The following is an 86681-nucleotide window of genomic DNA, read 5'->3' as shown; positions in this document are numbered from 1 at the left end:
ATTCAACAGTTCAAAAGATTCTTTCCGGTTTTTTTACACATATAGAGCGAGGGCATCGCTCAATCATCTAATTTGATGATTTTGCGACACCCCCTGAATCCTTATAGAATATGAGATAAATTTGCGACCGGTGTACAGCCGCTTTGGAGAGAGACTCCGTCGCTGTACCCCTCTTCGCGGCCATCGAGTTCTTGAATCAGAAGAGCGCGAAGATAGGCGATCCGAGCCTGGTATGCTTCGTCGGCGATCGCATTGTGTTCTTCCCGCGGATCTTTTCTCAGATCAAAGTACTGTTCAGTATTTTTCTCGCTGTACCAGATATATTTATCAGTCTCCGTCACGATAAAATGACTGGACAGACCGGAGTGGAAGCTGTGTTCTCCGTGCAGATACTCGCGGTTGTTTTGCTCTTCTTTCGGCTTTCCGACAATCTCTGGCATCAGAGAGAAGCCGTCCACACCCTCTGGAACCGGGATACCTGCAAAATCGAGGAGTGTTGGAAGGATATCGCGCAGTTCTGTGATCGTATTGCTGCGAATCGGTTTGGAAGGGCATACATTTTTGCCGACGTGGAACAGAAGTGGGATATGTGTGCTTCCCTCGTAGGCAAATACTTTTCGGTACAGGTGATGATCAAAGAGTAGTTCCCCGTGATCGGACAAGAAGAGAATCACAGTGTTGTCATATTCTCCGCTTTCCATCAGTGCAGAGAGAAGCCGTCCGATCTGGTGGTCGACATGTGTGATGCAGGCATAGTATCCCGCCATTGCATTGTGTCGCTGTTCGGCATCGTTGCAGCCGTAGATAGAGTCTTTCCTATATCCGAACTGTTCGGTACTTGCGGTGTCATCCCAGTCGCCGCAGGCAGGTGCCCTAAGTTCTTTGTCTTTGTACAGATCGAAGTAGGATGCCGGCGCATCAAAAGGCTGGTGCGGACGGACATAGGAGCTCATCAGGAAAAATGGTCTGGTGCGGTCACGTGTTTCTAAGAAACGGATACTTTCTTCCGTCACCCAGTTTGTCGGATGCAGCCGTTCTTCATAGATCCACGGGTGGGTCACCCAGGAGTTGCATTCCGGTCCGCTGGCATTGAAATCCGCATGGGAGCCGAGAGCGTTTTTTAAATCATAAAGATAGTCATCGGTCACCGTCTGGTGCTGAAAATGCGGAATGGAGGCATCCCGGTAATATCCAAGATAGCCATCGTGCAGACGCAGTCCTTGGAACCCGCAATGTTTTCTCACCGGATGTACATGCATCTTTCCAACACACTGTGTCTGGTATCCGTGTGTACTGAACTCTTCTGCGAGCATGTGATCGTAGTTCCAGTCGATACCATCCTCATATCCGACACGTCCGTGGTGCTCTTGACTTTTCCCGGTAAAAAGCGCAACTCTTGCAGGGATACAGCTTGGACAGGAGGAATAGGCGCGGTCAAAGAAGGCACCATCAGAAGCGAGCGTGTCAAGATAAGGTGTCTTGACGTCCGGATGTCCGGCATAGGAAAGACAGTCTCCACGAAACTGGTCACACATAAGAAGTAAAATATTTGGTTGTTTCATCATTTTTTCCTTTCATATTATTGCATATTTTTCGGTTGCCAATGCAGGCAGCTTTTGATACAATCATAAACACTGGGAAAAAGAAAAGCAAGGAAGAGTTTTTTATTAATTTCATATTTTTAGCTTTGAGAGCAATATACATAAAAATGAGAACAACATTAATATAGAAAAAATGACGGATGTAGTGTAGAATATAGTGTATAAAGTGAACGAAATAAACAAAAGGAGGAGTTCGGTTATGAAAATGAAAAAAGTAACAGCGCTTTTACTTACAGTTGCAATGGCTGCTACTATGCTTGCAGGATGTGGAAGTAAAGAGGAAAAAGCAGAAGGCAAGAAAGAAGATGGAAAGACAGTCCTGAAATTTGCTGCATTTGAAGGTGGAAATGGAGCTGAGATCTGGAAAAATATCGAGAAAGCATTTGAGGAAGAGCACAAAGATGTAGACGTAGAATTACACCTTTCTTCTGAGCTTGATAAAGATTTACAGAAAGACTTTAAGAACGGAAATGTTCCGGATGTTGTATATTACAACTTAGGTCAGGAGAGCGGATTCGTAGAGACTATGTTAAAAGAAAAAGCAATCGCTGACATCTCAGACGTATTTGATGATGAGTTAAAAGGTAAATTAGTAGGTGGTATTACAGAGAATGCTGCGGCACAGCCATACGGTGACGGAAAAGTTTACCTTGCTCCGATCATTTATACACCAACAGGATTATGGTATAACAAAGACTTATTTGAAGGAGCAAATAAGAAATACGACCTTCCGACAACATGGGATGAGTTCTTTGCACTTGGAGACAAAGCAAAAGCTGACGGAATTTCCTTATTTACATATCCACAATCAGGATACTTCGATGCAACAATGTATCAGATGTTAGCACAGGCAGGTGGAATTGACTTCTACAACAAAGCTGTAAACTACGATAAAAAGACATGGACATCTGAAGAAGGAAAGAAAGTTGTTGATACAATCGCAAAACTTGCTTCACCAGATTATATCCAGGCAGATACAGTTGCAAATGCAAACTCAGACGGTGGATTCAAGATCAATCAGCAGAACGTGATCGACGGAAAAGCATTATTTATGCCAAATGGTAACTGGGTAATCGGTGAGATGGCAAACTCTACTCCAGAAGGATTCAACTGGGGAATGATGGCACCTCCGAAGTTCAATGCAGATGAAGATAACTACATCTACACATTCACAGAGCAGATGTGGATTCCGGCAGATGCAGAAAATATGGATCTTGCAAAAGAATTTGTAAAATTCATGTACTCTGATACAGTTGTTGATTTAATGCTCAACAACAAAGTAGTGAACAAAGAGACAAATGAAGAATCAGCAGCTCCAATCGTATCACCGGTTCTTGGCGCATCAGACAAGCTGGAAGATGGAACAATCAAAGATACTTATACACTGGCATCTTCTGACGGATACGAAGCAGTTGCAGGTACATGGGCTACAACAAAACCAATTGATGGATTTGATATGAAAGCAACAGTTTATGGTGCGATCGATGCTCTGAATACAGGAGAGATGACAGCAGATCAGTACCAGAAACAACTGGTAGATGCATGGGAGAAATTATTAGAAAACGTAGAATAATTATCCAGATAAGTTATAGTTAATCAGAACGGTGAGTTATCAGGGCTCACCGTTTTTTAAGGAGAAAGATAAGCTTATGAACAGAAAACGATCAGAAAGAAGATTTGTCTTTGCATGTCTGGCGCCGGCAGTAATCTTGATGGTTCTCTTTATTTTCATTCCTACAATCAATGTATTTCGGATGTCCTTATACCGCATGGGAGGAATTACGAACAAACAGACATTCATAGGACTGGAGAACTTTAAAACACTGCTGGGGGATAAGAATTTCCTTCAGGCAATGCAGAATACAATATTGATTATTGTGTTAGTAATGATCTGTACGATCATTCTTGCTGTATTATTTGCAGCATTGTTAAACAGAGGAACTTTTAAGGGAAAGAACTTTTTCCGTGTTATTTTTTACATTCCGAATATTTTATCCATCGTTGTTATTGCGGGTATCTTTGGAGCTATTTATAACCCGAGTACAGGTCTTCTCAATACATTCCTGAAAGCGATTCATCTTGATGGACTGGCACGTCAGTGGATGGCAGAACCGAATATTGTGATCTATTCTGTAATCTTTGCGCTGATCTGGCAGGCGATTGGATACTACATGGTAATGTATATGGCAAGTATGGCAGCGATTCCACCGGATTATTATGAGGCGGCATCTCTGGATGGAGCGACAGAGATCCAGATGTTTTTCAAGATTACATTCCCTCTGATCTGGAGCAATATTCGTACTACACTGACATTCTACATCATCAGTACGATCAACTTAAGCTTCCTGTTTGTCCAAATTATGACAAACGGAGGACCGAATGGAAATACAGAAGTGGCGCTGAACTATATGTATAAGCAGGCATACACAAACGGTTCTTATGGATATGGTATGGCGATCGGTGTTGTGATCTTCCTGTTCTCATTTATTCTGGCAGGAATTGTAAATAAGATCACAGACAGAGAAGTTTATGAATTTTAGGAAAGGAGAGCAGATATGGAAAAAATTAATAAACATAAAAAACCAAGCAGTTATATTTATAAGCTGTTCATCTATGTAGCTCTTCTTGCACTGGCAATTTCTATCATTATTCCGGTAGCATGGGTATTCATGGCAAGTTTGAAGAAGAACTCAGAGTTTATCGGGGGAGATGTAAGTCCGTGGGCACTTCCGAAAGAATTTTTTGTACAGAACTTTGTTGTGGCATTCCGCGATGCGAACATGGGAACGTTTTTCTTAAATTCTGTGATCGTTACTGCAACAGCATTGATCCTCCTGTTACTTCTTGCACTTCCGGCATCTTATGCACTGTCAAGATTTAACTTCAGAGGGAAAAAGATTCTGAACATTGCATTTATGGCAGGACTTTTTGTCAACATCAGTTACATTGTAGTACCGATCTTCCTGATGCTCAGTGATGCAAATAAATTGCTCGGGGTAGATTTCTTCCTGAATAACAGGTTTATTCTGGCGCTTGTCTATGCATCGAGTGCACTGCCATTTACAGTGTATCTTTTGAGCGGATATTTCCGGACATTGCCGAAAGGATTTGAGGAAGCGGCATATATTGACGGATGCGGATACTTTAAGACGATGACAAAGATCATGGTGCCGATGGCAAAACCAAGTATCATCACAGTGATTTTATTTAACTTCTTGTCATTCTGGAATGAGTATATCATTGCCTATACATTGATGGATGGAAATGATACGCTGGCGATGGGACTGAAAAATCTGATGGCAGTGGAAAAGACAGCTACCAACTACGGTATTATGTATGCCGGACTTGTGATTGTTATGCTGCCGACATTGATCTTATACATCATGGTACAGAAACGTCTGACAGAGGGTATGACTCTCGGCGGACTGAAAGGTTAGGAGGGACTGGCAATGAATAGTAGTACAGTAAGAAATATTATCATGTGTGTTGCATTTGTTATTTTCCTTGCTATGATCATCGTTGGTCAGAGACATATTTCTGTATCCGGACTTGCGATGGAAGTCATCGGATTGATCGGACTTCTGACACTTTTGTTCGTATATAACCACAGATACAAATAGAAAAGAATATGCTGGAATCTAAAAACGGATTCCGGCATATTTTTTTTGGAGGAACTGCATTCCTTTTTTTAAAAATATGAGTTATATTAATGTAAGAAGATTATAGAAAAGGAAAGAAAGGCATAGACCTTGAAAGGAGACGATTGTGCAAACATAGAAAGAAATTGACTAAAGATTTTTTAAAAAACATCAGGTAGAATAGTAGATAATACAAAACAGAAGTGATAGATGAACAGGAGGTAGTTCAAAATGAAAAAACCAGTATTAGTAATTATGGCAGCCGGAATGGGAAGTCGTTACGGCGGATTAAAACAGATCGACCCAGTAGATGAGCAGGGACATATTATTATGGATTTCTCTATCTTCGATGCAAAGAGAGCAGGATTTGAGAAAGTCGTATTTATCATCAAAAAAGAAAATGAGGCAGATTTTAAAGAAGCAGTCGGAAAACGTATGGAAGAAGTGATGGATGTTGCTTATGTATTCCAGGATCTTCACAACATTCCGGAAGGATTTGAAGTGCCGGAAGGACGTGTGAAACCGTGGGGAACTGCACATGCCGTATTAAGCTGTATCGATGAAGTGGACGGACCATTTGCGGTAATCAATGCAGATGACTACTATGGAAGAGATGCCTTCCAGAAAATCTATGACTTCCTTTCTACTCATGAGGATGATGACAAGTTCCGTTATACAATGGTCGGATATCAGCTGGAAAATACATTGACAGAGAACGGACATGTAGCCCGCGGGGTATGTACGACAAATGAGGCAGGCGAGCTTGTAAAAGTAGAAGAGCGGACAAGAATCGAGAAAAAAGGTGACGGTGCTGCCTATACAGAAGATGAGGGAGCAACCTGGACAGATCTTCCGAAGGGAAGCATTGTGTCTATGAATATGTGGGGATTCACAGCAAGCATTCTGCAGGAGATCAAGAATGGATTTGCTTCTTTCTTAGAGGAAGGATTAAAGACGAACCCTCTGAAATGTGAATACTTCCTTCCGACAGTTGTCAGCAATCTGCTGGAAGAAGACCGCGCAACTGTATCCGTACTGACATCTGCAGATAAATGGTATGGAGTAACTTATAAAGAAGATAAGCCAGTCGTAGTAGCTGCGATCAAACAGATGAAAGAAAATGGATTATATCCGGAAAAATTGTGGGGAGAAGAGTAAGATCATGGGAATGGTATCAAACAGACAAAAAGACGAAGCAATTGCAAATTTTAGATTTGAAGGAGTTCTGATCGATGAGCGTCCATATGGAAGTGGACATATCAATGATACATTCCTTCTGACATTCGATATCTCCGGTATGGGACTTCTGCGTGTAATCTTACAGCGCATGAACAAAGAAATCTTTACACAGCCGGAAGAATTGATGGAGAACGTACTCGGTGTTACTTCTTACCTTCGTAAGAAGATCATTGAAAACGGTGGAGATCCGGAGAGAGAGACATTAAATATCATTCGCACAGTTGCAAACAGACCGTACTATGTGGATTCTCAAGGGGACTACTGGAGATGCTACAAATTCATCGATGGAGCTACCAGCTATGACCAGGTAGAAAAACCAGATGATTTCTATCAGAGCGCAGTATCTTTCGGTAACTTCCAGAGATTGCTTGCAGACTATCCGGCAGAAACTCTTCACGAGACGATCAAAGGATTCCATGATACAAAGGCACGTTTTGAAGTGTTCAAAAAAGCAGTGGAAGCAGATGTGTGTGGACGTGCAGCTTCTGTTCAGAAAGAGATTGATTTTGTTCTGGCACATGAAGACGTAGCTAACGTATTTGGAGATATGCTTGCGGCAGGAGAACTTCCGCTTCGTGTGACACACAATGATACAAAATTAAATAACATTATGATCGACGATAAGACTGGAAAAGGAATCTGTGTGATCGACCTTGATACAGTTATGCCGGGACTTGCAATGAATGACTTTGGGGATTCTATCCGTTTTGGAGCAAGTACAGGGGCAGAAGATGAAATCGATCTGAGCAAAGTGTCCTGCGATATGGAATTATTTGATCTGTATGCGAAAGGATACATCGAAGGATGTGGCGGAAAACTTACAAAGAAAGAGATCGAGCTGATGCCAATGGGAGCAAAGGTTATGACATTTGAATGTGGTATGCGTTTCTTAACAGATTATCTTGAAGGAGATCATTACTTTAAGATCCACAGAGAACATCACAATCTTGACCGCTGCCGTACACAGTTTAAGCTTGTGGAAGATATGGAAGCAAAATGGGATATCATGCAGGAGATCATCAGGAAATATAACGTTTAAGTAAGAATATTTCTTGAGAGTGTGTGGGAAATCCGTAGAGAAGATTTGAAAGAATTTGTGAGAAATAAGTTTAAAACAGAAAAAATGTTTTAAAACAAAAAATATAAAAAATAGTTGTACTGCCCGCAGTACGGTATTATAATAGAAGAAGAGAGAGATTTCTCATGTTACCCTACAAATCGTAAAAAACAGGAGGATACGAACATGGCAATTTTAGTAACAGGCGGAGCCGGATATATCGGAAGCCATACATGCATCGAATTAGTGAATGCAGGATATGACGTTGTTGTATTAGATAACTTATGTAATTCCAGCAAGGAATCTTTAAAACGTGTTGAGAAGATCGTCGGAAAACCAATCCCATTTTATGAGGCAGATATCCGCGATGCAGAGGCGTTAAAGAATATATTTGAGAAAGAAGACATCGATGCAGTCATTCATTTCGCAGGATTAAAAGCAGTTGGAGAATCTGTTGTAAAACCATTAGAGTATTATGACAACAACATTGCAGGAACACTGGTACTCTGCGATGCAATGAGAAATGCGGGAGTGAAGAACATTATCTTCAGTTCTTCTGCAACAGTATATGGAGATCCGGCATTTGTACCGATCACAGAAGAATGCCCGAAAGGACAGTGTACAAACCCATACGGCTGGTCGAAGTCAATGTTAGAGCAGATCCTCACAGATTTACATACAGCAGATCCGGAATGGAATGTCGTATTACTCCGTTACTTTAATCCGGTAGGAGCGCATAAGAGCGGAACAATCGGAGAGAACCCGAAAGGAATCCCGAACAACTTAATGCCTTACATTACACAGGTGGCAGTTGGAAAGTTAGAGTGTCTCGGAGTATTCGGAGATGACTATGATACACATGACGGAACAGGTGTGCGTGACTATATCCATGTCGTAGACCTTGCACTTGGTCATGTGAAAGCATTGAAGAAGATTGAAGAGAAAGCCGGTGTATGCATCTACAACCTTGGAACAGGAAATGGATATTCTGTTCTGGATATGGTAAAAGCATTCAGCAAAGCATGCGGAAAAGAGATCAAATATGAGATCAAACCTCGTAGAGCCGGAGATATTGCAACTTGCTACGCAGACCCTGCAAAAGCAAAAGAAGAACTTGGATGGGAAGCTGAGAGAGGACTCGATGAGATGTGCGAAGACTCATGGAGATGGCAGTCAAACAATCCAAACGGATATGAAGCATAAAAAGATATGAGAATCTCATAGAGAGAAAGAGAGAAGACAAGCTCTGGTTACAGAGGGATTGGATTCTCTCTTTTTTGGTTCGAGCATTTTAGGCAGCAGATTGTCTGTCCAAGGATTGGTACTTCCATATCGGGGGGAAAAGTGGTATAATTTAACGGTAACTTTAGTTCTATTGAGGGTTAAAATATGAAGAAGGATATTCGATTAAAAGGACAGCTCCGCTTTTACATGCAGTGGCCGATTTTTATGCTGATCCTGCTCGTAGCGATGACCATCTGGATCTTTTTTACGAGCAGTCAGGCAGGAATCATGATGGCAATCATTGTGACAGTGTATGGAATCGGAGTAGGTGTGCTCTATATGTACAGTAAGTCGCTGATCATGGCAGACCTGGTACAGTTCGCAGCACAGTATGGTGTTGTTCAGAATACACTGCTGAAGGAACTTTCCATTCCGTATGCACTTCTGATGGATGATGGGCAGATTATATGGATGAATGACAGTTTCAAAGTAGTGACAGGGCAGGGCGACAAGGCAGAGAAGTATATTAATAAGGTCATTCCGGAACTGAACCGGGGCGTATTTCCAAAAGCGGAATCTGAGCAGGTGCAGCTGAATGTTATTTACAAGGAGAAGGAATATTCAGTAGCGATGCACAAAGTATCTGTGGAAGGATTTAGTGAGACAGAGGAACTTTTGCAGCTTCCAAAGGAGAAGGAATACTTTATTGCAATCTACCTGAAGGATGTCACAGAACTGAATAAGTACATTCGCGAAAATGATGCACAGAAGATGGTAGCAGGTCTGATCTACATTGATAACTTTGATGAAGTCATCGAGAGTGTTGAAGAAGTCAGACAGTCACTTCTGGTAGCGTTGATCGACCGGAAGATTAATCAGTATATTGCAAAGATTGACGGGATCGTCAAGAAAATGGAGAAGGATAAATACTTTATCGTGATTAAGAAAAAGTATTTCCAACAGTTGAAAGAAGATAAGTTTGCATTGTTAGAGGAGGTCAAGGGCATTAGCATTGGAAATGAGATGCCGGCGACACTCAGTATCGGTCTGGGGATGAGTACCGACACTTATGCACAGAGCTACAACTATGCCCGGGTGGCAATCGATCTTGCACTTGCAAGAGGGGGTGACCAGGCGGTTGTAAAGGATGCGAACAATATTACATATTTTGGCGGAAAGCGCGAACAGGTGGCAAAGAATACGCGTGTGAAGGCGCGAGTCAAGGCAGAAGCGCTGCGGGAATTTATTGCCGCGAAGGACAAAGTCATTGTCATGGGACATAAGATCGGGGATGTAGATTCTTTTGGAGCGGCAATCGGTATTTATCGTGCGGCTACAATTATGGAGAAGAAAGTACATATCGTGATCAACGATATTACAAGTTCTGTCAGACCGCTGTATGAGCGTATCCGGGATAATGCGGCATACGATGAAGATCTGTTTCTTACTTCCTCTCAGGTGGAGGACGTGGTAACGGAAAATACGATGGTTGTTGTAGTCGACACAAATAAGCCGGAACTGACGGAGTGCGAGGAACTGCTTGGTATGACAAAGACGATCGTCGTGCTCGATCATCACCGGCAGGGAAGCAACAGCATTGATAATGCAGTATTATCTTATATTGAACCGTATGCATCTTCCACCTGTGAGATGGTCGCAGAAGTGCTGCAGTACATTGCGGATGATATCCGCATCAAGGCGGTGGAAGCAGACTGTATGTATGCGGGAATCATGATCGATACAAATAACTTTGTGAGCCGGACCGGTGTCAGAACCTTTGAGGCGGCTGCATTTTTGAGGCGCTGTGGTGCAGATATCACCCGGGTGAGAAAGATGTTCCGGGATGATATGGATTCGTATCGTGCAAAGGCGGAGACAGTGCGCAGAGCAGAGGTATACAGAGGTGAATTTGCTATTGCGGAGTGTCCGGGCAAAGGAATTGAAAGTCCGACGATCGTCGGAGCCCAGGCGGCGAATGAGCTGCTCAACATTGCGGGGATCCGTGCATCGTTTGTATTGACAGCATACAATGGGAAGGTGTATTTGAGCGCCCGCGCCATTGATGAGGTAAATGTTCAGGTGATTGCAGAACGTCTCGGCGGAGGCGGCCATATCAACGTAGCAGGAGCACAGTTTTCCGATATGGAAGTCGAGGAAGTCATTGGGATGATCAAAGGCACACTGGACGAGATGATAGAAGGAGGAGATATATAATGAAAGTAATTTTATTAGAAGATGTAAAGGCACTTGGGAAAAAGGGAGAGATCGTAAACGTCAATGACGGGTACGCAAGGAACTTTATCCTGCCGAAGAAATTAGGTCTCGAAGCAACTGGAAAGAACTTAAATGACCTGAAACTTCAGAAAGCGAACGAAGAAAAGATTGCGCAGGAGCAGTTAGAGGCTGCCAAAGCACTCGCAGAGAAGATTGCAGCAGGAAAAGTGACACTGCAGATCAAAGTCGGAGAAGGCGGCAGAACTTTCGGATCTGTTTCTTCCAAAGAAGTGGCACATGCAGTCAAAGAGCAGATGGGATATGATATTGACAAGAAGAAAATCCAGTTAAAAGAAGCAATCAAGACATTGGGAACACATATCGTTCAGGTGAAACTTCACACAAAGGTGACAGCAGATCTGAAAGTCGTTGTCACAGAAGCGTAGGTGGAACGCATGGAAGAGGCATTGATCAAGAGAGTCCTTCCGCACAGCCTCGAGGCGGAGCAATCCGTTGTCGGCGCAATGCTGATGGACAAGGATGCGATCATGACAGCGGCAGAAATCGTCAGCCGGGAGGATTTTTACCAGACGGCATATGGCATTCTGTTTGAGGCTATGGTGGAACTTTTCAATGAAGGGAAGCCGGTCGATCTGATCACACTTCAGGAGCGTCTGAAAGAAAAGGATGTTCCGCCGGAAATCACCAGCCTTGAATTTGCAAGAGATCTTCTGACAGCAGTTCCGACTTCTGCGAATGTAAAATATTATGCAGAGATCGTCATGGAAAAATCGATGCTGCGGAAACTGATCAAGCTGAATGAGGAGATTGAGAACATGTGTTATCTCGGTCGGGATTCGCTGGAGGCGGTGCTTGAGACGACGGAGAAGAGAGTATTTGAGCTTGTACAGAAGAGAAATACCGGAGACTATGTTCCGATCAAGCAGGTCGTGTTAAATGCGTTAGATAAGATCGAGAAGTCTTCCAAGACGAAAGGAACCGTCACCGGAATTCCGACAGGGTTCATTGATCTTGATTATAAAACATCCGGCCTGCAGCCGTCTGATCTGATCCTCGTGGCAGCGAGACCGTCTATGGGAAAGACAGCGTTCGTGCTTAATATCGCACAGCATGTGGCATTTCGCAGCAATAAGACGGTGGCAATCTTCAGTCTTGAGATGTCCAAGGAACAGTTGGTGAACCGTCTGTTTTCTTTGGAGTCTCAGGTAGATGCACAGCTGCTCCGTACCGGTAATCTGAAGGATTCCGATTGGGAGAAGCTAATCGAAGGAGCTGGAGTGATTGGAAAGTCTAAGATGATCATTGATGATACGCCGGGAATCTCTATTTCAGAACTCCGCTCTAAGTGCAGAAAGTTTAAGCTGGAGCAAGGGTTAGACCTGATCATCATCGACTATTTGCAGTTGATGACCGGACGTGTAGGTGGACGTGCAGAATCCAGACAGCAGGAGATCTCGGATATTTCCAGATCATTGAAAGGACTTGCCAGAGAGCTGAATGTACCGGTTATTGCACTTTCTCAGCTGAGCCGAGCTGTAGAGCAGAGGCCGGATCATCGTCCGATGATGTCAGACCTTCGAGAATCCGGTGCGATCGAGCAGGATGCCGACGTGGTGATGTTTATTTACCGTGATGATTATTATAACAAAGATACAGATATGAAGAACATTGCAGAGATCATCATTGCGAAACAGAGAAACGGTCCGATCGGAACTGTGAATCTTGCATGGCTTCCAAATTATACGAAGTTTGCCAATGCGACGAGAAAGCAGGAATAATGGCGAAACTTGCGATGGAAAGAGCAAAAGAACAGACCTTCAATATGTTATAATCTTTATAGGTTATTACATATTGGAGGTTATTTTTATGGGCGAAGTTCACTATATGATTTCAGAAGCTGCAAAGAGAGTCGGGGTGGAGGCACATGTGCTGAGATACTGGGAGGAAGAACTTGACCTTCCGATCGGCAGGACAGAGATGGGGCACCGTTACTATACAGAAGATGACATCCGTTTATTTCACTGCATCAAGGATCTCAAAGAGCAGAGCATGCAGTTGAGAGAGTTAAAGACCGTCATACCAGAGTTAAAGAAAGCGCGGGAACAGAAGAAGAAAAAGCTGGCAGAGATGGAGGAAAGGGAGAACAGCAGAATGAGTCAGACAGAAGGACAGCTTGTCAAGGCACAGCCGGAAGTGGTGGATACGGACAAGTTTTTGCAAGTTCAGAGCTTTATCGGGGAGGCACTTCAGAAAGTTATCGTGGAGAATAATACGAAGCTTGCGCAGGAAGTCAGCCATACAGTTACAAAAAATGTACTTGGCGAGATGGAAACGTTGTTTCATCTAAAAGAGCAGAAAGAAGAAGAACATTACCGCAAGCTGGACAGCCTGATCAGACAGCAGCAGCAGATCAGACGCGAGAGTGTGAAGGTATCACCGGTTGGAAAGTTGAGAAAATTGCTGGAAGGATAGCATGAAGTGAACAAAAGATGGGGGATAACATGATTTTTTAGGACAAGTTTATGGTGCAAAAAAGGGGACGGATCAGACATTACATCTGATCCGTCCCACTTTTATGCCTATATACTTACTGGGCTATGCTGGCTGCCAGGCAGCCATATCTGAATTATTCAGCAGAGATAGCTCCTGTTGGACATTGTGCAGCACAAGCTCCACAGTCTACGCAAGCATCAGCATTGATTTCGTAGTGATCTGCTCCCTGAGAGATTGCTCCAACTGGACATTCAGCTTCGCAAGCTCCACAGCTTACACATTCATCGCTAATTACGTGTGCCATAGTATGTATCCTCCTTTTCTGTGGCAGAATGAACTCTGCCTATTTGTGTTTATTTTAATACAAATGAGCCAAATATACAAGTCTATTTTGTGCTCTGAATTTAATACAAAGAAAAAGAGTTTCAATCAGAGTACAAAAAGACTGGAAGACAACAGAACAGAGATCCAAACAATTTGTCTTAAAGTTCTTCCGACAGTTTGTTCAGACGTTGTTTTTCATGCTTATATGCAGCGAGAACAACACGTTTGGCAGCCTCTGCATCTTCTTTACTTGGTTCTGGAGTATCCTTTAACGGATAATCCATATGAAGGTTATCGTATTTTGCCTTTCCCATAGAGTGGTAAGGAAGAATATCGAGCGCTTTGACATTGTTCAGTGTTCCGAGAAATGTGCCAAGTTGTTCCAGATATTCTTGATAGAAAGTGATGCCGGGAACAATCACATGGCGTACCCAGATCGGAATGTTTTGCTCATCGAGATAGCGTGCAAATGCCAGGATACGATCATTGGAGTGCGCAGTCAGTTTCTTGTGTTCTTCTCCGTTGATATGTTTGATATCAAGCATGATCAGGTCTGTGACCTGAAGGAGCTTTTCCAGCTTTTCCATAAATACTGCATTGGATGGCTGAAACATAATCCCAGAAGTATCGATACAGGTGTGGATATGGTCTTTCTTCAGCTTTGTAAAGAGCTCGATCAGAAAATCCATCTGCATCATTGGTTCACCGCCTGTCACAGTCACACCGCCATGGCGGTAAAATGGGAGATTAGAGTAGAAGCCTTCCAGTACTTCCTCTACACTTTGCTGTTCTCCGATGTTTGGCTCCCATGTATCTGGATTGTGACAGTACAGACAGCGCATTGGGCAGCCCTGAAGAAAGATTACGTAGCGCAGCCCCGGGCCATCTACGGTTCCACAGCTTTCAATCGAATGTATATATCCTTTTGTCATAAAAGACACCTGCCTTTCAGTATGATAAAGTTCGGTATGAGAAAAGGCTGTCGCAGAATGGAAAGATCAGAAACCATTTCGGCGGCAGCCCCTTGAAGTCATTATTGCAATTCGATACGGAGAACAGAACGTCTGATGACATAGACGATATGTCGTCAGACGGCTCTCTCTGCCGTTACATTACATTCCTTCGTGGAATGTACGGGAAATAACGTCGTCCTGCTGTTCTTTTGTAAGTTTGATAAAGTTTACAGCGTATCCTGAAACACGAACAGTTAACTGTGGGTAGTTTTCTGGGTGTTTCTGAGCGTCTAATAATGTTTCTCTTGTAAATACGTTTACATTTAAGTGGTGTCCACCCTGCTCTACGTATCCGTCTAACATATTTACTAAGTTATCTACCTGCTGCTGATTTACTGCCATAGTGTTATCCTCCTTGATTTTGGTTTTTCTTTATCTGATTTTTGTATTGTCGGACAGATTATTCGTTGTCGATGCTGTCCATGATGTTTGGAATGTTGCAAGCCTGGTTTCCACATTCTTCGATTCTGTCAAGGTCAAGGTCACCTGCAAAGATCTTATCTTCTTTTCCAAGTGCTCCCGGAATGATAGAGAATGTGTTGGAAATTCCGTCCTGAGCATGTCTGAATGGAATCTTAGCTACAGATGCAAGGGAAGCTAATGCTCCGTGAGAATCACGTCCGTGCATTGGGTTTGCTCCTGGTGCTAAAGGTTCTCCAAGCTTTCTTCCGTCTGGTGTGTTACCTGTCTTCTTACCATATACAACGTTAGATGTGATAGTAAGGATAGAAGTTGTAGGAACACCGTGACGGTATGTGTGATGTTTTCTGATCTTGTCCATGAAAGAACGTACAACAGTTACCGCGATCTCATCTACATCATCATCGTTGTTACCGTATTTCGGGAAATCTCCCTCTACTTCGTAGTCTACTACTAATCCGTCTTCGTCTCTGATCGGTTTTACTTTTGCATATTTGATTGCACTTAAAGAGTCAGCTACAACAGAAAGTCCTGCGATACCTGTTGCAAAGTAACGTTTTACTTCACGGTCATGAAGAGCCATCTGGATTTTTTCGTAGCAATATTTGTCATGCATGTAGTGGATGATATTTAATGTGTTTACATATAATTCAGCAAGCCATTCCATCATGTCGTCGAATTTAGCCATAACATCATCGTAGTCAAGGTATTCACCTTCTACCGGACGGTATTTTGGTCCTACCTGTACTTTGGATTTCTCATCCACACCACCGTTGATTGCGTATAATAAACATTTTGCAAGGTTTGCACGAGCTCCGAAGAACTGCATTTCCTTACCGATTCTCATAGAAGATACACAGCATGCGATTGCGTAGTCATCTCCGTGAGTCGGACGCATTAAATCATCGTTTTCATACTGGATAGAAGATGATTTGATAGACATCTTCGCACAGTATTCTTTAAATGCTTTTGGAAGACGAGTAGACCAGAGAACTGTTAAGTTCGGTTCTGGAGCTGTTCCAAGGTTGTCTAATGTGTGAAGGTAACGGAAAGATGTCTTTGTTACGAGCGGACGTCCGTCAACACCAACACCACCGATAGACTCTGTTACCCATGTCGGGTCACCGGAGAATAATGCATTGTATTCTGGTGTACGTGCAAATTTTACAAGACGAAGCTTCATAATGAAGTGGTCAATGTATTCCTGAGCCTGTTCCTCTGTGATCAGTCCTCTTTCTAAGTCACGCTGGATATAGATATCAAGGAATGTAGAAGTACGTCCAAGACTCATTGCTGCACCGTTTTGTTCTTTAACAGCTGCAAGGTATCCAAAGTATAACCACTGGATAGCTTCTTTTGCATTGGAAGCTGGTTTTGTAATATCGTATCCGTAGATTTCTCCTAATTTTGCTAATTCGCCAAGTGCGCGGATCTGCTCAGATAATTCTTCACGAAGACGGATGTTATCTCCTGTCATTCTCACTAAAGAAGTAGCAAGCTGTTCTTTCTTGTCTGCGATCAGCCAGTCTGTTCCGTATAAAGCAACACGGCGGTAGTCACCGATGATACGTCCACGTCCGTATGCATCCGGAAGTCCTGTAATGATACCAGATTTTCTTGCTGCTCTCATCTCTGGTGTGTAGGCATCAAATACACCCTGATTGTGTGTTTTTCTGTATTCTGTAAAGATTTTTACGATTTCAGGGTCAACTTCATATCCATTTTCATGGCAGGCGTTCTGAGCCATACGGATACCACCGTAAGGTTGTAAAGAGCGTTTGAATGGTTTATCTGTCTGGAAACCAACGATCTGTTCTAAGTCTTTGTTTAAGTAACCTGCTGCATGGGAAGTGATGCTTGATACAATTTTTGTATCCATGTCAAGAACTCCGCCTGCTTCGCGTTCCTGCTTTGAAAGATCCATTACCTGAGCCCAAAGAGTCTTTGTAGCTTCTGTAGGACCTGCTAAGAAAGAATCGTCCCCCTCATATGGTGTGTAGTTTGACTGAATGAAGTCACGTACGTTTACTGATGTACGGTTCCAACGTCCTGGCTTGAATCCGTCCCAACTAGAGTTCCAGTTTTTTTCCATTATATTTCCTCCTAAATCGTTGTAAAAAAGTTAGTAGTTTGTAAAATGTTTGTTAAATAATTCACTTAGATTATATCAATTTGCTATAAGAAAAGTCAATAGGTTGGATTGTACTAAATTGCATACAGTATACAAATTGTGAACACTGTATAAAACCTTATAAAAATTTAAGAAAAAATTTCTTCTATTTTTTGTAATTTAGTGTATAGTAGATAGGTAATAACCTAGAGGGCGGACGGAAGTTGATTTTTTTCTTTTAAAATTGTGAAAAGTCATTGCCGGTGCCCGAAGATTTTACGTATATTTACAAGTGTGTGACATAGGCTTTGAAATATACGTTCAGAATGAAAAAATGGAGTGTGTAAAAAATGCAGAGAAGAAGGAAGAGCATCATAGGGCTGGCATGTCTGATGAGTGCAATGCTTCTATTTTCTTCTTGTGGGAAGGAAGCAGAGGAAGAGAAGCAAGATACACAGACACAGGCAGATACAGAAAAAGAGGAGCCGAAAGAGAAAGAAGGACAGGGCAATTTAAATATTATTTCTCCGCAGGCATACAGCAATGTGGACGGTCTTACCCTGGAACCGGGAACATACATTTCCCTGATCGGGAAGGAAGCCGGAACCGAATATTGGAAGATGGTAGAAAAAGGGGCCAAGCAAGCAGTATCGGAATTGAACAGTGCACTGGGTTACAAAGGGGAAGATAAGATCAAGTTAAATTACAGTGGTCCGAGCGAGAGTGAGAGCGTGGACGAGCAGATTAATATTTTAGATGAAGAACTGGCCCGCTATCCAAATGCAGTTGGGATTGCGATCATTGACTCCAATGCTTGTTCGGTGCAGTTTGATCTTGCTACAGAGAATGGAATTCCAATTGTTGCCTTTGATTCCGGAAGTGATTACCAGGGACTGCAGTCACTCTGCTCTACCAATAATACAGAAGCAGCACAGACTGCGGCAGTGAATCTGGCTACGGCATTAGATAACAAGGGAAAGGTACTCGTATTTGTCCACGATTCTAAGTCTACTACTGCGAGAGAGCGTCAGAGTGGTTTTGCGGATACACTCGCAAAAGATTATCCGGAAGTTGAGATCGCGGAAGTTGTCTATCTGGATAATCTGGAAGACGTGAAAGGACTTTTGGCAGAGAAGAAGAACCAGGAAGCGAAAATCAATCCAGAAGATGAGAAGGCAGCGCAGAAGGAAGACTTTACTGATGAGCAGGCAATCCAGTATATTCTGGAGCAACACCCGGATGTGACGGGCTGTTTTACAACCAATGTGGATGCGACACAGAAAATACTGTCGATTGTCAATGAGATGAAGCAGTCAAAAGATACTAAGCAGGCAGAGGCTGCTGAGAATCTCAAGATAATCGGATTCGACGGAGGAGAGAAACAGATGGAGGCGCTGGAGAATGGAGAACTGGAAGGTCTTGTTGTTCAGAATCCGTATGGTATGGGATATGCCACTGCGATTGCCTGTGCGCGTTCCATCGCGAATCAAGGAAATGAGGCAGTTGTTGACACAGGATATGTGTGGGTGACAAAAGATAATATGGAGGATAAAAATATCAGCCGTATTTTGTATTAGTGAGGAAAGGAATATGAAATTCAAAAGCAGATAAAGCTGTAATCAATGCAGATACTAATACAAATCATCAAAAAAGAGAAACGACATTTCAGTGGAGGAAATGTGTTTCTCTTTTTTTGTATCGTTTCTTTTCGTGTAAGGAAGAAACTAATTTTCACTGCTTTTTGTGAGTGAGAAAATAAATTCTGTGCCGACTCCTTCTGTGCTGATAACGTTGATATTTTCTCCATGTGCCTGAATGATTTCCTTGACGATCGCAAGTCCGAGCCCGGTTCCTTTCTTGTCTTTTCCACGGGAGAGATCGCTCTTATAGAAACGCTCCCACACTTTTGTGAGACTTTTTTTCGGAATCCCGATTCCGGAGTCTTTGACGGAGACGAACACTTTTCCATTGCGTTCGGTCGTCTCGAGTACGATGGAAGAGTCCGGATTACTGAATTTGATCGCGTTATCCAGCAAGTTGTATAAGACTTGCTGAATCTTACCGCGGTCGGCAAAGACATTCTGGATGCGCGGATCAAAGAGCAGTTCGATTGAAATTTTCTTGGAGGTACAAGTTCCTTCAAAAGAAGCGGCAGTGTGTTTGATCGTGTCGTGCAGATTGAAGTTGGTCTTGTCAAGCAGAAGATCTTTCGTGTCAAATTCATTTAATGTCAGAAGATCTTTTGTCAGATCCGTCAGGCGCTCGGTCTCAAACAGTATGATGTTCAAATATTTTCCCTGAAGTTCTTGTGGGATTGTTCCATCGACAATCGCTTCCACATATCCTTTGATGGATGTCAGCGGAGAGCGGAAGTCGTGGGAGACATTGGCGATGAACTTCTTCTGATAGTCTTCCATATCTTTGAGCTGTGCTGCCATATAGTTGAGAGAGGCAGACAGATAGCCCATCTCGTCTTCTGTCCGCACCGGGATCTCATAAGTCAGATTGCCGGAGGCATATTGGGTGGCAGCCTCTGTGATCTTCCGCAGCGGCTGGTAAATGAAAAAGTGGAATGCCAGCAGGATGCAGAAAGACAAAATGTAGATGACAACAATGGTAATATAGACATTTCGCAATAAAGAAGAAGTCTGCTGTTCGAGATCTTCGTAAGGTTTGTGCAGCAGCAGATATCCCTTCGTCGTAAAGCCTTGTGTGACCGGTGCAATCACTGTGATGACTTTTTTATCAAAAAGATCATGGTAAGTTCCGAGCAGATATTTGGAACTGCCATTTTCCGCAGGATCAAAGTCTGGGATTTCGGATGGCGGAACCGGCATTTCATCTGCTCCCGCAGATAGAATCACCTGTCCAGTGCGGTCAATGAACCATGTTGATGCATGTAGATAAGTGGACATCCCATCTAACTGCGTGTGAATGTCGGAAAGTGTCAGATCGTCTGTAAAATATCCGGTCAGGTAATCATTGGCGAGCAAGGTGGCTTCTTTATAAAGGGTATCAGAAGTATCTTCTTCCAGCTCAGAGATCGTCAGCTCATGGGTGAGTGTGGCGACTGTGAACAGGCAGAGAAATCCGAAGATCAGATAAATGCTGATAAATTTTAAGTACAAAGTGCTGCGCATACTATTTCACCTCGAACTTGTACCCGATACCCCACACGGTGCCGAGACTCCATGTCGGATGGTCCTTGATTTTTTCGCGCAGACGCTTGATATGCACATCGACAGTTCTTGTATCTCCGATGTATTCGTAGCCCCAGATTTGATCGAGGAGCTGTTCTCTTGTAAATACTTGATTTGGTGAGGATGCGAGGAAATAAAGCAGTTCCAGTTCCTTTGGAGGCATTTCGACTACTTTTCCGTCACAGACGACAGAGTAGTTCGTCAAGTTGATCTCAATGCCAGGGTAGGAAACGCATTTGCCTTTCTCTGCGGCAGCAGTTTCCTGTCTAGGTGCCTGGTAGCGGCGGAGCACTGCTTTGACTCTTGCGACGAGCTCTTTGGAATCAAAAGGCTTGATCATGTAGTCATCTGCACCAAGTTCGAGACCAAGTACTTTATCAAAGACTTCTCCCTTTGCGGAGAGCATGATGATCGGAGTATCTGATTTTGCCCGAATCTCGCGGCAGACCTGATAACCGTCGATGCCCGGCAGCATTAAGTCAAGCAGTACGAGATTTGGCGAATAGCTGTCAAATGCAGCTAACGCCTCCTCGCCGTCATGTACCATCATCGTGTCGAAGCATTCTTTCAAAAGATAGAGGGAGATCAGCTCTGCAATATTTTCATCGTCATCGACGATTAAGATTTTCTGTTTAGTTACCATGGGGTAGGAATCCCTCCTTTATTTCAAATCTACTACTTAAATTCCACGATCGTGACGCCGGCATCTCCTTCACCGAACGCACCGAGGCGGTAAGATTTTACATGTTTTTGTCGTTTTAAATAGTTATGGATACCGCTGCGGAGTGCACCGGTTCCCTTGCCGTGCACGATGCGGACGGGACTGATGTGCGACATGTACGCATCATCTAAATATTTGTCGAGTTCTGCAATCGCCTCGTCTACCGTCTTTCCGAGCAGGTTAATCTCTGGGCGGACAGACATGGTCTTTTTCATTTTCATCTTTCCGGAGGAAGTCTTCTGCAGATGTTTCCCCGTGATCACAGGTTCATCGATGATCTCCAGATCGGAGATATTTACCTGGGAGCGAAGGATTCCCATCTGTACGAAAAGATCTCCTTTCGCATTTGGAAGAGAACTTACGGTTCCGGTCAGATTGAGGCTGAGCACTTTTACAGCTTCGCCGAGTTTGAAATCACTTGGCTTATGCTGTTTTTTCGGTTTTTTCGTGTCAAGCTTCACACCGGATCCGGTCTTTTTGATCTTCTGGCGGAGTCGTTCGCGCTCGCGTTCCATCTCTGCGGCAGAGATATTTTCTTTCCCAAACTTGCGGAAGTTCTTCATAGTCTCGTCAGCAACTTCTTTTGCCTCGCGGAGAATCGCGTTTGCTTTTTCGTTCGCTTCATTGATAATGCGCTCTTTGCGCTCGTCAAGGCGTTCTTGTTTTTGCTCTAATTTCTGTTTCAGAGCTTCTACTTCGCGCTTGTAGGCAGCGATTTCCTGCTGTTCTTTCTCAATGGTACGTCTGCTGTTTTCGAGGTCTGCAAGGAGATCTTCAAAGGATTCATCCTGTTCGGACAGACGTTCTTTCGCATCTGCGATAATATAATCCGGCAGACCAAGTTTACTGGAAATCGCAAAGGCATTACTCTTTCCAGGGATACCGATCAGCAGATGGTAAGTTGGACGGAGTGTCTCTACGTCAAATTCACAGCAGGCATTTTCTACACCCGGAGTGGAAAGTGCATAGACTTTCAGCTCACTGTAATGAGTCGTTGCCATCGTGCGGATTTTCCGCTCGTGCAGGTAGGACAGAATGGAAGTTGCAAGTGCAGCTCCTTCGGTTGGATCGGTTCCGGCACCGAGCTCATCGAACAGCACAAGAGAGTGCTCATCCACGTGCTGCAGGAAGGAAACGATATTGGTCATATGAGAAGAGAAGGTACTGAGACTCTGCTCGATACTTTGCTCATCGCCGATATCCGCATACACTTCGTGGAACAGCGCCAATTCTGAGCGATCCAGTGCAGGAATATGAAGTCCTGCCTGCCCCATCAGTGTGAAAAGACCGACTGTTTTTAGCGATACGGTTTTTCCGCCGGTGTTCGGACCGGTTACGATCAGAAGATCAAAGGCATCTCCCAGTGTGACCGTGATCGGGACTACCTTTTTCTTATCGAGAAGCGGATGGCGTCCTTCACGGATATGGATATAGCCATGGTCGTTAAAAATCGGTTTGCTTGCATTTAAGGAGAGGGCAAAGGAACCCTTTGCGAAGATAAAGTCCAGTTCTGTAAGCAGCTTATAGTTTCTGCGAATCTCCGTCACATAGCCGGCGGCATCTGCGCTGAGATTGGCAAGGATCACCTGGATCTCTTCCTGCTCCTTTCCGTAAAGTTCTTTTAGATCATTATTTAACTTTACGACAGCCATTGGTTCAATAAAGAGTGTCGAACCGGTAGAAGACTGGTCGTGGATCATTCCCTGTACTTGGCTGCGGTATTCCGCTTTGACTGGAAGACAGTATCTGTCTCCACGCATCGTAATAATGGCATCCTGCAGATAAGTACGCAGAGAGCCGTTGACAAGCGAAAGCAGCGTAGAATGTACTTTGTCGTTTGTCTGGGAAATACTTCTTCGAATGTGCTTCAGGGTACTGCTCGCGTCATCGCTGATCTCATCTTCATCGATAATGCAGCGGCGGATCTCGCCGGCAAGGATCGACAGTGGTTCCAGCTGATCGAAATACACGTCGAGGCAGTCCTGCTCCTCGTCCACAGTCTCGTGCCGCCCATAAGCTTTGGCACGGTTTGTTACTTCCAGTAATTTGCAGATGCGGAGCAGTTCATTACAGCCGAGCGCTCCGCCAATCTCCAGACGCATCAGAGAATCTTCCACAGTGTATACACCGCTGAAAGAGAGACGTCCTTTTTTTACAATTCTTGTAAAAGCCGCCGCGGTCTGTTCTTGCGCGGTTGTGATTTCGGCCAGGGAGGTCATCGGAGCCAAATGGCTGCAGAGGATCTTTCCGCCCGGGGAAGAAGCCTGCTCTGCAAGTAATTCAGTTATTTTGTTGTATTCTAGTTTTTTTAAAGTCTTTTTATTCATAATCATTCACCTGTTTCCATTCTACCTTATATTTGTAATAAAGGAAAGCAGAAATATTCTATACTTATTGAACATTGACAAATGTTAGGGTATACTGTAAAGAGGATGAAAAAGGAGATACGTCATGTCTATGGAGAACAAGGAAGGCCCAGAAAAATTTTCTTTTTTGCAGGAGGTAATCAAGGAGAAGCCTCTGAATCGAAAAAAGCTCATGCATAAGGCAGCCGGGCTGGCGGCGGCAGGAATTCTATTCGGTGCGTTTGCCAGTATTAGTTTTTGTGTGTTCCAACCATGGGTTGATGAACAGCTGAATGCAGAAGAAGAGATTACCATTCCAAAGGACGAGGAACCTGAAGAACATCCACAGGAAGCAAAGGCAGAGGAAGAAGAAAGAGAGCCGGAGCTTACCCTTGAAAATTTTAAAGAACTGGAACGTGCGATGTACCAAGTTGCTGCGGAGGCGAATAAAAGTATTGTCTCAGTGACTTCTGCCGGAGAAGATGATAACTGGACAGAGGAAGAGCGAAAAGAAGGAACCGGTGCATGTGGCGTGATCATGCCATCCAACAGCAGAGAATATCTGATCCTGACGATGGGAAGTGCCATCAAGGATGCAGAGCAGATTCAGGTGACATTTGGAGATGGCGTATCCTATGATGCTGCAGTCAGAAAGAAGGATGCGGTGTTGGGGATTGCAGTGCTTGCGGTTGATCGGAATCAGGTCAGTGACAGCACAAAGAATCAGATCCAGGAGGCTGTCCTTGGCAATTCTAACATGACTTACAAAGGAGATGTAGTGATTGCACTGGGAAGTCTGTTTGGTTACTCCAAAGGGATGGGATATGGCATTATCAGTTCCAATAAAAATACAGTCAGTGTAGCAGACCGAGTATACCGGCTGTTGGACACAGACATACCTGCCTCCAGACAAGGGAGCGGTGTGTTATTTAATATCGACGGTGAAGTCATCGGATTTACATTTGCTGCCGAACAGGTGACGGATGAAAGCAGTACACTGCGTGTCCTTGCAGTTTCGGATGTGAAAGAAGAACTGGAAAAGCTGCTAAATGGCAACAGTGTTCCATATATCGGTATCGTCGGAACGAATGTGACGGATGAAATTGCAGAGGCACAGAAACTTCCGAAGGGAATCTATGTCAAAGAGATTGAGGCAGATTCTCCGGGAATGGCTGCAGGAGTTCAGTGTGGAGATATTATCACTGCAATGGACGGCGATCCGGTGGTGACCGTGAAAGCACTGCATAACAAACTGCTGACATTTCAGCCGGGAGATGAAGTGAAGTTGTCGGCAAAAAGACTTGGTTCCGAAGGATATGTGGAGATCAGTTATACCGTTGTCATCGGAGGAGCCGAGAAGAAATAGAAGAATTAAAATGAGAATATTATAATAGAAAGAGGATAGAAATGAGATATATTAATACATTACATGAGGGAGAGACCATTCGCTGTATTTATTTGTGCAAAGGAAAGCGATCTGCAGAGACGCGAAATGGAAAGGCATATGACAATCTGATTTTACAGGATAAGACGGGAACTTTAGACGGAAAAGTGTGGGATCCAAATTCCAATGGAATTGCAGAGTATGATGAGATGGATTTTATCGAAGTATTCGGAGATGTCATTTGCTATAATGGAAATCTTCAGCTGAATATCAAGCAGATCCGCAAGGCATTTGAAGATGAGTATGTGGCGGCAGACTACATGCCGACAAGTGAGAAGAGTGTCGAGGGAATGTATCAGGAGTTGATGAAATATGTGGCACAGATTGATAATGAATATTTGAGAAGAGCAGTGGAGTATTATTTCAAAGACGATGCGGCATTTATCAAGCGGTTTCAGGCACACTCTGCGGCAAAGAGTGTACATCACGGATTTGCAGGAGGTCTTTTGGAGCACACGCTCAGTATTGTCAAAATGTGTGAATACTATGTAGGGGCGTATCCGATCCTGAATAAAGATCTTTTGTATGCGGCGGCGATGTACCATGATATCGGGAAGACAAAAGAACTTTCCGCATTTCCGGAAAATGATTATACGGATGATGGACAGCTGCTCGGACATATCATTATCGGAGTCGAGATGGCAAACGATGCGATTCGATCTATTCCGGGATTTCCGGAAAAGCTGGCAAGTGAGTTGAAGCACTGCATTATTGCACATCACGGAGAGTTAGAATACGGTTCTCCGAAAAAGCCTGCGCTGGCAGAAGCACTGGCACTTAATTTCGCGGACAGCACAGATGCCAAGTTACAGACTTTGACAGAGATTTTCAAAGAAAAAGATACGACAGACTGGCTTGGATATAACAGACTGTTCGAGAGTAATTTAAGAAAGACAAGTATTTAGAAATAAAAACAGAGAGATGAAAAAGGGTGCTGCAAAACAGAGAATTTCAACAAGATATAGATTGCATCGAATCAGAGATGAACTATACCATGTCTAAGAAATTGATTTTGCGGCACCCGCTTTCTTTGTTACATAGGAAATTCTTATGTAAAAAAACACACTTCGCGCGCGAGCAGTGATGAAAATGCCAAAGAGGCAAAGAGAAGTTGGAAACGGATACAATTTTATAGTAGGAGGAAGATCATGAAGAAAAATGATACAGCGGTCGTGAAGATCGAGGATATCGGGATCAACGGAGAGGGAATCGGAAAAGCAGACGGATATACACTGTTTATCAAGGATACTGTGATGGGAGATCTTGTGGAAGTGAAAGTGATGAAGGCGAAAAAGAACTATGGATATGCGAAGTTGCTTCGTGTTATTGAACCTTCAAAAAATCGTGTAGAAGCAAAATGTCTGGTCGCAAAACAGTGTGGAGGATGTCAGATCCAGGAGATGGATTATCAGGAACAGTTACAGTTCAAGCAGAAAAAAGTTATTGGAAATCTGGAACGGATCGGAGGATTTGCGCCGGAAGTATTAGAAAAGATCACGCAGCCGGTGTGTGGGATGGATGAGCCGTTTCATTACCGGAATAAAGCGCAGTTCCCGGTTGGGACGGACAAGGATGGCAAGGCAGTCACCGGATTCTATGCGGGAAGGACACATCAGATCATCCCGAATACAGATTGTGCGCTGGGGGTTTCTCAGAATCAGCAGATTTTAGAGGAGATTCTTTCGATCATGAATGAGAACCATATCCCGGCGTATAACGAGCAGGATTGCAGCGGACTGGTGCGCCACATTTTAATCCGCTATGGATTTACGACAAAAGAGATTATGGTTTGCTTTGTGATCAATGGGGATAACCTGCCATGTGCGGACAAATTTGTGGATAAGTTATCTCAAATCGAGGGCATGAGGAGTATAACTTTCAGCAAGAACAAAGAAAATACAAATGTCATTATGGGAAAAGAGATAGAAGTACTTTGGGGAGATGGTTACATTACCGATTATATTGGAAATGTAAAATACCAGATTTCTCCACTGTCGTTCTATCAGGTGAATCCGGTACAGACCGAAAAGCTTTATAAATATGCATTAGAATATGCAGGGCTGACCGGAGAAGAAACCGTGTGGGATCTGTACTGCGGAATCGGAACGATTTCTCTTTTCCTGGCACAAAAGGCAAAGCAGGTGTACGGTGTTGAGATTGTACCGCAGGCGATTGAAGATGCCAAACAAAATGCAGAATTAAATGATATGAAAAATGCAGAATTTTTTGTCGGGAAAGCAGAAGAAATACTTCCGGCATATTATGAAAATTATGCGAAAGAACATCCGGGGCAGCAGGCACATGCCGATGTGATTGTTGTCGATCCGCCGAGAAAAGGGTGCGAGGAAGCGCTGCTTGAAACAATGGTAAAAATGCAGCCAGACAGAATTGTCTATGTCAGCTGCGATTCTGCTACATTGGCAAGAGATTTAAAATATCTATGCGGGGAAGGGTATGCGTTGGAAAAAGTACAGGTAGTTGATCAGTTCCCGAATACCGTTCACACAGAATGCGTGACATTGTTGCAGAGGAGTAGAGGGAAGAAATAATTGAGAAGAGATTAAAATAATAAGGAATATAAGAGCTATGGGATGCAGTGAGGTGAAGCATAGCTCTTATTTTTATGTTTTGAAAATAGATTTCTTTTTTGTTTCCAATAGGACAAAGTCACATCCGGTGCTATAATAAAATAATAGCTGAAACATATGGAAGGGAAGGAAGAACTTATGAAAAAAATAAAAAAACTTGTGGCAATCCAGCCGGTTTCTATTTTGGAAGAGAGTAAAGAAAAATTGAAGGAATTTTGCGAGGAAATCATTTTCTTTGATTCGCAGCCAGAGAGTGCAGAGGAGATTGTAGAAAGAATCGGAGATGCAGATGCGGTATTTGTCAGTTATACACATGCAATCGGGGAGGAAATCTTAGCAAAGTGCCCAAATCTTGTATACATTGGGATGTGCTGCAGTCTGTATTCAGAGGAAAGTTCTAATGTGGATATTGCTTATGCAAGAGAACATGGAATCACAGTGACAGGAATCCGGGATTACGGTGATGAAGGCGTAGCAGAGTATGTGCTGATGAACTTGATCGGACGGCTTCACGAGGCAGATGGGCATCCACCTCTTTTAGGAGAAAGTTCGGAGATTTCCGGTGCGAGGATCGGATTACTTGGGCTTGGGGCAAGCGCGCAGGCAGTCGCAAGAGCATTAGGCGCAATGGGAGCACAGATCAGTTATTACAGCCGGACGAGAAAACCGGAACTGGAAGAGCAGGAGGGGTATCGTTACTGTGAACTTTCAGAGTTATTAAAAGAAAGTGATGTCGTTTGTAGTTGTCTGAGTAAAAATGTGACGTTGTTATATGAGGAAGAGTTTGAGGCACTCGGGGAAAATACGATTTTATTTAACACAGCGCTGAGCCCTTGTTTTGAGCAGCGTGCGATTGAGAAATGGCTGGACCGGAACAATACCTGGTATTTTTGTGACACCCTGATGGGACTTGGAGAAGAATCGCTTCTTGCGCGGGAAAATGTCAGGTGTCAGAAGCGTTCATCTGGGATGACAAGGCAGGCCGTAATTCGGCTGAATAAGAAAGTACTTGAAAATCTGGAGAGATACTGTAGTGGGAATATTTTTTAGTTGATCGGGTATACTTTCACCAAAAGAAAGAGAAAGGTGGAAATAAAAATGGTAGAACCGGATACAATTAAATTATTAAGAGAATGTGATGCAGGGATTAAAATGGGAATTTCTTCGATTGAGGAAGTGTTGGAATATGTACACGAGAAGAATTTGTACCAATGCCTGTCTGACTGTATGGAAAAACATGAGAAGCTGGAAAAAGAAATCCAGGAAATATTGAAGGAATATCAGGATGAGGGAAAAGAGCCTGGAATGATGGCGAAGGGAATGTCGTGGGTGAAGACTAATGTCAGGCTTGTATGGAATGAGTCTGATGCAACAATCGCAGATCTGATCACAGATGGCTGTAATATGGGAGTGAAGTCTCTTGGGAGATATTTGAATGAGTATCCTGAAGCGGAATGGAAAGTGAAGGAGATTGCCAGAAAACTGATTCGCCTGGAGGAAAAACTTGCAGAGGATCTCCGAATTTATTTGTAATCTGAAAATTATTTTAAGCATATTCGTAAGAAGCTATCAATTATTTTTTCGCAGGACAAGCAGGAAAAAAATCTTGCGAAGCACTATATATTGTGGTAATATCAAGAAAGTGATACAATAAATAGTGTGAGGCGATATAAGAAATGAATATAAATCAAGAAGGAAAAAACTACGATTTTCCGGAAACAGAAGGACTTCAGGAAGTATTTTCAGACATCAGCAGGGAATTTCTGGATCCGGTATATAGCTTGGAAAAACTGGAAGAAAAATACCATACATTCTATAAAACAGGGTTTTCGGGAGAGGAACAAATGAAGATGCTCCTCAAAGCGGCAGTGGAATTGACGACGCAGGAGGCACCGAAATGGGAGATGATCGCAGCGCGGATTCGCCTGGTAACATTTCGAAATGAGTTGAAAGAACAGATGAAACAGCGGAACGTGAATTCTTTTTATGAGAAAATATGTTATCTGACAAAAGAGAATCTGTACGGTGCTTATATTTTAGAAAATTATACGGAGGAAGAGATCACAGCATTTGAAAAATTAATGCGGGAGGAACGGGATCATCTTTTTAATTATTCGGGGCTGGAACTGCTTCTGAATCGTTATGTGATCCGAGATCAGAAGGGCATTCTGTTAGAGAGTCCGCAGGAGATGTTTCTCGGGATTGCGATGCATCTGGCGATGAAGGAACCATGTGATCGGTCTGGATGGGTGGAGAAGTTTTATAATATGTTAAGCAAGCTGCAGGTGACGGTGGCGACACCGACACTTGCCAATGCGAGAAAGCCGCACCACCAGCTTTCTTCCTGCTTTATCGATACAGTGCCGGACAGTCTGGATGGAATTTATAAGAGTATTGATAATTTTGCGAAAGTCAGCAAACTTGGCGGCGGAATGGGAATGTATTTTGGAAAAGTGCGTGCAAGCGGAAGCCCGATCCGTGGATTTGAGGGAGCAGCAGGAGGTGTGATCCGCTGGATCCGTCTGGTCAATGACACGGCAGTTGCAGTCGATCAGCTTGGGGTTCGTCAGGGAGCAGCAGCGGTCTATCTTGATGTGTGGCATCGGGATCTTCCAGAATTTCTCAACTTGCGGACAAATAACGGAGATGACCGAATGAAGGCGCATGATATTTTCCCGGGAGTATGCTATCCGGATTATTTCTGGGAACAGGCGAGAGATAATCTTGAGGGAGAATGGTATTTGATGTGTCCGCATGAGATCTTGAAGAAAAAGGGATATGCACTGGAAGATTCTTTTGGAGAAGAATGGAAGAAAAAATATCTCGACTGTGTGGCGGATCCGGAGATCCAAAAGAGAGTCATTCCGATCAAGGATGTGATTCGGATGATCATTAAAAGCGTTGTGGAGACAGGGACGCCATTCGCATTTAACAGAGATCATGTCAACCGGGCAAATCCAAACAGCCATAAGGGAATCATTTATTGCAGCAATCTCTGTACAGAGATTGCCCAGAATATGAGTGAGATGGAAGTGACAGAGGAAAAGATTACAGAGATTGACGGCGAGCAGGTTGTTGTGACAGTCACAAAGCCGGGAGAATTTGTTGTATGTAATCTTGCAAGTCTCTCTCTTGGAAGGATCGATGTCAATAACAAGGAAGCGTTGGCAGAGATCACGAAGACGGCAGTGCGTGCGCTGGACAATGTCATTGATCTGAACTTTTTTCCGGTACCATACGCGAAGATTAACAATGAGAAATATCGCCCAATCGGGCTTGGGGTAAGTGGTTACCATCATATGCTGGCGAAAAATGAGATTCCATGGGAGAGCGAAGAACATCTGGCATTCGCAGAGCGTGTATTTGCAGAGATCCATTATGCAGCGGTGGAAGCAAGTGCAGAACTTGCAAAGGAGAAAGGGTGCTACACCTATTTTGAAGGAAGTAAATGGCAGACCGGAGAATATTTTGCAGAGAGACATCTGACCGAAGACCGATGGAAAAAGCTGGCAAAAAAGGTCATGGAAAATGGAATGCGAAATGGGTATCTGATGGCGATCGCGCCGACAGGAAGTACAAGTATGATTGCCGGAACGACAGCGGGGATTGACCCGGTCATGAGCAGGTATTTTCTTGAGGAAAAGAAAAGTGGAATTCTTCCGCGTGTGGCGCCGGAGCTTACAATGGATACGTTCTGGTATTACAAGAATGCACACCATATCGATCAGACTTGGTCTGTCCGTGCCTGCGGAGTAAGGCAACGCTACATTGATCAGGCGCAGAGTATGAATCTTTATATTACAAATGAGTATACGTTCCGAAAAGTATTGCATCTATATTTGCTTGCGTGGGAAGAGGGAGTCAAAACGATCTACTATATCCGTTCTAAGAGTCTGGAAGTGGAAGAGTGTGAAGTGTGTTCTGCGTAGGAGAGAGTGCCTGGGAGAAAAGAGAAAAGGAGAGAACGAATCAAATGGCAGAGTTAAAGAAAAAACCGCTGTTTAATCCGGCAGGGGATACGGAAGTACGCCTGCGCCGGATTGTCGGGGGAAATACGACAAACTTAAATGATTTCAACAATATGAAATATAGCTGGGTGAGTGACTGGTACCGGCAGGCAATGAATAATTTCTGGATTCCGGAGGAGATTAATCTTGGTGCGGATGTCAGGGATTATCGCACGCTTCCGGCACCGGAACGGCGAGCATACGATAAGATTTTATCATTTCTTGTATTTCTGGACAGTATTCAGACTGCGAATCTGCCGAACATCAGCGAATATATTACAGCAAATGAAGTAAATCTGTGCCTGTCGATCCAGGCATTTCAGGAGGCAGTGCACAGTCAGAGTTATAGTTATATGCTGGATACGATCTGTGAGCCGCAGGAGAGAAATGAAGTGCTGTATCAGTGGAAAGACGATCCGCATCTGCTGAGTCGAAATGAATTTATCGGAAATCTGTACAATGAATTTCAGAGAGAGAAAAGTCTGGAAGCATTTGTGCGGACGATGATCGCAAACTATATTTTGGAGGGGATTTATTTTTACAGTGGGTTCATGTTTTTCTATAATCTTGGGCGAAATCAGAAGATGACAGGTTCCGTGCAGGAAATTCGTTACATCAATCGAGATGAGAACACACATTTATGGCTATTTACCAATATTCTAAGAGAACTCAGAAAAGAACTTCCAGAATTATTCAGCGAGGAGAAGGAAAAAGAATATCGTCAGATGATCCGAGAAGGCTGTGAGCAGGAGATTGCATGGGGGCATTATGTGATCGGCGATGCAGTGAGTGGACTGAGCTGTGACATGATCACAGATTATGTGAAATATCTGGGCAATCTGCGCTGCAAAAATCTTGGGCTTGCGCCAATTTATGAAGGGCATGAAAAAGAGCCGGAGAGTATGGGATGGGTCAGTCAGTTTTCCAATGCAAATATGATCAAAACAGATTTCTTTGAGGCAAAAAGCACCGCTTATGCAAAGAGCAGTGCGCTGGTCGATGACTTGTAAAATAGTGTAGAGAAAAAAATAAGAACTGCGTTGGGGACGCAGTTCTTGGAGAAAAGTTATGAAAAAGATGTTATTAGTAATAGTATTATGAATGTTGCTTCAGTAATATTTATTACAATAATAACTATACTGGAAAAATGTGTTGATTGTGTGTGCAAAAAATAAAAGGATTGTGAATAAAATAAGAAGAAAAAATGAAGGACTGTTCACAAAGAGAACTATTCGACCTATTCAGACACAACACCGAGAACTTTCCCCAGACATTTGAAATCACTCATCGTGTGAATATGGATTGGCGTTGCATTGACATGGAATGGAATCAGTTTAATCGTATTTCCCATATGATATAATTTCAGAATGCACATCTTATGCTGAAGGGAGAATACTCCGATTTCATTGTGATGAACCGGACAGTTTTTCACGGCAAGGATATCGTTGGAGTGAAAAATAGGCTCTAGAATATCCGTATCCGGAATTCTGATGCAGTAATCAGTCTCGCTTGTGATATGGTTAGGCAGGATACTGACTTCCTTTGAGAAACAGTCATCAAGATGGAATGTCCAGGCATTGTGAAGGGTTGGAAACAGGCATGGGAAGGAGACACGTTTTTTCCGGAGAAGACCTTCCAGCATACGGGCATATTCCTCGTCAATGATCAGTTTGGCTACATGTTTTCCATGGTCATTGAGCTGACGGTATTTTTCGATGAGATCTTGTTCGTTTTTTGTAATATTAAAGTCTGTCTGGAGATTGGCAGGCAGATAATCCTGGTATAGATAATTGGCGTCACATTCTAATGATTGAAAAAGGCTGACTAATATTTCAAATTTCGGAGTGCTGATTCCATTTTCGTAGTTGGCCAGGGCTTGTGGAGTAATGTATGTAATCTCGCTTAATTTTTTTCGACTTAAATTCAGCATAACGCGTCGTTCTTTCAGTCTATCTCCTAAACTCATTGTAAAATCTCCCTAAAATGATATAATATTTTGTTAAACAAACCCATAATATTACAAGATTCTTTTAAAGTCAACAAAAAGATTGACTATTTTAGACAAATACGATAGGGTAAAGGGCAGGTGCTTTCTAAGGATTTACCAGTTTGTCGAAAGGAGTAGAGTGATGAGAGAACGGGTACAGGAAATTTTAATGGAGATTGGGATACCAGCGAATTTGAAAGGATTCAAGTATATTCTGGACATCATGGAACTATTTGAAGAAGACGAGGCATGGAGAAATGCGAAGATGATGATTGTATACGAAAAGGTAGCGCGTATGAATAAGACAAATTATTGCAGGGTAGAAAAGTCTATTCGTTATGCTTTTTCCAACGCGGTTACTTATGGAGACTTGGCGCTGGTAGAGAAATATCTGTCAGTAGTCAATGTGACAAATGGAAATTTACTTCACACACTTTATGCTAGGGTATCAGAAGAACAAAGAGAAGAAAAGAAAGCAAATCTGCCGGAAAGAGACCGGGTAAAACAAAATACATATGAGAAAGAAGTCAATACATTTTTTATCAAGATTATGTGCGAACTGATGGATTTTCGGAATAAATGTATTGGAGAAGAAGATCATTTGTATGAGTCGATGAAAGAGACGTTTGGAAAAGTTGCCGGCTTCTAAAAAATACGAGGAGAAAATTTGTTTGAAAGAAGGACAAATGAAAAAGCTGCTCCCGAAAGGGAACAGCCGGCAAAATGAAGTGGAAAGCTTCTATCTGAGGAATTGATCAATGACGAACAGAACCCCGTCTTCGTCATTGGACTTTGTAATATAATCTGCTTTTTCACGGACGAGCGGCTGGGCATTTGCCATGGCAACACCAAGTCCGGCGCTTTCCAGCATGGTAATATCATTATAACCATCGCCGCAGCAGATCATTTGGTCTGCGGTCAGGCCGATTGCAGATAATAACTTCTGGAGGGTATATGCTTTATCAATATTTTGTGGCATGATTTCCAGAAAGAAAGGCTCTGAGCGGTAAATATTGAGAAGCTTGCGGAAATGGGATTTCAATTTGATTTCCAGTTCGGCAGTGAGCGACTCTTCACCTGAGATCAACAGTTTATTTGTGGGAAAATTTATATATGCAGGGAAATTTTCTACACGGCGGATCGGAAGACTGTTGATTCGGGCTTCCAATTTTGTATAGGAATTCGGGCAGATTCCGGAGATGATCGCATCATCGGAATATGCAAGAATATCCACATCATAATCTTTTGCCAGTTCATAGGCAGGGCGTATCACTTCAGAAGGAATCGTCTTATTGTATAAGACTTCTCCGGTACTGCAGTTGATGATCTTTGCGCCATTAAAAGAAAGAACATATCCCCCATATTTTTCTAATTCCAATTCGTGGGCAAGCGGCAAGATGCCGGGGGTCGGTCGGCCGGATGCAAGCACGACGATCTTTCCTTTTTGCTGAATGTCAAGCAGCGCTTCTTTTGTTGGTTCTGTAATCTTTTTTTCAGAGTTGGTGAGTGTACCGTCAAGATCAAGAACTAATACTTCATAATTCATGTCAATTCTCCTGAGTGTTTTTTAAAATGTTAAGTGACAGAGGGCGTGGACGATCTCTTCAAAAGCCATTCCATGGGAAGCTTTTACAAGAATTGTATCGTGCTCCTTTATAATAGAAGAAACAGCATTTAAAAAGTCGTTTTTTGTCTCAAAATAGCAAATTTTTGTATCGTTTTGTGCAGAAAATTCGGATGCACCATCTGCCATTGCTTTGGATAATGTCCCAATGCAGCAGAGGAGATCCAGTTTCTTTTCGGCTGCATAGGTACCGACTTCTCTGTGAAGGAGAAGTTCCTTCGTTCCAAGTTCAAACATATCTCCGAGAATTGCAACCTTTCTTGTAAGTGCGGTGGAGAGGACATCCAGAGAGGCCTTCATGGAAACTGGATTTGCGTTGTAGCAGTCATCAAGGATTGTCAGATGTTCTGTCTCAATCATGTGGTTTCTTCCGGCAACTGGCTGTAATGCTTCGATTCCGGTCTTGATCTCATCGAGTGTCAGTCCAAGTTCAATGCCGACTGCGGTTCCGGCAAGGGCATTGTATACCATGTGTGCACCTGGGATGGAAATGATCACTGTAAAATCACCTGCTGGAGTGTGAATCTTGCAGGAAGTTCCTTTGAGTCCGAGACTTTGAATTTCATCGGCATAGAAAGCATTGTGCGGATCTTTTCCAAAGAAGATAGGAGTCGTATCCCCGGATTTGCCGACAGCGGATGCGGCAGAAGTCTCATCGTGAGTCGAATCAGAATAAGGAACGACAGTTGTACCGTCTTGTTTGGAGAAAGAAGCGGCATGCACGGTTGCAATTTCAGACAGTTTGTCATCATCTCCGTTTAGGATGATCGAAGCGCCCGGACGTCTGTGGGCGAACATCTCTGTCTTCGCTTTCCGCACACCGTCGCGGTCTCCTAAATTTTCCAGATGACATTGTCCGATATTGGTCAACACACAGATGTCTGGCTGTGCAACTTTGGCTAGGCGGTTCATTTCCTGAAAGTCGCTGATGCCCATCTCAAGAACAGCAACTTCATGTTCTTTTTGAATCTGGAAAACGGTCAGTGGGAGACCGATTTCATTGTTGAAGTTGCCGGCAGTTTTCAAGACAGAATATTTCTGTTCCAAAATGGAAGCGATCATTTCTTTTGTACTTGTCTTTCCGACACTTCCACTGATCCCGACTACTTTAATTCCGAGTGCCCTGCGATAATGTTCGGCAATATCTTTGAGCGCCTGGGCGCAGGAACTCACAAGGATATATGGGGAACTGTCAGAAAGCGGGTGCTCGGAGAGGGTGCAGAGTGCCCCTTGTTCCATCACCTGCGGAATGAAAGAATGTCCATCTACTCTGGTTCCTTTGATCGGGACAAATAAAAAATCCTTTCCGGCTTTCCGGCTGTCGATGGTGACACCGGATACTTCTCTTGTAAGCAGTGACGGTTCCCCGTAATAGGTTCCGCCACAGGCTGTTGTAATTTCCTGTAATGACATATGTTCCATAATCAGTTTCTCCTATTCTTGAATACTCATCTGATCTAACAGTTCTTTTTTGACATCATACAATTTCTTTGAGAGGTCAATATACACTTTATGCGGATTGAACAGACGTGTCACTTCATCCCAGAGTGTTTCTTTCTCTTTGCGGCAGTAAGCAGCGATTTCCATGACGGTCGGTGACTGGTAGACACAGTTCCCGTTTAAGAAGACTGGTTTTAACAGTTCGCGCATTGTGTAAGTGCCGCCTTTTAGTTTTGTCTTCTTCCAGGTTTCTACTGGATCAAAGAGTAGAAGATCCTTACTTTCGTCAAAGACTTCATCGACAAAACAGATCAGGTCAGCAAGAAGTTTTCCGGTTTCTTTGTCGTAGATTCTGTGAACAGTTTTATTTCCCGGGTTCGTAATCTTTTCCGTGTTTTCTGAGAGTTTGATCTTCGGAACAAATTCACCGTCGGCATTCTGAATGGCAGCGAGTTTGTAGACACCGCCGAATGCCGGGCAGTCTTTGGAGGTGATCATGCTCGTGCCGACCCCCCAGGAAGTGATTGCGGCACCTTGATTCTTCAAGTCGAGAATGAGATATTCATCAAGGTCATTGGAGGCTGAGATAAATGCATCCGAGAAGCCAGCGGCATCTAACATTTTCCTTGCCTTTTTTGATAAATAAGCAAGGTCACCGCTGTCCAGACGAATCCCATAATTTTTCAGTTCGATTCCTTCTTCGCGCATTTCCCGGAAGACACGGATCGCATTTGGAACACCGGATTTTAAGGTGTCGTAAGTATCTACAAGCAGGCAGCATGCGGAAGGGTATAGCTTGGCATAAGTTTTAAAAGCAGTGTATTCATCCGGGAAACTCATGATCCAGCTGTGTGCATGGGTTCCTTTTACCGGTACATCAAACATTCGTCCGGCAAGCACGTTGGAAGTACCGATACATCCGCCGATCATGGCGGCTCTTGCGCCGTAGAGTCCGGCATCCGGTCCTTGTGCCCGGCGAAGTCCAAATTCCATCACACCGTCTCCGTCAGCGGCATAGACGACGCGGGAAGCTTTTGTGGCGATCAGTGACTGGTGATTGATAATGTTTAACAGTGCAGTCTCCACAAGCTGCGCTTCCATCACCGGAGCAATCACCTTCAGGAGTGGTTCTCTAGGGAAGATCACAGTTCCTTCCGGGATCGCATAGATACTTCCGCTGAAATGAAATCCGCTTAAATACTGAAGAAAAGTTTCATCAAATAGATTCAGGCTGCGAAGATAGTCGACATCTTCGTAAGAAAAATTCAAATTTTTGATATATTCAATTACCTGTTCCAGTCCTGCTGCGATGGAATACCCGCCGCCGGATGGATTACTGCGGAAAAAGATGTCAAAGACGACAGGAGTATTTTCCTCTTTGCTGTGAAAATATCCCTGCATCATCGTCAGTTCATAAAAATCGGTCAATAATGTTAAATTTTGTGTTGTCATGGTTTGTTAGCCCCTTTCGTGCACGCTTTCGAGCAGTACAGCGTTTTTATTGATAGTTTCCTGAATGATATTCTGGCAGTAGGCACCAAGGTGCTTGCGCTCTTCCCGATCAAGTGTGTGTGGATAGATTGGCTTGCCATACTCAATAATCACATGCGTCTTCCGGATTTTCGGAAATCCCTTTGTACCTTTCTTTGGCAGATGGTTTTCGAAAATTTCGGCAGTATTGTTCATCGAGATCGGAACGATTGCACATCCGGTCTTGTCGGCGATCTTGAGTGCGCCGTCTTTAAACGGGAGCATACTTAATTCCTCGCCGGTATTTCTTGTCCCTTCCGGGAAAATACAGATGGAAATTCCCTGCTTGATATAATCGATCCCGGTCAGAATTGTCTTGAGTCCTTCTTTTAAATTATCTCGGTCGAGGAACAGGCAGTAGAGATTACGCATCCAGTTGTTCAAAAGCGGGAAGCGTTCCATCTCCTTTTTAGCCACATAGCCTGTCAGACGCTTGCAGCGGGAGTAAGTGAGCAGAATGTCAAAATAACTTCTGTGGTTCCCGACAAATAAGACCGGTTCATCTGGTACTTGTTCCTCGCCGATCACGGTCGTTTCTACTCCGGTGATCCATAAAATACAACGAAATCCCCACTGGACAATGCGAAGACAGCTGTAATCTTTTGCCTTCCGGTTGAACTTCCCGATGATGGCTTCTACAAGCAATACCGGGATGGAAAGAATTAAAAAGGATATTAAAAATATCACTAAAAATGTAAAACGCAGCATAGTTAAAGTCTCCTTCATTATTTTGATTTATTGAAAATATTATACTAGAGAGGGAATGAAAAGACAAGAAAGATAATAAGATGTAGAGAGAATCATGCAGGAGCGGAAGTGATTGTTTCCAGGTGAAAAAGTATATTGGCAGGAAAATAGTTCTTCTTCTTGTTGCCTGTCTGATGTTGACGGTGGGCGGCTGTGTGGAGAAGACAGAGCGGACCGGGAAACTTCGGGACATAGAATTTACGGTGACAGAGAAGCAGGACATTCCGGAAGAATTAGAGGAAATGATTGCAGAGCGAAAGGAAGAAGGATTTCAACTTTCTTATGCAGATCAGGGGGAACTGTACCTTGCAGTGGGGTATGGAACAAGACCGACAAGCGGTTACAGTATAAAAGTGAAAGCATTGTACGAGACAGAAAATGCAGTCTATATACAGACGGAGCTTTTAGGGCCGTCCAAGGAAGAGAAAATCACGGAAAAACAGACATATCCGTATGTTGTTGTGAAAATGGAATGGATTGATAAAAATATTGTATTTGAGTAGGAGGATGTTTTATGGAGTTAAGAAAGAAAAATGTACATTGCAGTCAGATTGGAAAGCGGATGATCCATCAGTTTTTTGTAGATGACGATTACAATGTACCCGATGCAAAAAATGATGTACTCCGTGTTGTACAGGGGGAGGGGCATGTCAAGGTCGAAGGGATAGAACGGATGGAAAATTATCTCAGAGTATCCGGAAAACTATATTTTCAGGTGTTGTATGTGACTGATGAGGTGGAACCAAAACTGTCGGCAGTGGAAGGAAGACTTCCGTTTGAAGAGATGGTCTACATCGAAGACGGGGAAGCACAGGTTACATACAGTGTAGGAGATTATCGGGTAGAGTTTGTGCCGACGCTGATCCATTCCCGGAAAATGAATTTGAAGGCGATGGTAGAGCTGCAGATTTGCCGGGAAGTGCTCCGGGAAGAGGAGACAACAACCGGAATTGAAGAGGAGGAGGAAATTTTCCAGAAAAAGCGGACTGCGAAAGTGCTGGAACTGCACACCGGGAAGAAAGATACTTACCGGATCAAGGAAGAGATTACATTGCCGGGCACAAAGGAAAATATTGGGACGATTCTTTGGACAGATATTGTAAACCGGAAGTTGGATTCGAAGCTGATTGACGATCAGCTTGTCGTCAAAGGAGAACTGCTTGTTTTTTGCCTGTATCTGTCGGAGGAGCAGAAGGAAGACTGGATAGAACAGACTGTTCCCTACGAGGGAACGGTGGAATGTTCCGGGGCAGAGGCACAGATGTATCATCATATCTATGCAAATCTGGAGGATACTCTTGTGGACATCCGCATGGATGAAGATGGAGAAATGAGGGTACTGGGTGTTGAGGCGACACTGGATCTGAAGATCACGATCTATCAGGAAGAAGAATTGGAGATTCTTGAGGATGCATATTCGCTGAAAGAAAAATGTAATCTGGAAAAGAAGGAAGCAGCTTATGAGACATTGTTGCTTCAGAATCATTCAAAATGCAAAGTGACAGAGCAACTCGCGCTTCCGGAGTTAAAAGAAGAAATCCTTCAAATCTGTCATAGTAATGGAGACATTCAGGTAGAGCACACAGAGGTGACGGAAAACGGAATTCAAATGGAAGGAATCCTCCATGTCTCCTTTTTATATGTGAAAGCAAATGATGAAGTGCCATTTGCAACGTGGCAGGGCATGGTCCCGTTTTCCTATCTGTTAGAGGCAGAAGGAATGAATGAGAAGACACAGTATGATATTTCAAATAATATTGAACAGCTTTCTATTTCCATGGCGGGAAGTGGAGAGATTGAGGTGAAGGCAGTTCTGGCATTTTGCAGTTTTATCAGACAGCCGGTGCAGACAAAGGTCATTGACAACATTACGATGGAGCCATATCAGACAGAGGAGCTGGAGCGCCGTCCGGGAATCGTCGGTTATATCGTAAAAGAAGGAGAGGAACTGTGGACGCTGGCAAAGAGGTACTGCACTACAATTGACGGGATCTGTGCAGTCAATGGGCTGACGGAAGATCAGGTGAAACCGGGGGATAAGATATTGATTTTTAAAGAAAACATGAGTATACTATAAGAATAATGTATACAAGATACACGATTTCTTCTATCGGATGTAGAGGTTCCGATAGAAGAAATCCGTGTGTTGTGGTCGAAAGGGGTAGGAAGATGAGATACTTAAAGTTAAAATCTCTGGCGAAAATTAACCTGGGACTAGATGTACTCGGAAGAAGAGAGAATGGTTATCACGATGTCAGGATGGTTATGCAGACCATCTATCTGTATGATGATGTGACACTGAGACGAACGGAGGAACCGGGCATACGGATTCAGACGAATTTGTTCTATCTTCCGGTCAATGAAAATAATATTGCGTACAAGGCGGCAAAGCTTCTGATCGATGAATTTGATATTCAGGACGGAGTGTCGATCACACTTGATAAGCATATACCGGTAGCGGCAGGTCTGGCAGGTGGAAGTTCCAATGCGGCGGCAGTTCTGTTTGGAATGAACAAGATGTTTGCCTTAGGACTCTCTGAGCAGGAATTGATGGACAGAGGGGTCAAGCTTGGAGCAGATGTACCGTACTGTCTGATGAGAGGGACAGTGCTGGCAGAGGGAATCGGGGAAGAATTGACAAGACTGCCGCAGATGCCGAACTGTTATGTGTTGATTGCGAAACCGCCGATCAGTGTATCCACGAAGATGGTGTATGAAAAATTAGATTCGGGGGAGATTACAGATCATCCGGATATTGATGGGATCCTGCAGGGACTTTCGGAGCAGAGCCTGGAAAAAGTGGCAGCTTCGATGGGCAATGTGCTGGAGAGAGTGACGATCGGGGAATATCCGGTGATCGAAGAGATTAAAAATGTGATGAAAGCGCACGGGGCTTTGAACGCGATGATGAGCGGAAGTGGGCCGACGGTATTTGGTCTGTTCCGAGACCGCAGAATGGCGCGCGAGGCACAGAAAGCAATCAGAGACAGAGAACTGGCAAAGCAGGTGTATATTACGAATATACACAATGCAAGGAGGAAATAAGAGCATGGAACCAAAATTTCAAGTAAGCATGGACGAGTATTTACCATTGAGAGATGTTGTATTTAATACACTGCGGCAGGCAATTCTGCGCGGAGAATTAAAGCCGGGAGAGCGCCTGATGGAGATACAGCTTGCCAATAAGCTGGGAGTCAGCCGCACTCCGATTCGGGAGGCGATCCGCAAGCTGGAGCTGGAGGGACTTGTGCTCATGATCCCAAGAAAAGGGGCGGAAGTGGCCGAGATCACAGAGAAAAGCTTAAAAGATGTGCTGGAAGTCAGACGTGCGTTAGAAGAGCTTGCCGTAGAGATTGCCTGTGAGAAGATGACTGCACAGCAGATTGAGGAGTTGAAAGCAGCCGCGAAGGAATTTGAAGTGACATTAAAGAGCAAAGACGTGACAAAATATGCGGAAGCCGATGTGAAGTTTCATGATGTGATCTATATGGCGACCGACAACCAGCGTCTGATCCAACTGTTGAATAATCTCCGGGAGCAGATGTACCGTTTCCGCGTGGAATATTTGAAAAAGGACGAATCCCATGTGAAATTGTTAGAAGAGCATGATCAGATTATAGAAAATATTGAAAAGCGCAACAAAGAAGAAGCTGCAAAGATTGTATGTCGCCATATTGAGAATCAGGTAGAATCTGTGCTGCATACGATCCGCTCGAAAAAAGAATAGGAAGAATGAATAAAAACTGCTCATCGGTACATACTCCTTATATCAAAAAGGGAGGTACATAGTGATGAGTGGGAGAGAACAAGCAGCAGAAACAGAAAAGACAGTTGTGCCGGGGATTACAAAGAAAGCGAAGTACAGGATTTTCATACTTGCAGTATTGATCGCAGGAGTATTGACCGGGGTGGTGACAACCAGGATGCATGCGGCAGCAAAGGAGAAGTTGTCCAATCTTCAGGAGCATATGGCGGGAGAGGTTTTGCGGTTCCATGTGCTGGCAAATAGTGACAGCGAAAAAGATCAGGCATTGAAGATGAAGGTCAAGGAAGCAGTTCTTGCCTATATGGAATATAAAATGCCGCAGCATACCGATCTTGCACAGACAAGAGAGTGGGTTGGGGAGCATCTCGGAGAGCTGGGGGATATTGCTCAGGCAGTAATCTGTGGAGAGTCCTATGACTATCCGGTTCATCTGGAATTGACTACAAGTTATTTTCCGGAGAAAACTTATGGGGACGTCACATTTCCGGCAGGGGAATATGAAGCGCTTCGCATTGAGATTGGAGAGGCGAAAGGGCATAACTGGTGGTGTGTCCTATATCCAAATCTCTGTTTTATTGATGCAGTTCATGCAGTCGTCCCGGAAGATGGAAAGAAAGAGCTTCAGGAAGTGTTGACAGAGGAAGAATATGATCTGGTAACTTCTGATGCAAAAGTAAAAGTGAGATGGTTCTTTTTCCCGGAGAAAGATGACAAATAGAAAACAGCAAAAGAAGAGAGGGATTTTATGACCGATTGGTTAGTAAAACGATTTGTAAAAGACTATGAAGAGACAGGAAACAACGTAGTCCGGACAAGATATGGGATGCTGGCGAGTGTCGTCGGCATCTTTTGTAATGTGTTATTATTCTTGATAAAAATAAGTATCGGGTTTGTTCTGCGAAGTATTTCGGTTATGGCAGATGCATTTAACAACCTGTCAGATGCGGGATCTTCCATCATAAGCTTTGTAGGAGTTCGGATCGCAAGTAAGCCCGCAGATAAAGATCACCCGTTTGGGCATGGAAGAATCGAGTATATTTCTGCACTGGTAGTATCTTTCCTTGTCATTGAGGTCGGGTTTACCTTTTTGAAAGATGCGATTCAGAAAATCATGCATCCGCAGGAGATGCACTTTCAGTTGATTTCTGTTATAATATTATTGCTTTCTGTCGGAATCAAGCTGTGGCTTGGAATGTTCAATAAGAAATTAGGAAAACGAATCCATTCCCAGGTGATGCTGGCGACAGCGGCCGACTCGATCGGAGATGTGATCACAACTTCAGCGACGATTCTTTCGCTGATTGTTTTTGGAGTGACGGGAATTAATATCGATGGATTTGTAGGACTGGGAGTGTCACTTGTCGTGATGTGGGCAGGAATCAGCATTGCAAAAGACACACTGGAGCCATTGATCGGAGAAGCGGTTTCCCCGGAAGTCTATGTACAGATCACAAAATTTGTAGAGCAGTATGATGGGATTGTAGGGAGCCATGATTTGATCGTACATAATTACGGACCTGGGAAAAGTATGGCATCCATCCATGCAGAGGTTCCTAACGATACAGACATTGAGGCATCACACGAGGTGATCGACCGGATTGAGCGGGATGCGCTCAAGCAGCTTGGCATTTTTCTTGTCATTCATATGGATCCCGTTGAGACGAAAGATGAGACAGTACTTGCAGCGAGAAAGATGGCAGAAGAAGTGCTGCAGTCGCTGGACGTAGATGCAAGTATCCATGATTTCCGAATGGTAGACGGCAAAGACCAGATCAATCTGATCTTTGACATGGTAGTGCCACATGAATATGATCAGGCAAAGCAGAGGGAGCTGCATGACTTATTTGTCAGATGTATCCGGGAGAGAGATTCCAGATACCAGTGTGTGATCACCGTGGAGACAAGTTTTATCAATGAGAAAGAAAAGTAAAAGAGGCGCAGAGAAATGAAATATCAGTGGAAACAACGGATCAGATACAGCGAAGTCGATGGGGAAAGGAAACTGACCATTCCCAATCTTGTCAATTATTTTCAAGATTGCAGTACCTTCCAGTCAGAAGAACTTGGGGTCGGATGTGAATATATGGAGGAGCATCAGAAAGCATGGGTATTGTCTTTCTGGCAGATTGTGATCGAGCGTCGGCCAAAACTTGGTGAGGAAGTTACGGTAGAGACGTTCGCGACCGGATTTGACGGATTGTATGGGACGAGAAATTTTGTGATGACCGATGCAAAAGGTAGTAAAATCGCTTATGCCTATTCCATATGGGTATTCATGGATCTGAAAAAAGGGCGTCCGGTAAGACCACAGCCTCAGGAAATCGCAGGATATGGAACAGAGGAACCGCTTCCGATGGAATATGCAGGAAGAAAGATCCCTCTGCCAAAAGAACGAAAGCAGGGCGAGCCATTTCCAGTGAGAAGACATCAGATCGATACGAATCACCATGTGAACAATAGCCAGTATGTGCAGATGGCCTTGGATGTCTGGGAAGAGATGGGAACGCCGTCTAAGATCAGGGAACTGAGGGTTGAGTACAAAAAATCAGCAGTGTACGGAGATATGATTTATCCGTCTATGATAGAGGAACAAGACAACACAACGATCGTGCTTGGAGATGAAAAGGAAAGACCATATGCGATCGTGCAAGTAAGAGGAGAAAATTAGGATGCAGTTAGGGAAAAAACAAGTATTGACAGTAGTAAAAATCGTGGATTTTGGAGTGTATTTGGGAAGTGATGAAGAAAGAGTGCTCCTTCCGAAAAAGCAGGTTCCGGAGGACATTGAAGTGGGAGATCCGATTGAGGTCTTTCTGTATAAGGATTCCAGCGACCGTCTGATCGCCACGACCAATGAGCCGGAATTGAAAGTCGGAGAATTGGCAGTGCTCGAAGTTGCAGATGTAGGAAAATTCGGGGCATTTCTGTCGTGGGGACTGGAAAAGGATCTGTTCCTTCCATTTAAAGAACAGACAGCAAAAGTGGAAAAAGGAGATAAATGTCTTGTGACACTTTATATTGACAAAAGTCAGAGACTTTGTGCAACAATGAAAGTATACGGTCTTCTTCGCACAGATTCTCCGTATAAGAAAGATGATATGGTACATGGGATTGTCTATGACACCAGTGATCGTTTTGGAGTCTTTGTTGCCGTAGATAATAAATATTCTGCGCTGATCCCAAGAAAAGAAGTTTTTAAAAATTTCCGTGTCGGAACAGAGGTGACTGGAAGAGTTACTGCGGTCAAAGAAGACGGAAAGCTGGATTTAAGCATCCGCGAGAAAATTCCGGCGCAGATGGATAAAGATGCAGAGTATGTGCTTGGCATTATGAAAAAATGCGATGGAAAGCTGCCGTTTAATGATAAAGCAGACGCAGAAAAGATTAAAAAAGAACTGGGCATGAGCAAAAATGCATTCAAAAGAGCAGTGGGAAGACTGCTTAAGGAGAGAAAGATTGAGATCAAAGAAGATTCCATTGTGATGAAATAGGCAGAAGAAATGATTTGATATAGGTAAAATACTCCGAAATAAAAGGAACTGTTGTACTAAGAAAATAGTATTACAGTTCCTTTTTGAGTGTTTTCTTTTCTGTGCAAAGGAGATTTTTTGACCGCATTTAATCCGTAGTATTCCGGCGGATCAAAACAGGAGTAATCTGCTTATGAATCGGTTCGCTTAAAGGAACGGGCTGCCTTTTCTTCATCTCGTTCATTTGGAGGATCAGAAGTTCCATAGCTGTTTTGGAAATTTGATCGATCTGTTGTCCGATAGTGGAAATAGGGATGATTGCCTCGTTCGCAATAGGGGAATTGTCAAATCCCATGATCTGATACTCTTCTGGTAATGTTCCATATTTTTGAAAAACTAGGTTTAGAAAAATATTTGCATAGGTATCATTGGCGAGAAAAACACCTTTTTTCTTTCCTGGATAAGCATTGTCAATTTTGACAAAAACTTTTTTGATTGCTTCGTAAGTTGTCTCATAAGTGGAACCAAGATCTTGCAGCATCAGTTCATAAGGAACATGGTGTTCGATGCAGGTATCTTCAAAACCACGGATACGATTGTAAGCGGGAACCTGCTTAGGAACCGGAACATTGACGTGAATGAGGATTTCACACTGATTCCGAATCAGGAGAGTGGCTGCCTGTACGGCTCCCATATAATTGTCAGTGTTGACGCTGCAGATATGTTCTGCTTCCCGCTCGATAGCAACGATCGGAATATGATAGGAGGCCAGTTTTTCTGAAGGAAACGTGTGGCTTAAGACAATCAATCCCTCAATCTTATATGCCATCAGCTCATCTAAATATTGTTGTTCCAGTTCTTTCTGGTCGCTGCTTACAAATACAAGAAATTTGTAATGGTAGTCTGTGTAGCTGGATAAAAGCTGATTCAACATCTCAGAATAATAGTGTAGATAAAGGTTCGGGATAATGATGCCGACAAATTCACTCTTTCCATTTGCGAGAACTTTTGCGAGTTTGTTTTCCTGATAATCAAGCTCGTCCAGTGCTTTTGCAATTTTTTCCTGATTTTCCAGAGTCAGGGAATCCGGGTCATTAAAATATCTGGAGATAGTTGTCTTGGAGAATCCGGTATATTTTGCAATGTCAGCAAAGGTGACTTTCTTTTTGCTCATAATAAAACGCCTCTTTCTATAAATTAACATTAGTATAGCAAGAACAACTGTAAAAAGCAATTTAAAAATAACTGGTAAAGTGACCGGTTATTTAGAGTGGGAGAAAAGAGAGTGATTTTTTGGAAAAAATGTTGACAGAGGAGCAATTTTATTGTAGTATCAAATCAAAAGTAACCGGTTACTTTATCGGTTGCGGAACCGGTTTATAAAAGAGGAAAAGAAAATGGAGGAACAAAGCATGAGGACGTTTGCGAGAAAGAAAACAGTTTCTGCAAAGCAGACAATGAGGCAGAAGCTGGCGTATGTCAGAAAGAACTGGCAGTTGTATGTGATTTTTTTAATGCCAGCTCTTCTTTTGACGATTATTTTTAAGTATATCCCAATGAGTGGAGTATTGATCGCATTTGAGGATTACAATGTCATCGAAGGGATTTTTGGAAGTGAGTGGGTAGGTCTGGAGTATTTTAAGAGATTCCTGTCTTCACCAGATTTTATGAATTATTTGCTGAACACATTGAAATTGAGTGCATATGGGCTTTTATGGGGATTCCCGGTACCGATTATTTTAGCATTGTTGCTAAATCGGATTCGAAAGGTTGGACTGCGGAAGAATATTCAATTATTGATTTATGCACCAAATTTCATTTCAGTGATCGTTCTCTGTGGTATGGTTAGGATGTTTTTGTCACCGGTAGGTCCGATCAATCAGGTGCTTGGAATCAACACAAACTGGATGGCAATGCCGGAGGCATTTCGTACCATTTATATCGCCAGTGGAATCTGGCAGGGAGCTGGATGGGCTTCGATCATGTATACGGCAGCGCTTTCCAACGCAAGTAAGGATTTAGAGGAGGCGGCAATCGTAGATGGTGCAAATATTTTTCAGCAGATTCGTTATGTAGAACTTCCGGCCATCAAAAACATTATTGTCATTCAGTTTATTTTGCAGGCAGGAAATATTATGAGCATCGGATTTGAAAAGGCATATGCATTACAGACTTCGATGAATCTTCCGGCATCAGAAATTTTATCAACATATGTTTATCGAATTGGTCTGCTGAATGGCGATTACGGATATTCAACAGCGGTCGGTCTGTTCAACTCGGTTATCAATGTTATTTTATTGATCGCGGTAAATCTGATCGTGAAGAAGCTTAATGATGGAGAAGGATTATAGGAGGTGCAAAAATGAAGGCAACAGGAAGAAAAAGAAAACTGGGAATGTCAGATAGACTGATCTTGGGAGTTGGATATTTCGCGTTAGGTTTATTTGTACTTGCGATTATCATTCCGCTTGTATATGTTGTAGCAGCTTCTTTTATGGATCCAAATGTATTGAACAGTCAGGGAATCAGCTTTGATTTTAAGAAATGGACCTTAGATGCCTATCGGAGAGTACTGGAAAATGAGATGATCTGGAGAGGATTTTTCAATTCCTTTTTCTATTCCACAGCATTTACAGTCATTTCGGTGTTTATCACATTGTTAGCTGCGTATCCGATGTCAAAAAAAGATTTTGTCGGAAGAGGATTTTTTAATGTGATTTTCATCATTACCATGTTTTTTGGAGGAGGATTGATTCCGACTTTTATTTTGATCAATCAGTTACATCTGGTGAATACGATTTGGGCGATTTTGATTCCGGGGGCATTTAATGTTTGGAATATGATTCTTGCAAGAACTTACTATCAATCAATACCGAAAGAGTTGCGGGAAGCATCTGCGCTGGATGGGGCAAGCGAGCTTCAGCATTTCTTTAAAATCATGATTCCAGTCTGCAAGCCGATCATCGCTGTTTTGGCATTGTGGTCTTTTGTGGGAATGTGGAATAGCTATTTTGATGCATTGATTTACTTAAATGATGCGGATCTGCAGCCATTGCAGCTTGTGCTTCGGTCTATTTTAGTGCAGAATACGCCGCAGCCGGGAATGATCGCGGATATCCAAAGTACGGCAGAGATGGCGAAAGTGGCAGAATTATTGAAATATGCCACAATCGTTGTATCAAGTTTACCATTATTGATCATGTACCCATTTTTCCAAAAATATTTTGATCAGGGTATTATGGTCGGTTCAGTGAAAGGTTAGGAGGCAGCAGCATGAGAAGAAAGAAGAATACCGTAATTGCAGCAGGATTATCTTTGGTGCTTGCATGTTCTGTTGTGGGATGCGGAGACGGAAAGAAGATGGAAGCAGAGATCAATCCGGATACACCAGTGGAAGAAGTAGCATTTCCATTAAAAGAAAAAGCGGAACTGTCATTTATTACCAATGCGCCGGCAACTTCTACACAAGATCCAAATCAAAGAGAGATCTTCAAAAGACTGGAGAAACAGACGAACGTACATATTGACTGGACCTGTTTTGTGGCAGACCAGTTTGCAGATAAGAAAAATCTTGCGTTGGCTCAATTTGGAAATCTTCCGGATGGGCTTTTCAATGCGGGGATGAATGATTATGATCTTTTACGCTATGCAAAACAAGGAATCATTATTCCTCTGGAGGAGTTGATTGACAAATACATGCCTAATTTGCAGGCGGTATTTGAACAGTATCCGGAATACAGAACAATGTGCACAGCTCCGGATGGACATATTTATTCCTTTCCGTGGATTGAACAGCTTGGAGAGGGAAAAGAAGCGATTCAGGCAATTGGCAATATTCCTTATATCAATAAAAAGTGGCTGGATTTTTTAGGACTGGAAGTACCGGATACGACAAAAGAACTAGAACAGGTACTGATCGCTTTTCGGGATAATGCAGATCTTTTGGAAAGCGAATTTGAAATAGAGGGAGATGTTATCCCAATGTCTTTTATCATCAATAATGGAGATCAGGATCCAGGAATCTTAATCAATGGATTCGGAGAAGGCTATGGGGACACGGGGGATCATTTTGCGGTGACAGATGAAGGAAAAGTGATCTATACCACTGTGCAGGAAGGATATAAAGAAGGTATTCAATGGCTGCATGGGCTGGTAGAGCAGGATTTGGTCGATCCGGAAGCTTTCACACAAGAGTGGTCTACTTATGTAGCGAAAGGAAAGAGCCATCGTTATGGGCTTTGCTTCACATGGGATATTTCTAATATTGATAATTATGAGGACTATGTTATGCTGCCAGCGCTCGCAGGCCCAGAAGGACTGGTAAACATTACAAGACAGAATAACAGTGAAACGAGTGGGTTTGACAGAGGACGCTGTGTACTGACAACAAGTTGCCGAAATACTGCACTGGCGGCTGCGTGGATCGATCAGATGTATGCTCCGTTACAGTCTCCGCAGAATAACTGGGGAACCTATGGAGAAAAAGATTCCTTTAATATTTTTGAGATGAGTGAGAATGCACAGGGCGAAAAAATGTTAAAGCATATGGACCTTGGAGAGCAGTCTCCGGTGGAAGTCCGAGAGGCACAGTCGGTCAATGGACCACTGGCAATATTAAATGAGTATTACGATACTTATGTGACACAGCCTACGGATGCAAAATGGCGTCTCGATAATATGCATGAAGTATACTTGGAGGACATGAACAGCAAGTATGTATACCCAAATGTATTTATGAGCATTGCAGATACGAATAAAGTATCTCAGTACGATACTGATATCAAGAAGTATGCAGAACAGAAAAAAGCAGACTGGATTTTAAATGGCGGAATTGAAGAAGAGTGGGATAGCTATCTGAAAAAAATGGAGCAGTATGGACTATCCGATTATTTAAAAATCAAGCAGAAATATTTTGATCAATATCAGGAATCCTTAAAGAATGAATAGAAAGACAGGTGATCAGAGCGTGAGTGAAAAATTAGAAAGAGCGCGAGAATATGAAAAAAATAGACAAAATGAGATTTCTTCCGAAGAAAAACCGGTGTTTCATATCACACCACCGATTGGCTGGATGAATGACCCAAATGGATTTTCATTTTATGATGGGAAAATTCATCTGTTTTATCAGTACCATCCTTATACAAGAGAGTGGGGACCGATGCACTGGGGACACAGTGTCTCCGAGGATATGATTTCATGGGAAAATCTTCCTGTGGCGTTGGCTCCGGATGAAAAGTATGATGCATTGGGATGTTTTTCAGGAAGCGCTCTGGAAGCAAATGGAAAACACGTGCTTCTCTATACTGGTGTGAGCAGACAAGTACTGGAAGATGGAAGAGAAGAAGAGCGACAGAATCAATGCATTGCATATGGAGATGGAATTTCTTATGAGAAATCTTCTAAAAATCCTGTAGTGACTGGAGAACTGATGCCGGAGAACTGTAGCCGGATTGATTTCCGTGATCCTAAAGTATGGAAAAAAGGGGATACCTATTATCTCATCGTAGGGAATAAAAATGCAGAACAAAAAGGACAGGTTGTTCTTTTTTCCAGCAAAAATTTAGAAGATTGGAAATTTGAAACTGTACTGGCAGAAAACAGTGACGGCAAAGTGGGGACCATGTGGGAATGTCCGGATTTCTTCGCATTGGATGAAAAATATTTTCTAATCTGTTCGCCGCAGAATATGAAAGCACAGAAATACGAATTTCATAATGGAAATAATTCTGTATATTTTGTGGGAGATTACGATGAAAACACACATACATTCCAAAAAGAGATGCCGAAAACATTGGATTATGGATTAGACTTTTATGCACCGCAGACGACAGAATTGCCGGATGGAAGAAGAATCCTGATTGCGTGGATGAAATCCTGGGATGCCTGCGTAATTCCGGAAGAACAAAAATGGCAGGGAATGATGACACTTCCAAGAGAATTACATTATGTAAATGGAAAGTTATATCAGAAACCGGTAGAAGAATTGAAAAACTATCGAAAGAATTCTTGCCTTTTGGAAAATCAGGAAGTATCTGGTACGGTGCAATTTGATGAAGTGAAAGGGCGGATTTTAGATCTGACAGTGGAAATCTGCGAAGGAGTCTTCGATGAATTTTGCATCGAACTGGCACACAATCAAGAATATACGACCAGTTATACTTATTATAGAAAAAAACAGATAATGGAAGTGAACCGAACATACTGCGGTGTGACAAGGGACATCGTATGTCAGCGTGCGTGGAAACTTCCAGAACAAAAAGAACCTTTAAAACTTCGTTTTATTATGGACAGACAGTCTATAGAATTATTTATTAACGATGGGGAGCAGGTGTCTACCACAGCGATCTGTACGCCGATGGAAGCAGAAGAGATTGTATTTTGTTGTGATGGAACAGTAAAAATCAACGTGGAAAAACATGAACTGATTTAAAGAGCAGGAGGAAGGCAATGGATGTAGTAGCATTAGGAGAACTTCTGGTAGATTTTACCAGTGCAGGAATCAGCGGTCAGGGTAATCAGATTTATGAGGCAAATCCTGGAGGAGCGCCATGCAATGTACTTGCAATGCTTCAGAAACTGGGGAGAAATACCGCATTTATTGGAAAAGTAGGGAAAGACTCTTTTGGAGAAATGTTGGTGTCGGTAGTAAAAGAACAGGGAATTTCCGCAGAGGGAATCTGCTATGATGAGAAAATCCCAACGACATTGGCTTTTGTACATAATGCAGCAGATGGAGAGCGTACGTTTTCCTTTTATCGGAATCCCGGTGCGGATATGATGCTTCGAAAAGAAGAAGTTGAGGAAGCGCTTTTAAAAGAGACAAAACTTTTTCATTTTGGAAGTCTTTCTATGACATCGTCTGAGGCAGAAGAAGCGACAAAATATGCCATTTGGACAGCAAAACAAAATGGTGCGATAATCTCTTTTGATCCTAATTTGCGTCCGGCACTTTGGAATCATTTAGATGAGGCAAAAGAAAAGATTGCATTTGGAATGAGTCAGTGCGATGTGTTGAAAATCTCTGACAATGAGATTACATTTATGACAGGAGAAACAGACATTGATCGCGGAGTACAGAAACTGATAGAGGAATATCAGATTCCTTTTGTCTGTGCAACGATGGGAAATCAGGGAAGCAAAGCATTTTTTGGCAATGAGATTGTGGAAGCAGAAGCCTTTTTGATGGAGGACACAATCGATACAACTGGAGCAGGAGATACATTTTGCGCTTGCCTTCTGGACTACATATTAAGATATGGCATACAGAAGCAAGACAAAGAAAGGGTAAGGGAAATGCTACAGTTTGCCAATGCAGCAGCTGCATTGATCACGACGAAAAAAGGCGCTCTGCGAGTGATGCCGGAACGAGAAGAAATTGAAAAGGTTTTGGGAGGAAAATCCTGCTCTTCATTTTGAGGGGCAGGATTTTTCTATTAGAAAAGGAATGACGGCGAGTTTCAATGATGATATACTGGATTCGTAGATTTTAGAATCATTGTAATAAATATTTGAGTAATAAAAATCTGCCGGACCGATTCAGAAGGAAATGGTATTTTCATTGCTTCGGATATTGGCAGGAAGAGAAGAAAAGGAGGAAATCAGCAACATCTATGAGTTTTGCACATTTGCATGTCCATACAGAGTACAGTCTTCTGGATGGATCAAATAAAATCAAAGAGTACGTTGCCAGGGTAAAAGAGCTGGGGATGAACAGTGCTGCGATCACCGATCACGGTGTCATGTTTGGTGTGATTGATTTTTACCGGGCGGCGAAGGCTGCAGGCATCAATCCCATTCTTGGCTGTGAGGTGTATGTGGCTCCCGGGTCACGTTTTGACCATGAGATCAATGGCGGGGAGGACCGCTATTACCATCTGGTATTGTTGGCAGAAAATAATCAGGGATATCAGAATCTGATGAAGATTGTTTCCAAAGGGTTTGTGGAAGGATATTATTACAAGCCAAGAATTGATATCGAATTGTTAGAAGAGTACCATGAAGGAATCATTGCACTGAGTGCTTGTCTTGCAGGGGAAGTACAGAAAAATCTTCTTCGGGGAATGTTCGAGGAAGCGAAACAGGCAGCACTGAGATATGAATCTATTTTCGGAAAGGGGAATTTCTTTCTGGAGCTTCAGGATCATGGGCTGACCGAGCAGGCAGATGTCAATCAGCGTCTGATTCGGCTGGCGGCAGAGACCGGGATCGAGCTTGTGGCGACCAATGACGTCCACTATACTTATGCGGAGGATGAGAAACCGCATGACATTCTGCTGTGTATTCAGACCGGGAAAAAGCTGACAGATGAAAACCGGATGCGCTATGCAGGCGGACAGTATTATGTCAAGTCAGAGCAGGAGATGATCGAATTATTCCCATATGCAAGGCAGGCGCTGGAAAATACGCAGAAGATTGCAGACAGATGTCATGTGGAGATTGAATTTGGAGTGACGAAACTTCCAAAATACGATGTGCCAGGGGGAATGACTTCATGGGAGTATCTGAATCAACTCTGTTTTGAAGGGTTAGAACGCCGGTATCCAAATCCGGGAGAAGAATTAAAAGAACGTCTTTCCTATGAATTGAGTACGATCAAAAATATGGGATATGTGGATTATTTCCTGATCGTATGGGATTTCATCAAATATGCGAGGGACAATGATATCAGTGTAGGGCCGGGGCGAGGTTCTGCGGCGGGAAGTATTGTCTCGTACTGCCTTGGGATCACGAATATTGATCCGATCCGCTATCAGCTTCTGTTTGAACGTTTCTTAAATCCTGAGCGTGTGTCCATGCCGGATATCGATATTGATTTCTGCTTTGAACGGCGTCAGGAAGTCATCGATTATGTTGTGAGAAAATATGGGAAAGACCGCGTTGTGCAGATCGTAACATTCGGTACAATGGCGGCAAGAGGTGTGATCCGCGATGTAGGACGTGTGATGGATCTGCCGTATGCATTTGTCGATACGATCGCAAAGATGATTCCGACAGAGCTAAATATCACGATCGATAAAGCATTGAAAATGAATCCGGAGTTCCGGAAAATGTATGAGACAGACGAACAGGTAAAATATTTGATCGACATGTCCAAACGTCTCGAAGGGCTTCCACGGCATACGTCGATGCATGCTGCCGGAGTCGTGATCAGTCAGAAGTCGGTAGACGAATATGTGCCGCTTTCCAGAGCATCGGACGGTTCGATCACGACACAGTTTACGATGACGACACTGGAAGAACTTGGTCTTTTGAAAATGGATGTGCGAATTGTTCGCTAACGAAACACTCCAGAAATGGAAACAAGTTAGCGGAGCAGAATGAACTCTGCTTAACTGTTGATTTGATTAGGTTGGTGAAATCCCAACTATAGAGTAAATGCTGATACTCTAATCCCTGATACTCCGACATGCTAATCGGTCTTAAAACTGAAAGGTATGAAGCTCGGTAAAGTCGGCTGAAAAGTCATCTAAGTAAAAGAAACATACGAGTAAAGTTGGTTTAAAAGAGGCTAGAGCCCGCCCGCTTGAAAATATGGTAGTAAGTTATATGAAGGCAAAGTAAGTCGGGGGTCCTGTAAAATGCAATATGCTGACTCACCAGGAACCGTCGTATGAAAGGCTCGTAATTTAACGACCCCGACGAAAGTTGGGTCATCCCTGTAGGGATTTAAGTTGCGGTATTCGTATTGTCCATTGCGAATGCGGTGTGTATCCAGTAAAGGATATGCGTTCTGATTCCATTCAGCTAACGGAAGAAAGAATAGCTTACGGGTTAAAGACGGCAGCTAAGTTGCTATAATAAAAGGATAAAATCAATGGAACAATTGAAACTCGAAAGAAAATGTTAAGATGTTTAAGCGTCAAAGTTTCTAACAAGTAGGAAATGACTTGTGAATTCGAGTGGCAGCAGCCCGTAGTAGTGTTGAAGCGGAGTAATGTCCGTGGAGCGAAGGGGCATAGTCAAGAATAGGGTTATGTAAGAATGTTCAATTATTAAGGTAGCCGTTGAGCGAAACGAACTAACCATAGGAGGTGATTGCCTATGGGGACAAAACTTAATAAAGTTCCTACTACTGAAAAGGAACTTAACGAACTCTTACAAAATGTCTATCTGATGGCAAAGAAGAATTATGAAGAAAGAAAGCAAAGTAATTTCACAGGTATCTTAGAAATTATTGCATCAGAACCCAACATAGTATCAGCCATTCATAAAATCAAAGGAAACAAAGGCAGTAATACTGCTGGCGTCGACAAGAAAGTAATGAGTGATTACCTTGAAAAAGGATACGATGAAGTTCTAGAGGAAGTAAAAAGTAGATTATATAATTACAACCCCGAAATGGTGCGAAGAGTATGGATACCAAAACCTGGTAAATCCGAAAAAAGACCACTTGGAATACCAACGATTATCGATAGAATTATACAGGCATGCGTAAGAAATATAATAGAACCAATTGCAGAAGCACAGTTCTTTGAACATTCATATGGTTTTAGACCTATGAGGTCTGCAGATATGGCAATAGCAAGAATCAAGCGTATAAACTGGACATCCAAATGCTACTGGGCAGTCGAGGGCGATATTAAAGGTTTCTTTGACAACATTGACCACAATGTAATGATTAAAAGCTTATGGAATATCGGAATCCGAGACAAGAGGGTACTAAGTATCATCAAACAAATGCTTAGAGCAGGAGTAATGGATGAATGTGCAAAGAGCGAACTTGGAACACCGCAAGGTGGTATCATTTCTCCGCTATTAGCCAACATTTATCTAAATCGATTTGATAATTATATGACAGGTGATTTTGAAAGGAAGAAACTTAAAAAGCAACATTCAAGAAGAGACGGTGAACTAACCGCTATGAGAAATCACAGCAATCTGAAAACCTGTTACTTCATCAGATATGCAGATGACTGGGTTATTCTTACGGATAGCAAGGAATCCGCTGAACGACTGAAATATAAGGCGAAAAGGTATCTTAAAGAAACCTTAAAACTGGAACTTTCAGACGAAAAAACACTGATAACGAATGTATGCAGTAGACCTATCAAGTTTCTTGGTGTAGAAATCAAGATGTATAACAAGAATGGGACACTGGTTAATAGAGTTTCTCCTGACAAAGAAAGATTTGCCCGCAAAATGAAAGATTTAAGCCGAGAATTATTTTATGTAAGGAAAACCGCTACATGGGATAGAGAAAGGCTAATCCAAAACATTTTGCGAGTGGATTCAATTATTGTTGGACTTATCAATTACTATAATATGTGTGACCAAATCAGCGTTGTGGTGAGGAAGTATGCATGGTTACTAAAGTATACGGCATATAAATCGCTGAAACGTTATGGAGGTAAATGGGTCAGAGCGAATCAAGTCTCAAACCTGATTGGACTGCATTATGGACACAAAGCTCATATACCAGCAGTCGAATATAAAGGAATGTGGATTGGAATTACAGATATAAATTTTGCGAAGTGGGAAAATCCAATAAGCAAAAACCAAGCTGAAAATCCATACACACCCGAAGGTAGAGAATTGTACAATAAGAGAATGCGTAGAAAAGGGCTTCGAGTCCGAACGGATGAAGTAAATTCCAGTGACCATGCATGGTATATCAGAATGAGCAAACATCCTCTCTACAATTTTGAGTATTTTATGAATCGACCTTACACGTATAATAGAGACAAGGGAAAATGCAAGATTTGCGGGGGATATGTTGAACCTAATGAGGCACATTTTCACCATGTTGAACCGAAATTACCTAGCAGCCAAAGAAATAAGGTCAAAAACCTTATAACAGTACATGAGTACTGCCACACACTCATTCATAATGAATCTCAGCCTGAGGATTTGTCAGAAAAAACAATGAAAAAACTTGCGAAATACCGCAAGAAACTTGCTCAATCAATAAATAATCAATCAAGCTGATTTATCTCTACTAAAGTATTCAAATTACCAAGTAGGTAAGATGAATACATTTTAGAAAGGAGAAAGAAGTTATTATTAGCACTTTCAATAATCTTTGCAATGCTAACATTCGCTGGTGCATTTTATGTACTATCCTCAAATGGTATGAAGAGTGCGGGATATGCAGCAGTACCAATGGTGCTCTGTATCGCATGTCTAAGCGGGTATAGGCATAATAAAGACAAAGAGTAAATGAAAATGGATAAAAGATTGAGCAAAGGAAGTTGAATACACTGACATAACCCGAAAGTAGTTTACCGAAGACTACTATTCTTGATGGAACGCCGTGTGCGGTGAAAGCCGCATGCACGGTGTGAAGTGGGGGAAAACGACCCGTAACAGATAATGCTGACGGTGTTCGTTACCTATCACTATTTCCTAGGCTTGAGAACTCTGACCGTAATTCAGAATGCCGTCAACCTGGTGGAGCAGGCGACAGGAGTCAAGTTGGATATGGGTGAGATTGACTACAACGACAAACTGGTATTGGATTCAATCGGAACCGGGAAGACTGACGGTGTATTTCAGTTGGAGAGCGCCGGAATGAAAAACTTTATGAAAGAGCTAAAGCCGCAGAGTCTGGAAGATATCATTGCCGGTATTTCTCTGTACCGGCCGGGGCCGATGGATTTCATTCCACAGTACATCAAAGGAAAGAATGACAAAGGATCTATCACTTATGATTGCCCACAACTGGAGCCAATCCTTGCACCGACATATGGATGTATCGTTTACCAGGAACAGGTTATGCAGATTGTGCGTGATCTTGCCGGATATACACTTGGACGAAGTGACCTTTTGCGAAGGGCGATGTCAAAGAAAAAGGCGGATGTCATGGAGCGGGAGCGTCAGAGTTTTGTTTATGGCAATATTGATGAAGGAGTTCCGGGATGTCTGAACAATGGAATTGATGAGAAGACAGCGAATAAGATTTATGATGAAATGATTGATTTTGCAAAATATGCGTTCAATAAATGTTCGACTCGTTCCAGTTTAAAATAAACAAAGAACTGGCACTCATAAAGAAATCCCTATGATGAAAAGGGAAACCATTTAAGAGGAGAACTGATAATCCGACAGGATGGAATGATGGAGTAACGCCCTGAAACATCCTACCTAATACTCCGACGGGCTATATAAAACGAAAGTTAAATAGTTCGAAGTTCGGTGAAGTCGGCAGAAGTTAACCTAAACTAAGTAATAATCGCTAGTAACATTGGTACAAAAGAGACTAGAGTCCGCCCGTGTGAATTGATTATGAAAGGCATGGATGACGATATGCCGGGGTCTATAAAATACCTATGGTGAGAATGCTGTGGCATCTACACAGCTGACGAACCAGCGAATTTAAGAGTCTATATGAAGCTTATGAGGAAACTCATAAGGACGCGGACGCGTCGTTAGTGTGGTTTAGTAAGAATTTTTGTTATGAAAGACCATATAGTGTTACAGGCACTATCAAGCTAACAGGATCAGAGCTAGGCACCTAAGGGTATATATGTACAGATAGGATTATTGGTACGAGGAAAGGTATCAGGGATGTAATAATACATCTAAGACGACGAAGAAAAATAAGCGTTTGAACTGGTGCTGAAAAGTAGAGATCGAACCGAAGAAGTTCCTGTAATGGGAATGGAGGAATGGTCTCAAGCCGGAAATAGAATAATAGGAATATCGAATCTACAACAAGGATTTCGAGTAAGACAAAAAAGTCACTCAATCTATTCCAATAGAGGAGGTGATGCCTTGTGCCTACAAAGAAAGACAAGATTAAAGTTGTAGAAAGTATAAGACACTCCGAATACTACAATATGGTAGATACTTTCGATGAACTATATCGAAAGAGTAAAGAAGGGAAAACATTTGACAACCTAATGGATATTATACTCTCTGAAGAAAATATCAAGCTTGCCTACAGAGAAATCAAGGCAAACAAGGGAAGTCAAACCCCTGGCACCGATAAACTCACGATGAAAGACATAGGAAAAATGACTACTGATGAAGTGGTGAAACGTGTCAGATTTATCATGAGCGGTAGTAAACACGGATACCGACCAAAACCAGTTAGAAGAAAAGAAATTCCAAAGCCAAATGGGTCAACAAGACCTTTAGGTATACCATGCATATGGGATAGACTTATTCGTTAATTCCTATACCAATGTGTTAAAATGCAGCAGCCATAGTAGCATTGGTTTAATTCTAATTTCGGGGGAACGCCGGATGCGCTGAAAGGTGCATGTCCGGTGTGGACCGGGGGAAAAGATGGAGATAATACCAAAGTCTTACCTATCGGTATCTCATGCTGCAGCATATGCAGTTGTTTCTTATCAGACAGCCTATTTGAAATATTACTATCCCATTGAGTTTATGGCAGCGCTGATGACATCTGTGATTGAAAATCCGACAAAGGTATCAGAATATATTTATGCGGCAAGGCAGATGGGCATCAAAATCCTTCCGCCGGATATCAACCGCGGAGTCAGTGGATTCTCGGTAGATGAGGGAAATATCCGCTATGGACTGGCGGCGATCAAAAGTATCGGGAAGCCGGTCATTGAAGCAATTGTAAGTGAACGGGAAGAAAATGGATTGTACCGAGGACTGAAAGATTTTATTGAACGGATTTCCTTAAAAGAAATGTTAAATAAAAGAAGTATTGAAAACTTTATCAAAGCAGGGGCGCTAGACAATCTTGGCGGGACAAGAAAGCAGTTTATGATGATCTATATTCAGATTGTAGACAATGTCAATCAGGAAAAGAAATTTTCGATGAGCGGGCAGATGTCACTGTTTGATTTTGTCGACGAAGATCAGAAGAAAGAATTTGAGATCCAGCTTCCGGATGTTGGAGAATATGAAAAAGAGACGCTTCTTGCATTTGAGAAGGAGGTGCTTGGTGTTTATATCAGCGGGCATCCATTAGATGCCTATGAAGAGCAGTGGAAGAAAAGTGTGTCGGCAACTACACTGGACTTTCAGCTTGATGAGGAGACAAACCGGACAAAGGTGCATGACGGTGCGAAAGAAATCATCGGAGGAATGATCGTAGGGAAGACGATCAAGCATACGAAGACAAATCAAATGATGGCATTTATTACCGTGGAAGATCTGCTCGGAACGGTGGAAGTTGTCGTGTTCCCGAGAGATTATGAGGCGAACAGACAATACTTGGAAGAAGATAAGAAGGTGTTTGTCAAAGGAAGAGTTTCTGAGGAAGATGACCGTCCTAGCAAACTGATCTGTGAGAAGATTATTCCGTTTCATCAAGTAAAGAGAGAACTTTGGATCCAGTTTGCAGACAAAAATAGTTATCTTGCGGAAGAAAAGCTTTTGATGGGCATGCTCCAGGATTCTGAAGGAGATGACACAGTTGTAATTTATTGTAAGGCAGAGAAAGCAGTAAAACGCCTTCCGCGTAACTGGAACATTGGGATTGAACCGAATATTTTGAGCAGACTGACAAATTATTATGGGGAAGAACGTGTGAAAGTTGTCGAAAAATGCATTGAAAACAAATTTTAAGTATGTTAAAATAATCACAAAATATATAAATAATAATAATATTTAGGTATAGGTAAATGGAGGTAATATCATGGCAAAGCGTATACGCACAATCGGTGTCCTGACAAGTGGTGGAGATGCTCCGGGAATGAATGCGGCAATCCGTTCCGTAGTCAGAACAGCTTTGGGGAAAGGACTTAGAGTAAGAGGGATCAGAAGAGGATATCAGGGACTGATGGAAGAGGAGATCATCGATCTTTCAGCAAGAGACGTATCTGATACAATTCAGCGAGGAGGTACGATTCTCCAGACTGCCAGATGTAAGGAAATGCGTACAGAAGAAGGACAGCAGAAGGCTGCTGCAATCTGTAAGAAATACGGAATTGAAGGGCTTGTTGTCATCGGTGGAGACGGTTCTTTTGCCGGAGCACAGAAGCTTGCAAATCTCGGAATCAATACAATCGGAATCCCGGGAACAATCGATTTGGATATTGATTGTACAGAGTATACGATCGGTTTTGATACAGCGGTGAATACCGCAATGGAAGCAATTGATAAAGTGCGTGATACTTCGACTTCTCATCAGCGCTGCAGTATTGTAGAGGTTATGGGAAGAGATGCAGGGTATCTGGCATTGTGGTGTGGAATCGCCAACGGTGCAGAGGAGATCCTGCTTCCAGAAGAGCACAATTACGATGAGTCAGAAATTATCAAGAGAATTATTGAGAACAGAGATCGCGGAAAGAAACATTATATTATCATCAATGCAGAAGGTGTCGGAGACTCTATCAACATGGCAAAGAGAATCGAAGAAGCAACTGGAATGGAGACAAGAGCGACGATCCTTGGACACATGCAGCGCGGTGGAAGCCCGACAGCAAAGGACAGGGTGTATGCTTCCATTATGGGTGCAAAGGCAGTAGAACTTCTCTGCGAAGGAAAGACGAACCGTGTGGTAGGATACAAGCATGGTGAATATATTGATGTGGATATTGATGAAGCGCTGAACATGGAAAAGAAGCTTCCAGAGTATCAGCTTGAGATTGCGAAAAAACTGGCAATTTAGTGATTTTATAAGAGAAACAATCTGTCTGTGAGGACGGCAGAGCAGATGGTTTTCTCTGACTGACAAAGGAAGAAAGAACATTTTCAATTCGGACGGGCATCCAGTGACGGGGGATGATTGAAAATGTTCTTTTTTTGCTTCTCATTGGACCGGGATTTTGAGTAAAGGGAACATGCCCTTGAAATCTGCCTGATAAGCGGGTACAATAGAGAACAGATATGGCAGATAGAAGGAGAAATGTTGTGAAGATAGAGAATAAGAAAGATATGCCGATCGGCGTATTTGACTCCGGAGTCGGAGGACTTACAGTGGCAAGGGAGATTATGCGGCAGCTTCCTAATGAGAGTATTGTGTATTTCGGAGATACTGCAAGAGTACCTTATGGAAGCAAGTCGGAAACTACAATTATCCGCTATTCCCGTCAGATTATCCGCTTCCTGCTGACGAAGGAAGTGAAGGCGATTGTGATTGCCTGCAATACAGCGAGTGCGCTTGCTCTGGATGCGGTGCGGAAAGAATTTAAGATCCCGATCATCGGTGTTGTTGCACCGGGAGCGAGGGCGGCAAGGGAAGAGACAATCAATAAAAAAATCGGAGTGATCGGTACAGAGGCGACGGTAAAAAGTGAGATTTATAAAAAACTGATACAGGCAGAGGACCCTCAGATCAGTGTATCCGGAAGAGCATGTCCCCTGTTTGTGCCGCTTGTGGAAGAAGGATTTGCAAAACATAAGATTACCCGGGAAGTCATTGATATCTATCTGTCAGATATGAGAGAATCTGATATCGATACACTGATTCTTGGCTGCACACATTACCCACTCTTACGCTCAACAATCCGGGAATATATGGGAGAAAAGATTCATCTTGTGAATCCGGCATATGAGACTGCAATGGATCTTAAGCGGCTTCTGGAGGAAGAAGAGATGCTCAGAGACACTCCGGTGAATGACCAGGAAGAACATGGAGAGTATTCCTTCTATGTCAGTGATGCGGCAGATAAGTTCAAGCAGTTTGCCAATTCTATTTTGCCGTATGATATTGAGACGACAAAGCAGATCAATATTGAAGAATATTAGAATGCAACAATATGAGAGATGACAGACAAAAAGTACAGGTGAGAGTATGACAAAAGACGTATTAATAAGTATTTCGGGACTGCAGATGGACGTACTGGAGGAGGAGAAAGAGTATGAACCTATTGAAGTCGTTGCTCCTGCTAACTATTTCCTCAAAAATGGAAAACATTACATTTTATTCGATGAAGTTACAGAGGGCATACCGGGCATTACAAAAAATCGAATAAAGATTACCGGAGAGGACACTTTGGAAGTGATGAAGAGCGGTGTATCAAATGTGCACATGGTATTTGAGAAGAATAAAAAGAATCTTACATATTACCAGACACCGTATGGACAGCTTCTGATCGGTATCCATACAAAAGAAATGGAAGTGGAAGTGTCAGAGGATAATATCAATGTAAAGGTCGGATATATATTGGATGTCAATCATGAGCCATTGGCAGACTGTCAGATCCGGATCAATGTAAAGTCCAAAGATGCAGGAGACTTTCAGATTACAAAAAATATGGACTTCTAAAGAAGCATGAAAAAGGAAGGCATTGAACAGAAATGTTTGATGGCTTTCTTTTTCTTTTTTCGAGATTTGGCGGAAAAGAATATAAGGAATCTTGCAGTTTACGGAAAAGATTGTGGGTAGGATTAGGATGATTTATAATAAAAATTAAGAGAAGCATAGAAGAGATCAGAAGTTTTGGAAATCAGGATCTGAGAGGTAGGGAGAGAAAAGATGAAGCGGATTTTACTGGTGGAAGATCAGCGGGATATGAGAGAACAGCTGGCAGAAACTTTGCGAGAAGAACAGTATGAAGTGACGGAGGCAGACGGAGTGCAGAGAGGTTTCTGGGAGTTTCAGAAGCAGCAGATAGATCTATGTATTTTGGATATCGGGCTTCCAGATGGAGATGGATATGAGCTTTGCAGAAAAATAAGAGCCTGCTCGGCAGTTCCGATTATTTTTCTGACAGCATCGTTTGAGGAGGAGCAGGTAATCCGAGGACTGAAGATGGGAGCAGAAGATTATATTGGAAAGCCATTCCGGTTAGGAGAACTACTGGCGAGAGTGGAAGTACAGTTAAAAAAGGCGGAGGGAGACAGAAGAAAGGCATATCTGACTGGGGAGTTACGATTGGAGACAGGAGCTTACCGGATTTACAAGGGAGAAGAGGAGCTGCTTGTTACACCGGTGGAATATCGCCTCTGTGCTGAACTGGTCAGACAAAAGGGAAGAGTAGTAAAGAGGGAACAGCTGCTGGAGCAGATTGGTGTGTCAATGGAAGGGTTGGAAGATAATACACTGACGGTATATATCAGCCGTTTGAAGAAAAAACTGGGAACATTTGGTGGGAAATCATATATTGAGACCGTCCGGGGATTTGGATATTGCTGGAAGTGTGCCGTATATGAGCGATAATACAAAATAAATGAAGAAAAACAGAAGGTGGGAGAATGAGAACGTATCGGGAATGGAGAGGTCTTAACAAGATCTGGTGGGGAGCAGGTACTATAGTTTTTTTCCTTTTCTTAATTGGGATTGGAATGAATGCATATCGGACAGAAATGTATGACAGAATGTTGTTCGGGATATTAGAGGAAAATGGGATATCAGAGGAGCAGATGCAAAATATTGTGGCGCAGTTGACAGAGGCAGGAGGGAGATGGACAAAGGGAGAGAAAGAAAAGGCAGAGGAACGAGGTGAAATCTATCTGCAGCAGTCCGGCTATGCGAAGACAAGAGACGTCATCCGGCAGGCAGACCTAGGAAAGAAATTGTGCTGGGGTGTCGGATTATGGATAGTTGTTGTTCTGAGTGGATATTTTCTTATACAGAGTTGGAAGAAAAAAATGGAGAAACAGCTGGAAATGCTTACAGAGAGAATGGAGAGGAATGAGAGAAACGTTTCAGAGGAAGATGTTTATGAGGAAGACAGTTTGTTTTCTGAAATGGAATCTCAGATAAGGATGATAGAGAACCGGGGAAACTGGCAGGTTGCGTGTGCAAAAAAGGAAAAGGAAGGGATGGGAGAGCTGTTAGAAAACATGGCACATCAGTTAAAGACTCCTGTTTCTGTGGCACAGTTATATTTGGAAGTACTGCTTCGCAAAGAAACGGACGTAGTGAAAAGACAAAAACTGGAGGTGTGCGTAGCGCGCATGGAGGAATTGACAGAGTTGATCACTGCATTGTTAAAAGAGGGGAAGATGCAAGCAGGAAAAATACAGATGGAAAAAAAGGAACAATATTTGGATATTGCCATTGAGCATGCATGGAACCGCGTGAGGATATTGGCAGAGGAGAGGGATATTCAGTGTCAGTTTTTTGGGGAGAAGGAAATCTGCTTTGCATATAATCTGAGATGGATGACGGAGGCATTTGAAAATCTTTTAAAAAACTGTATTTTACATGGAAAAGCGTGCAGTGTATTAGAGGTTTGGGTACAAAAGAGGAAGGGAGTTTTACAGATTCAGATCAGACAAAAAGGAAATCATGTTACAGAAGAAGAAAAAAGACATTTGTTTGAACGGTTTTATTGTGCAAAAGACAGTGAACATAGAGGGGGAAGCGGAATCGGACTTCATTTAGCGAAGATGATCATTGCCCAGCATCATGGAACGATTTCTTTAGAAAACACAGAGGAGGGAGTCTGCTTTCAAATCTGCTTTCCGGTTTTTGACCGGCAGTATTTCGATCATAGCCTGTCATCGGATTGTAAGGTATGTGACTTATAATAGAGATAGGATGAGGAGGTGACATATGGCAGTTTTGAGAGCAAAAGAACTTACAAAAATCTATCAGGCCGGAAAAGTTTCCGTGCATGCGCTCAATGGGATTTCCGTTTCTATTGGGAAGGGAAGTTTTACAGCAGTGATTGGGAAAAGTGGTTCTGGGAAGACAACGTTGTTGAATGTGCTAAGTGGTCTGGAAATTCCAGATAGTGGGACGGTCCATCTAGGAGCTGTAGAGCTGACTGGGTTAAAAGACCGCAAGATGGCTGCGCTTCGCAGGAAAAAGATTGGGTTTGTATTTCAGAAATTCTATCTGATTCCAGAGTTTACTGTGTGGGAAAATATTTTCATCCCATTTTATTTAGACGATAAAAATCCGGATATGGACTATGTGGAATTTCTTTTAAAAGAAATGCATATGTGGGAGAGAAAAGATTTTTTCCCCGGAGAACTGTCAGGGGGAGAACAGCAGAGAGCAGCGATCGTGCGTGCACTTGCAAACCGTCCGGAGATTCTGTTTGCAGATGAGCCGACCGGAAATCTGGATGTGAAGAACAGTGAGGAGGTACTTGCACTTTTTCAAAAATTGCAGAGACAGATCGGTCAGACGGTTGTGATGGTAACACATGACCTTGATATTGCGAGGAGAGCAGATCGAATCATCTGTCTGGAAGATGGGAAAATCGTATCAGATACGGAGGAAGAAAATGAATGCGAATCTTAGAAGACTTACAAGAAAGGGGCTGCTTCGCCGGAAAAAGAGCAGTCTTGCCATGCTTGCGGTCTGTACACTTTCATTTTTCTTTGTTCTGAGCATTCTGATTTTGCAGAGTAGTCTGACAGAAACGGAATTGCGCCAGAGAGAGCGCGCTTATGGAGCATGGGAGGCGGCTGTATTTACCGATGATGCTCAGACAGAAAAGGCGGTAGTGCAGCAGCCGATGGTGGAACGAAGTGGAAAAATAGAAGTGCGTGCCACTTATCCGATCGGAAATATGGAAGGGAATGGGACCATCGGTGCGATGGATTCGCAAGCGGCAGAGATTGGAAAATTGGAATTGGCAGAAGGGCATCTTCCAAAAAGGAGAAATGAAATTGCAGTGGAGATGAGCACACTGACTAAAATGGGGTATGATTATACACTTGGACAGAAGATTTCTGTCTGTCTGAATTATCAAGATCCAATTTCAAAAGAAGAAAAAAGCGAACAGAGAGTATTTATCCTAAGTGGAATCCTGAAAGATTATTCGATGTACTGGATGGAAGGCAGATATGATTGGCCGACAGCGTTTGCAAAAGGGGAAGATTTGCCAAAGGAGCAGAAAGAGAGGATACTTCTGGTTGACATTTCTGAAAAATATTATGGAGCGGTTACAGATTTGGAAGCTTTTTGCAAAGATGGAACTATTTATAATGAAAATACTTACTATGAACTTTCAGGGAAAGAACAGAAAGTAAGTATTCTGGAAGATACAAATGTACTTTTGGCAGTTCTATGCGCTGCCTCTGCACTGATAATTCTGCAGATTTTTTCTGCTACCTTGAGACGGCGGGAGGTTGGGTATCGAATGCTCAGAGTGATTGGAGCGGATAAGCGACAACTACAGGAGATGATCTTGTGGGAAGGAGGAATTTTCTGGGGGATTTCATTTTTGACAGGAAGTATTTTGGGTGTGGCAGGAACCTATTTTCTGGTATGGGGAATCCGTGAGAGACTTCACTTTGAGATTGTATTTGCAGCAGAACCCGGGCAGATTTTTATAGGGATCCTCAGTGTATCAGTCTCTATCTGGCTTGCAATCGGCTGTTCTGTCATGAGGATGCAAAGAGGGAAGCGGCCAGAGAACATCAGTGAGCAGAAGAGGTTGTCTATGATTCGAAAGAGACAGCATAGATTTCGGAAAAAAGAAGTGTGGAGCAGAGAGCATGCACTGCATCCATATCTTTGGACTTTTTCTGTCGTCAGCACATTTCTGTGTGTGTGCATGATCTATTCGGTGACTGCTGTTGTCAAAAATAGGGCAGATTCTTATGGATATCAGTGGACACCCGATTATATTGGAAGGGGGATTCTTCCGGAACATATGCTTCGGGAAGAGATACCTACACGTATGAAGGCTGTGCAGGGGGTGAAAGAAGTCAATACGTTGCAAAAAGCATATCCAATTTCACTTACTTGGGAAGAGATGGAGGAGACACAGTATGTAAAACTGCATAGAAATCTGAGAGGACAGGAAGGACAGAGGCTTGAAACACAGGTACTTGGTGTGGAGAGAGGGGAGAAACTTTTTCAAAAGTATGCAAAAGAACAAGCGAAAAAGACGCTGAAGGAAGAAGCTTTCTGGAATGGAGAGGAAATTTTAATCTATCTTCCAGTTATTTTGACGGACAGAGAAGGAAACGCGGTGGATCGGTGGGAAGAGCCATTTCCACTCTTTTATCAAGAACATCGGGAAACGAAAATTCGCGAGGGAGATACCCTTACATTGACCGGAGCAGGCGGAGAGAAATCTGTGCGTGTCGGAGGCATCATCAGGGAATTTCAAGCACGCGATGCCTATGTGGCGGAAGCATTTTCGGAGTATACGGTGATCGCAGCAGGAAAACTGGTGCAGGAACTCAATGGGATGGGAAAAGAGAAGACATACAGTTATGTGGAAGGATTTGTCGATCGTTATGGGGATACACATCTTACAGATCGAGAAATGTCGGTGATTATGAAAGAGGTAGAGAAAGAGTTCCCAAAAGCAGGTACGATTACAAATGAGAGGATCCGAAGAGAACAGTTGAGGAAAGACTTGTTTGCAAGTATGTTTGGAGCGGTGTTCCTGCTTGTTGTCATTGTCATACTTTCCTGGCTGATCCAGTGGCAGATGGCAAGGGCAAAAGCAGCCGGAATCGGAAAGAAAGTAGGAATTTTAAAGGCACTTGGAATTCCAAAACGAAGGTTGTGCCGGGTTTACTGGAAAGAAACAATGAAAATTCAGCTGGGAGCAATCTTATCGGTGATCCCATGTGGAGTACTACTCCAGTCCTTTTTATATTGGAAACGGCTTGAGGGTCTTGCGTGGGGAGATGGATGGCAGCCACCTCAAGATCTTTACGGTTGGATGGAACAGATTATATTTCCGACTATGCAAAGAACCGCGTGGGGATGGCTTGCGTTGATTTTTTTAGGGTATCTTTTGGTAGTTGTGTATATTTCTTATCGGCCGTATTGGAAGGAAATACATAGAGGGGTGATTGAAAATCTGAGGGAAGAGTAAAATAGAGAAATTTAGGAAAAGCCGGGTAGGGTCAAATGATTCTGCCTGGTATTTTTTGATTGCTTTCTGATTTTTTAATAGAGATGTAGAACTGTAACTTAGGATGTTTGAGTGCTTTTCGTATCATACTTTGAAATCAGAGTATTTCTGTCTTTGATTTATTTTTTCATGTAGTAGGCTAAAATGGTCACTAACTGTAGAATTTTAAGTAAAATGAAATTCATTAGAAATATTTAGTTTGTAGAGATTCTCTATATAAATACATGGTGTCACCTAATTGTAAGTATTATCTGATACAATTATATTAGAAGAAAAAGAATAGAGAATATCATAAAATTTTCCAGTGAATTCAGTCGAAATAGAATCTATACGATGAAAAACTATCAGCTTTAAATAGTTTTATTCAAAATTATTTAAGTGTTAAGTTGATCTAGAAATATTATTATGATGTGATAGATGTTTATTTATAGTATTGAAAGTTAAGGATATTTATGGCTATTCTCGATTTTCAGTTGAAAGGAGATTACATATGAAAAAAAAGAGTATTGGAATTTTATTATTAGGATTAACTTTAGCAGGAAGTAGCATGGTTGTGGCTCCAGAAGTTATGGCAGGAGAAAAAGTAGATGTAATTGATGAAAGAGGTATCAACACTTATGAAAAAAGGGAAGTAAAATATTTTACCCAACAAAATTGGCCAGCTAGCTATTCTTATACAGAATATGTGGGAAATGTAAAAATGACAGGAACATTATATGCAAAAAATTGGTATTATGATGGGGGCTTTTATGTTGTGACATATGCAGGTACATTGGTAGGATATTCATAGAAATTGTAGTAAATTTATATGCTCACTAATATTTATAAACAGCCTGGCTACCAGATTTACGGTGGCCAGGCTGCTTAGACAAAATTCGAGTTAATACTCAGAATTTAAACATTTCCGTGAAAAAATTTTCATCTCGAAATTGTTTTGATTATTTATTTTTCTTTGTAGATTCTTTACTCTTTTTGTTATCGTTTTGTTCGTCTTTGTTCTTTTTGAATCTTGCGAAGAAGCCTTTTTTCTTTTCAGGCATTTCTAATTTCCCGCGAAGTCCTTTGACATCTGTGATATAGATACCGCTGAGAACTGCTTTGACTTCCTTTTTGACTGGGATCAATGGGAAAATTTTCTCGTCGCACATCAGAGTCATTACTTTTGGACCGATCTTTGCTTTTACAACCGGAACTTTGGCTCTGCGCAAATATTTCGGTGTACTCTCCAGTACGATGGCAGGAAAACCGGCTTCTTTTAGTTTCATATGCTTCTTATCAATGATAAGCATCGTTACATTTTGAGCCATAGCATCTAACTGCTGCTGTTGTTCTGCCTGTTTCTTTTCCGCTTTTTTTCCCAAGAAGTACAATACGATCGTGCCGATGATCAGTACGGCTAAAACGATAAGTAATATAATTACTGGTAAACTCACGATAGACCTCCTAGTATATAGTAAAAATACATTTTTAGACAAATAGTATTGTAGCATTGTTTCTTAGGAAGTGCAAGCGATTTGAGCGCTGCACCTTACTTTTCTGTGGAAAAATGAGTATAATAGGGAATGAGAAAAAGGTGAAAAATACAAAAGTGAGGTGAGGGAATGTTAGGAAATATTTGGAATGATCTTTGTACAGGAACTGGCTGGATGATGGAGCATCTTGTTTTGATCAATATTCTTCTTTCGTTTGTGATTATCTTCTTTCAGAGAAGAAAGCCGCAGACTGTCTGGACATGGCTGCTCGTACTATATTTTATACCAATTGTTGGATTTGTATTGTATCTGCTGATCGGACAAGATTTCCGAAAGAGCAGAATGTTTAAAATGAAGGAAATTGAGGGAGAAGTAAATTATGCAGTCAGACGGCAGGAGAAGAGTATCCGTCGGAAGCAGTTTCGTCTGTCCAATCCAAAGATGGAACGATTTGAGAATCTGATCTATTACAATCTGGAAGCGGCCAGTGCGGTGTTGACAGGGAATAATGATGTACAGATTTATACGGACGGCAGAGAGAAATTCGCGGCTCTGATACGGGAAATCCGCGCCGCAAAGACATATATCCATCTGCAATATTATATTATCCGAAAGGATGAGCTGTGGCAGGCGATCAGCAGAGAACTGATCAAAAAGGCCAAGGAAGGCGTGGAAGTACGCATCCTGTTTGACAGTATGGGATGTCGTGATATGAAGAAAAAAGACTGGGAGGAGCTGAATGCAAATGGAATTCAGACGGCAGAGTTTTTCCCGGCGCTGCTTGGGAAGCTACATTTGCGTGTCAATTATCGGAATCATAGGAAGATTGCGGTCATCGATGGAAGAGTTGGGTTTGTCGGAGGATTCAATATAGGAAAAGAATATATTGGACTGAGCGAAAAATTCGGATACTGGAGAGATACCCATCTTTGCATCGAAGGATCAGCGGTTACTTCCCTTGCGGTGCGCTTTGTGATGGACTGGAACTATGCGGCCAGAGACAATCTGTTTTTGCGGGATGAGTTGTTTGAAATTCCAGAGTACGTAAGAAATGGAAGAGAGCCGGTACAGATTATTTCCAGTGGACCGGATTCCAAAAGTGAAGAGATCCGTGACAACTATATGAGGCTGATCCATAAGGCGCGCCATCATATTTATTTGCAGACGCCATACTTCGTGCCGGACGACTGTATTTTGGAAGCGCTTCGGATTGCGGCGAAATCGGGAGTAGATGTGCGGATCATGATTCCGTGTAAACCGGATCATCCGTTTGTTTACTGGGCATCGTATTCCTACCTTGGGGATATGATCGAGGCTGGGGCAAAATGCTATGTGTATAACAACGGTTTTCTCCATGTCAAAGGACTGACGGTCGATGGTCTTGTAAGCTGTTTTGGGACAGCCAATATGGACATTCGGAGTTTTGAACTGAACTTTGAAGTCAATGCCGTAATCTACAGTGAGGAGACGACAAAAAAACTGGAGGAAGCTTTTGAACAGGATATTCTAAATTCTACGTTAGTGACAAAACGTCTTTACGAAGAGCGGAGTCTTCTCATCCGTGGAAAAGAGCAGTTTTCCCGCCTGCTGTCCCCTCTTTTATAAGAAGACAGAGGATTCTAAAAGAAGTGTGAAATCTGGCAAAACACCTTTCTTTCTGTTGGGAAGTGTGATATAACTGAAAGAGCAGTCAAAATGTGAGATGACAGCTGGAAAATGAAAGAATAATGAGGTAGGAAGATGAAAAAGAAATTAGCGGCGCTTCTTCTCGGAGTGTGTATGACAGTAACACTGGCAGGATGTCAGAAATCCATTGAGGACGATAATGTAAAGATCAGTGAGTATAAAGGGATTAAAGTAGAAGGACTGGAACTGGCGAAAGTGACAGATAAAGATGTAGAAAACAGCATCCAGAGCACATTAGAAGCGGAAGCTGAACATAAAGAGGTGACAGACCGGGCGACAAAGAAAGGAGATTCTCTGGAAGTTTCTTACGTTGGAAAAGCAGATGGGGAGACATTTGATCAGGGAGACCTTACGGTAGAAGTCGGAGGCGAAGGATTTGTGGAAGGATTTTCAGAAGGAATGGAAGGGCATAAGCTGAATGAGACATTTGATATTTCTCTTACATTGCCGGAGAATTATCCAGCGGAAATCGCGGGGAAAGATGCAGTGTTTACCGTAACGATCAATTCCATTACAGAGGAGATCCTGCCAGAGCTGAACGATGAATTTGTACAGAAAATTTCTGACAAGGCAAAGACCGTTGACGAGTACAAAAAACAAGTAAAAAAAGATCTGGAGACATCTAATAAAAAGACGGTAGAGTCTCAGAACAAAAACAGTGCATGGACAGAAGTAGTCAAAAACACAGAGCTGAAAAAAGAGTTTAAAGAGGATATCAATGAGAGCGTAGATCTGATGAAAGAGCAGTATACACAGCTTGCAGAGATGTACTACCAAGTTACATTTGAGGAATTCCTGGAACAATCTGGAATCACAGAAGATCAGTTTGTAGAGAAGATGGAAAAGCAGGCAAAAGATCAGTTAAAGAGCAAGTATGCAAGCAAGCTGATCGCCGAGAAAGAAAAATTAGAGCTTTCCGACAAAGCATATAAGGAAAAATATGACGAATATGCACAGTCCTACGGATACGAAAACGGAGATGCATTTATTGAGGCAAATGGTGAGGACGGAGAAGAGAAGCTAAAAGAGAGCATTCTCTTAGATACAGCTATGACATGGGTTGCTGATCATGCGAAGTTTGTAGAGGCAGAGACGGAGAAATAAGAAGTTAGATGCAAGAATGGCAAGAGGAGTCTGTAAAATTCTGACCGGAAAGGCGGAGCATCAGACAGAAAGAATAAGGGGAGAGAAGACAGTGCGGATTGCATATTGTGAGGATGAGCGCGCGCAGGCGGTGCTGACAGAGGATATGATAAAAAGCTGGGCAAAGGAGCGCGGGCAGAAGTGTATCGTCGATGTATTTTCCAGTGCAGAACAATTTCTATTTGAGTTGGATGGAGAAGAACTCGTACCCTATGATCTGCTTCTTCTTGATATTTCGATGATCGGGATGGATGGATTCACACTTGCAAAACAGATTCGGAAAACGGATATGAATATTCGCATTGTTTTTTTGACATCAGATCCAAGTCATGTATTTGATGGCTATGAGATTGAAGCCTGGAGATATATGATGAAACCAGTAAGGGAACAAAAGCTGTATGAAATGTTGGACATACTTGTGACAGAACTTGCAGACAGAGAAGAGCCATATGTTCTTTTGGAAGTGGCAGGGGAGAATATCAAGGTGGAGCAGGGGCAGATTTTGTATGTTGCAGTGGATGGTCACTACACCACAGTGTATTGCAAGGACAGACAGCTGACGGTCAAAGAGAGTTTCGGGGAAGTTTTAAATCATCTGAACAGAGATACAAAGGACGGGGGCATTCCTCCTTTTGTGAAATGTCATAGAAGTACTGCTGTAAATTTATCGAAGGTGAGCCGGATTGGCAGGCAGAGCTGTATTCTTGCAGGCGAGATCGAGGTTCCGGTGAGCCGGGGAATGTACCAACAGCTTAATCAGGCATTTATTCAGGAAAATCTATAAGGAGTATTACAGATGAGAATGGAAATCATAGGGCTGGCTGCAGTGGCAATGCTGCTCCTGCTTGTGATCATCGGTTTCGTGATCCGGGCAATCATGCAGCGGCAGTATGAGAAGGCGCTGATTGACTATCAGAACAAAATTTTGTCTCAGGAGATGGATGAAGTGCGGAGCATCTATATGACGATGCGAGGTTGGCGGCATGATTATCATAATCATATGCAGTCGGTAAAGGCATATCTTGCGAAAGATAATATCACTGAGGCAAAGGAATACTTAAACCGGCTGGAGGAAGATCTTGCGGATATCCGCCTGCTGTTTGATACCGGAAATCTCAATGTAGATGCGATCTTAAATGCGAAGATTTCACTTGCGCTGGAAAATGGAATCTGGTGTGACTATAAGGCGGTGATTCCCAAAGAGTTGTCTGTGTCGGACATTGATCTGTGTGTCGTGATCGGGAATCTGATTGACAATGCAGTCGAAGCATGTCGGACGGTGAAGAAGGAAGAACAGTTTCTCCGACTTTATATTGCACCGCTGAAGCAGCAGTTGTATATTACAGTGACCAATGCCACCAGCGAGGTTGTGCGAAAACTCGATGAAGAATATATTTCCAAAAAGCGCGGTGATCACGGTCATGGGCTTAAACGGATTAACAATGTTGTGAAGAAATATGACGGTTATATCAATCGAAAGAATGAACCAGGGGTGTTCGTCACCGAGATCATGCTGCCATTATAGAGAAAATTTGCAATTCATGCACGGATTTTTACAATTCGTGCATGTTTTTTCTATTTTGAGAACAAATGTGATAAGTTAAGAATGCAAGAAAAGAGAGGAGGCTTTATAGATGGAGGAAGAGAAGAAACAAAAGCGAAAGAAAAGGAGCATTTTAAGCAACCTGATTTTCTGCTTTGCACCGGCTATGAAGAAAACTCCGGTTTATCTGGTGCACATCGGGATTCAGGCAGTCACATATGTTCTTCTTCTGTTACTGGGGGTAGGGGCAAATGCACTTATCGTATCGATGCTGGGGAAGGAAAGCCCGCTTATGCTGTTGATCGGGGCGGTCATGACCATCTTTCTTGTATACGGGGCGATTAGCTGGATCGATACTTATCTGCAGAATATCATATCCGTAGAATACATCGAAATGAGGATGGGAGGACACTTTTATTCTGTTCTCGAAAAAATATTGGAGATTTCTCTGGAACAGTCAGAAAGCAGTGAAATCCGTCAGAGGATGGAGAGGTCGCTGATCGCATTGAATGGAAACGATTCCAATGGAGTGCAAGGCATGATGCAGCGTTTTGGAATGTTTTTTACAAATGTACTAGGGCTGGTCACATATGCAATGATCGTGGGAAGTATGGATATACGCATCTTGCTGCTCCTTGTCGGTCTGTCACTGATCACTGTCGCAACGTCCAAAGTTTCTGTAAAAGTGTATGAGAGGGTCAAAGAAAAACTTGCTGGATATCAGCGGATAGAGGGATATATTGACCGGCTTGTGGATGATATTGCAGGCGGAAAGGATATCCGCGTCTTCGGACTTTCCGACTGGCTGATCGGAAAATATGATTCGGCAATCAGACAGCGAAGAAAATATAGGGCGCTTTATAATGCGGCCTGCTTCTTCTCGGACTTTACAGAAGTGATCCTGGCAGCAGTCAGAGACTTTATCTGTTATTTTTATCTGATCTATCTTTTGAAACAGGGGCTTTCGTCAAGCATGTTTGTGTTTTATATTGGATTGATCAGCGGGTTTGCCAAATGGTTTACAGAGATCACAAGCAACTTTGTTGTGATGAAGCGGTGTGGGCAGCAGGTGGATGATCTTAGAGAGTTTTTAGAACTTGAGAGCGGATCAGGAGGAGAAAGGCGGATTCCGGAAAACCAATTTTCCAGTCTGGACATTACGTTTGATCATGTATCCTATCGCTATGAGGGGGCAGAGGAAGAGGTGCTAAAGGATGTTTCCTTTACCATCCATCAAGGAGAGCGGCTTGCACTTGTCGGATTAAACGGGGCCGGAAAATCTACGATTGTAAAACTGATCTCTGGTCTATATCTTCCTACAAACGGAGCAGTCTATGTTAATGGGATCGACACGAGGGAACTGGATCGTAAAGCCTATATGCACCATGTCGCTGCAATTTTCCAGAATCCGTTTATCATGTCGTATACAGTTGGGGAAAATGTGACGCTCTCAGGAGAATGGGACGAGGAAAGGTTATGGAATGTGCTGGAAAAGGCAGGAGTGGCAGAGAAGATCAGGAGCCTTCCGGACGGACTACACACCTATTTTGGAAAAGATGTATCGGAAGATGGGATCATGTTCTCGGGTGGACAGATTCAGAAGCTTCTTTTGGCCAGGGCGCTGTATCACAGCCCGAAACTGTTACTTTTAGATGAACCGACCGCAGCGCTGGATGCACTTGCAGAAAAAAATATTTATGATACTTATCAGAAGACGCTGGAAGGAACAAGTACGATCTTTATTTCCCACCGGCTGGCATCGACACGGTTCTGCGATGAGATTCTTCTGCTCGACAAAGGGGAGATCATTGAGCGCGGAACCCATGAAACATTGATGAAAATGGGAGGGACATACGCTTCCCTTTTTGAACTTCAGGGGAAATATTATCAGGAGGAAGAGGCACATGAATAAGAGAAAACAGATGTCTGTAAAAGAAATGTGGAAATTTTGTCTTTTTCAGGCGAAAGGCTATCGGATTTTGCCGGTGATCCTTGTACTTGGAATGCTCTCGGGTGCATCGGTTGTCTATATTAACAGTTTTCTGTATGCGAAGATTCTCGATGTTCTTCTGGAGGAGAAGTATCGGCAGGCAGCAACTTTTGTCGTGATTCTTGTTGTGACGGTGATGATTGTATCATTGATCTCAAAGGCAGCGGAACAGATCTTTTCGCACTATGCGGAACCGAGCGAGGAGGAGACGAAAAAGTGTACTGCAAAAAAAGCATTTTCCATGGAATACGAAGAAATTGAGAAACAGGAGACGATTCAGAAGTTTCGAAGAGTACGGCAGGCAGAGCGCGGACATGGAGGAATCTCCGAACAGTGTATGGAAATTTATAAGTATTTTACCTGCTGCACGGAAGTTGTTTTTGCCAGTGGATTTGTCGTGCTTCTTCTGCTGCAGTCAGACTGGGAGAAGGAAAGTATCTTTCGGTTTCTGATCAGTACGGGGGTGATGATCGCTGGTTTTGTATTTGTATTGTGGTTAGGAGATAAGGTTTCCGAACGGATCGGAAAGGAAACGGTAATCACTATGCATGCAAATGAAAAGTCAAATGCATTGTTTGATTATTTAATCGACCTGATTGTTTCAGAGCAGTTTGCGCAGGATATCCGTCTGTTTCAGCTCAAAGAATATCTGATAAATAAATTTCAAGGAGATGTGATAAAGAAGTGTATGGAACTGTTCCAGAGAAGAGCAAAAGTTTCCGGACGTGGAAATGGCACTGTCGCTTTTGCGCTTCAGATCCTGGCAGGCATCACTTATGTATATATTGCAATAAAGGCAATCGCAGGAAGTGTTTCCGCCGGGGAAGTGCTGATGTATGCGGGTGCGATCATAACGATGATGAACAGTATCCGTGAAATGATGGGAGCACATATTGAGATTGATTATGCCAATGAGTATCTGAAATCTTATGAGGAATTTATTCATCTCCCGAATATGCATTATGTAGGGACACTGCCGATTGAAAAAAGAGACGATAATCAGTATGAGTTGGAGTTTGACCATGTTTCTTTTTGTTATCCGGGGACAGAGACGTATATTTTAAAGGATGTAAGTTTAAAATTCAAAGTAGGGGAGACGATGGCGCTTGTCGGGATGAATGGTGCAGGAAAAACGACATTGATCAAACTGCTGCTTCGTTTCTATGAACCGTCTGAGGGAAAGATCACTTTAAATGGGATTGAGATCGGGAAATATGATTATGAGGAATATATAAAGATTTTCGCGGTTGTCTTTCAGGACTTCAGACTGTATCATTTTCCATTGGATGAAAATATCGCAGGCTCCGAGAAAGTGGATGAAAAGAGAGTATGGAAGGTGATCCGTCAGGTCGGGCTGGAAGAAAGAGTGAAGAAGATGAAAGATGGGATTCACACGCTGCTCTATCACGAAACCGGGGATGGCGAGGCGCTCTCCGGCGGGGAGGCGCAGAAGGTTGCGATCGCAAGAGCGCTTTATAAAGATGCTCCGTTTGTGATCCTCGATGAACCGACTGCAGCGTTAGATCCGGTGGCAGAATCGGAAATCTATGAGAATTTCAACGAACTGATCAATGGAAAAACGGCCATCTATATCTCCCACTGGATGAGCAGCTGCAAGTTCTGTGACAGAATTGTTGTTCTGGAAGAAGGAACTGTTGCAGAGAGCGGAAATCATCAAACATTGATGGAAAAGAAAGGGAAATATTTTGCGCTTTACGAGGCACAGGCACAGTACTATGTGAAGAAGAAAGCGGAAGGAGGGGAATCAGAAATTTTATAAAAAAAGAATTGTGTTCTTATCCGATTCTAGTTATAATAGGCATAAAGATAAAAATTTCACAATCTCTGAAACAGAGAGAAATCTGTGAGAGAAAATCAAATGTAAGAAAAGAATCAGACTGCGAAGTCAGTATTTCAAAAAATCAGGAGGAATACAAAATGAAGGTGACAAATGATATCATTTACGTTGGGGTTAATGATCATCAGGTAGATTTGTTTGAAGGGCAGTATGTTGTGCCAAATGGAATGTCTTACAACTCTTATGTGATCAAAGATGAGAAAATCGCTGTAATGGATACTGTGGATGTGAATTTTGCGGAAGAATGGCTGGCAAATATTGCACAGGTGCTGGATGGAGCAAAGCCGGATTATTTGATCGTGCAGCATATGGAACCGGATCATTCTGCGAATATTTATAATTTTATGAAGGTATATCCAGATACAACGATCGTGGCAAATGAGAAGACATTTGTGATGATGGCCAACTTTTTCAGGGAGATGGATCTGGAAGGAAGAACATTGGAAGTAGAAAACGGACAGACATTGTCACTTGGAAAGCATGACCTGACATTTGTGTTTGCTCCGATGGTACACTGGCCGGAAGTTATGGTTACTTACGACAGTACAGAAAAAGTACTGTTCTCTGCAGATGGATTTGGTAAATTCGGGGCAAATGATGTGGAGGAAGATTGGGATGACGAAGCTCGCCGTTATTATATCGGAATCGTCGGGAAATATGGTACACAGGTACAAAACCTCTTAAAAGTGGCAGCGACACTGGACATCCAGATGATCTGTCCGCTGCACGGACCGATTTTAAAGGAGAATCTTGGACATTATATCGAGAAATATGATATCTGGTCTTCTTATGCAGTAGAAAAAGAAGGTGTGATGATCGCTTACACATCGGTCTACGGAAATACAAAGAAAGCAGCAGAAACTTTGGCGGCGAAATTAGAAGAAAAAGGATGTCCGGATGTGTATGTCTGTGACCTTGCACGCGCAGATATGGCAAGAGCAGTGGAAAATGCATTCAGCTATGGGAAATTAGTGCTGGCGACAACGACATACAATGCAGATATTTTCCCGTTTATGAAAATTTTTATTGAGCATCTGACCGCGCGCAATTACCAGAAGCGCACGATCGGGTTCATTGAGAACGGAAGCTGGGCACCGACGGCAGCAAGAGTTATGAAGGGAATGTTTGAGGATAGCCAGGATATTACATGGATGAAAAATTCAGTGAAGATCATGTCCTCGCTGAGCGAAGAGAATCTGGAAGAGTTAGATCAGATGGCAGATGAGTTATGTCAGGAATATATTGCCCAGTCAGATGACAAAGCGAATAAAAATGATCTGACAGCACTGTTCCGTCTTGGATATGGACTGTATGTTGTGACTTCAAGAGATGGTGAGAAGGACAACGGACTGATCGTCAACACCGTTACACAGCTGACAGACAATCCGAACCGTGTGGCAGTCAATATCAATAAGGCGAATTATTCGCATGACATCATCAAGAAGACTGGTGTGATGAATGTCAACTGTCTCTCTGTGGAAGCACCGTTTAAAGTGTTTGAAAGATTTGGATTCCAGAGCGGAAGAGAAGCAGATAAATTCGAAGGATGGAATCTGCTGCGTGCAGACAATGGTGTTGCCTTCCTTCCAAAATATATCAACGCCTTCCTTGCATTGAAAGTGGAGCAGTATGTGGATCTGGATACACACGGAATGTTTATCTGTACCGTGACAGAGGCTCGTGTGATGAATGATAAAGAAACGATGACATACACTTATTATCAGAAACATGTAAAACCAAAACCGCAGACAGAAGGAAAGAAAGGATTCGTATGTGTGGTATGTGGATATATCTATGAAGGAGAGGAACTTCCGGATGATTATATTTGTCCACTGTGTAAGCATGGAGTTGCGGATTTTGAACCGATTTAGGGAAAAGTAGAAAGCTAGCTTTTAGTTATATCCCCTGCATACATTGTAAGAGATGTTTGCAGGGGATTTTTTAATTATTTTGATAAGAATTATCCCAATATTTTAATCGATATTCTTTCGGTGTCATGTGATGCTTTGAATAAAAAATATGATAAAAATGAATCTTCGGCAACTGGTGTTACTACTTTACCAACTACATTCGTCCAAGCAGAAAACAAGCAATACCGGACGGAGTTGACGCAAGCTCACGCATGAGTGCCGACCAGATAAGCGACGTTGCCTTGATTATTGTCGATTTGATATTCAATGCTGGCGGTGTGAAAGATGTACTGTTAAAGCTACTAACAAGATTATCGATGCGTAAATCATTGTAAAGCATATATAGAAGTGCTATAATACCTAGCAAATAGCAAGATATTATAATTTTATATGGGAAGTGATATTGTGGAAATTATTAAAGATATTGTAAAATATTTAAGTAGTGGATTAGTAGAATATTTCTTAGAATGTAAAGTTAGTGATAAAAGACAAGAATATTTTAGGAATAAAGGTGAAAAATGGGCGAAATTCTGTTTCTATATGTCGTTAATAGTTTCTATTTTTCTAATAATCATAGGTATTGTTGGATTAGTAAAAAAGAAAAGCATAAGTATTTTCTTTTTGCTTGTAGGTATAGGGATAGCTTTATTTATGCTGGTTGACTGGGGAACATCAAAAAAATAATTTTCTATGCAGTACAGTTTAATAACTTTGAAAGCAGTTAGTATTGACTGCTTTTTTTCTTACCTAAAAATCAGATTGGAGTGATGAAATGAACAATATTTTTAAGGATATGCAGGTAAAAATTGGTTGTGAATACATTTTCTACCTGTCGATAGAGGTTGCAGAAAAGTTAGGTGTGGGTGCGGAAAGTCAAGATTACCGCATTATCGAAAAAGTACTGCCCTTTGCTGATGAAGTTCAGGAACATACAAGTGTGTATCAGTTCAATGAATTAGATTTTGTCGGATTTTTTTATAATAAAAGTTATAGACTCAGAGAATAGTTTTTGATAAAGGGGAGGGATGAAACGGTCATAGGACAGGAATACTGGCAGGACACAAAATGTTCACAATTTTTTTAGCACTCCCTCTTGACGAGTGCTAACATAAGTGTTATATTACAACTAGAACAAAGGAGGAGGACGAAGAAAGGATGAGAAGATCTGAATAGTCCCCACATCACCGGTTCCAATAAATGACATTTATCAATAAGATTTTAATGGAAAAGGAGAGATGATTTATGATGATGCCTAGTATTTTTGGAGAGAATTTGTTTGATGATTTCTTTGATTTTGATTACCCATTCAGAGGTTACCAGAGAGCGAACACAGAGTCTTTGATGAAGACAGATATTAAGGAGCATGAACATGGCTACGAATTGGAAGTAAGCCTTCCGGGATATAAGAAAGAAGATATTCACGCAGAATTAAAAGATGGTTATCTGACCATCCAGGCGGCGACGACGAAGAACAACGATCAGAAGGATGAGAAGACAGGCAATTATATCCGCAGAGAAAGATATTCCGGATCTTGCAGCAGAAGTTTCTATGTAGGAAAGGATATCACTCAGGAAGACATTAAGGCAAAATATGAAAATGGTATACTTGTTCTTGCAATCCCGAAGAAGGATCAGAAGAAAGTAGAAGCTGAGGAGAAGAAATATATTGCCATCGAAGGATAGTGCTGGTAGGTGTGTATGGGGAAGAACTTTTTGTTACGGATCAAGAAAGCAGTGATAGATTTTCAGACACACTCTATATAGATTTGGGACTGCATGATTACAGACTGTGACATGCAGTCCCGTTTTTATTCCGCAGGAAATTTTTAATCTTGCATAAAAATTGTAGTAGGAAAGGGGAGAAATAGTTATGGCGGCAAATAAGGATTATTACAAGATTCTCGGAGTGGACAGAAATGCAGACGCGAATGCGATCAAGAAGGCATACCGGAAACTGGCAAAAAAGTATCATCCGGATACCAATCAGGAGAATTCTGTTGCAAATGAGAAATTTAAAGAAGTGACCGAAGCTTACGAGATACTGCACGATGAAGAGAAACGGAAGTTGTACGATCGATTTGGAACAGCAGCCTTTGATGGAAGTATGGGAGCAGATCCGGGCACCTATCAGTCGTACGGAGAACCTAAAGGGGCGAAGTTCTATCGAAGTCCGGACGGAAGCTACCAGGAATTTCATTTTGAAGGCGGAAATATGGATGATTTTTTTGATGACATTTTTGGAAGTTCTTTTCAGAGAGCAAGGGGAAGTGGAGCTGGACGGCGCGGTTATCGCAGGAAAGGTGCAGATGTCACTGCAAAATTAGAGGTGACTTTTGAGGAAGCAGCATTTGGAGGAGATAAGGTCATCTCTTATACAGACGACAGTGGGCGTGCACAGTCTCTGAAAGTACACATTCCGGCGGGAATTTCTTCCGGCAAGAAAATCCGGCTGAAAGGAAAGGGACAGGACGGGATGAACGGAGGGGAAGCCGGAGATCTGTTTCTGGAAATTTCAGTAAAAGACAAAGTCGGTTATGAACGGAAGGGAGACGATGTCTACACGACCATTCAGATTCCATATACAACAGCGGTGTTGGGCGGTGAGGTGATTGTGCCTACACTTTACGGAAAGGTAAGCTGCAAGATCAAGGAAGGAACACAATCCGGAACAAAAGTGAGACTGGCCGGAAAGGGAATCGCACATATGGGTCAGCCATCCGGAAAAGGAGATCAGTATGTGACAATTCAAATACAGGTGCCGCGGAATCTGAGTGAAGATGCAAGGAGAAAGTTGAGAGCATATCAGGAGGCAGCAGGAAGAGTTGCATAAGCATTGCTGTTTAAATACCACTGTTTAAGAATGATAAAGAGGAGAAGTACGGGAAAGATAAAGTGTAAGGAAGCAGTTGTTATTGGAAAAACTTTGGTTTATAATAGGGGTGTACAAGCGGGAAGGGAGTTTTCTCTTCCTGAATGTATTTTGGAAACCGATGAATTTACACTTTATAAGGATGGGAAACATATGATAAAAGTTCAGGAATACAGAGGACATATTCGCAACTGGGAGGCGCTTTGCGAAGAGCTTTGCATTGACAAAAGCTTATCCAGAAGAGAGAGAGAGGAGCGGATTTTGGTTCGGGCATTTGAGACATGGCAGTTTGATATGGCAGCGCATTTGTATGGAATGTTTGCTTTTGCGCTCTGGGATGAAGAGGAAAAACAGCTATTCTGTCTCAGAGACCAGTTTGGCACGAAGCCGTTCTACTATTATGAGACGGAAGATGGACAGCTTCTCTATGGAACAACAATCCGGGGAATCATGGAGCAGCCAGGGTTTGTCAAAGAATTGAATGAGGAGATGCTGCAGATCTATCTCAGTCTGACTTACGTGGCAGGAGAGAATACATTTTTCCGTGGACTGAAGAAACTGCTTCCGGGACGTTACCTTATCTGGAAGGACGGAGTAGTGACAGTAAAGCGCTATTGGAAGCCGGAATTTCATCCGGATGACAGCAAGTCTCTTGAGGAATGGGCAGACGAGATCCACACGACACTTGGCGAGATCATGAAGGAAGTAAAGACTTCGGATGAGCGAGTGGAGTCTTTCCTGTCAGGCGGAGTGGATTCTTCCTATGTACTTGCGATGTCTGATGCCGATACTGCGGATACATGCGGTTATGAGGAAGAACGGTTCGATGAGTCCGTACTGGCTGTAGAGACTGCGCGCATTTTAGAACGTAAGATTTCCAGACGTGTGATCAATCCAGAGGAATATTTTAATATTGTTCCATATGTAATGTACAATATGGAGCAGCCGCTTGGGGATGCTTCTGCGATTGTGTTTGCACTTGGATGTCAGGCGACTGCAGAGCATACGAAGATCTGCTATTCAGGAGAAGGTGCAGATGAATTTTTCGGTGGATACAATATGTACCGCAATGCAGAGCGATACGGGGAGAATCTAAAGAACTTCTATGTCGGTAACACGAACATTATGAAAGAAGACGAGAAGAAAAAGATCTTGAAAAAATATGACCCGGACGTACTGCCAATCGAAGTGGCACAGAGTATTTACGAAGAGATGGAAGGGCTGGATCCTCTGACAAAGATGTCTAATATCGATATCCAGATCTGGCTGGAGGGAGATATTTACCTCAATGTAGATAAGATGAGTGAGGCGGCAGGACTTGAGGTTCGTATGCCGTTGACAGATTTGCGTATTTTCGATATTGCGTCCAGAATGCCTTCGAAGTATAAAGTGAATGAAGAGCAGAATAAGGTTGCGTTCCGTACAGCGGCACAGAAAATGCTGCCGGAAGAGATTGCGTTCCGAAAGAAACTCGGATTTATCGTGCCAATCCGTATCTGGATGGCAGATGACCGCTATAATCAAGATGTGCGCGCCAAATTCCACAGTGAGATGGCAGAGAAATTCTTCAATGTAGAAGAGATCAATGTAATCTTTGATGAGTATGTCGGAGGAAATTCTGACAACTGGAGAAAAGTTTGGACAATCTATACATTCCTTGTATGGTATGAAGAATATTTTGTAAAGCGTTAATCGTGCACTGACAAATGGCATGAGAGCAGCATTGCTGCATCGGATATAAGGAAGGATTCAAAAAACGTGTGTGAAAAGCCGGAGAGGTTTCACGCACGTTTTTCCTATCAGAAAAAGCGGATCACAAATGAAAAGTTTGAGAAAAAGGAGAGAGGGATATGGAAGAAAAAAGAAATCCTATTGCAATTATTGTGACAAGATTTGGGGAAATTAAGATAGAGCTATACCCAAAAGAGGCGCCAAATACGGTGAATTGTTTTATTTCTTTGGCGAAAAAAGGACTGTTTGATCACCGGAAGATTAGAAGAATCGCACCGGGATTTGTATTGCAGCCGAGTTATTCTGACTTTGAGGATGAAAGGTGTGCAATCTCACTCGATGGAGAATATCGAAATAACGGGTTTCCGAATGATATTCCGTTTGAGCGCGGGACTGTCGCGATGGGCGGAGAGGGAAATGTAGCTTCGGGAAGCTGTTTTTTTATCCAATGTGTCGTAAAACCCCTTGCTTTAGCTATGGGGATATAAGACACTTCCATCGAATTTACGCAAGTAATTTAAGATGGAACAAAAATACTCTTGTATTAGATTTTGAAATGGTATATAATACACATATGAATATTGCATATAAATCTAATAACAATATAGTCTATT

Annotated in this window: 69 protein-coding genes and 5 pseudogenes; 59 read left to right on the top strand and 15 right to left on the bottom strand. The window is 42.6% G+C overall.

Going from position 1 to position 86681, the window contains the following annotated elements:
- Positions 1–101: 101 nt before the first annotated feature.
- Positions 102–1562, bottom strand: coding sequence for an arylsulfatase (locus EDD74_RS06330; RefSeq protein WP_116441055.1), 1461 nt, complete (start codon positions 1560–1562; stop codon positions 102–104).
- Positions 1563–1800: 238 nt separating this feature from the next.
- Between EDD74_RS06330 and EDD74_RS06325 the strand changes: the two genes are divergently transcribed.
- The 11 genes from EDD74_RS06325 to EDD74_RS06280 all read left to right on the top strand — a co-directional run bounded on the left by EDD74_RS06325 (position 1801) and on the right by EDD74_RS06280 (position 13466).
- On the top strand, positions 1801–3174 hold the full coding sequence (locus EDD74_RS06325; RefSeq protein ID WP_008977122.1) for a carbohydrate ABC transporter substrate-binding protein: 1374 nt from the start codon (positions 1801–1803) through the stop codon (positions 3172–3174).
- Between the two features lie 76 nt (positions 3175–3250).
- Positions 3251–4141: a carbohydrate ABC transporter permease gene (locus tag EDD74_RS06320; protein ID WP_008977121.1), complete on the top strand. Its 891-nt coding sequence runs from the start codon at positions 3251–3253 to the stop codon at positions 4139–4141.
- Positions 4142–4156: 15 nt separating this feature from the next.
- Positions 4157–5038 carry a carbohydrate ABC transporter permease gene (locus EDD74_RS06315; protein ID WP_008977120.1) on the top strand — a complete coding sequence of 294 codons (882 nt, stop codon included), beginning with the start codon at positions 4157–4159 and terminating at the stop codon, positions 5036–5038.
- 12 nt (positions 5039–5050) lie between these two features.
- Positions 5051–5221 carry a DUF6903 family protein gene (locus EDD74_RS15040; RefSeq protein ID WP_008977119.1) on the top strand — a complete coding sequence of 57 codons (171 nt, stop codon included), beginning with the start codon at positions 5051–5053 and terminating at the stop codon, positions 5219–5221.
- Between the two features lie 249 nt (positions 5222–5470).
- Complete coding sequence (locus tag EDD74_RS06310) at positions 5471–6397, top strand: nucleotidyltransferase family protein (RefSeq protein ID WP_008977118.1); 927 nt, start codon at positions 5471–5473, stop codon at positions 6395–6397.
- A gap of 4 nt (positions 6398–6401) precedes the next feature.
- Positions 6402–7517: a phosphotransferase enzyme family protein gene (locus tag EDD74_RS06305; RefSeq protein WP_008977117.1), complete on the top strand. Its 1116-nt coding sequence runs from the start codon at positions 6402–6404 to the stop codon at positions 7515–7517.
- Between the two features lie 204 nt (positions 7518–7721).
- The gene (gene galE, locus EDD74_RS06300) at positions 7722–8738 is read left to right on the top strand and encodes a UDP-glucose 4-epimerase GalE (protein WP_008977116.1); all 1017 of its coding nucleotides are present in this window, start codon (positions 7722–7724) and stop codon (positions 8736–8738) included.
- A gap of 186 nt (positions 8739–8924) precedes the next feature.
- Positions 8925–10973, top strand: coding sequence for a DHH family phosphoesterase (locus EDD74_RS06295; protein ID WP_008977115.1), 2049 nt, complete (start codon positions 8925–8927; stop codon positions 10971–10973).
- Positions 10973–11419, top strand: a complete 447-nt coding sequence (gene rplI, locus EDD74_RS06290; protein WP_008977114.1) for a 50S ribosomal protein L9 — start codon at positions 10973–10975, stop codon at positions 11417–11419. Before EDD74_RS06295 ends, rplI begins: the two co-directional genes overlap by 1 nt.
- Positions 11420–11428: 9 nt before the next feature.
- Positions 11429–12772: a replicative DNA helicase gene (gene dnaB, locus EDD74_RS06285; protein WP_008977113.1), complete on the top strand. Its 1344-nt coding sequence runs from the start codon at positions 11429–11431 to the stop codon at positions 12770–12772.
- A gap of 88 nt (positions 12773–12860) precedes the next feature.
- Positions 12861–13466: a helix-turn-helix domain-containing protein gene (locus tag EDD74_RS06280; RefSeq protein WP_116441057.1), complete on the top strand. Its 606-nt coding sequence runs from the start codon at positions 12861–12863 to the stop codon at positions 13464–13466.
- Between the two features lie 154 nt (positions 13467–13620).
- On the opposite strand, the gene EDD74_RS06275 is transcribed toward EDD74_RS06280, so the two are convergent.
- The 4 genes from EDD74_RS06275 to pflB all read right to left on the bottom strand — a co-directional run bounded on the left by EDD74_RS06275 (position 13621) and on the right by pflB (position 17336).
- Positions 13621–13800 (bottom strand): DUF362 domain-containing protein, encoded by a 180-nt coding sequence (locus tag EDD74_RS06275; protein WP_330572380.1) that lies wholly within the window; start codon positions 13798–13800, stop codon positions 13621–13623.
- A 169-nt stretch (positions 13801–13969) separates the two neighbouring features.
- On the bottom strand, positions 13970–14743 hold the full coding sequence (gene pflA, locus EDD74_RS06270) for a pyruvate formate-lyase-activating protein (protein ID WP_116441058.1): 774 nt from the start codon (positions 14741–14743) through the stop codon (positions 13970–13972).
- 180 nt (positions 14744–14923) lie between these two features.
- Positions 14924–15184, bottom strand: a complete 261-nt coding sequence (grcA3, locus tag EDD74_RS06265) for an autonomous glycyl radical cofactor GrcA3 (RefSeq protein ID WP_270196201.1) — start codon at positions 15182–15184, stop codon at positions 14924–14926.
- A gap of 40 nt (positions 15185–15224) precedes the next feature.
- Positions 15225–17336: a formate C-acetyltransferase gene (pflB, locus tag EDD74_RS06260; protein ID WP_008977108.1), complete on the bottom strand. Its 2112-nt coding sequence runs from the start codon at positions 17334–17336 to the stop codon at positions 15225–15227.
- Positions 17337–17704: 368 nt separating this feature from the next.
- On the opposite strand from pflB, the gene EDD74_RS06255 reads away from it, so the two are divergent.
- Positions 17705–18931 (top strand): substrate-binding domain-containing protein, encoded by a 1227-nt coding sequence (locus EDD74_RS06255; protein WP_116441059.1) that lies wholly within the window; start codon positions 17705–17707, stop codon positions 18929–18931.
- A 147-nt stretch (positions 18932–19078) separates the two neighbouring features.
- Here EDD74_RS06255 and EDD74_RS06250 read toward each other — a convergent pair whose 3' ends face one another.
- The 3 genes from EDD74_RS06250 to EDD74_RS06240 are packed head-to-tail and all read right to left on the bottom strand — an operon-like array spanning position 19079 to position 23602.
- Complete coding sequence (locus EDD74_RS06250; RefSeq protein ID WP_008977106.1) at positions 19079–20494, bottom strand: HAMP domain-containing sensor histidine kinase; 1416 nt, start codon at positions 20492–20494, stop codon at positions 19079–19081.
- A 1-nt stretch (position 20495) separates the two neighbouring features.
- Positions 20496–21197 (bottom strand): response regulator transcription factor, encoded by a 702-nt coding sequence (locus EDD74_RS06245; RefSeq protein WP_016441331.1) that lies wholly within the window; start codon positions 21195–21197, stop codon positions 20496–20498.
- 32 nt (positions 21198–21229) lie between these two features.
- Complete coding sequence (locus tag EDD74_RS06240) at positions 21230–23602, bottom strand: endonuclease MutS2 (protein ID WP_116441390.1); 2373 nt, start codon at positions 23600–23602, stop codon at positions 21230–21232.
- 124 nt (positions 23603–23726) lie between these two features.
- Here EDD74_RS06240 and EDD74_RS06235 point away from each other — a divergent pair, with 124 nt between their 5' ends.
- The 7 genes from EDD74_RS06235 (at position 23727) to EDD74_RS06205 (ending at position 32669) form a co-directional block, all read left to right on the top strand.
- Positions 23727–24986: a S1C family serine protease gene (locus EDD74_RS06235; protein ID WP_008977102.1), complete on the top strand. Its 1260-nt coding sequence runs from the start codon at positions 23727–23729 to the stop codon at positions 24984–24986.
- A 41-nt stretch (positions 24987–25027) separates the two neighbouring features.
- On the top strand, positions 25028–25969 hold the full coding sequence (locus EDD74_RS06230) for a 3'-5' exoribonuclease YhaM family protein (RefSeq protein WP_016439521.1): 942 nt from the start codon (positions 25028–25030) through the stop codon (positions 25967–25969).
- Positions 25970–26212: 243 nt separating this feature from the next.
- Positions 26213–27613 (top strand): 23S rRNA (uracil(1939)-C(5))-methyltransferase RlmD, encoded by a 1401-nt coding sequence (gene rlmD / locus EDD74_RS06225; protein ID WP_116441060.1) that lies wholly within the window; start codon positions 26213–26215, stop codon positions 27611–27613.
- 177 nt (positions 27614–27790) lie between these two features.
- The gene (locus EDD74_RS06220) at positions 27791–28702 is read left to right on the top strand and encodes an NAD(P)-dependent oxidoreductase (protein WP_116441391.1); all 912 of its coding nucleotides are present in this window, start codon (positions 27791–27793) and stop codon (positions 28700–28702) included.
- A gap of 48 nt (positions 28703–28750) precedes the next feature.
- On the top strand, positions 28751–29185 hold the full coding sequence (locus EDD74_RS06215; RefSeq protein WP_116441061.1) for a hypothetical protein: 435 nt from the start codon (positions 28751–28753) through the stop codon (positions 29183–29185).
- A 143-nt stretch (positions 29186–29328) separates the two neighbouring features.
- Positions 29329–31581, top strand: coding sequence for a ribonucleoside-diphosphate reductase subunit alpha (locus EDD74_RS06210; protein WP_116441062.1), 2253 nt, complete (start codon positions 29329–29331; stop codon positions 31579–31581).
- A gap of 44 nt (positions 31582–31625) precedes the next feature.
- Positions 31626–32669 (top strand): ribonucleotide-diphosphate reductase subunit beta, encoded by a 1044-nt coding sequence (locus tag EDD74_RS06205; protein WP_008977084.1) that lies wholly within the window; start codon positions 31626–31628, stop codon positions 32667–32669.
- A 227-nt stretch (positions 32670–32896) separates the two neighbouring features.
- Here EDD74_RS06205 and EDD74_RS06200 read toward each other — a convergent pair whose 3' ends face one another.
- A complete protein-coding gene (locus EDD74_RS06200) occupies positions 32897–33625 on the bottom strand; it encodes a helix-turn-helix transcriptional regulator (protein WP_008977083.1) in 729 nt (242 codons plus the stop codon).
- 163 nt (positions 33626–33788) lie between these two features.
- On the opposite strand from EDD74_RS06200, the gene EDD74_RS06195 reads away from it, so the two are divergent.
- Complete coding sequence (locus tag EDD74_RS06195) at positions 33789–34295, top strand: sporulation initiation factor Spo0A C-terminal domain-containing protein (protein ID WP_016439525.1); 507 nt, start codon at positions 33789–33791, stop codon at positions 34293–34295.
- 90 nt (positions 34296–34385) lie between these two features.
- Here the strand turns inward: EDD74_RS06195 and EDD74_RS06190 are convergent, their stop codons facing one another.
- From EDD74_RS06190 to EDD74_RS06175, 4 genes are read right to left on the bottom strand one after another with little or no spacing between them, the layout of a single operon-like run.
- Positions 34386–35192: a Cof-type HAD-IIB family hydrolase gene (locus tag EDD74_RS06190; RefSeq protein WP_008977081.1), complete on the bottom strand. Its 807-nt coding sequence runs from the start codon at positions 35190–35192 to the stop codon at positions 34386–34388.
- Positions 35193–35213: 21 nt separating this feature from the next.
- Entirely contained in the window at positions 35214–36692 is a 1479-nt protein-coding gene (locus EDD74_RS06185) for a UDP-N-acetylmuramoyl-tripeptide--D-alanyl-D-alanine ligase (RefSeq protein WP_116441063.1), read from the bottom strand.
- Between the two features lie 12 nt (positions 36693–36704).
- Complete coding sequence (locus EDD74_RS06180; RefSeq protein WP_008977079.1) at positions 36705–38162, bottom strand: nicotinate phosphoribosyltransferase; 1458 nt, start codon at positions 38160–38162, stop codon at positions 36705–36707.
- Positions 38163–38168: 6 nt separating this feature from the next.
- Complete coding sequence (locus EDD74_RS06175) at positions 38169–38948, bottom strand: lysophospholipid acyltransferase family protein (RefSeq protein WP_008977078.1); 780 nt, start codon at positions 38946–38948, stop codon at positions 38169–38171.
- A 122-nt stretch (positions 38949–39070) separates the two neighbouring features.
- Here EDD74_RS06175 and EDD74_RS06170 point away from each other — a divergent pair, with 122 nt between their 5' ends.
- The 8 genes from EDD74_RS06170 (at position 39071) to EDD74_RS06135 (ending at position 46244) form a co-directional block, all read left to right on the top strand.
- Complete coding sequence (locus EDD74_RS06170) at positions 39071–39490, top strand: protease complex subunit PrcB family protein (protein ID WP_008977077.1); 420 nt, start codon at positions 39071–39073, stop codon at positions 39488–39490.
- An 11-nt stretch (positions 39491–39501) separates the two neighbouring features.
- The gene (locus EDD74_RS06165; RefSeq protein ID WP_116441064.1) at positions 39502–41064 is read left to right on the top strand and encodes a DUF3794 and LysM peptidoglycan-binding domain-containing protein; all 1563 of its coding nucleotides are present in this window, start codon (positions 39502–39504) and stop codon (positions 41062–41064) included.
- Positions 41065–41156: 92 nt separating this feature from the next.
- Entirely contained in the window at positions 41157–42032 is an 876-nt protein-coding gene (gene ispE, locus EDD74_RS06160; RefSeq protein ID WP_008977075.1) for a 4-(cytidine 5'-diphospho)-2-C-methyl-D-erythritol kinase, read from the top strand.
- A 4-nt stretch (positions 42033–42036) separates the two neighbouring features.
- The gene (locus EDD74_RS06155; RefSeq protein WP_008977074.1) at positions 42037–42714 is read left to right on the top strand and encodes a GntR family transcriptional regulator; all 678 of its coding nucleotides are present in this window, start codon (positions 42037–42039) and stop codon (positions 42712–42714) included.
- Positions 42715–42778: 64 nt separating this feature from the next.
- Entirely contained in the window at positions 42779–43471 is a 693-nt protein-coding gene (spoIIR, locus tag EDD74_RS06150) for a stage II sporulation protein R (protein WP_008977073.1), read from the top strand.
- Positions 43472–43498: 27 nt separating this feature from the next.
- Positions 43499–44683 (top strand): cation diffusion facilitator family transporter, encoded by a 1185-nt coding sequence (locus EDD74_RS06145; RefSeq protein ID WP_116441065.1) that lies wholly within the window; start codon positions 43499–43501, stop codon positions 44681–44683.
- A gap of 15 nt (positions 44684–44698) precedes the next feature.
- Entirely contained in the window at positions 44699–45421 is a 723-nt protein-coding gene (locus EDD74_RS06140) for an acyl-[acyl-carrier-protein] thioesterase (protein ID WP_016439532.1), read from the top strand.
- Position 45422: 1 nt separating this feature from the next.
- On the top strand, positions 45423–46244 hold the full coding sequence (locus EDD74_RS06135; RefSeq protein WP_009263364.1) for a CvfB family protein: 822 nt from the start codon (positions 45423–45425) through the stop codon (positions 46242–46244).
- Positions 46245–46371: 127 nt separating this feature from the next.
- On the opposite strand, the gene EDD74_RS06130 is transcribed toward EDD74_RS06135, so the two are convergent.
- On the bottom strand, positions 46372–47397 hold the full coding sequence (locus tag EDD74_RS06130) for a LacI family DNA-binding transcriptional regulator (protein ID WP_116441066.1): 1026 nt from the start codon (positions 47395–47397) through the stop codon (positions 46372–46374).
- Between the two features lie 238 nt (positions 47398–47635).
- Here EDD74_RS06130 and EDD74_RS06125 point away from each other — a divergent pair, with 238 nt between their 5' ends.
- From EDD74_RS06125 to EDD74_RS06035, 18 genes and pseudogenes are all read left to right on the top strand, one after another.
- The gene (locus EDD74_RS06125) at positions 47636–48574 is read left to right on the top strand and encodes an ABC transporter permease (protein WP_016441357.1); all 939 of its coding nucleotides are present in this window, start codon (positions 47636–47638) and stop codon (positions 48572–48574) included.
- Positions 48575–48585: 11 nt separating this feature from the next.
- Positions 48586–49485, top strand: coding sequence for a carbohydrate ABC transporter permease (locus EDD74_RS06120; protein ID WP_009263361.1), 900 nt, complete (start codon positions 48586–48588; stop codon positions 49483–49485).
- 11 nt (positions 49486–49496) lie between these two features.
- Positions 49497–51170 carry a type 2 periplasmic-binding domain-containing protein gene (locus tag EDD74_RS06115; RefSeq protein ID WP_008977065.1) on the top strand — a complete coding sequence of 558 codons (1674 nt, stop codon included), beginning with the start codon at positions 49497–49499 and terminating at the stop codon, positions 51168–51170.
- Positions 51163–52653, top strand: a complete 1491-nt coding sequence (locus EDD74_RS06110) for a glycoside hydrolase family 32 protein (protein ID WP_116441067.1) — start codon at positions 51163–51165, stop codon at positions 52651–52653. Before EDD74_RS06115 ends, EDD74_RS06110 begins: the two co-directional genes overlap by 8 nt.
- Before the next feature lie 17 nt (positions 52654–52670).
- Positions 52671–53639, top strand: a complete 969-nt coding sequence (locus EDD74_RS06105; protein ID WP_116441068.1) for a carbohydrate kinase family protein — start codon at positions 52671–52673, stop codon at positions 53637–53639.
- 194 nt (positions 53640–53833) lie between these two features.
- Positions 53834–55483 (top strand): annotated as a pseudogene (dnaE, locus tag EDD74_RS06100) (DNA polymerase III subunit alpha); the annotation flags it as partial.
- Positions 55484–56264: 781 nt separating this feature from the next.
- The gene (gene ltrA, locus EDD74_RS06095; protein WP_116441069.1) at positions 56265–58148 is read left to right on the top strand and encodes a group II intron reverse transcriptase/maturase; all 1884 of its coding nucleotides are present in this window, start codon (positions 56265–56267) and stop codon (positions 58146–58148) included.
- Between the two features lie 414 nt (positions 58149–58562).
- Positions 58563–59162: pseudogene (dnaE, locus tag EDD74_RS06090) on the top strand (DNA polymerase III subunit alpha); the annotation flags it as partial.
- A gap of 836 nt (positions 59163–59998) precedes the next feature.
- Positions 59999–60331, top strand: a pseudogene (locus tag EDD74_RS06080) (group II intron reverse transcriptase/maturase); the annotation flags it as partial.
- A gap of 148 nt (positions 60332–60479) precedes the next feature.
- Positions 60480–61709: pseudogene (locus EDD74_RS06075) on the top strand (helix-hairpin-helix domain-containing protein); the annotation flags it as partial.
- 70 nt (positions 61710–61779) lie between these two features.
- Complete coding sequence (gene pfkA / locus EDD74_RS06070) at positions 61780–62754, top strand: 6-phosphofructokinase (protein WP_008977056.1); 975 nt, start codon at positions 61780–61782, stop codon at positions 62752–62754.
- A 242-nt stretch (positions 62755–62996) separates the two neighbouring features.
- Entirely contained in the window at positions 62997–63833 is an 837-nt protein-coding gene (murI, locus tag EDD74_RS06065; protein WP_009263356.1) for a glutamate racemase, read from the top strand.
- Between the two features lie 46 nt (positions 63834–63879).
- On the top strand, positions 63880–64353 hold the full coding sequence (locus EDD74_RS06060) for a YwiB family protein (RefSeq protein WP_008977054.1): 474 nt from the start codon (positions 63880–63882) through the stop codon (positions 64351–64353).
- Positions 64354–64563: 210 nt separating this feature from the next.
- Positions 64564–65247 (top strand): response regulator transcription factor, encoded by a 684-nt coding sequence (locus tag EDD74_RS06055; RefSeq protein ID WP_116441071.1) that lies wholly within the window; start codon positions 64564–64566, stop codon positions 65245–65247.
- A 35-nt stretch (positions 65248–65282) separates the two neighbouring features.
- A complete protein-coding gene (locus tag EDD74_RS06050) occupies positions 65283–66563 on the top strand; it encodes an ATP-binding protein (protein ID WP_116441072.1) in 1281 nt (426 codons plus the stop codon).
- Between the two features lie 25 nt (positions 66564–66588).
- Complete coding sequence (locus tag EDD74_RS06045; protein ID WP_116441073.1) at positions 66589–67284, top strand: ABC transporter ATP-binding protein; 696 nt, start codon at positions 66589–66591, stop codon at positions 67282–67284.
- Positions 67268–69826 carry an FtsX-like permease family protein gene (locus EDD74_RS06040; RefSeq protein ID WP_165851566.1) on the top strand — a complete coding sequence of 853 codons (2559 nt, stop codon included), beginning with the start codon at positions 67268–67270 and terminating at the stop codon, positions 69824–69826. The genes EDD74_RS06045 and EDD74_RS06040 overlap by 17 nt, the downstream gene beginning before the upstream one ends.
- A 529-nt stretch (positions 69827–70355) precedes the next feature.
- Positions 70356–70655 carry a hypothetical protein gene (locus EDD74_RS06035; RefSeq protein ID WP_116441075.1) on the top strand — a complete coding sequence of 100 codons (300 nt, stop codon included), beginning with the start codon at positions 70356–70358 and terminating at the stop codon, positions 70653–70655.
- A 148-nt stretch (positions 70656–70803) separates the two neighbouring features.
- Here EDD74_RS06035 and EDD74_RS06030 read toward each other — a convergent pair whose 3' ends face one another.
- Entirely contained in the window at positions 70804–71298 is a 495-nt protein-coding gene (locus tag EDD74_RS06030) for a hypothetical protein (RefSeq protein WP_008977053.1), read from the bottom strand.
- Positions 71299–71466: 168 nt separating this feature from the next.
- Here EDD74_RS06030 and cls point away from each other — a divergent pair, with 168 nt between their 5' ends.
- The 13 genes and pseudogenes from cls (at position 71467) to EDD74_RS05965 (ending at position 86555) form a co-directional block, all read left to right on the top strand.
- A complete protein-coding gene (gene cls / locus EDD74_RS06025; RefSeq protein ID WP_008977052.1) occupies positions 71467–72942 on the top strand; it encodes a cardiolipin synthase in 1476 nt (491 codons plus the stop codon).
- A 135-nt stretch (positions 72943–73077) separates the two neighbouring features.
- Positions 73078–74127, top strand: coding sequence for a trigger factor (locus EDD74_RS06020; protein WP_016439537.1), 1050 nt, complete (start codon positions 73078–73080; stop codon positions 74125–74127).
- 16 nt (positions 74128–74143) lie between these two features.
- Positions 74144–74950 carry a LytR/AlgR family response regulator transcription factor gene (locus EDD74_RS06015; protein WP_242990057.1) on the top strand — a complete coding sequence of 269 codons (807 nt, stop codon included), beginning with the start codon at positions 74144–74146 and terminating at the stop codon, positions 74948–74950.
- Positions 74951–74962: 12 nt separating this feature from the next.
- Complete coding sequence (locus tag EDD74_RS06010; RefSeq protein WP_116441076.1) at positions 74963–75691, top strand: sensor histidine kinase; 729 nt, start codon at positions 74963–74965, stop codon at positions 75689–75691.
- Positions 75692–75800: 109 nt separating this feature from the next.
- Complete coding sequence (locus tag EDD74_RS06005) at positions 75801–77621, top strand: ABC transporter ATP-binding protein (RefSeq protein ID WP_116441077.1); 1821 nt, start codon at positions 75801–75803, stop codon at positions 77619–77621.
- The gene (locus EDD74_RS06000; protein ID WP_116441078.1) at positions 77614–79479 is read left to right on the top strand and encodes an ABC transporter ATP-binding protein; all 1866 of its coding nucleotides are present in this window, start codon (positions 77614–77616) and stop codon (positions 79477–79479) included. Before EDD74_RS06005 ends, EDD74_RS06000 begins: the two co-directional genes overlap by 8 nt.
- 158 nt (positions 79480–79637) lie before the next feature.
- The gene (locus EDD74_RS05995; protein ID WP_008977045.1) at positions 79638–81428 is read left to right on the top strand and encodes a flavin reductase; all 1791 of its coding nucleotides are present in this window, start codon (positions 79638–79640) and stop codon (positions 81426–81428) included.
- Positions 81429–81872: 444 nt separating this feature from the next.
- Positions 81873–82151 carry a hypothetical protein gene (locus EDD74_RS05990; RefSeq protein ID WP_242990059.1) on the top strand — a complete coding sequence of 93 codons (279 nt, stop codon included), beginning with the start codon at positions 81873–81875 and terminating at the stop codon, positions 82149–82151.
- 88 nt (positions 82152–82239) lie between these two features.
- Positions 82240–82434, top strand: a pseudogene (locus EDD74_RS05985) (hypothetical protein); the annotation flags it as partial.
- A gap of 275 nt (positions 82435–82709) precedes the next feature.
- The gene (locus EDD74_RS05980) at positions 82710–83150 is read left to right on the top strand and encodes an Hsp20/alpha crystallin family protein (RefSeq protein WP_008977041.1); all 441 of its coding nucleotides are present in this window, start codon (positions 82710–82712) and stop codon (positions 83148–83150) included.
- A gap of 187 nt (positions 83151–83337) precedes the next feature.
- The gene (locus EDD74_RS05975) at positions 83338–84297 is read left to right on the top strand and encodes a DnaJ C-terminal domain-containing protein (protein ID WP_116441080.1); all 960 of its coding nucleotides are present in this window, start codon (positions 83338–83340) and stop codon (positions 84295–84297) included.
- Between the two features lie 192 nt (positions 84298–84489).
- On the top strand, positions 84490–86028 hold the full coding sequence (gene asnB, locus EDD74_RS05970; RefSeq protein ID WP_116441393.1) for an asparagine synthase (glutamine-hydrolyzing): 1539 nt from the start codon (positions 84490–84492) through the stop codon (positions 86026–86028).
- A 158-nt stretch (positions 86029–86186) separates the two neighbouring features.
- On the top strand, positions 86187–86555 hold the full coding sequence (locus tag EDD74_RS05965; protein WP_242990060.1) for a peptidylprolyl isomerase: 369 nt from the start codon (positions 86187–86189) through the stop codon (positions 86553–86555).
- Positions 86556–86681: the final 126 nt, after the last annotated feature.

Origin of the sequence: Faecalimonas umbilicata (assembly GCF_004346095.1) — a bacterium.
GTDB lineage: Bacteria > Bacillota > Clostridia > Lachnospirales > Lachnospiraceae > Faecalimonas > Faecalimonas umbilicata.
The sequence above is the reverse complement of the archived record's forward strand: the minus strand, read 5'-3'. Positions and strand labels throughout refer to the sequence as shown.

Bases quoted from the DNA above. Each gene is read 5' to 3' on its own strand.
- galE (WP_008977116.1), top strand. From the start codon at position 7,722: ATGGCAATTTTAGTAACAGGCGGAGCCGGATATATCGGAAGCCATACA.
- EDD74_RS06165 (WP_116441064.1), top strand. From the start codon at position 39,502: ATGGAGTTAAGAAAGAAAAATGTACATTGCAGTCAGATTGGAAAGCGG.
- rlmD (WP_116441060.1), top strand. From the start codon at position 26,213: ATGAAGAAAAATGATACAGCGGTCGTGAAGATCGAGGATATCGGGATC.
- pfkA (WP_008977056.1), top strand. From the start codon at position 61,780: ATGGCAAAGCGTATACGCACAATCGGTGTCCTGACAAGTGGTGGAGAT.
- EDD74_RS06105 (WP_116441068.1), top strand. From the start codon at position 52,671: ATGGATGTAGTAGCATTAGGAGAACTTCTGGTAGATTTTACCAGTGCA.
- EDD74_RS06280 (WP_116441057.1), top strand. From the start codon at position 12,861: ATGGGCGAAGTTCACTATATGATTTCAGAAGCTGCAAAGAGAGTCGGG.
- spoIIR (WP_008977073.1), top strand. From the start codon at position 42,779: ATGAGTGGGAGAGAACAAGCAGCAGAAACAGAAAAGACAGTTGTGCCG.
- EDD74_RS06055 (WP_116441071.1), top strand. From the start codon at position 64,564: ATGAAGCGGATTTTACTGGTGGAAGATCAGCGGGATATGAGAGAACAG.
- EDD74_RS06125 (WP_016441357.1), top strand. From the start codon at position 47,636: ATGAGGACGTTTGCGAGAAAGAAAACAGTTTCTGCAAAGCAGACAATG.
- EDD74_RS06185 (WP_116441063.1), bottom strand. From the start codon at position 36,692: ATGGAACATATGTCATTACAGGAAATTACAACAGCCTGTGGCGGAACC.
- EDD74_RS06045 (WP_116441073.1), top strand. From the start codon at position 66,589: ATGGCAGTTTTGAGAGCAAAAGAACTTACAAAAATCTATCAGGCCGGA.
- ltrA (WP_116441069.1), top strand. From the start codon at position 56,265: ATGGGGACAAAACTTAATAAAGTTCCTACTACTGAAAAGGAACTTAAC.
- rplI (WP_008977114.1), top strand. From the start codon at position 10,973: ATGAAAGTAATTTTATTAGAAGATGTAAAGGCACTTGGGAAAAAGGGA.
- EDD74_RS06200 (WP_008977083.1), bottom strand. From the start codon at position 33,625: ATGAGTTTAGGAGATAGACTGAAAGAACGACGCGTTATGCTGAATTTA.
- EDD74_RS06020 (WP_016439537.1), top strand. From the start codon at position 73,078: ATGAAAAAGAAATTAGCGGCGCTTCTTCTCGGAGTGTGTATGACAGTA.
- EDD74_RS06050 (WP_116441072.1), top strand. From the start codon at position 65,283: ATGAGAACGTATCGGGAATGGAGAGGTCTTAACAAGATCTGGTGGGGA.
- EDD74_RS06115 (WP_008977065.1), top strand. From the start codon at position 49,497: ATGAGAAGAAAGAAGAATACCGTAATTGCAGCAGGATTATCTTTGGTG.
- EDD74_RS06155 (WP_008977074.1), top strand. From the start codon at position 42,037: ATGGAACCAAAATTTCAAGTAAGCATGGACGAGTATTTACCATTGAGA.
- EDD74_RS06230 (WP_016439521.1), top strand. From the start codon at position 25,028: ATGAGATATATTAATACATTACATGAGGGAGAGACCATTCGCTGTATT.
- EDD74_RS06000 (WP_116441078.1), top strand. From the start codon at position 77,614: ATGAATAAGAGAAAACAGATGTCTGTAAAAGAAATGTGGAAATTTTGT.
- EDD74_RS06320 (WP_008977121.1), top strand. From the start codon at position 3,251: ATGAACAGAAAACGATCAGAAAGAAGATTTGTCTTTGCATGTCTGGCG.
- EDD74_RS05995 (WP_008977045.1), top strand. From the start codon at position 79,638: ATGAAGGTGACAAATGATATCATTTACGTTGGGGTTAATGATCATCAG.
- EDD74_RS06245 (WP_016441331.1), bottom strand. From the start codon at position 21,197: ATGGTAACTAAACAGAAAATCTTAATCGTCGATGACGATGAAAATATT.
- EDD74_RS06015 (WP_242990057.1), top strand. From the start codon at position 74,144: ATGGCAAGAGGAGTCTGTAAAATTCTGACCGGAAAGGCGGAGCATCAG.
- EDD74_RS06235 (WP_008977102.1), top strand. From the start codon at position 23,727: ATGTCTATGGAGAACAAGGAAGGCCCAGAAAAATTTTCTTTTTTGCAG.
- EDD74_RS06240 (WP_116441390.1), bottom strand. From the start codon at position 23,602: ATGAATAAAAAGACTTTAAAAAAACTAGAATACAACAAAATAACTGAA.
- EDD74_RS05975 (WP_116441080.1), top strand. From the start codon at position 83,338: ATGGCGGCAAATAAGGATTATTACAAGATTCTCGGAGTGGACAGAAAT.
- EDD74_RS06140 (WP_016439532.1), top strand. From the start codon at position 44,699: ATGAAATATCAGTGGAAACAACGGATCAGATACAGCGAAGTCGATGGG.
- EDD74_RS06325 (WP_008977122.1), top strand. From the start codon at position 1,801: ATGAAAATGAAAAAAGTAACAGCGCTTTTACTTACAGTTGCAATGGCT.
- EDD74_RS06255 (WP_116441059.1), top strand. From the start codon at position 17,705: ATGCAGAGAAGAAGGAAGAGCATCATAGGGCTGGCATGTCTGATGAGT.
- EDD74_RS06120 (WP_009263361.1), top strand. From the start codon at position 48,586: ATGAAGGCAACAGGAAGAAAAAGAAAACTGGGAATGTCAGATAGACTG.
- EDD74_RS06305 (WP_008977117.1), top strand. From the start codon at position 6,402: ATGGGAATGGTATCAAACAGACAAAAAGACGAAGCAATTGCAAATTTT.
- EDD74_RS06190 (WP_008977081.1), bottom strand. From the start codon at position 35,192: ATGAATTATGAAGTATTAGTTCTTGATCTTGACGGTACACTCACCAAC.
- EDD74_RS06060 (WP_008977054.1), top strand. From the start codon at position 63,880: ATGACAAAAGACGTATTAATAAGTATTTCGGGACTGCAGATGGACGTA.
- EDD74_RS06220 (WP_116441391.1), top strand. From the start codon at position 27,791: ATGAAAAAAATAAAAAAACTTGTGGCAATCCAGCCGGTTTCTATTTTG.
- EDD74_RS06210 (WP_116441062.1), top strand. From the start codon at position 29,329: ATGAATATAAATCAAGAAGGAAAAAACTACGATTTTCCGGAAACAGAA.
- EDD74_RS06035 (WP_116441075.1), top strand. From the start codon at position 70,356: ATGAAAAAAAAGAGTATTGGAATTTTATTATTAGGATTAACTTTAGCA.
- EDD74_RS05980 (WP_008977041.1), top strand. From the start codon at position 82,710: ATGATGATGCCTAGTATTTTTGGAGAGAATTTGTTTGATGATTTCTTT.
- EDD74_RS05965 (WP_242990060.1), top strand. From the start codon at position 86,187: ATGGAAGAAAAAAGAAATCCTATTGCAATTATTGTGACAAGATTTGGG.
- EDD74_RS06005 (WP_116441077.1), top strand. From the start codon at position 75,801: ATGGAGGAAGAGAAGAAACAAAAGCGAAAGAAAAGGAGCATTTTAAGC.
- EDD74_RS06295 (WP_008977115.1), top strand. From the start codon at position 8,925: ATGAAGAAGGATATTCGATTAAAAGGACAGCTCCGCTTTTACATGCAG.
- pflA (WP_116441058.1), bottom strand. From the start codon at position 14,743: ATGACAAAAGGATATATACATTCGATTGAAAGCTGTGGAACCGTAGAT.
- EDD74_RS06180 (WP_008977079.1), bottom strand. From the start codon at position 38,162: ATGACAACACAAAATTTAACATTATTGACCGATTTTTATGAACTGACG.
- EDD74_RS06195 (WP_016439525.1), top strand. From the start codon at position 33,789: ATGAGAGAACGGGTACAGGAAATTTTAATGGAGATTGGGATACCAGCG.
- EDD74_RS06110 (WP_116441067.1), top strand. From the start codon at position 51,163: ATGAATAGAAAGACAGGTGATCAGAGCGTGAGTGAAAAATTAGAAAGA.
- ispE (WP_008977075.1), top strand. From the start codon at position 41,157: ATGAGATACTTAAAGTTAAAATCTCTGGCGAAAATTAACCTGGGACTA.
- EDD74_RS06330 (WP_116441055.1), bottom strand. From the start codon at position 1,562: ATGAAACAACCAAATATTTTACTTCTTATGTGTGACCAGTTTCGTGGA.
- EDD74_RS06310 (WP_008977118.1), top strand. From the start codon at position 5,471: ATGAAAAAACCAGTATTAGTAATTATGGCAGCCGGAATGGGAAGTCGT.
- EDD74_RS06145 (WP_116441065.1), top strand. From the start codon at position 43,499: ATGACCGATTGGTTAGTAAAACGATTTGTAAAAGACTATGAAGAGACA.
- EDD74_RS06205 (WP_008977084.1), top strand. From the start codon at position 31,626: ATGGCAGAGTTAAAGAAAAAACCGCTGTTTAATCCGGCAGGGGATACG.
- EDD74_RS06215 (WP_116441061.1), top strand. From the start codon at position 28,751: ATGGTAGAACCGGATACAATTAAATTATTAAGAGAATGTGATGCAGGG.
- dnaB (WP_008977113.1), top strand. From the start codon at position 11,429: ATGGAAGAGGCATTGATCAAGAGAGTCCTTCCGCACAGCCTCGAGGCG.
- EDD74_RS06130 (WP_116441066.1), bottom strand. From the start codon at position 47,397: ATGAGCAAAAAGAAAGTCACCTTTGCTGACATTGCAAAATATACCGGA.
- EDD74_RS06315 (WP_008977120.1), top strand. From the start codon at position 4,157: ATGGAAAAAATTAATAAACATAAAAAACCAAGCAGTTATATTTATAAG.
- EDD74_RS06250 (WP_008977106.1), bottom strand. From the start codon at position 20,494: ATGCGCAGCACTTTGTACTTAAAATTTATCAGCATTTATCTGATCTTC.
- asnB (WP_116441393.1), top strand. From the start codon at position 84,490: ATGATAAAAGTTCAGGAATACAGAGGACATATTCGCAACTGGGAGGCG.
- EDD74_RS06040 (WP_165851566.1), top strand. From the start codon at position 67,268: ATGAATGCGAATCTTAGAAGACTTACAAGAAAGGGGCTGCTTCGCCGG.
- cls (WP_008977052.1), top strand. From the start codon at position 71,467: ATGTTAGGAAATATTTGGAATGATCTTTGTACAGGAACTGGCTGGATG.
- EDD74_RS06010 (WP_116441076.1), top strand. From the start codon at position 74,963: ATGAGAATGGAAATCATAGGGCTGGCTGCAGTGGCAATGCTGCTCCTG.
- pflB (WP_008977108.1), bottom strand. From the start codon at position 17,336: ATGGAAAAAAACTGGAACTCTAGTTGGGACGGATTCAAGCCAGGACGT.
- EDD74_RS06175 (WP_008977078.1), bottom strand. From the start codon at position 38,948: ATGCTGCGTTTTACATTTTTAGTGATATTTTTAATATCCTTTTTAATT.
- EDD74_RS06135 (WP_009263364.1), top strand. From the start codon at position 45,423: ATGCAGTTAGGGAAAAAACAAGTATTGACAGTAGTAAAAATCGTGGAT.
- EDD74_RS15040 (WP_008977119.1), top strand. From the start codon at position 5,051: ATGAATAGTAGTACAGTAAGAAATATTATCATGTGTGTTGCATTTGTT.